A 114082-nucleotide genomic window follows, 5' to 3' on the forward strand; every position below is an offset into this window, starting at 1 on the left:
GGTGGGGGCAGGTTTCTTCAACATGTCCCAATGAATCACAAACCCCCAGACGGTGCCAGGGGTTTGTCAGCAATCTGAGGGCGGCTCAATGCCGCCCTTTTCGATTATAGACTTTCGACTTCAAACAGCGAGCCATGGCCCGGCTGCCGCACAAGACGGAAGCTAAAAAGGGTGCTCAGGCAAACCCGAGCGGAATTTGCTCGACCTTGCGGCCGCGACCATAATCGCGCTCATAGGAAGCACGATCGTCATCGCGCGCAGACGCAAGAACCACTTCCGGCGCATAGTAGCCGTCAGCGTAAGTGCCGGTATCGCCATTCTCCCGGATCTCGCGCTTCGCCGTGAAAATCTTCAAAAGCATTCTGCAACTCCTCCTGATCATGCCGACAACGACCAAGGGGTCGCCTGCGTTCCCGTGATATCGGAGAATAGTTAAAAATTAACCATGTTTATTAGAGGATTGTCAACTATTTCAATTTCCTTCGAGGCTACCTCTAAAGGGCGTTCTTTCCTCGTGGAGTAAGACAGCGAACGACGGCGGCCCACGTGGGCACCACGCTCAGACCACAGTGCGGATGAAATCCGCTCAGTCCCAGCAAAACCATCTGAACTTGGAGCGGGTGAAGGGAATCGAACCCTCGTATTCAGCTTGGGAAGCTGCTGCTCTACCATTGAGCTACACCCGCGTTGGAGCGAGATTTCCAATAGATGGGTGCCGCTGTCAAGCGGGCATCGGCGTTGTCAGATGCGGAAGTGCTTCGAGAGTTTCAGGCCCTGGGCCTGATAGTTGGAGCCGAGTCCGGAGCCGTAGAGGCTCTCGGGGTGCTCCTGCATATGCTCATAGACGAGGCGACCGACGATCTGGCCGTCCTCGAGGATGAAGGGAACCTCGTGGCTGCGGACCTCGAGCACGGCGCGGCTGCCGCGGCCGCCGGCGGGGACGTGGCCGAAGCCGGGGTCGAAGAAGCCTGCATAATGCACGCGAAATTCGCCAACCAACGGATCGAAGGGGGTCATCTCTGCCGCGTAGTGCGGTGGCACATGGATGGCTTCGCGCGAGACGAGAATATAAAACTCGTCCGGATCCAGGATCAGTTCGTTGCGACCGCGGCTATAGAGAGGTTCCCAGAAGTCATAGATGTCGTGCTGCGCCTTCTTGTCGACATCGACGACTGCAGTGTGGTGCTTACCGCGGTAGCCGATCAGTCCATCCTTGTCGCCGGCCAAATCAATCGACAGGGCAATACCGCCGCCGGAGACGTTCGGCAGCTTGCTGGCGACCAGCGTTTCGGCATCGTGGAGCGCGAGCAATTCCGGCTCCCCAAGTATCGAATGGCCGACCCGGAAGCGGATCTGCGACAGGCGCGAGCCTCGACGCACGACGATCGGGAAAGTACGCGGACTGATTTCGAGATAGAGCGGGCCGGAGTAGCCAGCCGGGATTTTGTCGAACTCCTGCGCGTAGTCGGTGATGACGCGGGTGAAGATATCGAGACGTCCGGTCGAGCTTTTGGGATTGGCCGAGGCCGACATGTCGGCCGGCAGGTCGAGGCGCTCCATCAAGGGAACGATATAGACACAGCCGGTCTCCAGCACGGCGCCTTCGCTGAGGTCGACGACGTGGAGGCTGAGGCGATCGAGCTTATCGGACACCAAATGGGAAGGACCCGGCATGAAGCTCGCGCGAACGCGGAATGCCTTCGCGCCAAGCCTGAGGTCAAGGCTTGCCGGTTGGATCTGGTCGTGGTCCAAATCGCGCTCGCTGGTGAGACGTCCCGCCTCAAAGAGCGCGGCTATCGCGCGATCCGCCAAAATTCCTGTTTCGCGAGCCATCATGCCCCATCCATATTCGCGGGAGACAAAACCAAACTCAAGGAATTGACGCAAGCATAGAACGGCAGTATTGCACTTTTATCCCGTGGTGATTTGGCCGGTCGGCTTGCAGCCACGTTAAACAAGTGGCTAAAAGGACCGGGTGCAAAACCGGTCTGCTTTCGCGGCCGGTTTTTTTGTTGTTTGAAAGTGGTGATTCATGAGCAAGACTTGGCGCCCCGCAACCCAACTCGTTCACGACGGTTCTTTGCGCTCGCAATATGGCGAGACCTCGGAAGCCATCTACCTCACGCAGGGCTTCGTCTATGAGAGCGCGGAAGCGGCCGAAGCGCGCTTCAAGGGCGAAACGGAAGGCTATATCTACGCTCGCTACGGCAGCCCGACAAACGACATGTTCGAGAAGCGCATGTGCGCACTGGAAGGCGCAGAGGAAGCCCGCGCCACGGCCTCCGGCATGGCAGCCGTCACCGCCGCAATCCTCTGCCAGGTGAAGGCCGGCGACCACATCGTTGCCGCCCGCGCCCTCTTCGGCTCCTGCCGCTGGGTCGTCGAGACGCTCGCCCCGAAATACGGTATCGAATGCACGCTGGTCGACGGTCGCCATCTGGAAAACTGGGAAAAGGCGATCCGCCCGAACACCAAGGTGTTCTTCCTGGAAAGCCCGACCAATCCGACACTCGAGGTGATAGACATTGCCGGCGTCGCCAAGCTCGCCAACCAGATCGGCGCCAAGGTCGTGGTCGACAACGTCTTCGCCACGCCGATCTTCCAGAAGCCGCTCGAGCTCGGCGCCCATATCGTCGTCTATTCGGCCACCAAGCACATCGACGGCCAGGGCCGCAGCCTCGGTGGCGTCATCCTCTCCGACCGGGAATGGGTCAACGAGAACCTTCAGGACTACTACCGCCACACCGGCCCGGCCATGTCGCCGTTCACGGCATGGACGCTGCTGAAGGGACTCGAGACGCTGCCGCTGCGCGTCAAGCAGCAGACCGAAAACGCATCGAAGATCGCCGACTTCCTGGCCGATCAACCGAAGGTCGCCAAGGTCATCTATCCCGGCCGCAACGATCATCCGCAGGCCGACATCGTCGCCAAGCAGATGAAGGGTGGCTCGACACTGGTCGCCATCGAACTCAAGGGCGGCAAGGAAGCAGCTTTCGCGCTCCAAAACGCCTTGCAGGTCGTCAAGATCTCCAACAATCTGGGCGACGCCAAGAGCCTGATCACGCATCCGGCTACGACGACGCACAAGAACCTGACCGACGAAGCACGGGCGGAGCTCGGCATTTCCGGCGGTACCGTTCGTCTTTCCGCCGGCATCGAGGACACGGACGACCTGATCGAGGACTTCGCCCAGGCTCTCGCAAAAGTGAACGCCTGATCAGCCGACATCGGCCGGATCGACGCAAATCCGGCCGACCGCCACATGCTGCTTTGCCCCACCCAAGACAGGTCAAAGTCAGGCTTAAGTGGCGAAACTTCTTGCCTTTACAGGCATTACGGACGTGATCGACTATCGGTTTATTGACGGATCGGCTGTCGTATAAGATACCGGTAACGTATATTGACTATGGTGTAGGCATGTACCGCGCCCTTACACGAGACATTGAAGTCGTCGTCGAACCTTTTTATCTGGAGGAGCAATCCGATCCGGAAGACGATCGCTATGTCTGGGGCTACCGGATCGTCATCAGCAACAATTCCGACAAGTCCGTGCGACTGGTGAACCGCTATTGGAACATCACCGACCAGAACGGCCTCGTCGATGAGGTCACGGGCGCCGGCGTCGTGGGCGAACAGCCGCGGCTCGCGCCCGGCGATACCTATGAATATTCCTCGGGCTGCCCGCTGGATACGCCGTCGGGGCTGATGTTCGGTCACTACCAGATGGAAACGGACGAAGGCGAGCTTTTCAATGTCGAAATACCCGCCTTCTCACTGGATTCGCCAGGGCTGCTGAGAGTCCTGAACTGATCACTCCGCAGGCTCTGCCACCTCTTCCACTTCGAAACGATAGGTCGTCGAGCAGAATTCGCAGGTGACCGAAATTGCGCCGTCTTCCTGACTGGCATCAATTTCCTCCGCCGAGAAGCCCTTCAGCACCCCCTTGATCTTTTCGCGGGAACAGCTGCACCGATCGAAGACCTCGCGCGGTTCGTAGACGCGAACCCCACGCTCGTGGAACAGACGATATAGCAGCCGCTCGGTGCCGACTTGCGGATCCGTCAGTTCGTCGGCGTCGATCGTGTCGACGAGCGAGCGGGCTTCCATCCAGGCATCGTCTTCCTTGTGGGTGCCGCCAGTCCTATCGCCGTCGCCGCCGTGAAGATCCGGCTGGCGCATGCGCTCCGGCGCTTCCGGCAGGAACTGGGCGACAAGACCGCCAGCCCGCCAGCGGTGGCGCGGCTTGCCCGCGTCGTCGCGATCGAAGAGTTCGGCAGCAGCAAGACGCACCCGCGTCGGGATCTGCTCAGACTGGCGGAAATAGGTGCCGGCAATCTCTTCAAGGGTCGCACCGTCGAGCGCAACGATACCCTGGTAGGGTTGGGAAAACTTGCCCTGATCGATCGTAAAGGCCAGCATGCCCTTGCCGAGAAGCTGTTCGGGCTCGATCTGCCCTGCCGCAACGGCCCTGTCGAGGAGGCCCTGGTTGAAGCGTGCGTAGGCACGCACGTTCTCAGGCGTCGAGAAATCGCAAACAAGCAGGTCCACCGGGCCGTCGCCCTTGGTCTGGACCGTGAACTTGCCTTCAAATTTCAGCGACGTGCCGAGCAGCACCGTCAGCACAACGACTTCGGCAAGAAGCCGCGCGACGGGCGCAGGATAGCGATGGCGCTCGAGGATCGCGTCCAGCATCGGCCCGAGCTGGACGGCGCGACCGCGCACATCCAGTCCCTCAACCTGAAACGGAACGACATGATCATCGCCGGCGAAATTGAATTCGCCGAGGGTGGCTGCAGGTTCTGCCATGGTCTTCTCCTAGTCTGAGAGCGGCAGACAAGGGTGTCCATCCGCTCGCACGGCCACCGGGCCTTCCGGCCAAACGTGGCGTCCAGTATGGTTCAGATCGCGCCCAGGCACCAAGCAAGAATCGACTTCTGCGCATGAAGACGGTTTTCCGCTTCATCGAAGACCACGGATTGCGGGCCGTCGATCACCTCGTCCGTAACTTCCTCACCACGATGGGCGGGCAGGCAATGCATGAACAATGCATCCTTGTCGGCCTGCGCCATCAAAGCCGAATTGACCTGATAAGGCTGGAATACGTTGTGACCACGGGCCCGATGTTCCTGATTCATGGAGACCCAGGTATCGGTCACCACACAATCGACGCCGGCGACCGCACGGTCTGCATCATGGTAAAGCATGATTTCGGCGCCCTCATTGCGGGCCCAGTTCAGATAGTGATCCTTTGGCTCGGAACCAAGGGGCACCGCCATATTCATGCGGTAGCCAAAACGCGCGGCTCCTTCGACCAACGAATGCAGCACGTTGTTGCCGTCGCCGGTCCAGGCGATCGTCTTGCCCTTGATCGAGCCGCGGTGCTCTTCGAAGGTCATGACATCAGCCATGATCTGGCAGGGGTGCGTATCATCCGTCAATGCGTTGATGACAGGAACGGTTGCATGCTCGGCGAGCTCCAGCATGCGGGCATGATCAGTCGTGCGGATCATGATCGCGTCGACATAGCGCGACAGCACCTTGGCCGTGTCACCGATCGTCTCGGCGCGGCCAAGCTGCATTTCTGTGCCCGACAGGAACAGCGTCTCGCCCCCGAGCTGGCGCATGCCAACGTCGAAGGACACGCGGGTGCGCGTCGAGGGCTTTTCGAAGATCATCGCCAGCATCTTGCCTGATAGCGGCTTGTCGCCCTGCCCGGCCTTGAAGGCCTGTTTGCGCGAGATTGCGTCATCCATGATGAGCCGTAGGTCGGATGCCGCGACGGCGGAGAGATCGAGGAAGTGTTTGGGGGAAGCCATTATCGTTACCTATCACGCCCGCCTTCCGACAGGCACTATTCATTAAGCCGTCTTCTTGACCTTCGCAGCGCGCACGCTTTCGGCGGCGCGTTCGAGGCGGGCAAGGCCCTCGCGGGCTTCGTCAGCAGTGACGACCAGAGGCGGCAGAAGACGAATGACATTGTCGCCAGCGGGTACGCCGAGCAGATGGGCGTCACGGATCGCCTGCAGCAGTTCGGAGGACGGCACGGCGGCCTTGACGCCGAGCAGCAGCCCCTCGCCCTTGATATCCTCGATGATATCAGGATAGCGATCCTTGAGCGAGGCCAGCCCTTGGCGGAATACCAGCGAGACGTCACGCACCTGCTGCAGGAAGCCCTCCGCGAGGATCACGTCGAGCACGGCACTGCCAACTGCCATGGCGAGCGGATTGCCGCCATAAGTGGAGCCATGCGTGCCGGCCTTCATGCCGGAAGCGGCCTCTGCCGTGGCAAGGCAGGCTCCGAGCGGGAAGCCGCCGCCGATGCCCTTGGCAACCGCCATGATATCGGGGGTAGCGCCTGACCACTCATGCGCAAAGAGCTTGCCCGTGCGGCCCATGCCGGTCTGCACTTCATCGAAAATCAGCAGCAGACCATGCTCGTCGCAGATCGCGCGAAGTGCCTTCAGGAACTCGTTCGTCGCCGGGCGGACGCCGCCTTCCCCCTGAATAGGTTCGATGAGGATCGCGGCCGTTTCATTTGTGATGGCGCTGCGGAGTGCATCGAGATCACCGAACGGCACCTGATCGAAGCCAGGCGCCTTGGGACCGAAGCCTTCGAGGTATTTCTCCTGGCCACCGGCGGCAATCGTCGCCAGCGTACGGCCATGGAAGGCGCCTTCAAAGGTGATAATATGGAACCGCTCGGGATGGCCCTTGGAAAACTGATAGCGGCGCGCGGTCTTGATCGCGCATTCCAAGGCTTCCGCGCCGGAGTTCGTGAAGAACACCTTATCGGCGAAGGTCGCATCGGTCAGCCGCTTTGCCAGTGTTTCCTGACCCGGGATCTCATAGATGTTGGACAGATGCCAGACCTTGTCGGCCTGCTCCTTCAGCGCGCCAACCACATGCGGATGGCTGTGGCCAACGGAGGTGACGGCAACGCCCGCGCCGAAATCAAGATATCGCTCGCCCGTTTCGCTGATCAGCCACACGCCTTCTCCTCGCTCGAACCGCAGCGGGGCACGAGAGTAGGTGTCGTAAAGCGCGGCTTCAGCCATGGCGCGATCTCCTATCAGCAATCATCAGCAGCCGGACTCCGGCTAAGGAAAGCAGGTCCGGAAAATTAAAAATGCCGCCTTTCGGCGGCGAGCAGCACTATTTACTTTTCGCACTGCAATGTCAACAAAACTGAGGTTTCGCTGCATGCGTCAAGCAGCCATCCCGAGGCGCTCGACCTATCAACAACTATGTTGCATAAATGACTCTCACGCCCAGCAAGTTGGGGAAAACTTGAAAATCGATTCCCCGAGATTCAACCGACTCTTGTCACGGAGTCGGCCTCACACTAGGTTAAAACTCAATTACTAGGCTGCATGCGGCGGAACTAGTCACCAAAATTTGAGTAAGCGTTTCTTGCCTCGGATACGTCCGTGGCAACGGTGAAGGATTCTGCCTACACCAACGCTAATAAGGCGGAGACAGGGGCATGAACTGGACAGACGAGCGCGTTGAAAAACTGAAGAAGCTGTGGTCCGAAGGCCTGAGCGCCAGCCAGATCGCAGCACAACTTGGCGGTGTAAGTCGTAATGCCGTCATTGGTAAAGTCCATCGTTTGAGTCTGCCCGGCCGTGCCAAGGCCGGCGGTTCGACGACCACCGTCAGAACCCCCAAGCGCACGACTTCGGCGCCCCGCGCCACGAACTACGCCTCGCGGATCACCACACGCACCGTTACCCGCCAACAGGGCGCGACGATGCTCAAGGAAGAGATCGAAATCGATACGGTGGAGGAAGTCCGCTTCCGTCCGGCCGCAAATGTAATCGTTCCGATTTCTCGCCGCCTTGGCCTCACCGAACTCACCGAGCGCACCTGCAAGTGGCCGGTCGGCGATCCGCTCAATGACGACTTCCACTTCTGCGGTTGCGAGTCCCCGGACTCTTCCCCGTATTGCACGTATCATCAGCGCATGGCCTACCAGCCGGTCAACGAGCGCCGCAAGGCCGCTAACCGGGTCGCCTGACCCGGAAGCCGGATAAGGAATAAAGAAAACGGGCCTTCGCGGGCCCGTTTTTCGTTGTATTGGAAAGACCTTTCAGGCTCTCGCCTGAAAGGATCAGGCTTCCATCGAATAGCCGGCACCGCGCACGGTGCGGATGACGTCCTGCATGTTGGAAAAGTTCAAAGCCTTGCGCAGGCGGCCGACATGGACGTCAACAGTACGCTCGTCGACATAGATGTCGTGACCCCAGACGCCGTCGAGCAACTGCGAGCGCGAGAAGACGCGGCCGGGCGATGCCATCAAGAACTCGAGAAGGCGGAATTCGGTCGGGCCGAGGCGGACTTCGCGGCTCTTGCGGTGAACGCGGTGTGTCTCGCGATCCAGCTCGATATCGCCGCACTTCAGCAGCGTCGAGAGCACCTCGGGCTTGGCACGACGCAGCATCGCCTTGACGCGAGCGACAAGCTCCGGCGTCGAGAACGGCTTGACGACGTAATCGTCAGCACCGGTCGAGAGGCCGCGAACCCGTTCGCTTTCCTCGCCACGGGCGGTCAGCATGATGATCGGCAGGCGCTCGGTTTCCGGCCGCATGCGCAGGCGGCGGCAGAGCTCGATGCCAGACACGCCCGGCAACATCCAATCGAGGATGAGAAGGTCCGGCGTGCGTTCCTGAAGCCGGATCTCGGCCTCGTCGCCGCGCAGGATGGTATCGACCTCAAAGCCTTCGGCCTCAAGGTTATAGCGGAGAAGCACGCTCAGCGCTTCTTCGTCTTCAACGACAGCTACTTTAGGGATCATTCGTTTCGGTCTCCTGGGGGCGCGGTCGCGGAATGACTATTCAGTGACTGCGCCGACGGTGTTGGCGGTATCGTCCTTCGGACGTTCGCCTTCCGGCTGGGCACCGGTGGCCATGTAGTAGATCGTTTCGGCAATGTTGGTGGCGTGGTCGCCGATGCGCTCGATGTTCTTGGCGCAGAACAGAAGATGCGTGCAGCTGGTGATGTTGCGCGGATCTTCCATCATGTAGGTGAGCATTTCACGGAACAGCGAGGTGTACATCGCGTCGATTTCCTCGTCGCGCTCACGGACCGATTTTGCTTTGTCGGCAGCACGGCTCGTGTAGACGTCGAGGACTTCCTTGAGTTGGACGAGGGCGAGCTCGGACAGGTGCTCGAGGCCGCGGGCGAGCTTGCGCGGCACGCCGGCGCTCTGTACGGCAATGACGCGCTTGGCAGTGTTCTTGCCCAGGTCGCCGACGCGCTCCAGGTCTGCCGCGATGCGGATGGAGCCCATGATCTCGCGAAGATCGGCCGCCATCGGCTGGCGGCGGGCGATCGTGACGATCGCCTTGTCGCCGATCTCGCGCTCCGCGTGGTCGAGGATCACATCGTCCGAGATGACCTTCTGGGCAAGAACCGTATCGCCGTTTACGAGCGCGCGTACTGCATCCGAGACCATCTGCTCGGCCAAGCCGCCCATTTCCGAGATACGGCGGGACAGGAACTTCAAATCATCGTCGTAGGCAGAAAAGATATGTGTCGATGCCATAGGGCTCATCCTTGAATATCGTAAGTGCTACCGAGACGGCCGATCAACCGAAGCGGCCCATGATGTAGTCCTGGGTGCGCGGATCGTCCGGGTTGGTGAACATCTTGTCGGTGTCATTCTCCTCGACGAGGTTGCCAAGGTGGAACATGGCTGTGCGCTGCGAAACACGGGCGGCCTGCTGCATCGAGTGCGTCACGATGACAATCGTGTAGTTCTCGCGGAGCTCGTGGATGAGCTCCTCGACCTTGGCCGTTGCAATCGGATCGAGTGCCGAGCATGGCTCGTCCATCAGGATGACTTCGGGGCTGACGGCGACGGCGCGGGCGATGCAGAGGCGCTGCTGCTGACCACCGGAAAGACCGGTGCCGGCTTCGTGAACGCGATCCTTCACCTCATTCCAGAGGCCGGCGCGCTGCAGGCTGTGTTCGACGATCTGGTCCATGTCGGCCTTCGACTTGGCGAGCCCATGGATACGCGGACCGTAGGCGACGTTTTCGTAGATCGTCTTCGGGAACGGGTTGGGCTTCTGGAACACCATGCCTACACGCGCGCGAAGCTCCACAACGTCGATATCCGGATCGTAGATATCTTCGCCATCGAGCGTGATCTTGCCAGCGACGCGGCAACCGTCGATCGTGTCGTTCATGCGGTTCAGGCTGCGCAGGAAGGTGGACTTGCCGCAACCGGATGGGCCAATCAGGGCGGTCACCGTGTTTTCACGGATGTTCAGCTTCACGTCGAACAGCGCGCGCTTCTCGCCGTAGTAAACGGAGACGTCCTGGCCGATCATCTTGTAGGGAATGGTGTTCATCTTCTGATCAACCGCTTTCTCAACTGCTGCTTCCGTCAACATGTTCATAATGTTTACTCCGTTTACCAGCGGCGCTCAAAGCGACGACGCAAGAGGATGGCTCCGAGGTTCATGAGGATCAGGAATAGGAGCAGGACGATAATGGCGCCGGAGGTCCGCTCGACGAAGGCGCGCTCGGCTTCATTGGCCCACATGTAGACCTGCACCGGCAGGGCCGTCGAAGGCTCCATGGGCGTCGCCGGAGCATTCGCGACGAAAGCGACCATGCCGATCAAAAGCAGCGGCGCCGTCTCCCCGAGCGCGTGCGCCAGACCGATAATCGTGCCGGTCAGGATACCGGGCATCGCAAGCGGCAGGACGTGGTGGAAGACCATCTGCATCTTGGAGGCGCCGAGGCCGAGCGCGGCCGAGCGGATCGATGGCGGGACGGCGCGAAGCGCTGCGCGGGTCGCGATGATGATCGTGGGCAAGGTCATCAGGGTCAGTACCAGACCACCAACCAGCGACGCTGAACGCGGCAGGCCGGCGAAGTTGATGAAAACAGCAAGACCGAGCAGACCGTAGACGATGGAGGGAACCGCCGCGAGGTTGTTGATGTTGACCTCGATCAGGTCCGTCAGCTTGTTCTTCGGTGCAAATTCCTCGAGGTAAATCGAAGCGGCAACGCCGATCGGCAGGGAAAGGACGAGCACGATCAACATCAGATAAAGCGAGCCAACCAGGGCGACACCAAGACCGGCGGCCTCGGGACGGCTGGAGTTGCCGTTGACGAAGAGCCCGGTGTTGAATTTCTTGTGCAGCGCACCGGTTTCCGCCAGCTGGTTCATCCAGCCAACCTGCCTGTCGTTCACCTTGCGGTTCTTCTCGTCGACCTTGAGGTCAATCTGACCCTTGTTGGCGGAGTCAACGTTGGCGTCTGCAAGCAGGGTGATGTTGACTGTCCTGCCGATGAGCGACGGATCGGCAACGACCATGTCGCGCAGCTGGATCGGCGCGCCCTTGGAGATCATAGCGGTCGCGTCACGCACCTCGGGACGGCTCGATGCATTGAGGTTCAGCGTCTTGACCATCGCGTCGCGGATGAGAACCGAATAATTGGCCGCGATCAGCACGGACGGATCCGTTGCGCGCTTGTTGTTCGGGTCGATGGTTTTCTCGCTGAACTCGATCGGCAGCGTGATCGCCGTCTGCAGGAAGGCCGTGTAGCCCTTGCTGACGACGCTCGTCAGCAAAACCGCCAGGAAGATCAAGCCAAAGGAGATCGCAGCGATTCCATAGATGCGGAACCGGCGCTCGGCGGCATAGCGGCGCTTGAGGCCGATGTCGCGACGTTCAGGCGCCTTCGAAACGACAACGCCCTGACCCGGAGAAACAATATCCGTCATTCGTACTGCTCCCGGTATTTGCGCACGATATAGAGCGCGTAGATGTTGAGGCAAAGCGTGATGAAGAACAGCGTGATACCAAGCGCGAAGGCAACCAGCGTCTGCGGCGAGGTGAACTCCAGATCACCAGTGAGCTGATTGACTATCTTGACAGTGACTGTCGTCATTGGCTCGAACGGGTTGATCTGGATGCGCGCTGCGACACCCGCCGCCAGCACCACGATCATGGTTTCGCCGATGGCGCGCGATGCAGTCATCAGAAGCGCGCCGACGATGCCGGGCAGCGCCGCGGGAAGCACCACCTTCTTGATTGTCTCCGAACGCGTCGCACCGAGACCGAGCGAACCATCGCGGAGCGCACGCGGCACAGCGGTGATGATATCGTCGGAGAGCGACGAAACGTATGGGATCAGCATGATGCCCATGACGATACCCGCTGTCAGAACGCTCTGTGCCTGAATAAAGTTCGCATAATTGCCGGTAAGGAGGCCGTTTACCTGCGAAGACAGGTCGCGGAGGAAGGGGCCGACCGTGACGAGGGCGAAAAAGCCGTAAACAATCGTCGGAATACCAGCGAGCACTTCGAGCAGCGGCTTTGCGATCGATCGCACCGCGGGGGCCGCGTATTCCGCCATGTAGATCGCCGCGAACAGGCCGACAGGCACCGCCACCAGCATCGCAACGAAGCCGATGTAAAGCGTGCCTAGCAGCAGCGGTATCAGGCCGAATTGCCCGAAGGACGAGCCGCCGGCACCAGCAAAGCGCGGATCCCAGACCGTACCGAAGAAGAAGTCTGCAGCAGGAACGACCGCGAAGAAATGCGCGGCTTCCGTCAGCATTGACAGAACGATACCGATCGTCGTCAGGATGGCGATCGAGGACGCCAGGAGCAGGCCCCAAAGCATGACACGTTCGACGCGGTTGCGTGCACGGAATCGCGGAGCGACTTCACGAAGCGCATAGAATGCGCCGGCAACGGCAAGGATGAGGACGACCGCCGTCATGACGAGGCGGCTGGAAGCCGATTCTTCGTTCAGCTTTTGCGCTGCGTCTATCATGTATGGCTGCGGCTGGCCGGCCAGCGGAACGCCCTTTGCAGCAAGCTTTGCCTGGAGGCCAGCCGGATCGCTGGCTGCACCGCTGATCTCCTCCGGGGTGAGGAGCGGCAAGCCGCGCGCAATCGCGCTGACCATCCCGTAATTCAGGTTCTGCTGCGCGGCCGGCTGCGCCTTGACGTCATCCGGGAAAGTGCCACGGACGGAAGACTCAATGATCGAAGGGCTGATCGCCAGCCAGGCGCACAGCACGATAAGTGCCGGCAGCACCGCCCAGATGGCGGCATAGGCGCCATAGTAGCCCGGTCGCGAATGCAGCGCGGAGGACTTGCCCCCGGCAAGTGCCGTAGCACGGCTGCGCGCTGCGATGAAAGCAACGGCGCCAAGCACCACGAGACACAAGAGTATGATGGATGTACCCATTCGATTAGGTCCCAGGCCCTTTGACCCCAAAAGCGGAAACGGCAGGCGGACCGATCCGGCTCTCAAACTTGCAGAAGTTCAGACCCCGTCCCGACTTGGCGGAACAAGGCAAAGCCGGCGCGATCTGGTGATCGCGCCGGCAAAGTCATTACATAGTCTTGCCGTCTTCAACGCCCTTGCGGATCGCGTCGCGCTCACCGTCCGGAGCGGCAACGAGGCCGTACTCGACGAGCGGGCTGTCCGGTCCGATCATCTGTTCGGATACGAAGAAGTTGACGTATTCCTTCAGGCCCGGGATGACGCCGAGGTGTGCCTTCTTGACGTAGAAGAACAGCGGACGGGAAACCGGGTACGTGCCGTCGGAGATGGTTTCGGTCGACGGAACGATACCGTTGACCGTCGCAACCTTCAGCTTGTCGGCGTTGTTTTCATAGAAGGAAAGGCCGAAGACGCCAACGCCGGTCTTGTTGGCAGCGATGCGTGCCAGCGTTTCCGGATAGTCACCGTCGATGTCGACAGCAGCGCCGTCCTTACGGACTGCGACGCAAGCCTTGGTCTGAGCGGCGGCGTCAGAGATCGAAGCCTTGATGACGTCGAGAGCGCCGGAAGCCTTGCAGCCAGCAGCAAGAACGTTCTGTTCGAAGACTTCGCGGGTGCCGTGCTTTTCGCCCGGGATGTAGGCAGCAATGTCAACAGCCGGGAGTGCCGGGTTGACTTCCGACCACTTCTTGTAAGGGTTGGCGACGAGCTTGCCGTCAACAACGACCTGGGCAGCCAGAGCCTTATAGATGTCGGCCGGGACGTAGGCGGCATCAGGGTTGGACGAGTCGGTCGCGAAGACGATGCCGTCATAGCCGATCTTCACTTCCTGGATGTCGGTGACGCCGGCTGCCTTGCAGGCGTCCAGTTCCTTGGCGTTGATCGGACGCGAAGCGTTGGCAACGTCGATGGTGTCCGGGCCGACGCCCTTGCAGAATTCCTTGAGGCCAGCGCCCGTGCCGCCGGATTCAACGACCGGCGTCTTGAAGTCCTTGAAGGTTTCGCCGAAGGTTTCGGCTACGATCTTGGCGTAAGGCAGGACGGTGGACGAGCCAGCAACCTGAACCTGGTCGCGAGCAACGGCCGCGCCAGCGAAAGCGGCGGAAGCGGCAAGTGCTGCGACCGTGAGTTTAAAAGCGTTCATAACAATCTCCCGGGCATATAGCGGTCTGAGTGCGGCCCTGAGCGGCCTTTGCAGTGCCGTCTTCATCAGCGGCCCGCTCTCTTTAGCCCCTGATGCCCAGAGCTTTTATGTCATTTTCACGAAACATTTGTGACAGATTAAATATATGAAATCATTATACAAAGAATGCGATCCCGCACGATTGATCTCAGTTTTATGTCAAAACCGCACGGTGAAGCTCGTTCCCTTGCCGACTTCCGACTTGACGATCAAGCGCGCGCGGTGCCGCGTCAGGATATGCTTGACGATGGCAAGGCCCAACCCCGTGCCTTTCTTCGAGCGGCTGTCCTCGATGCTCACACGGTAGAAACGCTCGGTCAGTCGCGGCACATGCTCGGCCGGAATTCCCGGTCCCTTGTCGACAACCGTGACCTCCACCGGCTCGCCCGGTGCATTCTTCAGGAACACATCGACGGTCTTGCCCTCCTGCCCATACTTGCAGGCATTTTCCATCAGGTTTTCAAAAACCTGGACCAGTTCGTCGCGGTCGCCAAGCACCTCTGCCTTGCCCAGCGGAAGATGCAGCACGATCTCAACGCCGACATCGTTTGCGAGTGGTGCCAGCGAGTCCCTCACATGGCCGAGAAGTGGAACGAGATCGACCTTCTGATCCGGGGCGATATGTGACTTGAGTTCCAGCCGCGACAAGGACAGGAGGTCGTCGACAAGACGGCTCATACGAGTGGCCTGATCCAGCATGATGCCGAGAAAGCGCTCCTGCGCCTTGCCGTCATTCTTCGCCGGGCCCTGGATAGTCTCTATGAAGCCGCGCAGGGACGCGAGTGGCGTGCGCAACTCGTGGCTGGCATTGGCGACGAAATCGGAGCGCATGCGGTCGATGCGGCGAACCTCGGAAATGTCCCGGAAGGAGAGCACGAAGAAACGCTCATCAGCCGGCTGCTGTTCGTCAAACTCCACGGGGGCGCTGCGGACGATGTAAACGCGCTCGGATGGCAGGCGTTCGGAGTGCTCGATCTGGTTCGGCGCGTTGGTTGCAATCGTTTCGCTGACCATGTCGAGGATGCCAGGCGAGCGCAGGCGAGCGGAAATATGCGCACCAATGGCGGCCTCGCCGAAAGCCTTTTCGGCCGCGCGGTTCTGGTAAAGCACCGAGGCATCACCGGAAAGCACCATGACGGGGATGTCGAGCGCGGCAAGCGTCGCGGCAACCTCGGCCAAGCGGTTCCCGGGCGCTTCGATAGTCTCGGGAACTGGTTCCAGCTGGACTTTCGGGAGGGCCGCCGGAACCGCGTGCCACAACGCCGTGATGATCATTAGCAACAGAAGACCGAGCACGACCCACTTGTTTGCGCCTGCAGCCAGAACAATCAGGGCGATCAGCAGAGCCACGAGCAGGACGGGACGCTCCTGCCGAATGCGTGCAATCAGGCTTCGTGTCCATGGCGCTTTGTCTTCCAACTGCCCCTCGCGGTTTCGGCTCGTACTCTTATCTTCAAACTCTGCCTGATAGCCGTGATTCATGACAGAAGTTTTCGCCTGCACACGACACGCGGAAAAGCTTTGGTGCGAACACACAGAAATTTCCACGATCCGCAAGACATTTGATTTTCAACAGGAAATATGGTCGCCTGTATGCGACGAAGTTCACCGGAGAAGAAGCCATGGCCGATGATGTCGAAAGCAGAGCCGTCGAACTGGACATCCGCGGAGAGAAGCGCGTCTTTGATGTCGACAATGCCGTGCTGCCGGACTGGGTTGACAAGGCGGCTTTGGAATCCGGCGGCTATCCATACGACAAACACCTCAAGGAAGAACAATACCTTGAAGAACTCAAAAAGCTGCAGATCGAGTTGGTCAAGGTGCAGTTCTGGCTGCAGGCCACCGGCAAGCGGGTCATGGCGCTTTTCGAGGGACGGGATGCGGCGGGCAAGGGCGGCGCGATTTCCGCCTCATCGGCGCACATGAATCCCCGCCTTGCCCGGGCGGTCGCATTGGCCAAGCCCACCGATCGTGAGGCCGGGCAATGGTATTTCCAGCGCTATGTCGCGCAATTCCCGACCGCGGGCGAGTTCGTGCTCTTCGACCGGTCCTGGTACAATCGTGCCGGCGTCGAGCCCGTCATGGGCTTCTGCACGCACAAGCAATACGAAGATTTCCTGAACCAGGCGCCTCAGCTTGAGAAGGTCATCGCGCACGAGGGTATCTTCTTCTTCAAGTTCTATCTCGATATCGGCCGCGAGATGCAACTGAAGCGCTTCCACGATCGGCGCAACGACCCGCTCAAGGTCTGGAAACTGTCGTCGATGGACATCGCAGCGCTGACGAAATGGGGCGACTACAGCGAGAAACGCGACCGGATGCTGAAAGAGACACATACGGAATTCGCGCCCTGGACGGTCATTCGTGCCAATGACAAGCGTCGCGCCCGGTTAAACCTGATCCGGCACATGCTGAAGACGATGGATTATGACGGCAAGGACAAGGATGCCATCGGCAAACTCGATGACAAGATCATCGGCTCGGGTCCGCATTTCCTGAAATAACCTATTGCCCCGGCAGGATTCGGATAGCGTAGAGGTTGATGCCGCGCGCCTTGCCGTCAACATCGCTGTTGATGATCAGACTTCCGGCGGCGTTCGGCGCCAGCGAGCGATCGAAGCGGACCTGGAGAAGCACATCCGACTTCTGCCGGGTGACCGAGAAACGGTGACGGGCGCAGTCGCCGAGCGACTGGAAATCGCATTCCACTGTAACCTGAGTTGGTTCGTCGGACGTCGATTGCAGCGTGATTGCAATCGTCGAGGACTTGCCGGCCAACTGCTGAAGGACATCGGCGGGAACGCTGATGCTGATATTGCCGTCGCTGTCGTTGCTCTGCGAGATCAGGCGGACCGCGGTGCCCTCGTTTTCCGCAACATTCTGAATTTCCGCCCGTGCACCGGTCTTGATCTTGTCCGCATTGGACGGCTTGAAAACCTCAATCCAGTCCGCGGAGAAGGAGTTCTGCGGGTCGATCGCAACCGGCGCCGCATTGCCGCCTGCGGCACCGCTGTCGCCACTGTTGTCCGCGCCGTCGAAGTCTTCCGGCTGAGTGCTCGCCGGCGGATTGGCAACGCTTGTATCTCGTTCCGCAGCGGTCTTAAGCACGCCCGAGGTGTATACCCACCACGCACCCATGCCGATGAAGGCCAGGAGCACGCAGGCGACAAGCAGTCGGGAGAAAAACTTGCGCGGCTTGCGTCGAACCGCGGCGCGCTCCGGCCGGAAATCCATCTGCGTGGGCTTTCGCTCCGCCGCTGGCGATTCAGCGACCGGCTCGGCGCCAAGATGATTGCCGCTCCCGGCATGGACGCCGGCGAGGCTGGATTCATCGTCGAAGCGTGGGTCGGTAACCGAATGCTCACGGGTTTCGCCGCCAATCGAAACGTTCGCGACTTCTTCCTCTGCCACATGATCAGCCGGCCTTGGTACTTCCACCACGGGGGGAACAGCAACTTCCGGCGGCCCCTGGCGCGGATGAAGGCGTTCGCGCTCCTCCGCTTCGATCATATGGATCGTCGTTTCGAGCCTGTGGCGATGATAGGCGACCGCTTCCGTCTCGGTGATGTCCTGCTTGCGGAGACCGGCTTCAAGAGCCTGACGCGCGGACTGATAAATCTTTGCACGGACTTCGGGATTGTCGCGATCGGCATTGCTGAGCGCCGTTTTGATAGCCGTTTCTAATCCGCTCACGTCCGGTCCTTTACTCTGAGACTGGGCTTTGTACTTAACAATTCGTAAATGCGGTAGCCGCTGCCGCCGCAAATCGCAAGCCTCACCCGGTGTCCGGGTTCGCATCGGCAGGGGATAACGCAGGAGACCCTGACCGTCCTATGTCCTTGCAACAATAGCCGATATTTGAGGAATCGATAGAGCGCACTTTTCCTCTGTCAAAGTCTCTGCTATCACATTGACGTTTTCGTAAACGTCAATTCCTACGGTGTCCCATGGCCCTGCCTCCGATCCTGACCCAGAATCTCAGATTGCCGGTCGTCGCCTCCCCGCTCTTCATCATTTCGCACCCGGCACTGACGCTGGCGCAGTGCAAGGCTGGGATCGTTGGCGCCTTCCCGGCCCTGAATGCGCGGCCGGAAAGCCAGCTCGACGAATGGCTCGCCATTATCACCGAGGATCTCGCCGCGCACAACGCCGCGAACCCCGAACGGCCAGCGGCTCCGTTTGCCGTCAACCAGATCGTCCATATGTCGAACAAGCGGCTGGAGCACGATCTGAGGCTCTGCGTCAAATATAAGGTGCCGGTTGTCATCTCGTCGCTCGGCGCCGTGCCGGAAGTGAACGCCGCAGTGCACTCCTACGGCGGCATCGTGCTTCACGACGTCATCAACAATCGCCATGCGAACTCAGCCATCCGCAAGGGCGCGGACGGGCTGATTGCCGTCGCTGCCGGTGCCGGCGGCCATGCCGGCACGCTTTCGCCGTTCGCGCTTGTCCAGGAAATCCGCGAATGGTTCGACGGGCCGCTGCTGCTTGCCGGCGCGATAGCCAATGGCGGTGCCGTCCTCGCGGCGCAGGCGATGGGCGCCGACATGGCCTATATCGGCACGCCCTTCATCGCGACCGAAGAGGCCCGCGCCTCAGACGCCTACAAGCAGGCGATTGTCGACGGCATGGCGAACGACATCGTCTATTCCAACTACTTCACCGGCGTGCATGGCAATTATCTCAAACCGTCGGTGAAGGCCGTCGGCCTCGACCCCGACAATCTGCCGGTCGCCGATCCCTCGAAAATGGATTTCGAACAGGCCGTCGGCGGTGCCAAGGCATGGAAGGACATTTGGGGCAGCGGACAAGGCATCGGCGTCATCAAGGCGATCGAACCAGTCGGCAAGCTCGTCGACCGGCTGGAAGCCGAATATGCGGCTGCCCGGACGCGGCTGTCACTCTAGAGATCGGCGGCGGATTTCCACAGCACCGTTCTTTTTTGCCGAAGAGCCGACAGGGCGCTTGAAATCTTCAAACAATGCCTGTATCAGCCCATGCAAATCGCGGGCCGCATGGTTCGGCCGAAGGGATTGCCGCTTTAGCTCAGTCGGTAGAGCACATCATTCGTAATGATGGGGTCACGTGTTCGAGTCACGTAAGCGGCACCACTCTTTCCTCGATAAATCAAATAGTTATCAAGGGTCGCGCTCCACCAAGCGCGTTGCAATTCATCGCTGTCACACCACGGTCACAGCATGAGGTTTTGCAATGGCGACCATCCGTAGGCGCAATGGAAAGTATCAGGTGCAGGTCCGCGTTCAGGGCTGCGCCCCACTCTCCAAGACATACAGCCGCCTCGAAGACGCAAAGGCTTGGGCACAGCTCACGGAGGTTGAGGCCGAGCAAATCGGCTTGCCCGCCGATCCCCGCACCGCCGGAACCCGATCCCGTCGACCTTATGAAGCCCTTTCCGGCCGGACTCATGAAGATGTGGCCCGTCGGCAGAAACGTCGGCTTGCCGAGGAACGACACGCCCGACGTCTTGACGAGATTGATCCAGATCCAGAACCAAGAATGGTCTGGCTGGCCTCAAATGGGCGGCATAGCTGGGCCGAAGCCGCAGGATCGGGAGAGAAGCTCAGGCGTTGCCTCCGAAGAGCTAAGCTTCTCTCCCTCTGGCATTCGAGATTTCGTCCTGTACAGGATGCTCGGTCCCCGCTGCGCCCTGTTTAAGCCGCACCGTTCGGTTTGCCATGCGGGAACATTAGCTATCCCGGAAATAATTGAAACAAGTTTCTGAGGTGCGTGAAGGACGACTCCTACGGCAGTGACGGCGCAGGTTGACGCACTGCCAGATCGAGGAGGCTGAAGATATGGTTGACCTGCCGAACTGGCAGTACATCATAGGCCATGTTTGTCGGTGCTTTACGAGGATGTGAGCAATGACCCCTGCCCGTTTCACGGAATGCCTTCTTCATATCCGGTGGACGCCGATCAATCTGGCATCGGCCCTGCAATGCGACCTTTCATGGGTGGAAGCGCTGGAGGCCGGGAACGCTGAAGTTCCAGCTGGCTTGGCCTCGTGGCTCGAAACGCTTGCTCAAGCTCACGAGGCGCTTCCTCCGCCGACCACATATCGCGGCAAACACTCGGAATGACCCGCTACCCTGCAAAGCATTAAGTTCGCGGACGACGTCGGCTGACCGAAGATCAACTGGCAACCGTCCCAGGGCGGGCGTATGATAATCGTGTTACCCGTGGGAGCGTACACCGGCGGGTGGCTCGGCGGTGGCCCTGAGGTTTATGGCAGCCCACCAGCACGCCCCCAGGGTTTTCGCTGAGTGTCGAACCATCAGTGGGGCCCTTTTCTTTAATATTAGTCATTCCTAAATACTAAATTAACCCTGAACTCTTAGCTTCCGGCACGTTGCTTTTGGAGCCAGGACCCCAGCCCCTCCAGAGCAATGGGGTGTGCGGTTGGGGCTCAAGGCGAATTTGCTTCGACCGCGCGCCCTCAATGCTCTTGTACGAGCTGTCATCGAAATCGACCATGATGCCGTGACTCGTTTCCAGGGGATAGAACCCGGATCTCTCCACTACGCCCCGTACCACGTCGATATTCAGGTAAAGTGCCATGGCTGCGGGACACAGCGACCATTCGACAGAAACGGATCGATTGAGGCAGGCGTATATTGCTGAGATCCAACCTCGGTTGAAGTGCTCCGTGTGTGGAAGGAATGGCGGGGAAATGCTGTTCGGGCAATACGCAGTGAGGAAGAGCCGTGAACCGCTTCGAGATCCCCAGCATGATATTCGCCTTCCTCCTCGTCGTCGGTGCTTTAGCCTTGATCTGGATAGCCTTCTGGATGCTGGGAGCGTGGGTCTTTGGAGGATGAGATGTCAACTCCTTTGAGAGATCCGACGGCGTGCATTTTTCTGGTGACTAATATTAGTGGTTGCTGTAAAGTCGCTGGCGCCTCCCATGGAGCGGCCAGGAGGTTTCCGTGGCTGGCTGGATGGCCCCCTTCGCGTAACCTCCCATGCCGCTCGGTCTGACATCATCAGTTCATACACCGCTGGCACCATGGGTGGTCCGTTTATAGCGGCCTAACTGCGTGTATGTGGTGGTCGCCGTTGCTGACAACCGCCATCCGAGGGAGAATGCCAATGAACAGCACTCTCATGGCTGCAACGACAGCCGCATTCTTTTGTCTTTCGACCTTCGCGCCAGGTACGGCAGCCCCTGTTTCATCGGCTGCTTCAAAGCAACCCGACCCGAAGGCCGTGAGCAACCAAAACGCCGCGCCTCAAAGCCCAGCGAGGTTCTAACACCTGCCGTATTCTGCCGACGGTGAACCGGAGGGATGGTCACATGTCCAATCACTCACGCGACACTACCCGAGACAGCAGCAGGTGGATCAGCGGCAGCGGGGGCAGGACCAAAAGCAGCGCCAGCAACAGCAGATCGAGGAGAAGTCACTCTCCACGAACTCTCTCAACGACAAGCTCGCGGTAGCCGGCAATTCCACAACCACTCAAGGTAACGCAGGAAACACGGCCAACGGTGGCCTCCGTCGTGACGGCGGATGCGGCCTATGAGGTCAGCGGCGACGGCTATGCGCCCGAAGGCGAGATCAAGATCGGCGGCAAGCCGGTCGGTGCTTTGCCGGACGTGCTCACGCTGATGGGCCGCGTCTTCGTGCTGTGCAACGATGCCGAACTCTTCGATGAGGTTGGAAAGTGGAAAGTGGAGGGAGACCGACCGAGGGCGCACTCTATCCCTTCGCCACGAAGGTTGGCATCGAGCGTGCCGCGGAGGCGGCAGCCGCGCCCCGTATCGATGCGATCCCCTTCGAGTCGGAGCACAAATTCATGGCCACCCTCAATCGTTCGGCCGACGGCCAAATGCTGCTGGTCAAGGGCGCCCCTGAGGTAATCCTCGATCATTGCGACCGGCAGCAGGCCGCGACCGGTCCGGAGCCGCTCGATCGTGACTGGTTTGTTGGGGAAGGTGACCGGCTGGCTGCGCAGGGGGAGCGCGTCTTGGGCCCGGCATGGCTGCCGAACCCGGATCTCCGCGCCGGCAGCCTCAGGCCGGCGGATCTGCCGAAGACCCTGGTGTTACTGGGCTTCGTGGGCTTCATGGATCCACCCCGCAAGGAGGCGATCGATGCCGTGCAGGAATGCCATGGCGGCGGTATCCGGGTGACAATGATCACGGGCGACCACAAGATCACCGCGGCGGCAATCGCGAAGATGCTCGGCATCGGCGACGGGAGGACGGCCGTGGCGGGCACTGAGATCGAGGCGATGAACGATGCGGCGCTGCAGGAATGCGTGCGCGACGTCGATGTCTTCGCCCGCGCCAGCCCCGAGCACAAGCTCAGGCTCGTGAAGGCAATCCAAGCCAATCGTCAGATCGTCGCCATGACCGGAGACGGCGTCAACGATGCGCCGGCGCTGAAGAAGGCCGATATTGGAGTGGCGATGGGCATCAAGGGCACGGAGGTGACGAAAGAGGCCGCGGAGATGATCCTCGCCGACGACAATTTCGCCTCGATCTCGGCGGCCGTAAAGGAAGGCCGCACGGTCTACAACAACATCGAGAAGGCGATGCTCTTCCTGCTGCCCACCAATATCGCCCAGGGCGCGGTGATCGCGATCGCAATCCTGTTCGCCTTCACGCTGCCGATCACGGCGCCGCAGGTGCTGTGGGTGAACATGGTCACGTCGGTCGCGCTCGGTCTTGTCATTTCGTTCGAGCCCCATGAGGCGGACGTGATGACGCGCCCTCCCCGCTCGATCGACCGGCCGATCGTCACCGGTTTCGGGATCTGGCGCATCCTCTTCGTGGGCGCGGCGCTTGTCCTTTATACGCTGGTGGTCTTCTTCTGGATGAAGGGGCAAGGCGCTTCGGACCAGATGGCGCGCACGGCTGCCGTCAACGCGATCACGCTCGGGCAGCTCTACTACCTTTTCAACAGCCGTTACCTGCTCGATTCGTCTTTGTCCGTGCGTGCCCATCTGGGCAATCCCTATCTTTGGTACGGCATAGCCGCGGTTGTGGTGCTGCAGATCCTCTTCACTTATGCACCGCCGCTCCAGGCCGTGTTCGACACCGAGGCCTTGCCCCCTTCAGTCTGGCTCTGGCTCATCTTGGGCGGGCTCGCCTTCTTCCTCGTCGTGGAGATCGAAAAACTCGTCATTCGCTCGACGCCCGCGTTGAAAGACGCAGCGACCCGTCGGTAACGCGCACAAGAAGTTGGGTTGCATGGCGGCCCGGTCGCCGGGCGAACGGATTTGCCCGGCGAACGCTTGGGTTAGGCGGCGCGCTTGCGATCCGCTGGATGCTGCAGCCGAAAGCCGATTGCCAGGCGGTTCCAGGCATTGATCATTGCGATGCCGATCGAGAGCGCGACGAGTTCATCCTTCGAGAAGGCGTTTTGCGCGACCTCATAGTCCGAATCCGGCGCATGGCCTTCAGCGACATTGGTCAGCGCCTCGGCCCATGTCAGTGCCGCCCGTTCGCGATCCGCATAGAGCTCCGATTCATGCCAGGCGTTCAACAAGAGCATCCGCTCTTCTGTCTCGCCGAGCTTCAACGCGTCCTGGCGATGCATGTGCAGGCAATTGGCGCATCCGTTTATCTGGGACACGCGCACCTTGACGAGCTCCATCAGCTTGGGATCGAAGCTCTTGGCAATCCAGGCCTCCACGGCAACGAGGCCTTCTATACCTCCGCTCTTCCTGGCCAGTATGTTCAAACGCTTGGTCATCATGTTCTCCGTGACATGAGTGATCTGGACGTTGCGCCCGGACAGGAAGTATCCCCGACAGCGTGGATCATCCATCTGGCCGGTCGATGCGCCCGGCCTAATGCGGAATTCAGCAGACGCCCGCCGATCGATCAGGCCTTCCACCGTTCGGGACACCCCTTCCTATACTTCGGCAGGAGATGAGCGCGTCCCCGGTAGAATGGTTCAAGACGGGGATCCAACGCATTGTCCCGCCATCGGAGCCGCATCCGGGCGTGGCTTTCGCTGATCCCACACACGGAATGCTGACACTGGCGGGTTTCAATCAAGATCCGGGCACATGACCCAAGAAGGAGACTAGGCATGAAAATCGTTGTCATTGGCGGCACCGGACTGATCGGCTCGAAGACCGTTGAACGGCTGCGGAAAAAGGGCCACGACGTCCTCGCAGCATCCCCAAATACGGGTGTCGACACTCTGACCGGCAAGGGCCTGGACGACGCGCTGGCTGGCGCGAGGGTGGTGATCGACCTCGCCAATTCGCCCTCGTTCGAGGACAAGGCGGTGATGGAATTCTTCCAGACCGCGGGACGTAACCTCCTCAAGGCAGCCGCCGTGGCAGGCGTCAAACATCATATCGCCCTTTCCATTGTCGGCGTGGAGCGGCTCGAGGGCAGCGGCTACATGCGCGCCAAGATGGCCCAGGAAGCGCTGATCCGTGCTTCTGGCATTCCCTATACGATCGTGCATTCGACGCAGTTCCTGGAATTCATTCCGGGCATCGTCCAGTCAGGCACGGTCGACCAGACGGTGCATCTGTCCTCCGCCTATGTGCAGCCGATCTCGTCGGAGGATGTCGCCGACGCCATGGCCGACGTGGCCCTCGGTAAACCCCTGAATGGCATCATCGAGATTGCCGGTCCGGAGAAATTTCGCCTCAACGAGATCGCGGCGCAGTTCCTGAAGTCGACCGGCGATTCCCGCCAGGTCGTCGCCGATCCGCATGCGCCTTATTTCGGCACCGAGCTCGCCGAGGGCTCGCTCGTGCCGATCGGCGACGCCCGGCTTGGCCGCGTCAGCTTCCAGGACTGGCTCAGCCACTACCAGCCGAGAACGTAACCCCTTCGGAGGGGGGCGGCGCGTCCGGCAAGACCCAGGCTGCCCCTTCCATGCACAATCACGACAGGAGAACCAACATGTTCCGGACCTTTATGGCGGCAACCGCATTGACGGCCGTCCTCGGCGGCGCCGCCGTCGCGCATGACACTTCCTCCGGTGACGCGAAAGTCACCATCGTTTACGACCAGAAGCTTCCCAACGTGCCCGGCAAAAGCATGAAGGGCGTCTTGGTCGAGTATGCGCCGGGCGGCACCTCGCCTGCCCACACGCATCCGAACTCAGCCTTCATCTATGCAACGGTCCTCGAAGGCGCAATCCGCAGTCAGGTCAATAGCGGCCCGGTCACGACCTACCATGCCGGCGAAAGCTTCTCGGAGTTTCCGGGCGATCACCACGCCGTCAGCGAGAATGCAAGCAAGACCGAGCCGGCGCGCCTGCTTGCGGTTTTCGTCGTCGATACCGACGAGAAGAACATAACGATCGACGACAAGTGAGACAAACCTGTGCGATGTCCGGCCAATGCCTGACATCGCAGCCCTCACCCGCCGATATTTCGAGAGACTCAGATCAACAAGGCTTGGGCCCATGAGCGCGACAGCAATGCGAACACTTGCCGGAATTTCGGTCCCCCAGACGCCGCTCGTCGAGCGCGCGCTGGAGCATGCGCGCCAGGCATGCGAGCCGTACCTCTTCAACCACGTTGTCCGCTCCTGGCTGTTTGCCGAGCGGATCGGGCAGCTTCATGCCATCGAGCACGACGCGGAAGTCTTGGCCGTCGGCACGCTGCTGCACGACATAACGCTCAACGAGAGATTTGCGGGGCCGCGGCGCTTCGAGGTGGAGGCCGCGGATCTGGTGCGCGGATTTGCGACGGAAGCCGGGCTCGACAAGTATCGAGCCCAACAGATCTGGGATTGCGTCGCTCTCAACTCGACGCCGTCGATCGGCCTCTACAAGGAAGCCGAGGTCGCACTCTGCACCGCCGGCATCTGCCTCGACGTCGTCGGCCTGCAATACAGTTCCATTCCCTCGGCTGAGATGAAGGCGATCGTCGCCGAATTTCCGCGGCTTGGGATGAAGCGGCAGATGAGCCAGTGCTTTTGCCACATCGCCGCGACACAGCCGGAAACGACTTACGACAACTTCGCGCGGGATTTCGGGGAGCGCCTGGTTCCTGGCTATAAAGTGCCGACCTCCTCGGTCGATCTGGTGGCAAATGCGCCCTTCGATGAATGATCGCCATGTTCGATGCGATGGACGTGCACTTCGAACAGGAAGAGCTGCAAGGGCCTGCACTCACCACTACATCGCTGGCCCCCTATCGGTAACCCACACCGCACATAGACAAGCAAGAAAACGCGCGCTTCATCAGCGCGTGTTTTGCGTCGTGAACGCCTCGGTGCGAGCAACCGCCCTAATCGTTCGATGCGGTCACCTAGACTTTCGCACAGTCCCCAGATGCTTCCGCCCAATGGTTTTCCGGGCCGCCAGTCGCCATCCTCCGTCGCATGTCAATCACCGCGAAGGATAGAAAATGCGCGATATTTCAAACCCATCGACTGTCAGTGTCTCACGTCGCGACGCCCTGCTCGGCAGCCTCACCGCAGGGATCGCCGTGGGCTTGCCGGCGGTCGCCTCCGCAAAGACGCCGAAGCAGCCTCTCCCCGCCACCAGCAACCACGGAAAGCAAGCCATGAGCACGATCACCACCAAGGACGGCACGGAAATCTACTACAAGGATTGGGGCACCGGTCCAGTCGTCACCTTCTCGCATGGCTGGCCGTTGAACTCCGACGCCTGGGACGGCCAGATGCTCTTTCTCGCCCAGCACGGCTTCCGCGTCGTGGCGCACGATCGCCGCGGCCACGGACGATCCAGCCAGCCGACATCCGGAAACGACATGAACGGATACGCCGACGATCTGGCCGCAGTGATCGAGGCGCTTGATCTCAAGGACGTGACGCTGGTCGGCCACTCCACCGGCGGCGGCGAAGTCGCCCGCTATATCGGCCGGCATGGCACGAAGCGTGTCGCCAAGGCTGTGCTCATCGCCGCCGTGCCGCCGGTCATGGTGAAATCAGAGGCCAATCCGGAAGGCCTGCCGATCGAAGCGTTCGACGCGATCCGCGCCGGCCTCGTCAAGGATCGCTCGCAATTCTACCGCGACCTTGCCCCGCAATTTTATGGCGCCAATCGACCGGGCTCAAACGTCTCCCAGGGCACACTCGACCAGTTCTGGCTCTGGAGCATGCAGGCCGGCCTGCTGAACGCCTATGAATGCGTCAAGGCATTCTCGGAGACCGACTTCACCGAAGACCTGAAGAAGTTCGACGTGCCGACGCTCGTCCTGCACGGGGAGGATGACCAGATCGTTCCGGTCAAGGATTCCGCCGTCAAGTCCGCCCGGCTGATCAAGGGCGCCAAGGACATCTACTATCCCGGCGCGCCGCACGGCATCACCGCCACACATCAGGACCAGGTCAACGCCGACCTGCTCGCCTTCCTCAAGGCCTGACGCTCGTAACTTGGACCATCGGTGGCGCGGCAAGGCCGCGCCATTTCCATTCAAGCCCTTTCCATCATCACCCTTTAAGGAAATCCAACATGTCGAAGACCTGGCTCATAACCGGCAGCGCCAGCGGGATCGGCCTGAGCACGGCCGAACTCGTGCTCGCGCGCGGCGAAAACCTCGTCGCGACGGCCCGAAACGTCGACCGCCTTCTCAACCTTGCGCGCCGCTACGGCAAGCAGGTGGAACTCATCGAACTCGATGTGACGAATGCGCCAGCAGCACGCCGCGTAGTCGACACCGCGATGGAACGGTTCGGTCGCCTCGACGTGCTTCTGAACAATGCCGGTTACGCGCATCTCAGTCCCTTCGAACAGGTCTCGGAAGATGATTTCAAGGCGGAGATCGACACCAATTTCTACGGCGTGGTCAATCTGACGCGGGCGGCGCTCCCCGTGATGCGCCGTCAAAAATCAGGGCATATCATCAATATTTCGTCCAGCTCGGCGCGCTTCGGCAGTGCTGGGTCGACCGCCTATACTGCCGCCAAATGGGCGGTGAGCGGTTTCACCGCTTCGCTCGCCAAGGAGGTCAAGCCGTTCGGCGTCAAGGCCATCGCCATCGAACCTGGCAGCATCCGCACGAACTGGACGCGGGTTGCCCGTGGGCACGTCCCGCCGCTATTGCCGGAATACGAACCGACCATCGGCGCGATCATGAGGATGACTGAAGGCTATGCCGGCACCGAGCCCGGCGACCCGGACAAGGTGGCCGTCGTCATCTTCGATCTTTCGCGCCAGGATGATCTGCCAGAACAACTCGTCCTCGGAAGCGATGCCCTGGGACGGATTGCCCAAAGCGATGCGGTTCGATCCGCAGCCGCTCTCTATTGGGACAAGATCAGCCGGTCGACGGACTTCGACGAGCCGACCACTCCCCTCCCTCTTCTGGACTGAGACCGGAACCGTTACAGGGTTTTCGATGCGGCATTTCCTTCCCGCATAGGATTTGCCTGGGGCTCGGCTGGCACATCTTGCTGCCGGCCCTCACGTCGAGCGCATTCTTCTGGACCTGGTCTCCTTCGGCTCTGCGGCAGCATCGCCACCAACATATGGATTTCCATAAGTTGCGGCGGTGCGGTGGCGCGATTAGGGTGCGGCATAGCTTCGCCAGCACCGGGATTGACAACAAGTTCAATACGAAAGGCTGACGATCCCGGACTATTGTACCTTGCAGGAGCCCAAATGACGCGCGTCTGGTCGTATCGCCCGCAACTCCTGCATCTCGGCCTGTTTATTCTGGCTTATGTCCTGGGCTGCGGGTTCGCTCAGGCGCTCGCAATCGTGCCCGGAACGGGCATCTCCATCTGGCCTCCGAGCGGCCTGTTCATTGCGACTCTGATCCTCGCTCCCATGTGGAGCTGGCCGTGGTGGGTGCTGGCGGGCGGTCTGGCGGAACTGCTTGGCAATGTCCTGTGGTTCCATAGTCCGCTGCCTGTGGCCTTCCTTATTTATGCGGGCAACGCGCTCGAAGCCACGTTCGGCGCATGGCTCGTGAACCGAACCTTGAAGGGGTCGGTTCGATTGGAAACCTTGCAGGAAGTTGTCGCATTCGTTGTCGTCGGCGCAGGAATTGCACCTATGCTGAGCGCAACGGTCGGAAGTGCGACGCTTGTCTGGTTCGGCATGTCTTCGCAAACCTTGCTGGACGCCTGGGCTCTGTGGTGGATCGGGGATGCCACCGGGGTCCTGATCGTGGCGCCGCTCGCACTTGTCGTGTTCCAGAGTTGGGGTGGCAAGGCCGAGTTTTCAGCAGCGCGGTGGGCGGAGGCTTGCGTTCTGGGGGTAATCCTGCTCGGCGTCGCCACCCTTTCGCTGAGTGGCTTTCTGCCCTTCGCCTACATCATCATGCCGCCACTTCTTTGGGCCTCGGTGCGCTTCGAATTCAAGGGTGCCGCCGTTACGCTGGCCCTTCTCGCACTGATCACGGCGACATTCACGATATCTGGCGCCAGCCAATTTGCCGGCGATGCCGAGACCCAGCGCCACAACCAGATCATGCTGCAGCTCTTCCTGGCGATCTCGGCATTTTCCGCGCTCATCGTTGCTGCCATATCCCGGCAGCATCAGCTGACGCTACAGAGCCTGCGCGACCGGGAGCGGGAGCTCTTGCAAATCGTGAACATGGTCCCGGTCCACATCAGGCGGCTGACGCCGGAAGGCGAACCGACCTTCTTCAACAAGCGTCTGGTGGATTTTTTCGGGATTGACCTGGATCAGTTGAACAAGCCGGGCACGAGCCGACTGGCGACGAACATAGAAACCCTGGTCCACAAGGATGATGCACCCGTCCTACTACAAGCGGTCCGTCGTTCCGTCACCACCGGAGAGCCCTATTCCTTGAAGTATCGCATGCGCCGTGCGGATGGCGTCTATCGCTGGGTCGATGGTCGAGCAGAACCGCTACGCGACGAAAACGGCGCGATTGTGCAATGGTTCGCCATCTCCATCGACATCGACGACGAAGTGCGCGCCCAAGAGGCGTTGCGGCACAGGGAGCGGCAGCTGCAGCAGCTGATCGACGCCGTGCCCGCCATGATTTGGACCACCACCCCTGAAGGAACGCCGACCTACCTCAACAAGTGGTACACGGACGTAACTGGCGCCACTCTTGAGGACTTTACCGCCAACGGCGGGACGCCGGCGTTCCCTTTAAACGTCATCCATCCGGACGACAGGGCAATGAGGGCGCAGGTGCGCACCCACGCATTCGAGACCGGCACGCCCTATTTCGTGCACTATCGCCACATACGGCGCGACGGCTCCTATCGCTGGACCGAGAGTCGCGCAGAGCCTTTGCGCGACGAGTCAGGCGCCATCCTTGCTTGGTACGCGGTAAGCGTCGACATACATGACCTGGTGACCGCGCGAGAGGCATTGCGCGACCGGGAACGGGAACTCTCGCAGCTCGTCGACATGGTGCCGAGCCTGCTTTGGAGACTTAATCCAAGCGGCGAGCCGAGTTACTTCAACAAGCGCATGATGGATTTCCTCGGCGTGGATAGGCCCGACGCCGGCAAGCTGGATACGAGCCAGATGGCAGCGATCCTCAACGCCGCTATCCACCCCGATGACACACCGGGGCTCGCCAAGTCACTCCGTGACAGCCTTGCGACCGGCAAGCATTTCGCGATGGACTACCGCCTGCGTCGCGCAGACGGCGTCTATCGATGGATGTCAGGCCGGGCGGAGCCGATGCGGGACGAAAAGGGGCAGATCATCCAGTGGTACGGCCTTTCGCACGACATCGACGATCAGACGCGCCTCTACAGCGACATAGCCGAGCGCGAAGCCAGAATCCGGCGACTGATAGATTCAGACATTATCGGGATCGTCATATGGGATCTGGACGGAACAGTCATCGACGCCAATGACGCGTTTCTCCGTATGATCCAGTACGAACGGGAGGATGTGCAGGCCGGCCTTCGGTGGTTCGATATAACGCCTCCCAAATGGCAGACCGTGCATGCCCGCGAAGAGGCGGAAGAACTTGCGGCGACGGGCAAGATGCAAGCCCGGGAGAAGGAGTATTTCAGGAAGGATGGCAGTCGAGTGCCGGTCTTGATCGGGGCGGCCTGCTTCGAAGGGCAGTCTCGACAAGGGGTTGCGTACATTCTCGATCTGACCGAACACAAGCGTGCGGAAGCTGCATTGCGCAGCCGGGAACAGGAACTGTCGCTCCTCGTGGACATGGTCCCGAGTTATCTCTGGCGGATCTCACCAGACGGCCAGCCCGTCTTTTTCAACAAAAGGCTTGTCGACTACCTGGGCCTGGATGTCGCGGGCCTGGACAAGCCGGACATCAGCCGGCTCGACGCATTTATCGAGACCGCGATTCATCCCGATGATGCCGTTGAGGTTGCGGACGCGTTCCAACGCTCCCTGGAGAGTGGTGAGCCACTATCCATGAAATGGCGGATGCGTCGAGCTGACGGCACGTATCGGTGGATGGCGACAAGCGCCGAAGCGATGCGAGATCAGGACGGTAACATCGCCCAATGGTACGGCCTCTGCCACGACATCGATGATCAATTGCAGAGTGAAGAGGCGCTGCGCAACAGCAAGCGGCAACTGGAGCAGATGATCGACGCAGTGCCCATCAACATCCTGAGCTACGATCCCGAGGGCAAGCTCACCTCCGCCAGCAAGCGATATCTGGACAATGTTGGAGCGGTGCCGGATCACGTCACGGATTTTGAGGGGCTGGCCCGGCATCTGGCTCACCCTGACGATCTCCCGGTCATGCTGCGGAGGGCGTTGGATGGCTTTGCGACAGGAACGCCTTTCGTGAATCGTTTTCGGCGGCGTACCAAGGACGGCGCCTATCCCTGGATCGAGGCCCGCGCGCAGCCTTTGCGCGATGCGTCTGGCGCGATCGTGCAATGGTACCAGGTTTCGATCGATATCGAAGATGAGATGCGGGCGCAGGAAGCTCTTCGGGAGAGCGAGTCGCAGCTGAGACGGCTCGTGGATGCCCTCCCGGTACAGATCTGGGCAGCGGCGGCCGATGGCGAGCCGTCTTACCTGAACAGGCGATTGGCCGAGTATGTCGGCCTGACATTGACCGATCTCAGTTCGCCCAAAGCCACCCGGTTGCAGATGGCGATCCAGAATTCCGTCCATCCGGACGATGCCTCCGCAGTCGGGCAAGCTCTCATGCACTCGTTTACAACGGGCAGCACCTTCACGATGAAATACCGGCAACGACGGGCCGACGGCGTCTATCGCTGGATCAACGGGCGAGCCGAGCCACTTCGCGATGCGAACGGCAGCATATTGCAGTGGTACGGCGTGAGCTTCGACATCGATGACGACGTGCGCACCCAGGAGGAATTGCGCCGGACGCAGGAGAGGCTGGCGGTCGCTTCGCAGGCGGCAAGCCTTGCGGAGCTCTCGGCATCCATCGCCCATGAGGTGAACCAACCGCTGGCCGCCATCGTCGCCAACTCGCATGCCTGCCATCGCTGGCTGTCGTTCGAGCCTCCGAACGTGGCACGCGCCAACACCGTGATCGAGCGCCTGATCCGTGACGCGAACGCCGCCGCCGATGTCGTGAGCCGCATTCGGGCCCTGTTCAAGCAATCCACGGAGACGAGGAGCCGTGCGACGCTCTCGAGCGTCATCGCCGAAGCGCGTGGCCTGATGGCCGAGGAGGCCGCCCGACGCCGCATTCGCATGGAGTTTCATGTCGATGTCGACCTTCCTGCCGTCACACTGGATTCCATCCAAATTCAACAGGTCCTCATCAATCTCTTCCGCAACGGCATGGATTCGATGGATCTCGTTGAAGGCGAAAAAGTCCTTGAGGTGCATGCGCATCGCGCGGGCAGCGAGGTTCAGACGGAAATCAGCGATCGTGGACGCGGCGTCGAATCTCCCGATCGTGTGTTCGAGCCCTTCTTCACGACGAAGCAGCACGGGATGGGTATGGGACTGGCCATCAGTCGATCGATCGTCGAGGCGCATGGCGGGCGTTTGTGGACCGAGAAGAATGAACCGTGCGGCGCGCGGTTCATTTTCACCTTACCAATTGCAGCGAAAGAGACCTCATGACGACGGACGACCATGTTGTTTTCATCGTGGACGATGATGAAAGCATTCGGGAGGCGCTCGGCGAACTCCTCGAGACCCACGGCATACACACCATCGCCTTCGGGTCAGCGGGCGAATATGTCGGCGGTAAGAAACCGGATGTCCCTGCCTGCCTTATCCTCGACGTCGAACTCCCCGATATCAACGGCCTCGAACTGCAGCGGCAGATCGCCGAAGGCGATCATCCGCCGATCGTTTTCATCACCGGGCACGGCGATATTCCGTCTTCGGTGCGGGCGATCAAGCATGGCGCGGTGGACTTCCTCACCAAGCCCTTCAGCGATGCGGACCTCATGGCAGCGGTCCACACGGCGATTTCCCAGGATCGGGAAAAGCGGTCGGAGCGGGCCGAACTGAGCCAGCTCAGACAGCGATACCTGGAGCTGACCCCACGGGAGCGCGAGGTGCTGCCGCTCGTGGTCAGTGGTCTCCTCAACAAGCAGGCAGCATCGGAACTGGGGATCAGCGAAGTCACGCTGCAAATTCATCGAAGGAATGTAATGCAGAAAATGGGAACAGCATCGCTCGCCGATCTCGTGCGTATTGCGGAGAGGTTGGAGATACCTGTCACCCACTCGCGCCGCGCGGGAGGAAATTAGTCATGGAGAGAACAAGACCGACCATCGCGGTCATCGATGACGATCCGAGGCTGCTCGAATCGCTGGAGGAACTGCTGGAATCCGCCGGCTATACGGCTTGCTGCTTCCGCTCGGCCGGGCACTTGCTCGTTCGCGGACTCTCGGACCTCGACCTTCTCATAACGGACATCGGCATGCCCGGTACGGACGGTTTCGAACTTCGCGACATCGTGAAGAAGGTGCGTCCGGAACTGCCGGTTTTCCTGATCACCGGCCGCCATGAAATCGCGGACCACGGCCGCGCCCAAGGCATCAGCGGTTTTTTCCGCAAGCCTTTCGACGCCCCTGCCCTGCTCGTAGCCATCGCAGACGCTTTGCAAAAATCGAAAAATGGAGGGTGACATGAGAGTTGAACAACTGCCGCGGAAATCGGCGCCGCTGTTACCACAGCACAAGAATGATGCCGAGCAGCCAATCGTCATCATCGTCGATGACGACGCGGCTGTCCGCGAGGCTTTGTCTGAGTTGATTCTTTCGGCGGGTTTCCGGTCAGTCGATTTCGCCTCAACCCAAGAAGTGCTCGACGCCGACATATTGGACAGCCCAGGTTGCCTGATCCTCGATGTGCGCATGCCGGGAGCAAGCGGGCTTCATCTGCAGCACCATCTGGCGCAAAACGGCAATCTCAAGCCAATCATTTTCCTCACCGGACACGGCGACATCCCGATGACGGTGCAGGCCATGAAGGCCGGCGCGGTGGACTTTCTCACCAAACCGGTGCGGGATCAGACGCTGCTCGATGCGGTGATCGCCGGGATTGAGCTCGATGTGGCGCGGCGCGCGGAGGCTGTTGTCGTCAAGCGCAATCTCGAGCGCTTGGAGACACTGACGCACCGGGAGCGCGAAATCCTGCGCGAAGTCGCACGCGGGCGACTGAACAAGCAGATCGCCTTCGACCTCAGCATCAGCGAAGTGACGGTGAAGCTGCATCGCGCCAACGTCATGCGCAAGATGGGCGCCGGCTCGATCGGAGAGTTGATCAGGGCATGGGAAACGTTGCCGACTGCGATGCGGGAGGCGGGTGGCTCGAAATTTTGAGTTGGCTGAACAGATGCCGGCATTGGCGATGATGCGCCGTTGGTTAGATAGCTTCGATGGCTTTTGCCTCGCGGGCCATGAAGTCACAGAATAACCTTACGCGCAGCGGCACCGTGCGGCCAAACGCGTGCAGCGCGTTGAATGGAAGCTTGGGAAACCCCATCCCCGACGCGACGGCGACAAGCGCACCGGATTCTAGTTCTTTGGCGACCAGGCATCGCAGAACATAGGCGGCCCCCAACCCGCCGAGCGCAGCCTGAATGAGCGCTGCTCCCGAGTCGCAATCCACGCGCCCTGACGGAGTGAAGCTCTTCCCATCCGCCAGGGGCAAAGGCTGTATCACGCCGCCCGGCGCATATCGGGCAAAGGGCATCGCTGCTAGGGCTTCGTCGCTGGTGGGATTGCCCCAGGCTTCAACAAGAGCCGGAGATGCGACGATCGCCATTCGCAGGTCGGCGAGATGGCGCACGATCAGATCACCCTCCAGGGGTCTACCTGCACGCAGCACGACGTCATAGTCCTCCCTGATCAGATCGACAAACCGATCCGTGAGACCGATATCGAGATGAAGGTTCGGATGGTCGGCGGCAAAGCTCGAAAAGAGACGCGGGAGCAGAAGAGGCGCCAGTTCGCTCGGCATGCTGATGCGCAAGCGGCCCGACGGCGAGGCATCGGACCTGATCGCCTCGTCACTCGAATCCAGATCCCGCAATAGCGGCGCAACGCGGTCGAAGAAAACCTGACCGTCCTGCGTCAGCGTGAGGGCACGGGTGGAGCGCAGGAATAGGCGCGCGCCGATCTTCTTTTCCAGCCGCGCCACGCTCTTCGACACCGCGGACGGCGTCGTGGCCAGGTCACGCGCGGCGGCGCTGAACGAGCCAGCCTCCACGGTCCGTACGAAAGCCATCAATCCCGACGTCTCGTTCAGCAGGTTTGCCACTTGCACCTCCGCGGCACAGATCATGTGCCCGCCCATGATCTAATGACGCCGGGAGGCAACGTCTATCTCATCTCTTGTTGAAAAGGAGATAAGCAATGCAACACCTTAAAGACAAGGTCGCCATCATCACCGGCGGCAATAGCGGCATCGGCAAAGCGATCGCACAGCTCTTCGCGGAAGAGGGAGCGCAGGTCATCATCACTGGCCGGAGGCAGGATGTCGTCGATCGGGCCGTGAAGGAAATCGGCCATTCAGCCATTGGCTTCGTGGGCGATGTCGCCGACCTCGAAGATCACCGCAAGTTGGCGGATATCGTCAAGAGGAGCTTCGGCGGAATCGACGTCTACGTGGCCAATGCCGGTGTCATCAACCTTTCCGCGTCTGCCAATGTCACCCCGGAAGACTATGACCGACACTTCGCCATCAATGCGCGCGGCGTATTCTTCGGCGTGCAGGCAATCGCGCCGCTGATCCGCGACGGCGGCAGCATCATCGTGACGAGCTCGCTCGCGGCCACGAAGATCCTCCCAAATCATACGGTCTATGCCGGGTCGAAGGCGGCAGTCGCCGCCTTTGCGAAGAATTGGGCGATCGAATTCAAGTCGCGGCGGATCCGCGTCAACATCCTGAGCCCGGGGCCGGTCGAGACCGAAATCCTCGGCAAGCTCGGCGTATCGGAAGCCGAGCGCCCGGCCTTCAAGGACTACATGTCCCAGCTTATCCCCGCAGGTCGGCTGGGACGGTCGGAAGAGCTGGCGCGCGCCGCACTGTTTCTGGCCTCCGATGCAGGAAGCTTCGTCAATGGGATCGAGCTTCACGTCGACGGCGGCATGACCCTGGCTTGAAAGGATTGGAAAAATGCAAAAGCCACACACAACCCCGAGATCATCGCCTTCACCAACCGCCCGGCAGAGCAGGCAGCAACTGTCGGATGGAAGAGATGGAGGATATCGCATCCGTCCCGTTCTTTACAAATCGCTTGTATCGAACCATTGTAAAGCGTATTTCGTCGCGCGATTTGTCGCACGAGCCGAACCTCTTCGGAACTATAGTTCTCCAACCTATTTTTCTGGCAAGTATCACTATTGACATAGCTACAAATACACTTGCCACCTCCCACATCACTAAGCGACACCATGTTCCTTGGCTGAAGCAGGGAAATTCCCCATTCCGTTAGGCAAGCTTTGAAACCCTCGCGCGAATGGCGATGCGGTAGTGTCTCTCAACCGTCAATTCCGGCGGGAGGAAGAGGAGAGATACAATGAAAATCAAGGGCCTAGTAATTGCAACCGTGTTTGCTCTTTCGTCGATCTCCGGCGTATTCGCTGCGGATAATGAAGCCATCACGGATCAAACCGGTTGGGGCAACAGCGCCGGCACGTTCCAGAGTGGCTTCCGTAACTTCAGCGGCACCGGCCAAGTCGGCATTCGAAACAGCTCGACGACCATTCAACATGGCGCATTCAATGAATCCGGCACGGCCCAATTCGGTCGCCGCAATGACTCGCTTACCGTACAACAGGGCCTAGGAAACGTCTCTGGTACGCTGCAGTTTGGCCGCGGAAACAACTCGCAGACCTATCAGTCCGGCGTTGGCAACAACTCTGTGACCATCCAGCATTAGTCGAGTATCCTTGAAGGTCAGCGGCGGTGCCGCTGACCTCTTTTGCTCTGGAGTCCCACAATGATTGCTGCCCTGCCACCCGTTCACTGCATCATCGAGCATCATGAGAAAGGGGGCGCCATGACCCTCGTCCCGACGATCGAAAGCGACGGCCGTGGCCAAGGTAGCTATCAGTTCGAGATTTTCTCGAATTCCAATGGTAACACCTCAAGCAACGTTCAAGGCGGCGATTTCCAGAAGGATGACCCGGGACGGCTCGCGCTTTCGCGGTCAACGGTCTCCGTGTCGCCAAACGGATGGAGCGCCCGCCTGACTGTCTATGGTCCGAATGGCGAGAAGCTCTGCGTGGTGTCGGTGCCGTGACATTTATGCACCGTCGGTGCGATCTTCCCCGCACGCAAAACGGCCGCTAATTGATTGTACACTAAATTATAATAGTAATAGACCTCGGTGCGTCGCGTCGGCGTGTGTTAGCGGCTATCTTGGGGTGACGAGGGAATGGGGATCTGCCTGGCTGTTCGGACGCACAAGCTGCCTGCTGTCCTCGCTGTGGCCTTGGCAAACCTTGCAACTACGACATCCATTGCGGCTGCGGATGACACCAAGCCTGCGCCCGTAGCGCAGAACGAGGAAACTGCACTAACCTTGCAGATCGGGGCCGGCATCAACTGGCTGAGCTTGCCAAGCTGGGGCTCGCGTCGACCCGATTTCTTCGGAAGCGGGGACAGCAGGGTCGTTGACGACGGCCTTAGCCTTGGCATCGACCTGGATTTGCCGCTCGGCCAGATAGGATCGCAGCCGCTAGTCCTGGAGTGGAACGGCAGCATCTCGGACCTTTCTTCCAATTCCACGGACCGTACGAGCCTTTCCGGGCAAAATTCCCTGAACCTGGTCTATGGTAATTCCGCAAACGGCAACATCAGCACGCTATTCGCGTCACCTGCCGGCACCCTACCAGCGGTTGCAACGGTTGATGTTACAGTCAACGACAGCGCAGGCGGGACAGTCGGCACACTTATTTCAAGCTCCTCACCGGTGGGCGGACGTGTGACTCAGTTTGCCTCGAATAGCGCGATAACCGGCGGCACCTTTGCCGCGCTCCTCACGAACGGCGATACACAAAGCGCCGCGGCCTATGCTGCCTATGCCGACAACACTGGGATGACCCTTCGAGCTACCGGCGACCTCAGTAACAGCTCAATCGTCGATGAGCGCAGCGAGGACGCCACGGTCATCGATCAGACACTACTGCTTGGCGCTCCGATCGACCTTCAAGGCGGCTGGACGATTACGCCCAAGTTTGGCCCGATGTATAGGTCCATCGATCGCGACGTGGATTTTCGTCGGACGCTCCAAATTACCGCGAACTACCCGGGTGTCGTGGTTCCGCAGGTCAGCGTCGCGCAGGACGACGAACTCGATGCACGCTATGTCGGGGCGTTGGCTGAGCTCTCGGTCGCCAAGGCATTGCAGCCGGATCTCAGCGTCTCGTTCGATGCGAGATTTGGCGGGGCCTACCTGCATTCCCACTATCGAAGCCATTATTCCGCAGTTCTGCCGAGCGTATCGACGGGCGCCTTCGACTTTGTCTCCCAGACGCGCGACGACGCCAGCTTGCTTGCCGGCGTTGGCGCCGGGCTGCGCTACGCGCCCACGGAGAATCTGCAGGTCGGCCTGGACGCCGGCGTGAACTACATTAACAAGGTACCGACGATCAACTATGTCGCAGATGCGGGCGGCGTATCGCCCACGATAGGCATGAGTCATGCCATCGATTACAACGTCTCCGTCAGCGTTACCTGGCGGTTCTAAGCAGCACGATCAGCACATCGCGGAGAGCATGGAAAGGCAGTGCAGAAACTGCGTCTGCCGGTTCACGCCCACGCGTGCCATCGCGGAGGCAAGCTGATTATGGACTGTATTTTTCGAGACACCACGTTGCCGCGCGATTTCGGATGCCGTTTCTCCCCGCAAGAGGCAATAGGCAAGATCGGCCTCCGTCGGTGTCAGGCCGAAGATTGACTTGATGGTGTCAGGCGCCAGCAGGCTGTTTCCGCCGAGCTCGCGTATCGTGAGCATGTAAACGCGCTCGTTGGTCGCAAAGACGTTCTTGAACTGCGAGGCGAGGCCGACACGCCCCGACAGCGCATCGACGCTGATGAGCCATTTAACGTTCTTCACCTTGTCCTCAACCCAGGCAACGTGTCGAACACGTCCATGCGACGACGCCATACCGATCAGCCGTGCAACCTCGTCCTGAAGTGCCGTGTCGACGAAATCGATCACGGAGTCGCTATATTCGACTAGCAGATGCGACGCTTCGACAAATTTCTCGAAGCTCCCATTCGCCAGGCGAACCTGATAGTCTTCCGTAATAATCGCAGAGGGTGCGGACGAACTGAAGAAGGCGCTCTCCATATGTGCGGATTTCTCACGCTCCAAGAGCGTGGTCTTCTGGATTGCAAAGGCCGTCTGAAAGTGCGGCAGCAATTTCATCAGCGCTTCGGCCGCTCTATCTGTTTCACTCCGACCCGGGCGATCGAAATGAAGCATCAATGCAATCCTGCGTCCGCCTTCCTTGACGAGAACGAGTATCAGAAGGCTGCCCTCGACACCAAAGCACTCGTGCACGGGCTTGTCCCATTGCGGATTGAGCTTGGCCTTCAGGTCGATCGTCAGGAACGCCCCCTGTCCCAAGGTGAGCGTCGCCGCGTGCAGTGCAGCGATCATCTGCGGATTGCAGAGCGCGGCTTTCGGGACGCCCTTTGCAAACACGCTCGCGCGCCGATCCTCCGCCCCCTTGAAGCCCACGACTGCCCCGGCGGCAGCCTTGGTGGCATTGATCAGCTCCGCTATGACCTTCTCCCATTCGGGAGGGCTTACCACGGTTTCGTAGATTAGTTGTACCAAAGGCAAGTAAGTGTCTTCACCAAAGCTATTGATCATCGGACCCACTCCAACGCTTGGCGAATTTCCAAGATTTTTAGGCCCGGCCGCGTCGTTTCAGAACGCTGCCGCTCGATATCGCCTACTGCGGCACCATTGCCGCGCATTCGCCTCATGAGTGTTTTCAGGCTACCTTGATCCCGGTCCGACCATGCGGTCGAAGGTGGTTCCCAGCCACTTGCCTGTCGGCTTCACGCCCTCAGCGGCCTCAAGAGAAGCCGATGAAAAGCCAAGGCTCTTTATGAAACATCGGATGCCTCCTCAAGATTGAGTCTTTTTGTTCTCAACTTGCTCGGCCGATGCCGATCACAAGCCAAAAGCGCTCATTTGGCCTTTCAAGCACCAAACAGCGCTGAAAATGCACGCCGTGCCGAGAATAGTCTCGCCACGTGTCCCTAAACTAGAGATTCTAAGAATAGCATGCGCTTTCTTGTTGTAAAATGTAAAATGACGCGAGTTTATTACAACAATAGGGGTATATATTATTGCAACCGATAGAGAGACTATTAACATCCGGTAATTGAACTTCAAGCCAATTGAGGTGGCAGAGGCGCCGCGCATACCGCATGTGTCGTCTTGCTTTCTTGACGCCCAACTCGCCCTAAGCGTGCGCCATCCAGATGCGACTCCCGCGCGGAAGCCGCACTCGTAACCAAACGGATAATAATTGACGCCTTCCGGTCGGCGGCCTAGAACCGGTGCTACACTCCGCGCCAGCCCGCCTAGCCGACTTGCCGGTCATTTTTTGGCACTTCGCGGAGCACCCGGAGAAGATCTCATGTCCCATACAGCTCTGCGCTCGAACCGCGCGCTCGTCGTCGCCATTATCATGCTCGCGACTTTCATGGTCGCGATCGAGGCCACGATCGTCGCGACCGCCATGCCGAAGATCGTTGGGCAGTTGGGTGGCTTTACCTATTACAGCTGGGTCTTCTCGGCTTTTCTTCTGGCCCAGTCGACGACAACCGTCATTTACGGCAAGCTTTCGGACATCTTCGGGCGCAAACCGGTGCTGATTTCGGGCATCCTGATCTTTCTCTTCGGTTCCCTACTCTGCGGGCTGGCATGGTCGATGGCTTCGCTGATCGTTTTCCGCCTGCTGCAAGGGCTTGGCGCCGGGGCTATCCAGCCGGTAACAATGACAATCATCGGCGACCTCTTCACGCTCGAGGAGCGAGGCCGCGTGCAGGGTGTCATGGCGACAGTGTGGGCCACATCGGCGGTTGTCGGGCCGCTCGCCGGGGGTGTGATCGTCGATACCATCTCCTGGGCCTGGATTTTCTGGATCAACCTGCCGATCGGAATCGTGTCGATCGCCGCTTTCTCCCTCTTCCTCAAGGAATCGGTCGCGCACAAGCAGGCGAAGATCGATTATCTCGGCGCCATCCTGTTTTCGATCGCCGTCATTGCGCTGCTCGTCATCCTGACTGAAGCCGCGGATGCCAAGGCGTGGGTATTGGCGTTGCTCGCCCTGGTGTTCGCCGTCGCCGCCGTCCTTTTCCTGCTGCAGGAGAAGCGGGCGGCCGAGCCGATCATTTCCTTTGCTCTCTGGAGCCGCCGGCTGGTCGCGACCAGCAACGCCGCAACACTGCTTGCCGGCATGGCGCTGATCGGGCTTTCGACCGTATTGCCCATGTACGTCCAGGGCGTCCTCGGACGGTCGTCGATCGTCGCGGGCTTCACGTTGACGATGCTGGTCGTCGGGTGGCCACTGGCTGTGATGCTCTCCAGCCGCTTGTTCAGGGCGTTCGGCATCCGACGCACGCTACGGGTTGGAAGCCTGATGTTTCCCTTCGGTGCTTCCTTCCTGCTATTCCTGACACCGGACAGCCACCCCGCGCTCGCGGGAGCAGGCTCGTTCTTCATGGGCTTCGGCATGGGGCTGATCAGCCTCACCAGTATCGCGCTTGTACAGGACAGTGTCGAATGGTCGATGCGCGGCAGCGCCACAGCGTCGATCATCTTCGCCCGCAGCCTCGGCAATACCCTCGGAGCAACCGTGCTCGGTGCCATTCTCAACGCCGGCATCAGCCACTATGCCGCCGGGGACGCAGCAAGCTCGCTGCATGATGTTCTGAACCAGCCAACCGGGCTTTCCGAATTGGCCGCCGATCCCGCAATCCGCACCGTCTTCGATGCCTCGCTTCACTGGACGTTCTGGGGCGTGGCGGTGGTTGCCGTTCTCACGTTCCTGTCGGCCTGGCTCATTCCTGTGGGACGCGAGCAAGGCCGGGCATCGGTGACGTCAGCCGCCACCGAAGCGTCGCACTAAACCTTCAACCTGGACCACATGTGATGCTCGATAGAGGATCGTCAGGCCAACCTGCGCGTCATTTCTTAAGGAACCAGGTCTGTTCTCCTTCGTTTGTCTTTCAGCAGGGAAGGAGAATTGAGATGCGAAGGACCCTTATGAATTGCACTGCTGCAGCTATGGCGCTCTGTTCGTTCGTCGCTCCCGCAATGGCTGACAGCGTGTCCATAATGCGCGAACGGAGCTACGACGACGAGTAAGATCGTGTGCGTCCCGGAATTACCATCAACGAGCACGGCATCCGAGTTGGCGCGGTTCGCGATCGTGGCCGCTATTATCGCGATGGCTGCTACACCAAGACCGTCAGAACGATGACCGACGATGGCGATGAGGTCACCAAGACAGTACGCCGCTGCCGATAACGTTGAATGGTGAGCAGGCCTTTCTAAGCCCCAAAATAACACGCGAAGGAATTGCCTCTATCGAGGTGAAGAGGAGGATTTTGTCGCTGACGACGCAAATGACTGCCTGCGGAACGTGCGCTCCCCTTCGCCGGTAGAGGGAGCAAAAGTCGCGCCTGATAGAAAGCAGGCGTGAAATAGAAATTAGCCCGGTTCCGGCCGGGTTTTCTCTCAAGATTGGCCTTCCACCAGAACCTCGTCGGAGGGCGTCAGTGGAATTGATTGCAGCAGGGTCTGGCGCGCCGAGCGCAAGTGCAGACGGCAGGCGGAATCGATCGCTGCCTGATCACGAGACTCCAGCGCGGCGATATAATCCAGATGCTCATGAATGGCACGTTCGTTGCGTTCGCGAGCGAAAGCCTTGTTCCACTGGTAGTGATAGTGAAAGATGATCGCGATAGCATCGTAGAAATCGGCAATGAAGCGGTTCCGCGAAGCCGCGTGGATGAGCAGATGGAAGCGCTCGTCGAGAGTGGAGAAATCCTTGTAGCGCGTGTCGAGATCACGCAGCATCGCCTGATGATCCGCCTTGATGTCAGACAGCGCGCACCACGCGTCGCTCTCTGGCGGAAGTTTGCCGAATTCCGCCGCCGAATGCAGCTCGAACATCTCGCGCACGTCTGCGAGCTCAAGCGCAAAATCGCGTGTGAAGCCCTTGAGAATCCAGTGGCTGTTCGGCCGTTTCTCGATCAAGCCAAACCGCGAGAAGCGGATCAAGAATTCGCGGACACTCGTGGTGCCGGTACCGATCTCGCGCGCGAGCTCCAATTCGTTGATCTGCATGCCCGGTGCGGCATCATCCGACAAGATGCGCTGCATGAAGCTTCGCTCGATGATGTCGTGAAGTGAGTTGGTCTCTTCTGATGGAAAGAAATCGGCTTCGGTCGGCTGCCTGAGGACGATCTTCTGACGCTTGTTCCAACGAATAATGCCGGCATCGCTGAGCCGTGTCAGAATCGCGCGCGCAGTGCTGCGACTGATGCCGAGCTGCGCCGCTATTTCGGGCTCCGAGGGCAATGCCGCATCCGTTCGCAAAGCGGCGGCATAGCGGTTGTACGCTTCCTTGAAGACTGTATTCTGCCTTGCCATGCACACCCCGCCCTTTTGCCCCGGCAACACGGATCGGACGGCCACGAAGTTGCGGCGCGAAGCGTGGCAGAAGCTTATCTGTCAGCAATCCTTATCTTATTTTGGATTGCATGCGGCTGTTTGCCTCCCTCGTCCACAGGATGAATAATCCCGTTGACTTGAAAATGTTTATTGTAGATAAAAAACAAAATCAATGAGCATTCGCCGACGAAGCGAGTGTTTCCCCTAGGGAGAAGAATGTTGACCAAGGACCCCTGGATCATCCTGTCTGCCGGCGACAACGTTGCGGTTGCGACGGCGGCGATCCCATCCGGCGCGACGGTCGCCGGCATCCAGACCCGCGAGAAGATCGACCCCGGTCACAAGATCGCACTCGCCGATATTCCCCTTGGCCAGCCCATCATCAAATACGGGCAGGCGATCGGGCGGACGACGGCGGACGTGAAGGCCGGCGACCATATTCACAGTCACAATCTGCACTTCGAGAACGACCGTCTTGCCGCGACCGCCAACTCGGCGCCTGAGGAAGCAACTGCAGCGGATCGTGCGCGCACGTTCATGGGCTATCGTCGTGCCGACGGCCGCTCGGCGACGCGCAACTACATCGGTATCATTGCCAGCGTGAACTGTTCCACCACGGTTTGTCGGGCGATCGCCGACGAGGCCAACAAGACGATCCTGCCGCATTTCGACGGTATCGACGGTTTCGTGCCGATCGTGCATGACCAGGGTTGCGGCATGAGTTCCACAGGTGACGGCATGGCCGTGTTGCACCGGACCCTTGCCGGCTATACCAGGCATGTGAACTTCGGCGGCGTGCTGATGATCGGCCTCGGTTGCGAAGTCAACCAGCTGACACTCTACGGCCAAAGCGGCGCAGGCAATTCCAAGCGTCACTTCAACATTCAGGATGCCGGTGGCTCGCGACGCGCCGTCGAGCGCGCCATGGGCATGCTGCGCGAAATTGCGCAGGATGTCGGCAAGGAAAAGCGCGTGGCGCTGCCGATCAGCGATATCATCATCGGCCTGCAGTGCGGCGGCTCCGACGGCTTTTCCGGCATCACCGCCAACCCCGCGCTCGGCGTTGCAGCCGACCTGCTGGCAGCTGCCGGCGGCACGGCGATCCTCTCCGAAACCTCCGAGATCTACGGTGCCGAGCACCTTCTGCGCAGCCGCGCCGTCAGCGACGAGGTTGCCCGCAAGCTCGACGACAAGATCGCCTGGTGGGAGAAGTACGTGGCGATGCACGGGGCATCGCTCGACAATAATCCGTCGCCCGGCAACAAGCGCGGGGGCCTGACGACGATCCTTGAAAAATCGCTCGGAGCCGTCGCCAAGGGCGGACGCTCGCCGCTGACAGCCGTCTATGGTTATGCCGAGCGCGTCAGCGCACCGGGCCTCGTCTTCATGGACACCCCCGGTTACGACCCCGTCTCGGCAACCGGTCAGGTAGCCGGCGGCGCGAACATGATCGCCTTCACCACCGGCCGAGGCAGCTGCTTCGGTTGCCGCCCGGCGCCCTCGATCAAGCTTTCCAGCAATTCGGCTCTCTATGCCTCGATGGAAGAGGACATGGACATCGACTGCGGCACGATCGCGACAGGCGATGCGACGATCAGCGCCAAGGGCCGCGAGATCTTCGACCTGATCATCGACACGGCATCCGGCAAGAAGACGAAGAGTGAGGAGTTCGGCTACGGCGACAATGAGTTTGTGCCGTGGCATTTGGGTGCGACACTCTAAATCAGACGCATATCAAGTCTTCAGGGGAGGAATAATGAAGACGAGGAGGATCGGCAGCACGGCGCTGGAAGTGACCGAAGTGAGCTTCGGTGGCGCCGCGCTCGGTGGCCTGTATCGCGCCTGCCCGCGCGAACAGGCTATGGAGACGCTTGAGGCTGCATGGGACAGCGGCATTCGCTATTTCGATGTCGCGCCGTGGTATGGCCTCGGTCTCGCCGAGCGTCGTTTCGGCGACTTCCTGCGCGACAAGCCTGAAAAGGAGTGGGTGCTCTCGACCAAGGTTGGTCGGCTGCTGCGCCCGGTGCCGACGGGAACCGTTCCAGACTATAGCTATGTCGACCCACTCTCCTTCGATGCCGACTACGACTATTCCTACGATGGCATCATGCGCTCGGTGGAATTCAGCTATGCCCGTCTCGGACTGAACCGGATCGACATACTCTACGTTCACGACCTTGGCGGATACACCCACGGCGCGGCGAAGAACGCTGTCCTGCAGAAGCAATTCCTGGACACCGGCATCAAGGCGCTCGATGAACTGAAGTCCTCCGGAGCGATCAAGGCTTTCGGACTCGGTGTCAACGAGATTCCGGTCTGCCTCGACGTGATGCGCAATGCCGATATCGACTGCATCCTGATGGCCGGGCGCTATACGCTGCTCGACCGGTCGGCGGTTGCCGAACTGCTGCCGCTTTGCAGGAAGAAGGGCACCTCGCTCGTTGTTGGCGGCGTCTTCAATTCCGGCATCCTTGCGACGGGCCCCGTGCCCGGCTCGCATTTCGACTACATGCCGGCGACAGATGATGTCCTCGCCAAGGTCGGGGGCATGGAGAAGATCGCTACCAAACATGGCGTGTCGCTGGCTGCCCCGGCGCTCCAGTTCCCGCTCCGCGATCCGCTCGTCTCCTCGGTACTGATCGGCACGGCCAAGGCTTCGAGCCTGACACGCAACATGGAGCTTTTCGAGCCAGCCTTGCCGGACTCGATCTTCCCGGAATTCGACTCTCTGACGCTCGTCGCACCGCCGCTCGGCGAAGACGCCGTGCGTGTATAAGGACGGACCATGCTTAGAGGTATCCACCCCATCCTCAATCCCGACCTGCTGCGTGCGATCGCCCGCATGGGGCACGGCGACGATATCGTCATCGCCGACGCCAACTTTCCCTCGAGCACGATGGGTCCGGAAGTCATTCGTGCCGATGGCGTCAGCGCCACCGACATGGCCGAGGCGATCCTGACGCATTTTCCGCTCGATACGTTCGTGCCGGAAACGGCGTGGCGCATGCAAGTTGTCGGCGACCCGACCGCAGTGCCCGACGTTTGCGCCGAATTTCAGGAAATCGTTTCGAGGCGCGCCGGCGACTTCAAGATCGCATCCCTCGAACGCTTCGCCTTTTATGAGCGTGCCCGCACGGCCGCCTATATTGTCGCGACGACAGAATTCCGGCTGTACGGTAACCTGATTTTGAAGAAAGGTGTTGTTCACCCCGACGAAGTCTATCGCGGCTGACACCACTTTAGACTGCGACTGAACGATTGGAAAAACAATTACTTGCGATAGATAAAGAAACAATGAGCGAGCCTCTTGCAGTACTTGCAATTTGACTTTCGCTCGGCTAGCTTCTCGTGGTAACTGTTTTTTATCGATAAAAATCGCCCGCCTGCGTTCAGCGGTACGGTTTCTTGGAGGAGAACGCACCTAGGAGGAGAACTACATGCGCATGAAATCCATTTTGTCGCGCCGAGCCTTCACGGCTCTCGCGGGTGCTGCCGCTATCGCCACCGCAATGCCGGTAACGTCGTTTGCAGCTGACGTGACGATTCCGATCATCGTCAAGGACACGACCTCTTTCTACTGGCAGATCGTTCTGGCCGGCGCCCGCGCTGCCGGTAAGGATCTAGGTGTCAACGTTCCGGAACTCGGCGCACAGGCCGAATCCGACATCAACGGCCAGATCAGCATTCTTGAAAACGCCGTTGCCGGTAAGCCGGCTGCAATCGTGATCTCGCCGACCGAGTTCAAGGCGCTTGGCAAGCCGATCGACGAAGCTGCAAAGTCCGTTCCGATCGTCGGCATCGACTCGGCCGCCGATTCCAAGGCTTTCAAGTCGTTCCTGACGACTGACAACGTCCAGGGCGGCCGGATCGCGGCTGACGGCCTTGCTGCCGCCATTAAGGAAATGACCGGCAAGGAGGAGGGCGAAGTCGTCATCCTCACCAACCTGCCGGGCGTCGGCTCGCTCGAGCAGCGCCGTGAAGGTTTCCTGGATCAGATCAAGACGAAGCATCCCGGCCTTAAGGTCATTGCTGACAAGTACGGCGACGGCCAGGCCACGACCGGTCTCAACATGATGACCGATCTGATCACGGCTAACCCGAACCTTGTTGGCGCCTTCGCCTCGAACCTCATCTTGGGACAGGGCGTCGGCCAGGCAATCGCGGAGAACAAGCTCGGCGAAAAGATCAAGGTCATCGCTTTCGATAGCGACGACAAGACGGTCGGCTTCCTCAAGGACGGCTCGCTCGCAGGTCTCGTCGTGCAGGATCCCTACCGCATGGGCTATGACGGCGTGAAGACGGCGCTCGCCGTATCCAAGGGCGAGAAGGTCGAGGCCAACGTCGACACCGGCGCAAACCTGGTCACCAAGGCCAACATGAGCGACCCGAAGATCGACGCTCTGCTGAACCCCAAGATCAAGTAAATCACACGACGTGGCCGCGCGAGAGAAATCCCGCGCGGCCTTTCCTTCACCTGTGTTATCGTCCGCATGAGGAGCGCTGACTGCTGGTGGAGCGACGGCAATTCGCGAGGAGGAGACGCCCATGAGCCTGGAAGAGGTCAGTCATCGCCACGATGACAGCGCCACGCTGACGGAGGCAAGCCGCATTCCTGCGGGCGCCCCGATCCTCGAACTTAAAGGACTTCAAAAGAATTACGGCTACGTCCAGGCGCTGAAGCCGGCGACGATGACGTTCCTGGCCGGCGAGATACATGCGATCGTCGGCGAGAATGGGGCTGGCAAGTCGACCCTGATCAAGCTTCTGACCGGTGTGATTGCCAGAACGGCGGGCGAGATTCTCTGGTGCGGCCACCCCGTCGCCCTGGCAACGCCCAACGAAGCGATCGCGCGCGGCATCAACGCCGTCCACCAGGAAGTCGTTCTCTGCCCGCACTTGACGGTAGCGGCCAACCTCTTTCTCGGCGACGAGGTCAATCAATACGGGCTGATGCGCAAGAAAGAGATGGAGAAGATGGCGCAGGCCGTCCTCGACGATCTCGGCTTCGGACTGCCTGCCGGCGTGCCTCTCGCCGATTTGACGATCGGCCAACAACAACTCGTTGCGACTGCGCGCGCGGCCATGCGCGGCACGCAATTCCTGATCTTCGACGAGCCAACAGCCTACCTGACCCGCCAGGAATCGGCGCAGCTTTTCAAGCTGATCCGCCGCCTTCAAAGCGAAGGCGTCACGATCGTCTACATCAGTCATCGCATGGAAGAAGTGTTCGAACTCGCGGACCGCGTTTCGGTGCTGCGCGACGGCACGCATGTCGGCACACGCACCATCGGCGAGACGAATGAAGCCGAGCTGATCGCGCTGATGATCAACCGCTCGATCGAGCAGATCTATCACAAGGAAGAGATCCCGATTGGAGACACTATCCTTGACGTGCGCGGGCTTTCCGGACCGGGCTTCGAGAGCGTCTCGCTCTCGGTCAAGGCCGGCCAGATCGTGGGCCTCTATGGCCTGATCGGCGCAGGGCGCAGCGAATTCGCGCTCGGCCTGTTCGGGCGGGAAAAGACCACGGCCGGCGAGATCCACTGGATGGGCAAGAAGGTCGACATCACCAACGAGCGCACTGCAATGGAACTCGGGATCGCGCTGGCGCCGGAAAGCCGCCGCGACCAGGGACTTTGCCTCAACCTGCCGATCGGGTTGAATATCAATCTTCCGGTCTTCAAACGGCTGAGCAAGGGTCCTGTCATCAGCCACAGCGAGGAATCGCAGAATGCCGACCAACAGATCCGTGACCTGGCGATCAAGACGCCGAGCCGGCGTGTCCTGGTTTCGGCCATGTCGGGCGGGAACCAGCAGAAAGTCGTCATCGGCAAGTGGCTGAGCTACGGCGCTCGCCTCTTCATCTTCGATGAGCCGACGGTGGGCGTCGACGTCGGTACGAAGGCGGAAATCTACCGGCTGTTTGCAAAGCTTCTCAAGCAAGGCGCGGGTATCATCCTGATCTCCTCCTATCTGCCTGAGGTTTATGAGCTCGCCGACAGGCTGCACGTCTTCCGCCGCGGCCAGCTTGTTGCAAGCCACGACTTCCACGCGGCAACACATGAAGAAGTGCTCAGCGAAGCGATCGGTGTCTAAAAGAATAAGAGGGAGAGAGAACCAATGACCGTAACCCCCACCGATATCGCCGCGCCGCCGCCGCGCCGAAAAGTCAACATCCTATTTGGCCTGACCCTCATCGGTCTCCTGGCCTTCCTCTGGATCGTACTCGGCTTCGTCACAGCGAGCTTCTGGACGCCGCTGAACATTTCCAACCTGCTGCGGCAGGGCGCAATGACGGCCATTCTGGCGCTCGGCCAGACGTTCGTAATCATCACCGCGGGCATCGACCTTTCGGTCGGCGCGATCGTCGGATTCTGCACCGTTATCCTGGCTTGGCTGCTGCAAGCAGGCGTGCCGGTCTGGGCGTCCATCCTGATCACACTGCTGATCGGCGTCGGCATCGGGGTATTCCACGGCTTCGGCATCGTCAAGATGGGACTGCCGCCCTTCATTATCACGCTGGCAACGCTGACCTCGCTGCGCGGCATCGGACTTTTGATCACCAATGGTTCGACGATCAACATCGTCAACGAGCCCTTCACGAACTTTGCCCGCGCCGACTTCCTTGGCGTGCCGAGCCTGTTCTGGATGGTTATTCTTGTCGCCGTCCCGTCTTACGTCTTCCTGCACTTGAGCCGGTGGGGTCGCTATCTCTTCGCCGTCGGTTCGAACCGCGAAGCGGCCCGTCTGTCGGGTGTCCGGGTGAACGGCATCATCTATCTCGCCTATATTCTATCGGCGACATTTGCCGCCTTCGTCGGTGTTCTGCTTGCCTCCCGTATCGCGATCGGCAACGCCACACAGGCCGACGGATGGGAACTGCAGGCGATCGCTTCGTCCGTTATCGGCGGCACCAGCCTGTTCGGCGCCATCGGCTCCGTGCACGGACCGCTCATCGGCGCTTTCATTCTGGCGACCATCAACAACGGTGCGAACCTGCTGAACGTCAATTCGTTCTGGCAGCGCATCATCACCGGCCTGCTGATCATCGTCATCGTCTACTTCGACCAGCTGCGCCGCCGCCGCACGCCGTAAGCCGGCAGCGAGATAGGGAGCCGGCCCAAAGGCCGGCTTCTTCCATCTAGGGAATGCGAGATCATTATGAAAGCAGTGCTCTGCCAAGAACCTGGCGTCCTCGAACTCGTGGAACGTCCCTCACCCGGCGCGCCTGAATCCGGCTGGGTACGGCTTGCGGTGAGCCATGTCGGAATCTGCGGCACGGACTACCACATTTTCGAGGGCAAGCACCCGTTCCTGGAATATCCCCGCGTGATGGGGCACGAGATCTCGGCGACGGTTGTCGAAGCGGGCGAAGGCGTTGCCATGGCGGTCGGAACGCCTGTGGTCGTCAACCCGTATCTCTCTTGTGGCACCTGCGTCGCTTGCCGCCAAGACAAGCCGAATTGCTGCACCAATATCAAGGTGCTTGGCGTTCATACCGACGGTGCTTTCTGCGACGAAATCACGGTGCCTGCCGGCAATCTCTATGCGATGAAGGGCGTGAGCCCGGAAGCTGCAGCCACAACGGAGTTTCTGGCAATCGGCGCCCATGCCGTTCGCCGTTCGATGGCGCCGACCGGATCACGCTCGCTCGTCATCGGTGCCGGCCCGATCGGGCTCGGGGCCGCAATCTTCTCGCGGATATCAGGGCATGAGGTGACATTGCTCGACACCAGTCAGGAACGGCTCCAGATGGCCGTTGATCGGTTCGGCTTTTCCTCTAGCATCGTTGCAGGCGAAGGTGCCGCCGATGCTGTCAGGGCGATGACTGGCGGCGACGGTTTTGACGTCGTTTTCGATGCCACCGGCTATGGCCCATCGATGGAGAAAGCCTTCGGCTTCGTCGCCCATGGCGGCGCGCTGGTGCTGGTCAGCGTCGTGAAGGACGATATTCTCTTCTCCGATCCGGAGTTCCACAAGCGCGAAATGATGGTCATCGGCAGCCGCAACGCGACCCACGTGGACTTCGAACATGTCGCGGATTCGATCGCCAAGGGCCTCGTACCGGTCGAGCAGTTGATCACCCACCGTACGACTTTGGAGAATGCGCCACGGGACCTGGCACGCTGGGCTCATGAAAAGAGCGGCCTGATCAAAGCGGTCATCAAGGTCGGCGCTTAAAGCGCGTCGATCGCCGCCCGCATCTGGCGAACGACGTCGGCATCCGTCCGGTTCGTTGTCGCTGCTTCGAAGCCGAAGGTAACCGCCCGTGGGTCGATGCTGTCGACCCGTGAGCTGCAGGAGGCGTGAACCTCGCTTGTGCCGGTGGCCCGCAGTATCTCAGCGACGTTGCCTGGACGCACGCCACTGCCGGGCATGATCGAGATACGGCGAGCCGCCTTGCGGGATAGACGGCTCAGCGTTTCCAGGCCGTCGATCGCCTTCGGCACACAGCCTGACGTCAGGATGCGCTCGCAGCCGAGTTCGATCGCCTGTTCCAGTGCTGCACCGGGATCAGGGACGAGATCGAAGGCACGGTGGAGGGTCGATCCAAGTCCCTCGGCACGCGCCCTTAGCCGGCTGATCAGAGGCATGTCCAGCCTGCCGTCCTGGCGATTGGCGCCGATGACGACGCCGGCAAGGCCGAAGGCGCGCACGGCATCGATATCGGCCATCATCGCCTCTTCGTCAGCCGCATCGAACACGAAAGGGCCGGCGTGCGGGCGGATCATTGCATAGACCGGAATGGGCGCAGCGGCGGCAGCTTTCATCAGCCCGGCGACCGGCGTCAGCCCGCCCAGCTCCAGCGCCGAGCAGAGTTCGATACGGCCCGCACCGCCGGCAATTGCAGCCGCAAGCCCCTGCGGGCTGTCCACGCACACTTCCAGCAAAACGCTCACGCTCGAATCTCCTTGTCCGCCGCGCTGTCCATTTAAGCGAAAGCGTTTTCTTGCGCGACGGGTTCGGCAATTATTTCGGCAACGGCGGCGACAATCACGGCACTTGCGTCAGCCGAGGCTTTCCGATGGTTGAAGGCGACGTGATAGGACATCGGGATGGACTCCTCAAGTTCGACGATGCGAACCTTGTCGGCAATGGGCATGGCGCTGACGCGGCCAAGAAACGAGATATAGCCATGGTTGGCGACAAGGTCGACGATCACAGGCAGAGAGTCGGCGGCAGTGATATCCTGGTTGCGGTGCCTGCGATTGGCAGTGCGCTCGTGGCTTAGCGCCATCGTGGCGTGTCCAAGCCCCGTCCTCGAACTCGGCGTGCAGATCGCGTGACCCTCGACAAGCTCGGCCACTGTCCGCTCTCGGCTTTGCAGCGGTGCTATCAGGACCATCTCGGTCTTCAGCAACTCGCGATGCTGGAAGCGCTCAAGACCAAAAACGGAGTCGAGAATGGCAACGTCGATCCGGCCGGATTTCAAAGCTTCCCGCAAGTCATCCGCCGTCATCAACACCAGAGACAGGGCATTCTTGCTGCGGCGGGCGTTCCATTCGGCGACGAGAGCGCCAAGGCATCGTGCAACCCAACTTTCCGATCCTGTCGGAATGATCGAACCGATGCGCAGCGCCCGCGCCGTTCGCTGATAGCGTTCGTCAGCGGACGCTTTCAGATCATTCCACTCCTGCGTGATGGCCTGCAAGATGGCATAGATCCGGCTACCCTGCTCCGTCAGCGCGGAGCCATTAGCCTGCCGCTCGAAGAGGCGATGACCGAGCGCCTTCTCCAAAGTCGCGATCTGAAGCGAAAGCTGCGGCTGACCGAGCTTCAGCCGTCGCGCCGCCCGGTTGATGCTGCCTTGGTCAGCGACCTCAAGGAACCGCTCCATCGTGGTGATCTTGATCGGCAGACGCGACGGTTCGTTGGTCCCCATCCAGTTCGCGAGCTCTTCAGCTGCCCGCACGATCGGGGCGAGCTTTTCGCGCACATCGTTGCTGGCGAGGAGCGTCGTGAGCTCGCCGGAACTGCGCTCTGTCAGCTTCAGGGCAAGCTCCGTTTCGAGATTGCGGACTGCAGTCGAGACCGTCGATGCTGCAAGCGAAAGGCTTCGTGCCGTCTCTCTGACCGAACCCGATGTGAGCACGTGACTGGCGACAAACAACGTGCCGAGCTGCAATCGCTTTCTCCGTAACAGTATGAAAAATCGAACGATATGATGTGTTCGCGAAAAAAGATATCCCTGTCGGGGAATCCGGCGGCTATCGTTCCCGCCAAGAACAAAACCGGGTTGGACAGTAAAAGCACTGAAGAGCACCGGACATCTGCGGAAACACGCAAGGGAACAAAAACAAATCGCGGCAGCGATGGAAAAGGAAATGCATTTTCGCGCAAGCATTTGCATTCACCGCCATAATCGCGCCGCGACCGCAAAACTGGAGAGGCTTGCATCGATTTTTCGAACGCGAACGCTATTTCCATGACGCACGTATTTCCGGCATGATCGCAGCCAGGCTGCTTTCGCCGGTGATTTTATACGTGGAAGGCTCCCGCCAGGGCCCGCCACGAGGTCAAACGGTGTAAATCAAGGGGACAATCCATGTTGAAGAAATTCGCTCTTGCCGTCACGCTTTCCGCCTTTGCGGCAGGGGCGGCCCATGCTGCAGACGTCGTCGTTTCATCGAAAATCGATACTGAAGGCACGCTGCTTGGCAACGTGATCGTGCTCGCGCTCAACGCAAACGGCATCAAGACGCAGGACCGTGTTGCGCTTGGGACGACGCCGGTTCTTCGCAAGGCAATCACATCAGGCGAAATCGACATCTATCCGGAATATACCGGCAATGCCGGCTTCTTCTTCAACAAGGCCGACGATGCAGCCTGGAAGAACCTCGAACAGGGCTACGAACTGGCCAAAAAGCTCGATTACGATGCCAACAAGATTGTCTGGCTGGCGCCTTCCCCCGCCAACAACACCTGGGCGCTCGCGGTCCGCAACGACGTCGCCGGCCCGAACAACCTGAAGACCATGTCGGACTTCGGCAAGTGGGTCGCAGGCGGTGGTGCTGCCAAGCTTGTGGCATCCGCCGAGTTCGTCAACTCGGCTGGCGCGCTTCCGGCATTCCAGACGACCTACGGCTTCACGCTGAAGCCAGACCAGGAAATCGTCCTTTCGGGCGGTGACACCGCCGCGACCATCAAGGCTGCAGCCGACCAGACAAACGGCGCCAACACCGCCATGGTCTATGGTACGGATGGTGCGATCCAGGCCGCGGAACTGACGGTTCTGGAGGATGACAAGAACGTGCAACAAGTCTATGCGCCGACCGCGATCATCCGCGAGGAAGTACTGAAGGCAAACCCGAAGATCGAGGAAGTGCTCGCACCGATCTTCAAGAGCCTGAGCGCCGATGAACTGCGCAAGCTGAACGGCAAGATCCAGGTGGATGGCGAACCGGCCAAGTCGGTTGCCGAAGGCTACCTGAAGGAAAAGGGCTTCCTGAAGTAATCTCGTTGCCCGATGCTCCGCCTGCTCGCGGGCGGAGCAGCCTTTCGACCGGACAGGATGGATCGATGGAAGAAACCTTAGCGGTCCGCAAACTGGACCGGCTCGGCGTGGTGCTGGTGACAACAAGCGTTGCCGCAACTGCGCTCCTGCCTTTCATCTATGTGAAGGCAAACCGCATCGCCGCCGGAAAGCCCATGCTGCTGACGCAGCTGCTCAATCAACCTTCCGCCCTCATCCTGACGATCCTCCTACTGGCCACGGCCTTTGCCGTGCTTTTTCTTCAAAACGCGCTGCTGCGGCTGGTTATCGCCACCCTTTGTTTTGCGGCGCTGCTCGCGACCATTGGATTTGCAGCATCGGCCTTCACGCCACCGGCCAGCAATGCCGCACGCATGACGCCGGGTGGTGGGTTCTGGGTGCTGTTTGCGGTGATCGGGCTCGTCGTCTCGGATGCGCTCGTGAAGATCAAGCTTACGCCGTGGATGCGTATTGCGGCCCTTGTCGTCTACACCGGATTGCTCGGCATCTTCCTTGCTTCCGGACTGCTCGACGATCTCTCGATCATGAAGGAATTCGCGACCCGATCCGCGCAGTTCTGGACGGAAGCGGTCGCCCATTTGCTCTTGGCACTCGGTTCACTGGCGATCGCCGTCGTCATCGGTCTACCGCTCGGCATCCTGTGTTTCTGGGTTCCAAAGTTGCGTGCCGTCGTCCTGCAGGGCCTCAGCCTCGTCCAGACGATCCCGAGCCTTGCGCTCTTCGGCATCCTGATGCTGCCGCTCGGCTATCTCGCGACGCACGTGCCCGCCGCCGCCTCGATCGGCATTCGCGGCATCGGCGCCGCGCCGGCGCTGATCGCGCTTGTCCTTTATTCTTTGTTGCCGATCGTGGCCAACACCGTCGTCGGTCTGCAGGGAGTCGATCCCTCGGTACGTGATGCAGCTGCTGGCATGGGATTGACGCGTCGCCAAATTCTGACCGGCATCGACTTGCCGCTTGCCTTTCCCGTCATTTTGACGGGCATTCGTATCGTCCTGGTGCAGGCGATCGGCTTGGTGACGGTCGCGGCCCTGATCGGCGGTGGCGGCTTCGGCATCTTTATCTTCCAAGGGCTCGGTCAAACAGCCATGGACCTCGTTCTGCTCGGCGCCGTGCCGACCGTCTTCTTCGCCTTTTCTTCGGCCGTCATCCTCGATGCGGTCATCGACAGCATACAGGGATCCGCCGCATGAGCATGATCGAAATCAGGAACGTCACCAAGCGCTACGGCACGGCGGCCGTCGTCGACAACGTCTCGATGGAAGTCGAGAAAGGTTCGATCACGGCTGTTGTCGGCACCTCCGGCTCGGGCAAATCGACGCTGATGCGGATGATCAACCGTCTCGTGCCGATCACATCGGGCGAGATCTTCGTCGGCGGGCAGAACATCATGGACGTGCCGGTGACAGAATTACGCCGCAAGATCGGCTACGCGATCCAGGGGCACGGCCTCTTTCCGCATCGGACCGTTTCGCAAAACATCGCGACGGTGCCGCAGCTTCTTGGCTGGGATGCGGCGAAAATCAAGCGCCGCGTCGAGGAACTGCTCGGCCTGTTCAACCTCGATCCCGCGACCTTTGCCGAAAAGTATCCGCACCAGCTTTCCGGCGGGCAGCAGCAGCGAGTCGGCGTTGCGCGGGCGCTTGCCGCGGAGCCGGAACTGCTGCTGATGGACGAGCCGTTCGGGGCGCTCGATCCCGTCATCCGCGGCAAGGCGCAGGACGATTTGCTGGCGATCCAGAAGCAGTTCGGTACGACCGTCGTCCTCGTCACGCACGACATGGACGAGGCCTTCCATCTCGGCAACCAGATCGCCGTGATGAGCGCCGGCAAGCTGCTGCAATGCTCGACGCCGGAAAAGATCCTGACCGAGCCGGCCGATCCCTTCGTGCAACAATTGACCGGCACCTCCGACCGGGCGCTGAAGCTGATGTCGCTGCTGCCGCTGAAGGAAAGCATGGAGCCGGCAAAGTCAGGCCTCGCTTACGCATTGCCGCAGTCGCTCAGCCTGCGAGATGCCCTGGCAGAGATGATCTGGCAGGGCGTTGGCGAAGCCGCCGTCCAGAATTCGGACAAGGCGCCTGTCGGCTCGATCTCGATGACGCGATTGCTCGAACTGGGCCGGAAGGCATGAAGCTCGTCCTTGCGAACCTCTTCCGTGCTGCTGCACTGGTCCTGCTGCTGATCCTGTTGTTCCGGACGGAGTGGCTGTCCTTCCTGCTCCTACCATTGACGAGCAACAATGCGCCGGCGGTCTATACCCAAAACAGCCTTCCGCATCTTGCCGCCTCGCATCTGTTTCTCGTGGCGATCTCGATCGTCGGCAGCGCCGTTCTCGCGATCCTCGGCGGCATATTCGTCACCCGCAAAAGCGGCGAGGACTTCCTGCCGCTGTCCCGGGCGATCGCCAATGCCGGCCAAACCTTCCCGCCGGTGGCAGTGCTCGCCCTTGCCGTGCCTGCAACCGGCTTCGGCGCCGGGCCAACGTTGATCGCGCTCTTTCTCTACGGCCTCCTGCCGATTTTCGAAAACACCGTCTCCGGCCTCAAGCAAGTCTCTCCCTCCGTGCTGGATGCCGCCGACGGCATGGGCATGAATGGCACGCAGCGGCTCTTTCAGGTGGAATTGCCGCTCGCCCTGCCGCTGATCCTCGAGGGTCTGAAGGTTGCGACCGTCATCAACATCGGCACGGCAACGATCGGCTCGACGGTGGCCGCCAAGGGCTTGGGCGAAGTCATCATTGCCGGGCTGATCTCCGACAATACCGCCTTCATCCTGCAAGGCGGCCTGATCGTCGGCCTGATGGCGGTGTTGATCTATGATGCGATGGGGCTGATCGAAAACGCCATCACTGAAAGAATTGGCTTGCGCCCGGCATGAGGCGACGGCTACCAAGGCTGCCGTGATATCGGCAATGGGAGGCAGCCTTGGCCAAGATGATCCACTCCATGATCCGCGTTCTCGACGAGGCGCGCTCGGTCGATTTCTACGGCAAGGTCTTCGGCCTCAAGGTCGCCGATCGTATCGATTTCGACACCTTCACCCTGATTTACATGAGCAATGACGAGACCGGCTTCGAGCTGGAGCTGACGGTCAATAAGGGGCGCATCGAGCCTTATGACCTCGGCAACGGCTACGGGCATCTTGCCCTCTCGGTTCAGGAAGTGGAGATGGAGCACAAGCGTCTGACGGAGGCGGGATTGAACCCCGGCAAGATCGTCGAGCTCAATCGCGACGGCAAGTTGCTGGCGCTGTTCTTTTTCATCACAGATCCCGACGGCTACAAGATCGAAGTCCTGCAGCGTCACGGCCGTTATCTCTAAGAGCTTCACATGATTGAAAAGACCGAATTGAACCGTGGCTGGACGCTCTCCTGCAACGTTGCCGGTCGACGCGACCTGCCGGCCGAAATTCCTGCACAGGTGCCGGGTTGCGTACATCTCGACCTTCTGGCCAACCGTCTGATCCCGGACCCCTATCTCGACGTCAACGAGATCACCAACGACTGGATCGGCAAGGAAGACTGGACCTATCGCTGCAGCTTCGATGCAGCGCCGGATGCCGGAAAAGTCCAGGGACTGGTGTTTGAAGGCCTCGATACGGTCGCGACGATCGTGCTGAACGGCGAAGAGTTAGGCCGCACCTTCAACATGCACCGCACCTATCGCTTCGACGTGTCGGAGCGGCTGAAGCAGGGCGCGAATGAACTCGTTGTGACCTTCCGCTCCCCTTATGCCTACGGCGCCGAGATGGAGGCGCATTACGGTTACCGGCCGAATAACTATCCCGGCCCTGGCAACCTGATGCGCAAGATGGCCTGCAACTTCGGCTGGGACTGGGGTCCGACGCTGGTGACCTCGGGGATCTGGAACCCGGTGCGGCTGGAAAGCTGGGAGCGGGCGCGGCTTGCGGAGACGCGGGTTTCGGCGACGCTTGCAGGCGGCGAGGGGCTCGTGACGGTTCGCGCTCGTATCGAGCGCCGCGACGGCGCTGGCGCGAAGATCGTCGCGAGCATTGCCGGCGTCAGCCACGTCGCCGAGTTGGCGGAAGGAGCCGATGCGGTCGAGTTCCAGCTGACTGTTCCAGCGCCGCAGATCTGGTGGCCGCATCATCTTGGCGCACAGCCACTCTACCCGCTTCAGGTCGAATTGCGGAATAGCGTAAGCGACGACTTACTCGACAGCTACTCTAAGCAGATCGGCTTCCGCTCCGTCAGACTCGACACAGCACCCGATGAACACGGCTCCGCCTTTACCTTCGTCATCAACGACGTGCCGCTTTTCCTCTGCGGCGCCAACTGGATTCCGGACGACTGCTTTCCGCCACGGGTAACCGCCGAGCGTTATGCTTCCCAGATCGAGGAGGCGAAGGCTGCAAACATCAATCTGCTGCGCGTCTGGGGCGGCGGCATCTTCGAGCGAGACGAGTTCTACGAGACCTGCGACCGCGCGGGGATGCTCGTTTGGCAGGACTTCCTGTTTGCCTGCGCCTCCTATCCGGAAGAAGAACCGTTGCACAGCGAGATCGAGGCGGAGGTGCGCGACAATGTGGTGCGCCTGATGCCACATCCGTCGCTGATTGTCTGGAACGGCAACAACGAGAACATCTGGGGCTTCGACGAATGGGGCTGGCGCCCGATCATCAAGGAGGGCGTAAGCTGGGGGCTCGGCTACTATCTCGATGTTCTGCCAAAGCTCTGCGCCGAGCTGGACCCAGATCGGCCGTATTATCCGGGCAGCCCCTACTCCGGGACAATGGAGATCGAGCCGAACGCGGACGAGCACGGCTGCAAGCATATCTGGGATGTCTGGAACGATGTCGGCTACGAGGTCTATCGCAACTACATCCCTCGCTTCTGCTCGGAATTCGGCTGGCAGGCGCCTCCGAACTGGGCGACGATCGAGGAAAGCGTCCATGACACGCCGCTGACACCTGTTTCGAACGGCGTATTCCATCATCAGAAGGCGACACAGGGCAACGACAAGCTGATCCGCGGTCTCGCCGGGCATCTGCCGGTGCCACGGACGATGGACGACTGGCATTTCGCGACGCAGCTCAACCAGGCACGCGCCATCCGCTTCGCGATCGAGCACATGCGCTCGCACCGCGCCATCTGCAAGGGCGCCGTCGTCTGGCAGTTCAACGACTGCTGGCCAGTGACCTCATGGGCGGCGCTCGACTCGGCAGGACGGCGCAAACCGCTCTGGTATGCGATGCAACAGGCATTCGATCCCAGACTGCTGACCATCCAGCCACGCAATGGCGGGCTGGCAGCCGTCGCCGTCAACGAGCGCACGCTGTTCTGGCGGGCGAAGATATCGGGCAAGCGCCTGCGGCTTGATGGTACGGTGCTCGCCGAATTCGAGTTCTGGCGGCTGCTCTGCGACCGCTTCGAAGCGAAGGAGTTTCCGCTGCCGGCGGATATCGCAACGCCGGACAATGCCGGTGACGAGCTGATCGTCGTGCAGATGCTCGACCGGCGCGCATTCCATTATTTTGTCGAGGACATCGATTTGAAGCTCCCGGCACCGCGGGCGTCAATCGAGCTGACTGCCACGACGGATGGATATGCGGTGAAGGTGACAGCGGAGACCCTGCTGAAGGACCTTTGCCTGATGGCCGACCGGCTCGATCCTGATGGCGTCGTCGATTCGATGCTGGTAACGCTGCTGCCAGGGGAAAGTCACATATTCGCGCTACGGACTGCAAAAGCGATGTCGGTAAGCGACATCAGCATTGGCACCGTGTTGCGCTCCGCCAACGATCTCGTCGCCACACACTGAAAAGGCCCCGTCTGCGACGGGGCCCATCCAGGTCGTTTTACCACGCCGCGCGCCAAGTGGGCAGAGTGCGGCGCAGCGCATCTACGCGCGATCAAGGGACCGCGCGTGTGCGGACGACGTTACATCCAGTAGGGAGGCACGCCGTAGTAGTCGTAAACTCGGCGGCCATTATCGTTGTACCAGGTGTCGTCATCGTCCGCATAGCTCGGCGCGCCCTCGATCTGATCCTTCGTCAGATCGATGCGATAGCCGTCCAGCTGGGTATCGTAGGTCAACTTTTCCCACGGCAGCGGATAGTGATCGTGGCCGATGCCCAAGAAGCCGCCGAACTCGAGTACGGCATAGGCAACGCGGCCATCCTGCTTGCCGAGGATCAATCGTTCAATAGAGCCAATATGCTTGCCATCGGCTCCATAGACGCGGGTGCCTTCCACGCGGTCGCTGGCAATCAGTGTCGGTGTGTCCTTCACATTTGGGTCACGGCGGGTTTTGTCAGCGTCCTGATGCAGCATGGTGCACCTCCTTTTGTTTCCTCGTGGTTGGCCCACGGAGAAAAAACGCTGCCCCGCACTCGATGTTCCCAATTTACTCACAGCAACCGCCAATACATGATTATTGACGTTTACGTTAAGGTTAGTGTAGCTCTATTCTCAGCTTGAACCATTCAGGCGATGACATAAGCTGCCGCGTTGGAAGATGGAGGATCGTCCAATCGGCTTGCCGGTGGGACCGGCCGGCAGCGACAGGGAGAGAGACCATATGAACAGCATTTCCGTCCATCCAGGCGGTGCGAAGCCCGAAAAGCCCTGGCTTGCGACCTATCCCAACAGCGTGCCGGCAGAGCTTCCACCGCTGGAATACGAATCGCTTGCGGAACTGCTCGAGAAATCCTGCGCGCGCTATGCCAATCGCATCGCCTTTTCCAGCATGGGCAAGACGCTGACCTATGGCGAGCTTGAGAGCCAGACCCGCAAGATTGCAGCGTGGCTGCAGAGCATCGGCCTCGAGAAGGGTGACCGCGTTGCCGTCATGATGCCGAACGTTCTGCAGAATCCGGTCGCCGTTTACGGGATCCTGCGGGCCGGCTTCGTGGTCGTGAATGTCAATCCGCTCTACACACCCCGCGAACTGGAACATCAGCTGCGCGACTCGGGCGCCAAGGCCATCTTCGTGCTCGAAAACTTCGCGCGAACGGTCGAGCAGGTACTGGTCAAAACCGATGTGCGCCAGGTCGTCGTCACGTCGCTCGGCGAGATGCTGGGCGCCAAGGGGCTGATCGTCAATCTGCTCGTGCGCAGGGTCAAGAAGCTCGTTCCTTCATGGTCTATTCCGCAGCACAAGACCTTCAAGCAGGTGCTCGCGGAAGGTGCCGGCCAACCTTTCAAACTTGTAAGCCTGACGGGGGGCGACATCGCCTTTCTGCAATATACCGGTGGCACGACCGGCATTGCCAAGGGCGCGGTGCTGACGCACCGGAACCTGCTCTCCAACAAGCTGCAGCTCGAACTGTGGCTGCGATCGGCTTTCGACAAGAAGCCGCGCCCAGAGGTTCTGAACTTCCTGTGTGCCCTGCCGCTCTATCATATCTTCGCACTGACGGTGAATTCGCTGATGGGCATGTCGCTCGGCGCCCACAATATCCTCATCGCCAACCCGCGCGATATTCCGGCGCTGGTCAAGGAATTCGGCAGGGTGAAGGTCCACATCTTCCCCGGCCTCAACACACTCTTCAACGCGCTGATGAACAACGCCGATTTCGCCAAGCTCGACTTTTCCTCCATCGTGATGTCGCTCGGTGGCGGCATGGCGGTGCAGCGACCGGTCGCCGAGCGCTGGATGAAGATCACCGGCTCCCATATCACCGAAGGCTATGGTCTCTCCGAGACATCGCCGGTCGCCACCGCCAACCGCTTCGATTCGGCAGAGTTCACCGGTTCCATCGGGCTACCGATTCCATCCACCGATCTCGACATTCGCGACGAGGACGGCAATTCGCTGCCGCTTGGTGAGATCGGCGAGATTTGTATCCGCGGCCCGCAGGTGATGGCTGGTTACTGGAACAAACCGGAGGAGACCGCCCGCGTGATGACGCCGGACGGCTATTTCCGCAGCGGCGACATGGGCTTCATGGATGCGCGCGGCTACACCAAGATCGTCGACCGGAAGAAAGATATGATCCTTGTCTCCGGCTTCAACGTCTATCCGAACGAGATCGAGGAAGTGGCGGCGATGCATCCCGGCATCCTCGAGGCGGCGGCTGTCGGCATCCCCGACGGGCATTCCGGCGAAGCCGTGAAGCTCTTCGTGGTTCGCAAGGACCCGGCGTTGACGGAGGCAGACGTCAAGGCGCATTGCGCGGCAAACCTCACCAACTACAAGCGGCCGCGCTTCGTGGAATTCCGCACCGAACTGCCGAAAACGCCAGTCGGAAAAATCCTGCGCAAGGATCTGCGCGGCTAAGTTTGACGGTCGCGTGAAATTATGAGCCATCCGTTTGTTCAGATGGCTTTTTTGCGTTCCGAGAGGTCGCCGAACTTGATTTGCGCCCTACAAAGCGAATAGTTTCCGCGACCCTCTCGCCCTGCAAAGGAGCCTCCCATGAATGCCATCGTCGAACAATTGAAGAGCACTGCAGCCGCCACCAAGGCAACCGATCTGCGCGCCGCCTTTGCCGCCGACCCGCAGCGTTTCTCGCGCTTCAGCGTGTCGCTCGACGACCTCCTGATGGATTATTCCAAGACGGCCGTGAACGACGAGATCCTGGCTCTCCTGGTCAAGCTCGCGGAGACGGGCGGCGTTGAAGTCAAGCGTGACGAAATGTTCGCCGGCAAGGCGATCAACTTCACCGAAAACCGAGCCGTTCTGCACACGGCGCTACGCAACCGCTCCAATACGCCGGTGCTTGTCGACGGCAAGGATGTCATGCCTGATGTCAACGCCGTGCTTGCCGCCATGGGCAAATTCGCCGATGGCATCCGCTCCGGCAGTCTTAAGGGCGCGACCGGCAAGGCCATCACCGACGTCATCAACATCGGCATCGGCGGCTCTGACCTCGGCCCCGTGATGGCAACGCTGGCGCTGGCGCCCTTCCATGATGGACCGCGCGCGCATTTCGTTTCCAACATCGACGGCGCCAATATCGCCGACACGTTGAAGCTCGTTCAGCCCGAGACGACACTGTTCATCGTCGCCTCCAAGACCTTCACGACCGTAGAGACGATGACGAACGCGCAAACGGCGCGCAAGTTCATCGCCGACGCGCTCGGCGACGCCGCCGTCCAGCATCATTTCGCTGCCGTTTCGACCGCACTCGACAAGGTCGCGGCCTTCGGCATCGAGAGCGAACGCGTCTTCGGCTTCTGGGACTGGGTGGGTGGCCGCTACTCCCTCTGGTCGGCGATCGGCCTGCCGATCATGATCGCCATCGGCCCGGAAAATTTCATCAAGTTTCTCGAGGGCGCCCATGCCGTCGACAACCACTTCCGCACCGCACCGATCACCAAGAACTTGCCCATGCTGCTCGGCCTGATCGGCTTCTATCACCGCAATGTACTCGGCTATCCGACCCGTGCCGTCCTGCCCTACGACCAGCGCCTGTCGCGCTTCCCGGCCTATCTGCAGCAGCTCGACATGGAATCGAACGGCAAGGGTGTCACGATCGACGGCACGCCCGTCGAGGGTAATTCCGGTCCTGTTGTCTGGGGCGAGCCCGGCACCAATGGCCAGCACGCCTTCTACCAGCTGATCCACCAGGGCACGAGCGTCATCCCGGCCGAATTCATGATCGCGGCGAACGCCTTCGAGCCAAATCTGCGCCACCAGCACGAGCTTCTGATATCGAATGTGCTTGCGCAGTCCGAAGCGCTGATGAAGGGCCGTACCTTCGACGAGGCGAAGAAGCAGCTGACCGACAAGGGCATGGACGACAAGAAGGCCGACTTCATCGCACCGCATCGTGTCTTCACCGGCAACCGCCCGTCGATCACCTTCGTCTACGACAAGCTGACGCCCTACGCGCTCGGTCGCCTGATCGCGCTCTATGAGCACCGAGTCTTCGTCGAAGGCGTGCTGTTCCGCATCAACTCTTTCGACCAGTGGGGCGTCGAACTCGGCAAGGAACTGGCGACTGGTCTGCTGCCTGTCGTGGAAGGCAAGGAAAGCGCTGCCGGCCACGACTCCTCGACGCAGGGCCTCGTTGCCGCACTGGCAAAACTTGCCAAAACAGAGCATTGAGATCAGAAAGCTCCCGCGGCTGGCCGCGGGAGCTTTACACAGTCTGGAAATTGGCTTGAGGGCTTAAAAGCCCGTCCTCTAGTTCGACCTCTTCGGGAAGCCTCGACATATCAGTCGATTGTGAACCTGAGTCGATCCGACGATGGCAGCGGCGACATCCGCGGCTAGTTCGTCATCTCCGCGACAGCGGACGAAGCCTTCAAGCACCACGAAATCGCCAAGCATTGAAACAACGATCTGCGTGCTGTCGAACTCCGATGACGCTTCCAGTGCGCACTTGACCGCGGCTTTGGTCGCCGCCGAACAATGTCCGGCTTCGACGCTGCTGAGCGACCAGCCTTGACCATCAACGCGTAGAACCATTTCTTCTCCTCCAACGTTAAACGCTGAAGCTACAGGCCGTAATATTAGCAGTCTATTAAGTATGACATGCGCCGGCATTTGTCTTGTGGTAGCGCTTGGTCAATGTCGAAATTCGGCTTCACGATGCGTCTTAGGTACATCGCTATGAGGAGAGGTTGAATGGATGTGACGGACGACGAGCTTCTGAATTTCGAGGCACATGGCGCAGCGCCCCTGCCAAGGCCGCAGCGCGAAGGCTTCGTCGAGAACGACGGCGCTCGCATCTGGTATGCGACCTACGGTTCCGGCCCAGCCGCGATCCTGCTGCATGGCGGGCTGGGCAATGCGGGGAACTGGGGCTATCAGGTGCCGGCACTGGTCGCCGCGGGCCGACAGGTCGTCGTTATCGACAGTCGCGGCCACGGCCGCAGCACGCGCGACATGCGCCCCTATCACTATGCCCAGATGGCAGGCGACGTTCTTGCGGTGATGGATTGCCTTGAGCTTACGAAGTCCGCCCTTGTCGGCTGGAGCGACGGGGCCTGTACGGCGCTGATCCTCGCCGACCAGCGGCCAGAGCGGGTACCCGGTGTGTTTTTCTTCGCCTGCAACATGGATCCCAGTGGCACGCTTGAATTCAAGCCGACACCGGTCATCGATCGCTGCTTCAGTCGTCATCGGAAGGATTATCAGGCGCTATCCGCCACGCCCGATGCCTTCGAGAGCTTCGTGGGCGATGTGTCGAAGATGATGGCAAGCGAGCCAAACTATACGGCTACCGATCTCGCTGGCATCAAGGTGCCGGTCGCGGTCGTGCTCGGAGACAATGACGAGTTCATCAAGCGCGAGCACGCCGATTATCTGGTCCGCAGCATTCCCGATGCCGAACTCATCCTGCTTCCGGAGGTCAGCCATTTCGCGCCGCTGCAGCGGCCAGAGCACTTCAACCGCGAAGTGCTCGCCTTTCTCGATCGGCTATAGCCTGTCTCAGAGGCCGATTTCTTTCGCCCAGGGCGGATTGGCGCCGGCGCGCGAGACGGTGACGGCAGCGGCCTTGGCACCAAGCGAAAGCGCGTTCTGCAGCGCCTTTTCGCTGAGCGAAGCGACCTTTTCCTTGGTCAGGAGATCGTCGATCTTCAGCGAGGCAAGCACGCCGGCATCGAAGGTGTCGCCAGCGCCGACGGTATCGACGACAGTGACGCGCTCGCTCGGCACGGTGACCTTGCGCTCGTTGGTGTAGCCCGACGCGCCCTCGGCACCCTTGGTGATGACCACGAGCTTGGCGCCCTGCTTCAGCCAGTAGGCCGCCAGGTCGTCATGGCTGCCTTCGAGGCCGAACCATTCCAGATCCTCGTCAGAGAATTTCAGGATGTCGGACTTCGCCGCCATGCGCTTGATGCGCTCCATATGGGCGTCCTTGTTCTTGATGAAGCCCGGGCGGATGTTCGGATCGAGCGAAATCACCCGCTTGTCGCATTCGCGGTCGAGCAGCGCCTCATAGGTCTCGCCGCAGGGGCTCGGGATGAGACTGATCGCGCCGAAATGCAACGCCTCGCAATCGTCGCCGAGGACAGGCAGATCGTCGGTCGTGATCATGCGCCCGGCCGTGCCTTCGTCGTAGAAGGCATAGGTTGCCTGGCCGTTGACCAGCTTGACGAAGGCGACCGTCGACGGGCGTGGGGTGATGGCGCAGAGGCTGAAGTCGACATTGCTCGCCTGCAGCGTATCGCGCAGGATTTCGCCCATCATGTCGTCGGCGAGGCCGGTGAAGAAGGCTGTCGGAATGCCGAGGCGTCCGAGTGCGATCGCCGTGTTGAAGATCGCGCCCCCTGCGTATGGGGCAAAGCCCTTCTCGCCCAGAGTCGTCTCCCGCGGCAGCATGTCAATCAGCGCTTCGCCACAGCACAAAATCATTCCGGCCTCCCAAGCATTACGATCCATCGATGCTCAAATCGATTAGATAATTTCGTGGCAAAAGCAAAGCGCCGCGACGCAATTCTTCATTCAAAGTGATGAAATGCCGCCATTGCGTCCCGACCAGGCGAGCGGCGCATCGAGGAAGGCTTCGACTTCGCTCAAGGTTTTCTCGTCGAACAGCTTCTGCGCCTTGGCAACCGCAAGCACATCGCGCCAGGTGGCGATGTAGTGCAGCTTCACCTTGCCATCGGCAAAGCGCAGCGCGCCTTCATCGAAAATACCGTAATAGAACAGGGCGATACCATGATCGACCACGCCGCCAGCAGCCCTGACGGCATCGATGAACTTGAACATGCTGCCGCCTGCCGTCGTCAGGTCCTCGATGACGAGGACGCGTGAGCCCTCCGGCATGTTGCCTTCAATCTGCGCGTTGCGGCCATGACCCTTCGGCTGCTTGCGGACATAGATCATCGGCAGGCTGAGGCGATCGGCGAGAAGGGCTGCAAATGGGATGCCCGCAGTCTCGCCACCCGCCACGCAATCGAACTGCTCGAAACCGGCTTCGCGCAGAACGACGCTGGCGGCGAAATCCATCACGGTCGAGCGCACGCGCGGAAAGGAGAGCAGCTTGCGGCAATCGATATAGACCGGGCTCGCCATGCCGGAGGCGAATTTGTAGGGCTGCACTGCATTAAAGTGCACCGCCTTGATCTCCCAGAGCATCTTCGCCACGAGTTCCGCCATCACGGCGCGGTCGGTGAATGTCGTCTGGATCATCGCTCTCTCCTTTGGTCAAATTTATGGGCCAATAGCAGCAAGCGCGGCAGTTTTCCAGAACGGCGAGCGATTCCACGCCGTCGATGAGGGCAAAAAACGCGACAGCGCTTGAAGACGTCGGCCGGGCATCCGTCCAGAGGTGCCTGAAGGCACCGCCTTCGTTGCGCTGAGCCAGCAATGCATCAATTCTTTCAGTTATTTGCGCTTGCGCGCCGGCGCGGCGGCGATATCGTCACGTCATGGAGCATATTGAGGTTTTTCAGCGGCTCGGCGTCGCCCTTGCTATTGGCCTGCTCGTCGGGGTCGAGCGGGGATGGCAGGAGCGCGACATTCGCGCTGGCGGCAGAGCGGCGGGCATCCGGACGTTCGGCCTTACCGGTTTTCTCGGCGGAATAGCCGGAACGCTTCAAGCGATGACCGGCCCATTTTTGCCTGCGACGATCGCCATGCTTCTGGGGGCCATTTACATTGCCGGCAAGTGGCAGGAGACGAAGGAAAACGAAGACTACAGCATCACCTCGGTCGTGGCCGCCCTGGTGGTGTTCGGGCTCGGCTTTCTGGCAGCTGTCGGCGACATCGTTACCGCGGCAGCCGGCGGTGTCGCAACGACGGTCATTCTTGCGGCTCGCCATAGCCTGCATGGCTTCCTCAGAGGATTGACGTGGGTGGAGCTCCGCTCGGCGCTGGTGCTGCTTGCAATGACCGTCATCGCCTTGCCGCTGTTGCCTAACAGGGCGTTGGATCCCTGGGGCGCGCTCAACCCCTACTCGCTCTGGCTGCTGACGATCACCATCGCAGCCCTGTCCTTCGCCGGCTATGCCGCCATTCGATTGATGGGCCCGGGCCGTGGCGTTCTGCTGGCAGGTGCCGCGGGCGGGCTTGTCTCGTCCACCGCCTTGACGCTTTCCTTCGCCCGCTATTCGGCGCAGGCGCCGGAGGGCGCACGCCACCTTGCGGCAGGGGCAGGCATTGCCGGCGCCCTCTCCTTCGCCCGCGTTCTCGTCATCGCCAGCGCGCTTTCCTTCACCTTGCTGGCGCCCCTCGCCGCCGCGCTGGTCCCTGCAATCATCGGTTTCCTGGCAGCGGCGCTGTTTTCGGTCTGGCGTTCGGAGACCGCGACAAAGGCGCCGGAGATCGACCTCAAGAACCCCTTCGAGCTCACCACGGTCATTTCCTTTGCTCTGCTGCTCGGCCTGATCAGTCTCGTGTCGAAGATCGCGATCGAATATGTCGGCCCGTCCGCGCTCTTCGTCGTGGCGGCGATCTCCGGCCTCGTCGACGTCGATGCCATCACGCTATCCACCGCGCGCCTCGCCGGCTCGACGATCGACGTGATTAAGGCGGCTGACGTCATTCTGATCGCCGTCGCGGTCAACGCGGTGACAAAGGTGGTGCTTGCCTTCACCGCCGGCCGGCGGGAATACGCGATGGCGCTCGGGCTGGCTTCGGTCGTGGCGGTCGCGCTCGGAGCCATCGGCTATTTCGCGGCGCGCAGCTTTTTGCCGGCCTGAACAATTGGACCGGCGTGACCAGTTCCACCAGTCGCCGTGACTACGACAACCGGCCGATATCGATCGGGAGCATTCGCTGGTAAAGCGCAATCGCAGCCCGTCCCTCGGTATCATCCAGCGAGATCGCATAGCGGACGGCGGCTGCCAGCAGCTGCATGGTCAGCCTGGCAATGGCGACAAGTTCGCCCTTGCTCCGCCCTGGTTCCAGCGTGGCGAGAACCGAAAGCAACGCCTGGGCATGAAACTCCATGTCCTCGGCATCGATCTGTTGCAGTAGCCGATCGGCCTGGGTGGCGACCCAGATATCGCGCATCACCGGCTCTTGCCGGAAGAAGTCGTAATACTGGTCGGCGATGTTACAAAGTGCCTGCCGCAGTGTCGCCGCGTCCCTTACCGCCGCAAGCTCGGCTTCGACGCAGGCCCTGCCCTGCTCGTTGAAGCGTTCGGCCAGTGTGCGGATGATCGAGCTTTTGTCCGGGAAATACTGGTAGAGCGCCCCGAAGGATAGCTCTGCCTTTTCAACGATCTCGCTCACCTTCAGCGCATCGCTGCCATTCTTTTCGATGAGCTCGAGCGCCACCGAAAGGATCTTCTCGAAGCGCTCCCGCCCGCGCTTCTGCTGCGGAATCCTGCGCGGTTGGCCGGTTGATTCCGGCTGTCTTCTACGGCTCACGGAAACCTCTTCGCCCATTCCACTCTCCGTTTTTTTCTTGACGATGAAAATAAGAGAGCTTATCTCATTTTACAAATGAGAGACTTTCTCTTGTTTTTGCCGGAGGAGTATTCTTATGCGGCATTCCATTCTCATCGACGCGCGGGACCCAGTAATTTTTCGACCGCCCCGCCAAGGATTTTCGGCCCCATCTGCGTGATGCTGCCGCCAATGGCCCGTGGAGGATATGAACATGACACTGGTTCTCTGGATCGTTCTGGCGGCTGCTGCGATCGGTAGCGGCCTCGTCGCCGGCATCTTCTTTGCCTTTTCGACCTTCATCATGACGTCGTTCGCCCGCATTCCCGCCGAACAGGGCATAGCGGCCATGAACTCCATCAACGTCACGATCGTGCGCTCGCCCTTCATGCTGCTTTTCGTGCCGACCGCGGTCCTCTGCCTTGTGATCGCTGCCTTCGCATTCTTCAACTGGCGCGAAGGCATCAGCGTCTGGATGCTGGCCGGAGCGGTGCTCTATATCTTTGCATCGTTCCTCTCGACGATCGTCTTCAACGTGCCGATGAACGACGCGCTGGCGAAAGTCGGTGGTGGCGGCGCCGAGGCGACCGCGCTCTGGGCGAGCTATCTCAAGGATTGGACGTGGTGGAACCATGTGAGGACAATCGCCTCGCTGCTCGCATCCATGGCCTTCGTCCGCGCCTTGATGCTCATCTAAGCGGGAGGGACTGCAGTCCGCGCAAAATTGCCAATGGAAAGCTTTAGCGTTCGACATCCCAATGGAGCGGGAACATCGGATCGAAAACCGTAACGGAGCCAGCGCCGGTTTCGATCTTGGCGGGAAAACTGACGGGTTCGTTACGCTTGACCAGCGTTATTTTCTCTTCATTGACCGGCAGGTCATACCAGGCAGGGCCGTTCAGCGACGCGAAGGCTTCGAGCTTGTCGAGCGCATTCTCCTGCTCGAAGACATGCGCAAGGCAACTCATCGTATTGATCGAAGTATAGATGCCGGCGCAGCCGCAGGCACATTCCTTCAAGGGATCGACATGCGGCGCCGAATCCGTACCGAGGAAGAAGCGCGGATCGCCGCTTGTTGCAGCGGCACGCAGCGCAAGACGATGGTTTTCGCGCTTGGCCACCGGCAGGCAATAGTAATGCGGGCGAATGCCGCCGACGAGGATGGCGTTGCGGTTGATGATCAGGTGGTGGGTGGTGATCGAGCCTGCGAGACCACCCTTCGCGGACTTGATGTAGTCGATGCCGTCCTTCGTGGTGACGTGCTCCATCGTCACCTTGAGTTCGGGCAAGCGCTTGCGGATCGGATCGAGCACCGTCTCGATGAACACCGCTTCACGGTCAAAGATGTCGACCTCAGGCGTCGTCACCTCCCCGTGAACGCAGAGCGGCAGGCCGATCTTGGCCATGCGCTCCAGCACCGGCATCGCCTTTTCGATATCACGCACCCCGCCATGTGAATTGGTCGTGGCACCGGCCGGGTAGAGCTTGACCGCCGTGATCAGCCCACTCGTCTTACCGACCTCGACATCATCGGGATTCGTATGTTCCGTCAGGTAGAGCGTCATCAACGGCTGGAATATGTCGCCCTTCGGCAGCGCCGCCATGATGCGGCCGCGATAAGCTTCGGCATCCGCCGTGGTCACCACCGGCGGCACGAGGTTCGGCATGATGATCGCGCGGGCAAAGTCGCGGCTGGTATCGCCGATCACCCCTTCCAGCATGGCGCCGTCCCGCAGGTGCAGGTGCCAATCATCGGGGCGACGGATGGTAATCGATTGCATGCGCTGGAACTCCGGAGGCTGGCCTATAAGGTTCAGCCCTGCGCATTATCACCCCGAAGCGGGCCATGGCAAACACTTTGCCCGCGACACTCAGGCTGGTGCTGCACCATATTCGTTGGAGCCGGGCGTGCCGGGGGTGAGATACCACACGAGCAGAACGATCCAGCCCACCAGCGGAATGATGCCGACGAGAATCCACCAGCCGGAGCGGCCGATATCATGGAGGCGGCGGACCGCCACGCCGAGACCCGGAAGCAGCACGGCAAGCCCATAGACGGCGCCGAGTATTTCGCGGCCGAAGAGAAGATAGTCGACGGCGCCCAGAATCACCGAGGCGATAACGTTGAAGAGCGCAAACCACCAAAATTCCGGGCGACCGGCGCGGCCGCTGAAAACCGCGTATTTAGAGAAGACTGATGAGACTGCTTCCGTGAAACTCATGCGCTCTTCCTTCATGTCCACACAGGGTGCCAAACCGCAAAAGTTGTATGAAGGTGAGCCTGCAACGATTCCATCAGGCGATGCAAGTCCCGGCATTCAGCCAGACCGCCAGACAGGTCAGGCGATCTCGAGCGTCACATCGGCCCTGCGGCGATTGCCAAGGATCAATCGACCATTAGGCAAATCGTTGCCGTAGACCTTGGCGCTCGCTTCTTCCTCTGTCAGCTTGTAGCCGCGCCAACGCGCCCACAGCCGTTCCTCGAGCACCTCGATCGGCGGGGCGAGCATGACAGAGTAGTCGAAGATACCTTCGAGCTCTGCCCATTTGCCCTGGCTGAAGAGCAGGTAATTGCCCTCGACGATAATGAAGCGATGCTCCGGCGAAACCACACGCGCCGAGGCGATGGCGATTTCCCTGGACCGGTCAAAGACAGGGATCAGCACGTCCTGGTCGGCGGGACGCACGGCCCGGATGATATCGAGAAAGCCCCTGACGTCGAAGGTTTCCGGGATACCCTTGCGCGCCAGAAGACCGCGTTCAATGAGGATGGCATTGTCCATGTGGAAGCCATCCATCGGCAGGACCTCGGCCGTTTCGCCCCTGGCTTTCAGGGCGTCGGCCAGGTTGTCCGCCATGGTGGACTTGCCAGCGCCGGGCGGGCCGGCGATGGCGATCAGGAAGCGCTTGGTGTCACCGGCGCGATCGATGACCTCGCCGGCGATTTCATCGATCGTTGCACTCATGCGGCAACCGGCTCCGTCGGAGCGGCTTTGGCGCCGGTCATGAAGGCGACCGCATCGGACATCGTGTATTCCTTCGGATTGATGACCGTCAGGCGACGACCGAGCCGGTGGATATGGATACGGTCGGCAACCTCGAAGACATGCGGCATGTTGTGCGAGATCAGCACGATCGGCAGACCGCGCGAGCGCACGTCCAGGATCAGTTCCAAGACCTTGCGGCTTTCCTTGACGCCAAGGGCAGCCGTCGGCTCGTCCATGATGACGACCTTGGAACCGAAGGCTGCAGCACGCGCGACCGCCACACCCTGCCGCTGACCGCCCGAGAGCGTTTCGACGGCCTGGTTGATATTCTGGATGGTCATCAGGCCAAGCTCGGAAAGCTTGGTGCGGGCGCGATTCTCCATCTCCGGGCGATCGAGCATGCGAAACCAACTGCCAAGGATGCCCGGCCGACGAATCTCTCGGCCGAGGAACATGTTGTCGGCGATCGAAAGCGCCGGCGATAGAGCGAGGTTCTGGTAGACCGTCTCGATACCGGCATCGCGCGCCTCCATCGGAGACTTGAAATGCACAGGCTTGCCTTCCAGCGTGATCTCGCCCTCATCGGGGCTGATGGCGCCCGAGATCGCCTTGATGAGCGAGGACTTGCCGGCTCCGTTGTCGCCGATGACTGCCAGGATCTCGCCGGGGTACAGATCGAAATCGGCATGATCGAGTGCGGTAACGCGTCCGTAGCGCTTGACCAGACCGCGTGCCGAGAGGAGAGGTTCGTTCGCCATATTACACCGACACCTTTCTGATCCACTGGTCGATTGCGACCGCGGCGATGATAAGCACGCCGGTGAGCAACACCTTCCATTGTGGATCGGCGCCGAGCATGTTGAGGCCCATAGAGACGACGCCGACAATCATCGCGCCGAAGAGTGTGCCGAGGATTGAGCCGCGGCCGCCGAAGAGCGAGATACCGCCGATCACCGTCGCCGTGATGGCCTGCAGGTTATAATCCGTTACCGCAGACGAGGGAGAAATCGAGCCGTTGCGGCCGATGGAGACCCAGGCTGCGAAGGCGGCGATGATGCCAGAGACGGTGTAGACGGTGAGCAGCACGCTCTTGGTCTGAATACCTGAAAGCTTTGCCGCTTCCGGATCATCGCCGACGGCATAGACGTGGCGGCCCCAGGCGGTGTGATTGAGGATGTACCAGAGCGCAAGGACAAGTAGCACCATGGCAATGACGCCGAGCGTCAGGACTGCGCTGCCGAGCCTGAAGCTGATCGCAAAGAAATGCAGCAACGGCGCCTGCGCGTCGACATCGGTGTCGCGGATCGTTTCGTTGGCGGAATAGATGAAGTTCGTGGCCATCACGATGTTCCACGTACCGAGCGTCACGATGAACGGCGGCAGTTTCATGAACGCGACGAGGAAACCGTTCAGGAGACCGCAGAGGCCGCCTACCAGCATGCCGGCCAGCACGGCGATCGGTGTGGGGATGCCATAGGTGATGGCACAATTGCCCATGATGACGGCCGAGATGACCATGATCACACCGATCGAAAGATCGATGCCAGCGGTCAGGATGACCAGCGTCTGCGCGGCCCCCAGGATACCGACGATGGCGATCTGCTGGAGAATGAGCGTCAGCGTGTAGGACGAAAAGAACCGCCCGCCAATCGCGATGCCGAAAATGATGATCGACAGCACCAGCACGATCAGCGGCACAGCGGCCGGTGTCGAGTGCAAGAAATGCTGCGCACGCTTCACAAATGGTACGGCTTGATGTTCAAACGACGCGACATTCTTGTCGCTGCCGTCGAGCACCCGTTCGAAGTCCTGTGCTCCGGTCATTGTTCCTCCTCCGCTTTCGCGCCAAACCGCGCGCGGAAGCCCTGCCCCATATCACACCGGTCTTTGTTTGCCGGTTCCCGAGACAGCAGCCATGGTCGGTCGAAACCGACCGGGGATCAAGCCCCGGCCGGCAGTTTATATCGCGGGATTTAGCCCCAGCACTTGTCGGTGCCGACCTTCGTGTCGATCGACTCGAGGCCTGAGACCGGCTTGTCTGTCACCAGCGAAACGCCGGTGTCGAAGAAGGACTTGCCTTCGGTCGGCTTCGGCTTTTCACCGCTGTCCGCAAACTTCTTGATCGCCTCGATGCCGAGCGAAGCCATCAGCAGCGGATACTGCTGAGAGGTGGCGCCGATGACACCGTCCTTGACGGACTTGACACCCGGGCAACCGCCATCAACCGAAACGATCAGCACGTTCTTTTCCATGCCGACAGCCTTGAGGGCCTGATAGGCGCCGACAGCAGCCGGCTCATTGATCGTGTGGATGACGTTGATGCTCGGATCCTTCTGCAGAAGGTTTTCCATAGCTTTGCGGCCGCCTTCTTCGTTGCCGTTCGTCACGTCGTGGCCAACGATGCGCGCATCGTCCTCGTCGCCGATCTTGTTCGGATCCTTGGTGTCGATGCCAAAGCCCATCATGAAGCCCTGGTCACGCAGAACGTCGACGGTTGGCTGCGACGGCGTCAGATCGAGGAAGCCGACCTTGGCATCCTTTGCCTTGTCGCCAAGCGTTTCCTTGGCCCACTGGCCGATCAGCTTGCCGGCGAGCAGGTTGTCGGTCGCGAACGTTGCGTCGGCAGAATCGGCGGGATCGAGCGGCGTGTCGAGGGCGATCACCAGGAGGCCCGCATCACGTGCCTTCTTGACGGACGGGACAATGCCCTTCGTGTCGGATGCGGTGATCAGGATACCTTTCGCGCCGTCGGCAATGCAGCTTTCGATCGCGGCAACCTGGCTTTCGCTGTCACCGTCGATCTTGCCGGCGTAGGACTTCAACGTCACTCCGAGTTCTTTTGCCTTTGCTGTCGCGCCTTCCTTCATCTTGACGAAGAAGGGGTTGGTGTCGGTCTTGGTGATGAGGCAGGCGGAAACATCCGCGGCCATTGCCGGCGCCGAGAAGGCGACACCGAGGGCGAGCGCGCCAAGCGCTGCGGAAAGCACTGATTTCTTCATTTAATCCTCCCAGAAATAGCCGACCCACCCCCTGGCGGTGCCGGAATTGACGAGCACGAGAACGCTGCAGTCTCGCCGACGGGCCTCCTCCAAGCCGTTCTGTGCCGTTTGACGAGGGTAATTAAGAGCGAAAGAAATCGCCTTGTCAATAAATAAATCCAATTGAATTATTAATTCGCTATGGCATGCTGAGCAAAAATAGCGCATAGGCCACGAGACGGGAGGAGCGGCCAATGTCGTCTTTAGACGGTCCGGTTCACACACCGGCCCAACCGCCTATATCGAGTCCCGCGGGCGGCGCGAACCAGATCAGGGTCCGCGCCTATAACGAGCGGCTTGTGCTGTCGCTGGTGCGCCTTTACGGCTCCCAGTCGAAGGCGGATATCGCACGCCGCACCGGCCTTTCGGCACAGACGGTGTCGGTCATCATGCGGGCACTGGAGAAGGAAGGGCTGCTCTCTCGCGGCGAGCCGGTGCGCGGGCGCGTCGGTCAACCCTCGATCCCGATGCGCCTCAATGCCGACGCCGTTTACTCGTTCGGCGTGAAGATGGGCCGACGCAGCGCCGACCTGGTGCTGATGGATTTCGTGGGCAATATCCGCCTGCAACTTCACCAAACCTATGCCTATCCGCTGCCCGAGGTTTTCCTGGACTTCATTACGTCAGGCATCCGCGAGCTTGAAAGCCGGCTCGACGAGCAGCAGCGCAGCCGCATTGCCGGCATCGGCATCGCAGCACCCTTCGAGCTTTGGAACTGGGAAGAAGAAGTGGGATCGCCCAAAGGCGCGATGGACGTGTGGCGCGACTTCGACCTCCACGCAGAAATCGCCGCCCGCGTGCCCTACCCCGTTTACCTGCAGAACGATGCGACAAGTGCCTGCGGCGCCGAACTCGTGTTCGGTATCGGGCCGTCCTATCCCGATTTCGTTTATTTCTTCATCGGCTCCTTCATCGGCGGCGGTATCGTTCTCAATTCGGCAATCTTTTCCGGTCGCACGGGCACAGCCGGAGCCATCGGCCCCCTTCCCGTTCGCGGCAAGAACGGCGAAACACTGCAGTTGCTCGAAGTTGCCTCGATCTTCGTGCTGGAGAACATGCTGCGCGAGCGCGGCATTGACCCGCAGCCGCTCTGGTATTCGGCCGACGACTGGATCGACTTCGGTGAGCCTCTTGAGACGTGGATCCAGGACACCGCCAAAGCGCTCGCACAGGCAATCGTCGCCGCGGCCTCGATCATCGACTTCAGTGCGGCCGTCATCGACGGTGGCTTTCCCGGATGGGTACGGGAACGGATTGTGCAAGCGACGATCCATGAAGCAGCGATGCTCGATCTGCAGGGCGTTGTCATGCCGGACATTATCGAAGGCGCGGTCGGCGCTCATGCGCGCGCCATCGGCGGCGCCAGCCTGCCGATCTTCGCGCGCTACCTTACGGACCAGAACGTTCTATTCAAAGAGGTCGAATATGCTGAAGGGACTTAACCCGCTTCTGAGCCCGGACCTGCTTTCGACCTTACGCGCCATGGGGCATGGCGACGAAATCGCCATCGTTGACGGCAACTATCCCGGTGTCGAACATGCAAGGCGGCTGATCCGCCTCGATGGCCACGGTATCGTACCCGTGCTCGATGCCGTTCTCAGCGTCCTGCCGATCGACGACTTCGTTCCGGATGCGATTTTCCGGTCGACCGTGAAGGCCGAGCGCGACAAGCTCGACCCTGTTCATGAAGAGATAATCGATTGCTGCGCCCGCCACGACCCACACCGGCAGGTCGTGCCGCTGGTCGGGGCTGACTTCTACAATCGCGTTCGGGCCGCTCACGCCGTCATCCAAACAAGCGAACCGCGACTTTACGCCAACGTCATCCTGCGGAAGGGCGTCATCTACCCAGAGCAGGCGGGCGACCACGCCGTTGAAAAGGCAGAGGTCGACCCCTTTACCTATTGAGCGTCAGATTTCCCCTGCCAATGGCCCCCAGACATCAGTTAGGGCAAAGCCACCCGGATGCGGATCGAAGGGATCGAGCGCGACCTGCGAAAGACCAAAGGTAAAGCCACGCCCGGCGATCGTCGGAATGATCGCGGCACGGCCGGCGACTTCGGTTTCCGCCAGCAGACCGACCTCGAACTCCGAACCAATGATCGAGCGCGACTTGAAGATGTCGCCGACCTTTGCCTCGCCACGCGCATGGCGTGCTGCGAGGTTGGCGGAATTGCCCGTGCCGCAGGGCGAGCGGTCGGCGCGCCCCGGCCACATGGTCGTGCAGGTACGAACGGTGCCGTCCGCCTCGAGGTCGCGGAACATGACGTAGGCAACGCCCGAGATCGCTGGAATTTCCGGATGGACAACCTCGATGCTGCGGTTGATCAGCTCCTTCAGCACCATGCCGGCCTGCACGAGCGCCGCGGCATTGCCCTTCTCGATCGTCAGGTTGATCTGTCCGACATCGACCAGCGCGTAGAAGATGCCGCCGTAGCAGATATCGACCTTGATCTTGCCCCAGTGCGGGGTGTCGACGTCCACGTCGAGCTCATGCACGAAGGACGGAACCATGGTGAGCTTGACCTTCTCGCAGCGCCCGTCGCGGCAGGTCGCCGTCGCCTTGACGAGGCCCGCGGCCGTCTCCAGCGTGACGATGGTTTCCGGCTCCTTCATCTCGACGATGCCGGATTCCAGCAATGCAGTGGTGACGCAGATCGAGTTCGAGCCCGAGCTTGCATGCGCCTGGTCAGGCTGCAGGATGATGAAGGCCGCATCGGCAGCCGGATGCTTCGGCGGCAACAGCAGATTGACGGAGCCGATCGGCGCGCCGCGCGGCTCGAGGCAGAGAAAGCGGCGCAGTTCCTGGCCCTTCGGATCGGTGTTCAGCCAGTTCAGCTGTTCGGCGACCGTATTGCCGGGGATCTTCGGCACACCGCCGATCGCAACCTTGCCGATTTCACCTTCCGCGTGGACATCCAGAAGCTGGATCGTGCGCTTCCATCTCATTCGTCAACTCCTCTCAAGCGCGTGATCTCGCCATCACGCGAATATTGTCCGGCAATATTGTCGACACCCTCCGGCAGCAATCCAGCATTTCGCCGATGAGCTTGGTTCAGATCTCGCCTATCCGCAGGCGTGTGAGTGTCGTTGCAGCCAGTTCTGATATATCAGATCGCAGTCGATTGCCTACGGGGAATCTTCGCCGGTGAAAAACTTCCAGGCGACACTGCGGCTGACGGCATTAAGCCAGCGTATTACCGCAGCTCCGAAAAACTGGGCCGGCACAGCGCTGATGATTTGCAGGAAGGACCGAAAAAGAAAAGAGCCCGGTGCGGGAGGAGGTGCACCGGGCTCTTGATCCTGACTGACAACTGGGAGGAGGAGTGTTGTCAGTCCGATGAAGGAGCGCTGGGAGGAGGAGTGCGCTGCCTTCGAGGTAATAGATAGCCCATTGTTTCGATCAGGAATAGGGAGATTACCGCAATGCAGCATTGCAATGCCCGCATAGCTCCACCAATCTTGCAGCCTCTTTTTGCGGCATATTTGATCGACTGATCAATTTTTCTTAAACAACGTCGGCCGTGAGGTTGTGCCTGCGGCGGCGAGAGACGGCAATCGGGTAACGCCGTCCCGAAACGATCTCGGGGCACCGCAGATCTCCTGGTTGGCCCGGAGACCCCGCAAGCACAGAAAAACATCACCAAAGGTTGAAGGAAGAAGATGACGGAAAGGCGAGAATTCGTCTCGCCTTTCCCTCGGCTCAACCCCATCAATAGCCGTTATCGCATGGCATGCTGCCATCGCCATTGGTGCCGCCAAATGTGTTCTGACAGTAGGTTTGCCGCTGCATCGGCCGTGCCGGTTGAGTGCCGATCGAGCCGGTCGTACCGCCCTCGACACCGAAGGCTGCCAGCGGATACCAGTAGCCATCCGGACCGCGGCGGGTGCCGGGGCGCTCGGTGCGCGAGCCACGATAGCCGTTTAAGTGACCTGCCCGCTGATTGTACTGCACCATCTCAACGTTCGAGGCACTTGGGAGAGGAACCTGCTGCACAGGTGCCGCCTCGACGGGAGTGATTGATGCCAGCGCGAGAAGAGTTCCGGCCGAGAGAGTGGAAGCGAAGCTGAACATTTTCATGATAAATCCTCCTTCTGGATTTACCTTAGAAAAATGCGTTCTACCGTAGCAAAGTTCCGCCATCACACGCGGGTTCCTGCATTCGTGATCGGCAGCGACTGCGCGTGATGTGTGGGTCCTGATTCTTTACAGCGCGCACTCGATCGTGGCATGGCGGATCAAGCGATCCGGACTCGGAACTCAGCAGGCCCGCAAACTCATCTATTTGCGATTCGGTATCCCTGGCTCGACAGGCACGCGACATACTGCCGGTGCGCGGCAGCGGTCGCATTCGCTTCCTCTTGGGCCGGATCGATCGGAGCGCCGGCCATTCCGACGCGCAGTTCGTATTGCTTCTTCGCCTCGCGATACATGAAATTGCCATCGGCGGCGCAGATGTGATGCGCGATGCCCGGCGGATTGAGCGGTGGATCGAAAGGCGTGGCCACGGGCACGAGGGTCGGCGCATTGGCGTCGACGCAACCGGCAAGCGCCGCAACCACCACGCACAACGCAAACGCTCGCCCCATACCCCTCAACATATTCCCTCCGGCCATGCGCCACGAACCGCTGCACGCAGCGCCAAGTTCACCATGGCGTCGCAATATTGCGCCAAGCTAGCGCGTCAGCTCTGCAGCAGCCTTCATGCCCGCCCGGTCAATCCGAAGCGGTTGCGGTAGTCTCCGGGCGATAGCCCCGTGATCTTGTGGAACACCTTTCGGAACGCGCCCGGATCCTCGTAGCCGGCCGCACCCGCAATCTGCTCGACCGTGCGGTTGGAAAACTCCAGCATTTCGCGCGCCTTGCCGATCCGCAGATGCTGGCAATACTCAGTCGGGCGAAGGCCGGTCGCCCTGCGGAAACGACGCAGGAACGTGCGCTCCTCCAGGCGGGCACGCTCCGACATCGCCGCAAGCGTCACTTGGCGCGCACCACTCGCGTGCAGCCAGTGCTGCACCTTGAGGATCTGCTCGTCGCCATGATTGAGACGCGGCGAGAAATTGCTGTAGTAGCGCTGCTCCCTGCCCGGCGGATCGACGAGAAGATAGCGCGCGGTCTCGAGCATGATCGTCGATCCCAACAATCTGTCGACGAGTTTGAGGCCGAGATCGGTCCAGGCCATCAGGCCGCCCGCGGTAATCACGTCGCCATCGTCGATGATAAGCTTGTCGGCGTCGACCCTCACCTCGGGAAAGCGCTGAGCCAGCGCGTCCGCGCAGACCCAGTGGGTCGTCGCCAAACGGTTCGCCAGAAGGCCCGTTTCAGCAAGAAGGAAGGCGCCGACGCAGACGGAACTCAGCGTCGTTCCCTCGGCATGCCGCGCACGAAGCCATTGCGCCAGCGGAGCGGCTTGCTCTGACGTCATCGGGTCGCCGAAGCTCGGCGGCAGGATGAGCACGGCCGGCGATCCGGGAGTGCCGGGTGCCGTATCGAAGACGCGCTCGACCGCTGCCGAGGTTTCTGCCCCTTGCCAATGGCTGACGCGCAGGGCGGGGCCTCCTGACGGCTGCCGGGCAGTTGCGAACCGATTGGCCAGGTGGAAGAGATCGGTCAGACCGTGGACGGCTGCGAGTTGGACGTTCGGATAAAGCAGGATGCCGATCTCGGCCGGCGCGTCGGTTTGGCTCATTTGTCAGTTTTTGCCTCGATAATGTCAATTTCGCCAATCCACACCATGCCGATTCAGACATAGTTTGTCCATCAACGGCCGGGGATCGCCCCCGGAAGAACCGAAAGGACACAAGCACATGAGCAAGCGAGCCCTCATCGTCGTCGACATTCAGAACGACTATTTTCCGGACGGCAAATGGCCGTTGAGCGGTGCCGAGGCGGCTGCCGACAATGCGGCGCGGATCATCGCGGCTGCTCGAGATGCAGGCGATCTTGTCGTTCACGTCAGACATGAGTCGGCGAGCGAGAATGCCGCCTTTTTCATGGCCGGCTCAGAGGGCGCCCAGATTCATCCGAAGGTGCTGAACCGACCCGGCGAGTCCGTCATCGTCAAGAACCATATCAACTCGTTCCGTGAAACGGATCTGAAAGCGACACTCGACCGCCATGGTATCGAGGACGTCACGGTCGTCGGCAGCATGAGCCACATGTGCATCGACGCCGTGACGCGGGCCGCCAACGATTTCGGCTATCGGGTGATGGTCATCCATGACGCTTGCGCAACGCGCGACCTCGAATTCAACGGCACGCTCGTCCCTGCCGCGCAAGCGCATGCGGCCTTCATGGCGGCACTCGCCTTCGCCTACGCCTCCGTGCTCTCGACCAACGAGGCACTCGCCATGCGCGGCGAATTGAGAGCCTCTGCTTAGGCAGGCGGCATCGGGCGCGCCTGCGACGCGGGCTGACCACTGAAGAGCCCAGATGACCGCCATCGTCCCGTGGCGGCGACCAACGGACCGACCGGTCCCGTTCGCCGTTGACTTCACAGATGATGAGAGGAGAATGCCTGTTATGCCTCCCCACGCAATATAAGGGGTGCCCACGATGACGATCGCAAGGAAACTTCAGGATTATATCGACGGTGAGGGTATCGCCTATGATACCGTCCCGCATCATCGCACAGCGACAACCAGCCAATCGGCGCAAGCCGCGCATGTTCCGGGCAGCCGGCTGGCGAAATCCGTCGTCGTGCATCACGAGATGGGCTACGTCCTGGCCGTCGTTCCCAGCACGCACCGGATCGAGCTCAGCACGTTGCAAGATGTCATGGACAGGCGCCTCGGCCTCGCCTCGGAAGATGAGGTTTGCTCGCTCTTCGCCGACTGCGACATTGGCGCTGTCCCACCGATCGGATCGGCCTACAACGTACCTGTGATCCTCGACGAAAGCCTCGGCGATGCCAGTGACGTCTATTTCGAGGGCGGCGACCACACGACGCTGGTGCATATGAGCGGCCCCAGCTTCCGGAACCTGATGAGGGACGCGCAAATCGCCCGCTTCAGTCACCGGCCGTAAGGTCGGGTTAAAGAACCGTTCGCGATTCGATTGCTCTGGCAAGGCAATGCGCTTGACGCATGCCAAGAAGGCAACATTTCGCCGTAGGCAGGCTTGCCCGATCAGCGAGCACTGTGGGCGTGACCGATTTTGGAATGTGGCGCCCTTCGATCCGATTCCCTTTGATCTGCAGCGTCTCGACACCCTCCCCATGACAAAATTGCGAGCCACACCAGGACTACTGGCCGGGATCGGATCCGACATCTTGTGAGTACGTTGCCTGTAGCACTCGAGGGACATGAACGCAGCATCGGGCGAGGTGAAACTGAGAACTGGCACGTGATTGTTATCGCTGTCGATGTCCAGGCATGCCCGCTTCATCTTACTTTCGGATCTTGCCGAGTGAAGCCGCAAGATCGCGAGCCCCGCAAACCTTGCGAGTTCAGCAGCGCACCCTAGTTTGAAATCGTGCGCGACCTTTGCAGTCGATGTGTATGCCGTTGTTCTAATGTAACTTTTCAAACCACAAAGGGCTTCCATCATGCCGGACGAATCTAAAGAAGGCCTCGATCGCCGCCATTTCCTGGTAGCATCCATCGCGACGGTCGGCGCATCCGCCGCCCTTGCCGTCAACGCTGGCGCTGCAAATGCCCAGCAAGCAGCGGCACCCTCTACCAATCAGTCATCAGGAACAGCCTACACCGGCGACGTCATCGACGGGAAGAAAGTCGTCAGCGCGCTTGACGTCAACGACCTGGAGCCCGGCAAGAAGCATGCCCTCTATTTTCAGGGCGTTGAAATGCCCACCGGACAGCACTGGCATGTCTCTGTGGTGGTCGCCAAGGGAACAAAGCCAGGTAAGCGCGCCATCCTTGTCAGTGGTGTGCATGGCGACGAAATGAGTTCTATCCATACAGTCCAGACGGTGATGAACCAGCTCGATCCGGCGGAAATGTCGGGCACGGTGATGGCGGTCACGGACGTGTCCCGCCCAGCCGTCGAAAGCATGCAGCGCAGATGGCCCAATCAGGGCAGAGGCATTGATCTGATCGACATGAACAGGGAGTGGCCCGGGAATGAGAACGGCGCCACCGCGGCCAGCCGGCACGCCGGGCTCCTGTTCAACCGGCTGCTGCGGCCGAACGCCGACTTCGCGATTGACTTCCACACCGGAACAACCGGATTCGAAGTGACAGCGTTTAATATTGGCGGCATGGATCTGCCCGAGGTCAAGGCAATGCTGGAGCTCTATCCGGTCGGCCAGATCTTCGACAACCATGTCTATCCCGGTGTCCTGCATAACGCGTTCATCGACGTGGGAATTCCGGCCTTTACGCCGGAGATCGGCGCTGCGCGGGTGCTGGACCTCGACATGATCTCTCTGTTCGTGGAAGGCACGATGAATGTCCTCAAGCATTACGGCATCGTCGCCGGGTCGATGGGACGCACAGGCAAGGAAGTGAGTGTCTTCGTCGGAAACAGCGCCTTCCCGATTCTTGCCACCGCGGGCGGGATCGTCGAGCATCTGGTCAAGCTGAACGACAAGGTCGAAGCCGGGCAAAAGGTGGCCATACAGCGCAACAGCTTCGGCGAGGTAGTTGCGGAGTATACAAGCGGTGTGGCTGGCGAGATAACGGGTCAACGCAGCGATGCAATGTCCGAGCCCGGCAACCCCTTGGTATTCATCCTTTTCAACAAGCCAACGCCTGAAGGCTCCGAGGCCTATCCCGAATAGTTCACCGTGTAGGCGATCCTTGCTCGTCTTCGCAGGACAAGCATTTGCGACGCTCTTGCGCGCACGCCAAGGGTTTGGCGTGTCCACCTTGCTAGCTGCCACACGGCGAGACGCAGAGGCTCTCGTCGAAACAAAGCCGCAGCTTCACAGCATTTTCGTCTTAATGATGGGAATGGCGCACCCGAAGAGATTCGAACTCCTGACCCCCAGATTCGTAGTCTGGTGCTCTATCCAGCTGAGCTACGGGTGCGTGCCGGAAGCGGTCAAACCGCTTGCGTGGGCGGTTCTCTAAAGGGTCCTTTGAGGGATTGCAATAGGCATTCTGAAAAAATCGCGACTTTGGTGGTGCAGAGCTGAAATGCGAAAAATGCATCACTTTTCTTGGAGTGCTCGGCCGCGATAATCGTCCAGGGATACCGGGCGGTCCGGAATTTCGATGCGGAACTGCGTTCCGACCGAGGGTTTTTCCACAAGAGCGATCGTGCCGCCGTGGGCCAGCACCAGTTCGCGGGCGATTACCAGGCCGAGGCCCGTGCCGCCGGAGCGGGCTGAGCCGCGGAAGGCTGCGAAGAGATTCTGTCTGGCTTTCTGCGGCATGCCGGGGCCAGTGTCGTCGACTATGATGCTGACGACGCTGCCGACACGTTGGGCCGAAACCGTGATTCGCTTGATGCCATCCGGTCCCCGCCCCGCGCCAGGCACGCTCAACGCCTGCACGGCGTTGCGGCAGAGATTGTGGATAACCCGGAACAGTTGCTCGCTGTCTGCATCGACCTCAAGGTCGGGCGCCATCTGTTCGACGAATTCAATGTCGCTCTGGGCATCGACCGCGAGCATGTCCTTGACGTCCTGTGTCAGGTCGAAAAGCCGGACGCGGCGCCTGCGCGGAGCGGCCTCGCTTGCCTGGCCATAGGACAGGACCTCGGTCGTATAGCCGACAGCGCGGTCGATCGTGCGCAGCAGCTTTGGCGCGAAGGCCTTCACCATAGGATCGTCGACGTCCACGAGGCGGTCCGACATCAGCTGCGCCGAGGCCAGGATGTTGCGCATGTCGTGATTGATCTTGGAGACGGCAAGCCCCAGGGCAGCAAGGTTCTTCTGCTGCTTCAGCGTCTTCTGCAGCTCCATCTGCATCGAGGTCAGGTGTCGGCCGGCAACCGCAAGCTCATCGCGCCCGCCATCGCCGACAAAGACGTTCTGCGGATTTTCCGGATCGGAGGAGAATTGCTGCATGCTGCCCGTCAGCTTGCGAATCGGCCGGATCAGGATCCGGTTGATCGCGAAGAAAACCAGTGTCGCGGTGAACATCGAAATCAGAATGGACAACAGAAAGACGTTGCGTGAATAGACCAGCATCGCATTGCGGAGGTGCTTGTCCTTCATCAGCACTTCCACGCCGGTATTGGTGTCCTGCACCGGGCCATAGACGCGGATCATGCGATTGCCGCCGAAAATCATCGTATCGAGCGCATCGCGGATCGCGATCATCGGCGGCACGTCGGTCAGATCATACTGTTCGTCAACGGAGGTCGGCATATCCGTCGTCGCAAGCAGACGCGAGGTGCCCTCTTTCCGCAAGACGATCGCCTTGGTGCCGGTCGCCTCCAAAGTTTCCTTCTGTAAGGCGCGCGGCAACTCCACCGGCTGCAGGCCATCGATAACGATCGCGGCCGCGGCCGCGGCGTTCAACCGCTCATCCAGCCAGCGCAGACGCATACTGGCAACCGAGGGGAAGAAGATCAGAACCTCGGCCAGCATGATGCAGACAACCGTCAGCCACAGCAGCTTGCCGGAGAGCCCGCCGAACTTTCCGGACGGGCGGTGCTCCTCCCTGTTGGTCTCGTTCCCTGCAGCACCGCTCTGGGGAAGATTCTCGCCTTGATCGTTGGCTTGCATCGTCTTTCGTCCGCTCGGCGCCAGGCGCCCTTCGCGACTTCTATATTAGCCGATGGCGGTCCGCTTTCAAATCTTTGAGAGCAACGCCGCTTGCGACAAAAGGAAACGCCGCCCCGAGGCGGCGTTTCCGATCGGTCGAAAGAGGAAGAGGGCTGATCAGAACTCTTCCCAATTCTGCTCGGCGACGGCGGCATTGCCGGCGAATGCGCGTGCTACGGTCCCCATGGCGCGGCGCGCTGGTGAGGCCACCGGACGATGCTCCTGTTGGCGCGCAACGGCGACAGGAGCCGCGGCCGGCACGTTCGAAACCTTGAAGCGCGAGATGAGGCGGACGAGGCCGTCGGCTTCGCCGGAGAGCTTGTGCGTTGCCGCGGAGGTTTCCTCGACCATGGCGGCGTTCTGTTGCGTCACCTGGTCCATCTGGTTGATGGCCGTGTTGACCTCCTTGAGGCCGGTCGACTGCTCCTTCGCGGCAGTCGCGATCGAGTGAATATGGTCGTTGATCGCGTTGACGCGGCTTTCGATCTGGGACAGCGCCTCGCCGGTGGCCTGAACGAGCTTCACGCCGACCTGGACTTCGTCCCCCGACTTGGTGATCAGGCCCTTGATGTCCTTTGCGGCAGTTGCCGAGCGCTGCGCCAGTTCGCGGACCTCCTGGGCGACGACGGCAAAGCCCTTGCCCGCCTCGCCGGCACGCGCGGCTTCGACACCGGCATTGAGGGCGAGCAGGTTCGTCTGGAAGGCGATCTCGTCGATGACGTTGATGATCTGGCTGATTTCGCGCGAGGCCTGCTCGATGCGGCCCATGGCGTCGACGGCATTGCGGACGACAACGCCCGATTTGCCGGCATCGTCCTTGGCCTCGGACACCATGACGCTGGCCTCCTGCGCGCGCTCTGTCGAATTGTTGACCACGGCCGTGATCTCATCGAGGGCTGCCGAGGTTTCCTCGAGAGCCGCTGCCTGCTGCTCGGTGCGCTTGGAGAGGTCGTCGCTTGCGGCGCGCAGCTCGTTGGTGTTTCCGTGGAAGCCTTCTGCCGTTTCGCGGACTTCGCGTATGGTCGTTTGAAGGGTGGCGAAGGTGCTGTTGACGTTCTGCTGCAGTTCGGCGAAGGCGCCGTGGAAGCTGCCGCGCATCGTCTGCGTCAGGTCGCCTTCCGCCAGGCTTGCAATTACGCGGCGTGTTTCGCCGACACCGGCATCGATACTCGAGAGCAGCTGGTTGATGTTGGTGGCGAACTGGTTGAGGTTCTCGTCACCATAGTCCTTTTCGATGCGGCGGCTGAAGTCGCCGGCAGCTGCGGAAGCCACGACCACGGACATGCTGGACTGCAGATCGTCGCTCTTGGCACGCATGGCGGCCTCCTGCGCGTTCATGCGGCGGACGGCGAGACCGTTTTCCTTGAAGACGGCAACGGCCGCAGCCATCTCACCGATTTCATCCTGACGGCCGGCAAACGGCACGTCGGCATCAAAATTGCCGTCAGCCACTTCCTTGATCGCCTGGGTAACCTTGTTGATTGGACGGCTAAGCTGGATCGTGCCGATGTAGAAGCCCATGCCGATACCAGCCGTGACGCCGACAACACTGATCGCGATCACGAGCCACAAGATTGAGGTGCGCGAGCTTTCGACGAGAGCATTGACAGCGTCCAGAGTCGCCTTGTCGGTGGCCACGACAGCGTCGATTTCGGCCTGGAAGGCTTTGCGGTTGGCGCGGTTGGCATCGTTGTTGCCTTGCTCGCTGGCAGCCTGCGGACTCACTTCCGTGCCGAGACGCGCTGTTTCGGTGCGGAATGTCCGGAATTCCTTGGCACGTTCAACCAGCTTGGCAAAGGCACCCTTCTGACTTTCGGGAACGAGCGGGGTCCAGGAGGCGATCACATTGTCGATCTGGTCGAGGTTCGCAAGCAGTCCCTTGGCGAAGGTAGCGGCCTCCTTCGTCGTGGGCGCACTGTAAATTCCGCGTGCTTCCATGACCGTCGCCGTCACAAAACGGTTAAGGCGCTCACCGGCGTAGGCGCGATCAGATGCGTCTTCGTAAGCCGACAGATTAGTATCGTATTGATGCACGGCCCAAAGCGCCGTCGCCCCGATCAGCAATGCAACGCCACACATGGCGGAAACAAGCAGATTGATCTTACCTCGAATTTTCAAAGGAAAAGCCCCCCAAAGACTGATGACAAGCCGGGAAAGCATTCCGGCCGATAGCTAAAATTGGCCCAAATAAATTAACGTTAGATTTCGGGTGTTTGGCTGCAGCACTACAAAAAATTACCCGTACTTAATCGCCGCCGCTTCGCTTTTTGCGCGCAGAAGCGTTAGACGCTGGGCAGGATGCGTGCTGTAGTTGAAACTTGAGAAAAATATTACGCCAGCGCATGGCTCACTGCTTGTCACAATGATTAATGCGCTTCACTAAATCTTGTACTCCGGGCGCAAACTCGGAAATTCCCGGCGATAATTGACTTTGGGGCCCTTCATCCGTATAAGCCGCCGCACGTCCGGTCATATAAGGCTTTCGTTAGCCTCGCCCGTTCGAAAAACAACGCTCCTTGCAATATGCAAATTCAAGAAGGGCCGCACTCCGCGGTGTTTAAATAAATGAAGCGTACCTACCAACCATCCAAGCTTGTCCGCAAGCGCCGCCACGGTTTCCGTGCACGTATGGCCACCAAGGGCGGCCGTAAGGTCATCGTTGCTCGCCGCGCACGCGGTCGCAAGCGTCTTTCGGCCTAAGGCCGAATTGCCCGATAAGAGATGGCGGGCGAATTGACGACCAATAACAAGAAAATGACTGCCGGGCGGCTGAAAAGCCGCCCGCAGTTTCTTGCTGTCCGCCAGGGCGAAAAACGAAAAGGCGGTTTCTTCCTGCTTGAGGTGCTCGACCGGAAGGAGCCGGAGACCGAAGCCCGCGTCGGCTTCACCGTCACCAAGAAACACGGCAACGCGGTCGAACGAAACCGCATGCGGCGGCGCCTGAAAGAGGCGGTGCGACTTCATGCAGGGTTTGCAATGCAGCCCGGACACGACTATGTGGTTGTCGCGCGAAGGGACGTGCTGAAAGCATCCTTCAAAGAATTAGCCGCAGAGCTCAAAACTCGCGTCGAGACCAAGCCGAAACACAAGCGGTCCGGAGACGGCCGCCCCAGGAACGTATGATGCAAAACAACCGCAATTATTTCATTGCGATCGCTCTCTCAGTGCTGATCGTTCTCGGCTGGCAGTTCCTCTATATGAATCCGCGCATCGAGGCTCAGCGCAAGGCGGAGCTTGCCCAGAAGGCACAGCAACACACCGAGCAAGTGCAGACGCCTGCGCCCGGCGGCGCAACGACGGCGCAGCCGAACGGGGCGGCTCCCACCGACCAGGTTCCGGCGGTGGCGTCGATTGCAGATGCTCTTGCGAAGAACCCGCGCATCACGATCGATACGCAGGCACTTTCCGGTTCGATCAACCTTGTCGGCGCCCGTCTGGACGACCTCCGGCTCAAGCGCTACCACGAGACAGTCGACGACAGCAGCCCGATCATCACCCTGCTCAGCCCCTCCGAAACGAAGGACGGGTACTTTGCCGAACTCGGCTATATCGGTGGCGACGCGACCGGCAGCGTGCCGGGTCCCTCGACGGTGTGGACAGCGCCGGCTGACGCAAAGCTGACCGAAAAGACCCCGGTCACGCTTACTTACACCAATGACAGGGGCGTCACCTTCGCGCGCACCATTTCCGTTGACGAGAACTACATGTTCACGGTCACGGACAAGATCACCAATGCCGGTCAGGCTCCGGTCGCACTTTCCGGCTACGGGCGCATCACGCGCTACAACAAGCCGGCTGTCGCCTCCACCTATGTTCTGCATGAAGGTTTCATCGGTGTTATCGGCGAAGATGGACTTGTCGAAAGCAAGTATACCGCCGTTGAAAAAGAAGCCGTCAATATGGCGAACGCAACCGGGGGCTGGCTCGGGATCACCGACAAATATTGGGCAGCGACGCTCATCCCGCCTCAGCAGACCCCCTTCGACGCCCGCTTCAGCCACTTCACGGACGGACAACCGCGTTTCCAGGCGGACTACAAGCAGAATGCGGTCACCGTCGCGCCCGGACAGTCGACTGAGCTCAAGAACCTGATTTTTGCCGGCGCCAAGGTCGTTCCTGTCATCGACAACTACAAGGATACGTATCAGATCCCTCGCTTCGATCGCCTGATCGACTGGGGCTGGTTCTACTTCCTGACGAAGCCGATGTTCAGGCTGATGGACTTCTTCTTCCATTACTTCGGCAACTTCGGCGTCGCGATCCTGCTGACCACCATCGTCGTCAAGGCGCTGTTCTTCCCGCTCGCCAGCAAGCAGTACGCTTCGATGGCGAACATGAAGCGTGTTCAGCCGAAGATGGAAGAGCTGAAGGCTAAGTTCGGCGACGACCGCATGGGCCTGCAACAGGCGACGATGGCGCTCTACAAGGAAGAGAAGATCAATCCGATCGCCGGTTGCTGGCCGATCGCGCTGCAGATCCCGATCTTCTTCTCGCTCTACAAGGTGATCTACATCACCATCGAGATGCGCCACGCGCCGTTCTTCGGCTGGATCCAGGACCTTTCGGCGCCCGATCCGACCTCGTTCATCAACCTTTTCGGCCTGTTGCCGTTTGCCGCTCCGACCTTCCTGCATCTCGGCGTCTGGCCGCTGATCATGGGTGTGACGATGTTCCTGCAGATGCGCATGAACCCGACCCCGCCGGATCCGACACAGGCGATGATCTTCAACTGGATGCCGCTGGTCTTCACCTTCATGCTGGCAAGCTTCCCGGCTGGCCTGGTCATCTACTGGGCCTGGAACAACACGCTTTCGGTCATCCAGCAGGGCGTGATCATGCGCCGCCATGGCGTGAAGATCGAGCTCTTCGACAATCTGAAGGGGCTCTTCAAACGAAAGCCGGCTCCGACAGAGAAATGACGAAAGCCCCGCTCCGGCGGGGCTTTTCATTTGTACCCCGCCGCGGTGTCCGACGACTGTGCGGTTGACAAAATCGCCTGGAACCTGAATGCCATAGGCACACTGGATTTTGCTGGAAAAGGCCGAATGACCGACAATAAGAACGACAAGCCGCTGTTCGGGCGCCCCTGGACCTTTATCCGCGGTGTTCCCTCCCTGAAATTCCTGCCGCCGGAAGGACCGCTGGAAGTGGCTTTTGCCGGCCGTTCGAACGTTGGCAAGTCTTCTTTGATCAACGCGCTCGTCAGTCACAAGGGGCTGGCGCGCACCTCCAATACGCCAGGCCGGACGCAGGAGCTCAACTACTTCGTGCCGGAAGGCTATTCGGGCGAAAGCGGCGACCTTCCGCCGATGGCTCTGGTCGACATGCCGGGCTACGGCTACGCGCAGGCGCCGAAAGACCAGGTCGACGCCTGGACGAAGCTCGTCTTCGATTACCTGCGCGGCCGCGCGACGTTGAAGCGCGTCTACGTGTTGATCGACAGCCGCCACGGAGTGAAGAAGAACGACGATGAGGTGCTGGATCTACTGGATAAGGCTGCCGTCTCATACCAGATCGTTCTGACCAAGACCGACAAGATCAAACCACCGGCTGTGACCAAGTTGCTCGCGGAGACCGCGGAAAAGATCAAGAAGCGGCCCGCCGCCTATCCGGCCATCATCGCCACGTCCTCGGAAAAGAGCGAGGGTCTCGATGACCTGCGCGAGGCAATCGCGCAAACGGTCGGTATCGCCAACTGGAAATGAAAGAAGACGCCCCGGTGGAACGGGGCGCCTTCTATTGACCGCCTGAACTAATTTACATCTTCGGCAGCAGAACCTTGTCAACGACGTGAATGACGCCGTTGGATTGCTTCACATCGGCTATCGTGACGTGGGCGACGGCGCCGTTTTCATCGGTGATCGTGATCTTGCCCCTGCTTTCCTTGGCCTTCAGCACGCAGCCGCCGACGGTCTTGATGTCGTGTTCGCCGCCGTCGGCCTTGATCATCTTGGCAACGGTCCTGGCCATCGCATCGGCCGCGACGACATGGCAAGTCAGAACCTTGGTCAGCGTTGCCTTGTTTTCAGGCTTCAGCAGCGTGTCGACCGTGCCGGCGGGCAATTCGGCAAAGGCCTGATTGGTGGGAGCGAATACGGTGAAGGGTCCCTTGCTTTCCAGTGTCGACACGAGACCGGCAGCCTTGACGGCAGCAACCAGCGTCGTGTGATCCTTCGAGTTCATCGCATTCTGCACGATGTCTTTCGTCGGATACATCGCAGCACCACCAACAATCGGATTCTTGGCCTCAGCAACGAAAGCAAATGTGGAAACGGCAACGGCAAGCGCACTCAAGCGCAGGGTGGACTTCATCATGACGGTTCTCCTCTAGCATCCGCTTATGAGACCGGCCGAATGCCGGCATTCCCTTGCGGACATGAGGAGCTACGGAAGGCTCGCAGGAAGAGTTTCAGCGCGAACGCAGGTGTGCCGAAAAGTGTTAGCGGCGGTGCGTCGTGCCGCTCGCCACGATCGGGCCCGTGGCCTGGCCTGTCGGAGAGCCGCCAAAGGGCTCGAGGCTGACGGCAAGGGACGCGCCCTCGCCTATGTTGCCGCGCATATCAACCGGTATGACCAGCTCGCCGGTCTGATCCGAAGGAAACACGCCAAGCGACCTTGGTGTGCCGGTTGCCGGAACGAGCCAAAGCTCCAGTGACTTCTCCTGCGGCTTGCCAATAGCTACGGGCACGATCCTCAGCCTTCCGCTCTGCCGCTCATAGGAGGCGAGCAGGTTGACCTGGCTGTTGGCAGCGGTCAGCTCGGCGACGAGCGGTGCCGGTGTTTGAGGCGGCGTAACCGCGACGGTCGCGATTGTCAGTGCACCCGCCGTGATCAGCAGCGAGACGAGCGCAAGACAACGCCAGAAAACGATAGAGCTCCATAGACCGCGCGACGGCACCGCGACAGCTTCCGGCTCACCGAACAAACGTGCTTCGATCTGCTTGAACGTTTCCTGACCGGGGCTGACGACGTCGTAATCGTCGTTGAAAGCGGAAAGGTTGGTCTCCCAGCGGCTGACGATGGCTGCGAACTGCCTGTCGCGGCGCATCCGCTCTTCCACAACCCGCCGATCCTTGAAGGAAAGAACACCAAGAACATACTCACCGGCGAGTACCTCGTCGCGGGAGCGGCCTCCCTTGCTCTGATCCGGCGATGTCATCGTTCCATGCACTCTCTCAGTTTCAAGAGGCTGCGACGCAGCCATGTGCGCATCGTGTTCAAGGGGACGCCAAACTGATCGGCCAGTTCCTGATAGCTCTGCCCTTCGACGTAAGCTTTCTTCACCGCCGTTGCCCGATCAGCTTCCAACTCTTCCATGCAGGTGTCAATCCGCCTTCCCTCATCCTTGATCACAGTCTGTATCTCGGGCGAAGGATCGTCATCCGCGAGGTCGTATGCACTGTCCAGTTCGTCGGCGATTGGCTTGCGCGCGCGCATGATGTCGATTGCCTGGTTACGCGCAATTGCAGCGAGCCAGGAAGACGGTGCCCCCGATCCGGCAGCAAAAACGCCGGCGCGTTGCCAGATCTTGGCGTAGACCTCCTGGGTCGCCTCCTCGGCGTCCGTTCTGTCTCTCAAGATACGCAGGCAGATGGAAAGGAGTTTCGGGCTCGTCTCGCGATAGAGCACAGCGAATGCCTTGCGGTCCCCGATCGCAACGAGGCTTATCAAATGTGCGATTTCGTCGCTGGTCATCCCACGCCTCTAGCCAAAGCGCCGATCTTCTCGAGCGCGGTTGCCAGCACATACGGCAAACTATTGGCCTCTGGATTATTCCATCTGTCAAAAACTTGAGATAAAAGGCCGCGATCAATTCCACGGGGTATCCCATGAACCAGTCCGAAAGCGAAACCCAGGCACGCCTCCTAGCGCAGGCCCTGCCCTTCATGCAGCGTTACGAAAACAAGACGATCGTCGTGAAGTACGGCGGCCATGCCATGGGCAATCCCGAGCTGGGCAAGGCCTTCGCGAGCGACATCGCGCTGCTGAAGCAGTCGGGCGTCAATCCGATTGTCGTCCACGGCGGCGGCCCGCAGATCGGCGCGATGCTGACGAAGATGGGCATCGAATCGAAGTTCGAGGGCGGCCTGCGCGTCACCGACGCCAAGACGGTCGAGATCGTCGAAATGGTTCTCGCCGGCTCGATCAACAAGGAGATCGTCGCGCTCATCAACCAGACGGGCGAATGGGCGATCGGCCTTTGCGGCAAGGACGGCAACATGGTCTTTGCCGAAAAGGCGCAGAAGAAGGTCAAGGATCCGGACTCGAACATCGAGCGCGTGCTCGACCTCGGCTTCGTCGGCGAGGTGGTCGAAGTCGACCGCACGCTGCTTGATCTGCTTGCCCGCTCCGAGATGATCCCGGTCATCGCACCGGTCGCGCCCGGCCGCGACGGCGCAACCTACAACATCAACGCCGACACTTTTGCCGGCGCGATCGCCGGGGCGCTGAGTGCAACCCGTCTGCTCTTCCTGACGGACGTCCCCGGTGTTCTCGACAAGCAGGGCAATCTGATCAAGGAACTGTCCGTTGCCCAGGCGCACGCGCTGATCGCCGACGGCACGATCTCCGGCGGCATGATCCCGAAGGTCGAGACCTGCATCGATGCGATCAAGGCCGGCGTCCAGGGTGTCGTCATCCTGAACGGCAAGACCGCGCATTCCGTGCTGCTCGAGATCTTCACCGAGCACGGCGCGGGAACGCTGATCGTTCCCTGAGCCGCGGCTCTGCGCTTTTCCGGGAGTTGTGCTTTAGCCTGCGGCGGCATAGACCGCCGTGGCTGCCTCTTTCAGCTTCTCCATCATCATCCGATAGGGTCCTGGCCCATAGCTGACGCGGCTGACGCCAAGCCTCGCCAGCGTCTTAACATCGGGAGCGCCCGGTCGCATCATGATGTTGACCGGCAAGTCCGAGGCGGTTGAGATTTTCTCGATCAGGCCCTCATCGATTAGCCAAGGCACGAAGAAGCCGTTGGCACCGGCAGCGGCGTAAGCCTTGCCACGCTCGATCGCTGCATCGACCAGTCCTGCGTGCTTTGAGAGATCACCTTCGCGCAGAAACAGATCGGTGCGGGCGTTGATGAAGAAGGTAATGCCACGGCGATCCGCCATCTCGCGAATGGCGCGGATGCGGGCGGCCTGCTTCTCAACCGGGTGCAAGCCTTCACCGCCGACCACCTGATCTTCGAAATTGATGCCGATGGCGCCGGCGTCGATCAGCTTTTCGACATTGGCGGCGGCACCGGCCGGTTCCGTCGAATAGGCGCCCTCGAAATCGACCGAGAGCGGCAGGTCATTCACCGTGGTGATCGACCGCGTGGTGGCAACCAGCGCTTCGAGCGGAATCTTTTCACCATCCCCATAACCCTGCGCGGCGGCGACTGACCAGCTTCCCGTCGCAAGAGCCTTGGCGCCGGCCTCGGTCACGGCCTTCGCCGTTCCGGCGTCCCATATGTTGTAAAGGACGACAGGGTTGCCCTTCTGATGCAGCGCACCGAATGCCTTTGCCTTCTCGGCCTGATTCATTGGATCTCCTCCACAAACAATCCCTTGGTCTTCATCTCATCTTCGTGCCGCAAAAGCCATTGCTTGCGCCAGAGCCCGCCGCCGTAGCCGGTCAGAGATCCGTCGGCGCCAATCAGGCGATGGCACGGGATGACGATTGCCATCTGGTTCGCGCCATTGGCGCGCCCGACGGCCCGCACCATCTGCGGGTTCTCCATGTCACGCGCAATATCACCATAAGCGCGTGTCTCGCCGACGGGTATCTCCATCAGCTTCGACCAGACCTGACGTTCGAAGGCTGTGCCGAAGCCCAGCGCAAGCGGCGTCCGGAACGCAGCAGACCGGCCATCGAAATAGTCCTTCACCTCAGTATCGATCTGATCGATCGCAGGTGTGCGGCCGGCCGCAACCGAGGAGCGCGTCTTGCGCTGCAGCTTATCCAGTTCGGCCGGCAGCGCCTTGCGGTCGTGGAATTCAAGGAGATGCAGATGTGTCTGGTCCGCGACCGCCACCATGGGCCCGAGAGGCGTTTCGAACCAATCGGCAAACAGGAGATCACGCTTCTGCGACATGACAGGCGCCTTGCCGATCAGCCGCTGGAATGCGGCGCGAAAGCCGCTGCCGGACTCATACCCAGCCTCAATCTGAGCATCGATGACACGAGCGCCATTCGCCAGTTGCTTCGCCGCCTCGCCAAGACGGCGATAGCGGGCGATATCGAGGAACGTCACGCCTGTTGATCGCTTGAAAGCCCGCCGCACGGTCGAGGGGTCGTAGCCGCGCGCGATAAGATCGTCCTCCGTCCATCGCGCTGCCGGATTGTTGTCGAGTGCCTCGAGGAGTTCGTCAACAATCGGCTCCCTGTCCGCCTCTTCCAATGGCCGGCACCGCTGGCACGGCCGAAATCCGGATTGCATGCAGGTGGCGATGGAATCGTAGAAGAGGGTATTTTCTCGCTTCGGCTTGCGAGCCGGGCAGGTCAGCCGGCAGAAAATGCCGGTTGTCTTGACGCAAACGTAAGCGCGGCCCTCATAGGCAGGGCTTCGGGCAATCAGCGCGTCGTAGAGCGCATCGTCATTGGGCAGATCGAAGAGCATGAGGCGTTCTAACATCCCTTGCCGGCTGCGTCCGCCGCAAATCGGGCGTCTATTTTTTCTTGCCGATTTCCTTGCGCGGCAAGCCGTGCCATAACGCCCCCATGACCAAGATAGATCGCACGCCGACCAAGGCGGACTTCTCGCATGTGACCGAGTGGGTTTTCGACCTCGACAACACGCTCTACCCGCATCACGTCAACCTGTTCGCGCAGATCGACAAGAACATGACGGCCTACGTCTCGACTTTGCTGCAGATGGAGCGGGACGAAGCCCGCAAGCTGCAGAAGCAATACTATCTCGATCATGGCACGACGCTGCAGGGACTGATGATCCACCACGGCATCGATCCGAACGACTTCCTAGAGAAGGCACATGCGATCGATTACTCCAGCCTGACGGCGCAGCCCGAACTGGGCGCGGCCATCAAGGCCCTGCCGGGTCGGAAATTCATCTTCACCAATGGAAGCGTCAAGCATGCCGAGATGGCGGCGGGCGCGCTGGGCATCCTCGAGCATTTCGACGACATCTTCGACATCGTGGCGGCGGACTTCGTGCCGAAGCCGGCGCAGGCGACCTACGACAAGTTCGCAGCGTTGAAGCGGGTGGAGACCGGCAAGGCGGCGATGTTCGAAGACCTGCCGCGCAATCTCAAGGTTCCAAAGACCCTTGGCATGCAGACAGTGTTGCTGGTGCCAAACAATCTCGAAGACACGGTTGTCGAATGGTGGGAAAAGACCAGCGGCGAGGACGATCATATCGACTTCGTGACCGACGATCTCACTGATTTTCTTGCGAAGATTACCGGTTAGGTTACGAAAGTTTTATCCAGCTTACCGATCTTTAATTGGGCGTTTTGCCACACCAGCCCTACCCTCTCATCTGTAATCCGATTGCGATTGCATATTGAAAGGAGCTGAAATGTCTCGGAACAAGCTGATACTGGCCGCACTCTCCTCCGTCTTGATCGTTGGTGCCGCAGGCACCAGTTTTGCAGCATCTCACGACAAGAAGCCTCATCGGCCTCGCCCGCAGCACAGCATGGGCATGATGATGGGCCCGCGCATGGGCGCGATCCGCGAAGTCATCTTCGTTCGCATGCTGAAGCAGTTCGACACCAACAAGGACGGCCAGATCTCCAAGCAGGAAGCCAAGGACGGCATGGAGGCAATCTTCGTCGCGATCGACACCGACAAGGACGGCTCGCTGACGCCAGGGGAAATCCGCAAGCACCGCGAAGCCATGATGGCCAAGATGAAGGCACCTGCGGATGATACCGCGGATGACGATGCAATGCCGATGGCACCGCCGGCCGATGCCGACAGCGCCCAGCCAGCACCACCGCAGGCCACCCCTGAAGGCCGCGGCATGCGTGGCGGAATGATGCGAGGCATGATGATGATGCAGCGCTTCGATACCGACGAGAACGGCCAGATTTCCAAGCAGGAAGCCGAAGCCGCCTTCGACAAGTTCTTCACCTGGATGGATCGCAACAAGGACGGGGTAATCTCGCTCGACGATATGCCGGATCGTCCATTCCCGTAAGTTTGGACTTACCGATCGATCGCAAGGCCCGTCGTTCTAGCGGGCCTTTCTATTCGTGGTGTTCGTAGAAGTCCTCGATAATCTTCCAGGCGGCATCCGCGGTGTCGACGAAGCTGATCAGATCGACGTCGTCAGGCGCGATCGTGCCGAACTCGGCCAGTGCCTCGAAATTGATGATGCTGCGCCAGAACTTCTCTCCGAACAGGATGAGCGGCATCTTCTCCATGCGGCCTGTCTGAATCAGCGTCAGGCACTCAAAGAATTCGTCCAGCGTGCCGAAACCACCGGGAAAGACCGCAATCGCCTTGGCGCGCACCATGAAGTGCATCTTGCGGATGGCGAAGTAGTGAAAGTTGAAGCTGAGCTCCGGCGTGACGTAGACGTTCGGCGCCTGCTCGTGCGGCAAAACGATATTGAGACCGATCGACGGCGCGCCTTCATCGGCGGCACCACGATTGCCGGCCTCCATGACACCAGGCCCGCCACCGGTGACAATAACGTATTCGTGGAAATCGAAGCTCGCCGAATACTTCGAGCAGAGCCGCGCAAACTTGCGTGCCTCGTCGTAGTAGACGGACGCGGCCTCGAGATTGGCCCGCTGCACCTCGTTGCGCGCCGCCCATGCGCTCTGGCCGGGAGCAGGAATACGGGCGCCACCAAACATCACCACCGTTGACTTGATGCCGCGCTCGGCGAGCAACATCTCCACCTTCAGCAGTTCGAGCTGCAGCCGGATCGGCCGCAACTCCTCGCGGCACAAAAAATCCTCGTCGACATAGGCAAGACGATAGGCCGGTGACAGGGTCTGCGGCGTCTTTGGGACGGACTCGGCGCGATGCTTGTCGACCGCACTCGTCTTGAGCGGGGCCCATACGCCATCCTTGCGCCGCAGTCTGCCGTTTCGTGCCTTTGCCATGCCTAATGCCTTTCAATACCGCCGGCTTTCAGAGCCGGTATGTCGTCCCGAGGCGTTGAAACGCCGCGGGAAAAATCATTCCATTTTACCCGTTCATGCGATAGAGCAGATCGCACCCTGCCAATCACAATTCCGGAGGCTTCGGTCTCCAACGATAAAGATCGAAGTTTAAGGAATTCCCATGAGCGCCAGCGACCTTTCCTCCCTCGAAAAGACCATCGAAGCCGCCTTCGACAACCGCGACAATGTGAATACGTCGACGAAGGGCGAAGTCCGCGACGCCGTCGAAACAGCGCTCGAACTCCTCGATGGCGGCAAGGCACGCGTTGCCGAGCGTGGCAACGACGGCGTCTGGAAGGTCAATCAATGGCTGAAGAAGGCCGTCCTCCTCTCGTTCCGCCTGAACGACATGGAAGTCGTCAAGGGCGGTTCGGGCAACTCGACCTGGTGGGACAAGGTGCCATCCAAGTTCGAAGGCTGGGGTGAAAACCAGTATCGCGCTGCCGGCTTCCGCGCCGTGCCGAACTGCGTCGTGCGTCGCTCCGCCTACATCGCCAAGAACGTCGTGCTGATGCCGTCCTTCGTCAACCTCGGCGCCTTCGTCGACGAAGGCACGATGGTCGATACCTGGGCGACCGTCGGTTCCTGCGCTCAGATCGGCAAGCATGTGCACCTCTCCGGCGGCGTCGGCATTGGCGGCGTTCTTGAGCCGATGCAGGCCGGCCCAACGATCATCGAGGACAACTGCTTCATCGGCGCGCGTTCGGAAGTCGTCGAAGGCTGCATCATCCGCGAGGGCTCGGTCCTCGGCATGGGCGTTTATATCGGCAAGTCGACCAAGATCGTCGATCGCGCCACCGGCGAAGTGATGTACGGCGAAGTGCCGCCCTACTCCGTCGTCGTTGCAGGCTCGATGCCGTCGGGCAATGCCACCATGGCCAACGGCCAGCCGGCGCCGCACCTCTACTGCGCCGTCATCGTCAAGCGCGTCGACGAAAAGACCCGCTCGAAGACCGGCATCAACGAACTGCTTCGCGACTGATCAAGTCTTGAGGTTCCGGCGATCTACGCGTCTGAAACGATGGGTGCCTCCGAAACGCTGACGGTCGGACTTGATCCGGCAAAATGAACGGCACATTTCAACAAGGCGGTACCGCCGCCTTGCCTTTTCTTTGCCACTACCGCTGGATAGTTCCACTCCCATGACCGCTACCGATCCCGTTGCCAATCTTCAGACTCTGATTCGCTGCCCGTCCGTCACGCCCGCTGAAGGCGGCGCGCTTTCGGCGCTCGAGGCAATGCTGTCGCCGCTTGGCTTCAAGGTGGATAAGGTGAAGGCGACCGAGCCGGGAACGCCCGATATCGAGAACCTCTATGCGCGGCTCGGCGGCGAAGGCCCGCACCTGATGTTTGCCGGGCATACCGACGTCGTGCCGGTTGGCGACGAAGCCGCCTGGACGCATCCGCCCTTCGCCGCCGAGATTGCGGACGGCGAACTCTTCGGACGCGGCGCTGTCGACATGAAGGGCGGGGTCGCCTGCTTTGTCGCGGCCATTGCCCGCTATATCGAAAAGCATGGCGCACCGAAGGGCTCGGTCTCATTCCTGATCACCGGCGATGAGGAGGGCCCGGCGATCAACGGCACGATCAAGCTGCTGCAATGGGCGGCCGAGCGCGGCGAGCGCTGGGATGCCTGCCTCGTCGGCGAGCCGACCAATCCGGACAAGCTCGGCGACATGATCAAGATCGGCCGCCGTGGCTCGCTCTCCGGCAAAATCACCGTGCATGGCGTCCAGGGCCATGCCGCTTACCCGCATCTTGCCGACAATGCGGTGCGCGGCATCCTGCAACTCACGCAAGCGCTGATGGACCCACCTTTCGACGCTGGCACCGACAATTTCCAGCCGTCCAACCTGGAAGTGACGACCATCGACGTCGGCAATCCGGCGACGAACGTCGTACCCGCCAAGGCAACGGCGAGCTTCAACATTCGCTTCAACGACACGTGGACCGCCGCGAGCCTGCAACAGGAGATCCTGCGCCGCCTCGATGCCGCGGCAGCGGAAGGCGTGCTGCGCCCCGGCCGTGCGCCGCTCAAATACGATATCGTCTGGGCCGAGCGCCCGAGCCACGTCTTCCTGACCCGCAACAACGCGCTGATCGCCTCGCTGTCTTCGGCCGTCGAAAGCGTCACCGGCCAGTCCCCGAAGCTCTCCACGACGGGCGGCACGTCGGACGCCCGCTTCATCAAGGATTACTGCCCGGTCGTCGAGTTCGGCCTTGTCGGCCAGACGATGCACATGGTCGATGAACGCGTCGCAATTTCCGACCTCGAGCGACTCACGGTAATCTATGAAACCTTCATCGAGCGCTGGTTCGCTAATGCCGGGCTTTAGGGAAGTTCAGTACTATCTTGCCGGGATCTGGCTGCTGATCCACATGGATCCGCGCGGCTTTCGCTTCCTCGACATGTCGGATCGCGGCGTCAACCGCTCGTTCTGGGCGATCTTCTGGTGCCTGCCGCCAATGGGCATCTCGTGGCTATGGTGGCGCCAGGCCTTCCTGCAAACGATGCCGCCGCATACCGACGTCGGCGCACTCTTCTATTTCAGACTCGGGCTCGTCGAGGCCGCCAATTGGTTCGTGCCGCTGGTCTTTGCAGGCTTGCTGCTGCTGGCCTTCAAGAAGGGCGAGCGTTTTGGGCCTGTTATCGTCAGCGTTAATTGGCTCGGCGTGCCGCTGTCCTACGTCAATGGGATGCTGCTCGCGCTCGTCTTCTTCCTGCCACAGCTGGTTGGCCTCGTCTCGGTGCTGCTGCTGGCCTTCATGCTTGCGCAGGTCTTTGCGATCGCACGCATCCTGAGGATGATCTTTTACGGCCAAGGCCTGATGGTCGGGGCACTCACGCTGGTGCTGCTCGTGCCATCACTGATGCTGTCGGAATACCTGCAGCGCTTTCTCGGCATTTATCCCGTCTGATCAGCGAAAAAATCAGAAGTCCTAGCCGTCGTCGCCTTCCACCGGCGGGCGCCGGTCGACGATGACGTCGGGATAGTCCACCTGCATGAAATAGAGTCCATCCGGCGGCGCGACCGGGCCACAGGCCTTGCGGTCTCGCGCATCCAACGCGGCGCGGACGTCGGCCGGCGTCCATTTGCCCTCCCCCGCGAGCTTGAGTGTTCCCGCGAAAGAACGGATCTGGTTGTGCAGGAAGCTTTGGGCCGTAGCACGAATCTCGATCAGTTCGCCGTTTCTCGTCACGTCCAGCCGATCAAGTGTTCGAATCGGACTGTTGGCCTGGCAATGTGCGGAGCGGAAGGTGGAGAAATCGTGCTTGCCGACGAGCGTCTGCGCCGCCGCATGCATGACCTCATGGTCAAGCGCTTTTGGGACCCACCATGCCTTCCCGGCCTCCAGCGCCAACGGCGCCTGGCGGCTGATGATGCGATAAAGATAATGGCGCCGCAGCGCCGAGAACCGTGCGTCGAAGAACTCGCTCGCCGCTCCCACGCTGACGATCGCGACCCGCTCCCCGGCCATCTTGAGGTGGGCGTTCAGCGCATTCTGCAATTTGAAGGCCGACCACTCCCTGGCGAGATCGGCATGGATGACCTGGCCCATTGCATGAACGCCGGAATCGGTGCGCCCCGCGCCGCGGATCGACACCGTCTCACCGCTTGCCGACAGAATCGCCTTCTCGATCGCCCCTTGGACAGACGGTCCGTTCTCCTGCCGCTGCCAGCCAACGTAAGGACCACCGTCATATTCAACGATCATGCGGTAACGATGCATCAGGGAAGCCTCGTGCCCGATGGAAGCGGTGTCCCGCGCAGGAAATCAGCGGCCGGCAACGGCTTGCCACCGGCTTTCTGCAGTCTGGTCAGGCGAACGGCGCCGGTTCCACAGGCAACGACCAGATCATCGGTCAGCAACTCGCCAGCGCTGCCGCGGCCTTGTGCGATTTCCGAGGCCAGCACCTTGACGCGCTCAGGCTTGCCGCCGATTGCCACTTCGAACCACGCGCCCGGAAACGGCGCCAGACCGCGAATGTGATTATGGATGTCAGTGGCGTCCCGCGAGAAGTCGATCCGCGTCTCGCCCTTGTCGATCTTGGCGGCGTAGAGCACACCGTCCGACGGCTGCGGCGTCAAGGGAAGATCGCCCATCTCGAGCTTGACCATTGCCTCAGCCATTGCCCTGGCCCCGACATGCATCAGCTTGTCGTGCAATTCCCCGGCCGTGGTGTCGGGGCCGATCTCGACTTCACCGGTGAGAGCCACCGGGCCGGTATCGAGCCCCTTGTCCATCTTCATCACCATCATGCCGGTCTTTTCGTCGCCGGCCATGATCGCCCGCTGAATCGGAGCAGCACCCCGCCACCGGGGCAGGAGTGAGGCATGACCATTGTAGCAGCCGTGGCGCGTGCCGGTCAGAATCGCCTCCGGCAATAGCAGTCCATAGGCAACCACAACAGCGACATCTGCATCATGCGCCCTGAAGCGCTCGCGCTCTTCCGGATCCTTGAAATTCACCGGCGTAAAGACGGGAATGCCGAGCAGCTCAGCCGCCTGGTGCACCGGCGACTTCTGCAGGTCCAACCCGCGCCGTCCGCCCGGCCGTGGCGGCTGCGTGTAGACGGCAAGAATCGTGTGACCCGCGTCGATCAGCGCTCGCAGGGTCGGGACGGAGAATTCGGGCGTGCCCATGAAGATGATGCGAAGCGACATTTCTATCCCGCCATGTTTCCGGTCAGACATCTTCAAACGGGCTTGCGAGCTTCAGATCAAGCCCCTTCAGGCATCCGGCCCGCGAAATCGCCTGTCCAGCAAGGCTGCGTCAGCAAAGGTCCGGTTAGAGCGCCTTCGCCGACTTCGCCGCCTTTGTGAACTTCTTGATCACCATGTCCCGCTTCAGGCGAGAAATGTGGTCGATGAAGAGTACGCCGTTCAGGTGGTCAATCTCGTGCTGCAGGCAGGTCGCGAGCAGGCCGTCGGCTTGCACCGTCTGCTCCTTGCCATCACGGTCGAGATATTTGACGGTGACGGTCGCCGGGCGTTCGACTTCGGCATAATAGTCAGGGATCGAAAGGCATCCCTCCTCATATACCGAACGCTCGTCTGTCGATGCCACGACCTCCGGATTGACGAATACGAGGGGCTGCTTCTCTTCGCCCTCGCGGGAAACGTCGATGACCAGCATGCGGCGCGGCACGCCGATCTGGATGGCAGCAAGGCCGATACCGGGCGCGTCGTACATGGTTTCAAGCATGTCGTCGGCAAGTCGCTGAAGATCGGCGTCAACGCGCTCGATCGGCTTGGAAACCTGACGAAGCAGCGGATCGGGGAGAATGATGAGTGGCTTGATGGTCATGGCGTTCCCATAACGCATCTTTTTCCAGGATGGAATTATCCGGTGGGCTGGCGGAGCGCTTTTTTACGCCCCAGCCCGGAATTTCGCCGCATTCCCGTCATGCGGCGCGGCGTGTCGTGGTCATCGAACGTTGCTCGACGCCGGTACGGAAGCGCTGCAGCAGTGCAACCAGATTGTCGACTTCGCCGCGCAGGCGCCGCGTCTCGGCAGAGGTGTTCTCGACCATTCCCGAGTTCTGCTGCGTGATCGTGTCCATGTTGCGGATGGCGACACTGACCTCGTTGACCCCGGTTGCCTGATCGCGCGCGGCCGCGGCGATATCGGCAACGAAGCTGTTGATGATATCGATGCGGTTGATCATGTCGTTCAGCGCCTCGCCGGTGCTGCTGACGATGTCCACTCCTTCGTTCACCTGGACCGAGCTTTCCGAAATCAGGTTCTTGATCTCCTTGGCGGCGTCGGCGGTGCGCTGCGCCAGTTGGCGGACCTCTTGCGCCACGACGGCAAAGCCCTTGCCCGCTTCGCCGGCACGCGCAGCCTCCACGCCGGCGTTCAACGCCAGCAGGTTCGTCTGGAAAGCAATCTCGTCGATGACGCCGATGATCTTGGCGATCTCGGTCGAGGATTTTTCGATGCCGGCCATCGCGGAAACGGCGCTGGTGACGAGTTCGCCGGAGTTCTTGGCCTTCTGCTGCGTCTCACGGACCGCACCGGATGCCTTTTCGGCGTTTGCGGCAGTCTGTCCGACACTGACCGAAAGCTGTTGCAGCGCCGCCGAGCTTTCCTCGACGCCAGCTGCCTGCTGGGCCGTCCGCAAAGCAAGGTCATCGGAGGCCTTGGCGATCACGTCCGTACCCCTCAGGATCTCGCCCGAGGTTGCCCGCACCGAGCCAAAGGACGCGCGAAGAGCGGCGACGGCGCGGTTATAGTCGTCGGCCATGGCTTTGAAATTACCGGGGAGATCTGGCGGCAGCGTGGCCTCGAGATCGCCGTTCGACAGCGCCTCCAGACCGCGGCGAAGATGATCGAGCGCAACGGCCTGATCCTGCTCGGCCTTTACGCGCTCTTCTTCCAGCTTGCGTCGCTTCTCTTCGAGCGCTTCCAGATAGACCGAGATCGAATAGTCCATATCGAGCATCGCGGCCTTGATGACCGCTGAAAGCTTCTCGGCCAGCACCTTGCCCTGTTGCCTGGCGAACATGGAGGGCCACTGCTTGGCCATCAGGCCCTTCACGAGTTCGCTCATCAGCAGCGCGTAGCCACCGATATACCAGCGAGGCTCGAGGCCAATACGGGCATGGGTCTTGCCCACCGTGACCACGCCTTTGACGTAGGTTTCGTCGAAGTTGCCGCCAGCCAGATTGGCCCAGTGGTCTTCCTGGCGCTTCTTGGCATGTCCCATATGCGCTTTATCGGCAAAGAAACTTGCGACCTCAGACGTCCTTGCCAGCTTCGCGTAAAACTTGTCGAGAGCGCCGCCGAGCAACTCCGAGATTGCCGGGCGCATCTCACGCAGCGCCGCGCGGGCTCCGTCGTCCAGCTCGATGAAATCGAGGCGTTGCTTGAGCGTGCTGTCGGACTGCTGGCTGGTCATGATCTCTCTGCTTTGTAATTGATGCAAAAGGGAATTTGACCTGACCTTTTACGCAATATGGTTGAGCAAAGGTTAAATGAACTTGTGATTTGTCAACTGTCGTTTGTTCCCTCTACGAGCCAATCCTTTGGGAAGGCTTGCGAGTTGTTCACGTTTTGATCTAGCCATCCCACACGAGTTTGTTATGGTGGCGAAATGAACACCAGCTCTGAGTCGTTTCTCCTCGCCCTTTCCCGTATCAGTCCTGCCACGCTGGCGCTCGCCGGAGGCGCGATCGCGGCTCTGGTCTTGTTGCTGATCCTCCTTCTCGTCCGCAGCGGGCAGGTGCGGCGCGAGCAGGCCGAGGTAGCGAGCCTCCGTGCCGCCGAGACGGATGCTCGAATGGCCGAACTTCTGAAAATCCAGGCGGAAATGCACGGGCGCATGTCGACAATGGCCGAAGTGTTCGGCTCGAGGCAGTCCGAGCTGAACCAGGCGATCAACCAGCGTCTCGATGGTATGTCGCAGCGCGTCAGTTCGACGATCAGCGAGCAGACCAAATCGACGCACGAGAACCTGCAGCGGCTGCAGGAGCGTCTCGCCGTCATCGATGCCGCCCAGAACAACATCCAGACACTGGCGAAAGATGTCGTCGGTTTGCAGGCGATCCTCTCCAACAAGCAGACACGCGGCGCTTTCGGCCAATCGCGCATGGAGACGATTGTCGCCGACGGCCTTCCGATGGGGGCCTATGCCTTCCAACAGACGCTTTCCAATGGCTCGCGCCCGGACTGCACCATTCGCATGCCCAACGGCGCACCACCGCTTGTGGTCGACGCGAAGTTCCCGCTTGAAGCCTGGAACGCGATCCGGGACGCCGGCGGACCTGACGGAGCCAAGGTCGCCTCGCAGCAGTTCCGCCGCGACATGGAAACGCACATCCGCGATATCTCCGAGAAATATCTGATCCAGGGCGAGACGCAGGACACGGCCTTCATGTTCGTGCCGTCGGAATCGATCTTCGCGGAGATCCACGAGAATTTCGAAGCGATCGTGCAGAAGGCGCACCGGTCGCGCATCGTCATCGTGTCGCCTTCGCTGCTGATGCTCTCCATCCAGGTTATTCAGGCAGTCCTGAAAGATCAGCGGATGCGGGCCCAGGCACACGTCATCCAGGGCGAAGTCGCGAACCTGATGGACGATCTCGGCCGTCTCGACGAGCGTGTTCGCAAGCTGCAGAGCCATTTTTCCATGACGCAAAGAGATGTCGACCAGATCCTCACCTCCACCGATAAGCTCACCAAGCGCGGCGCGAAAATCGAAGCTCTGGAGTTCGAGGGCGGCGACAACAGCAAGGCCGCGGCGCGGGACGGTGATGGCGCGCCAAAATCCGTCGACAGCCGCAGCGGGCTTCTGAAGCTCAGAGTGGTTGACGACGAGTAAGCCCTTCAGGCAGTGTCGCGCTCAAGAAAAGCATTGGACGGGACACTCATGATCACAGTCTTCGGCTCCATCAACATGGACCTCATCGCCACCACCGCGCGCTTGCCGAAGCCCGGCGAAACGGTTGCCGGCAACGGCTTCTCAACGGCAGCAGGCGGCAAGGGCGCCAATCAGGCACTTGCGGCGCGACGCGCCGGCCGAACCGTTCACATGGCGGGAGCCGTCGGCCGCGACGCCTTTGCGGAGCCGGCGGTTGCTCTCTTGAAGGACGCCGGCACTGGACTTGAAACCGTCAAGCAGGTCGACGAGCCGACCGGAACCGCACTGATCCTCGTCGGCGGTGACGGCGAGAACATGATTGCCGTTGTGCCTGGCGCAAACGGCACGATGACGCCGGCCGATGCCGACGTCGCGATCGACGCGATGAAGGAGGGCGACATCCTGATGCTGCAGCTCGAGGTGCCCGTTCCGGCCGTCGAGCGGGCGCTGGCCGCGGCGCGCGCCAAGAGCGTCACGTCCATCCTCAACCTGGCCCCACTGATCGAAGACGCTCCACGCCTCGGCCGCCTTGCCGACATCGTGATCGCGAACGAAACCGAGTTCGAGCGTCTTGCCGGCCAGGAAAACATGGGCACGGCGGATCGCGAGGCCGCGCTGAAACGACTCAATGCGGAGACGGGGCAAACCCTGATCGTGACGCTCGGCGCAGACGGCGTCATCGCAATCCGCGACGGCGTCATCTCCCGTGCGAAGGGATTGAAGATCGAGCCTGTCGATACGGTCGGTGCCGGCGACACGTTCTGCGGCTATTTCGCCGCGAGCCTGGACGAAGGCCTAGATTTCGAGGCATCGCTGCGGCGGGCCGCCGTCGCAGGATCGCTCGCCTGCCTCAAGCAAGGCGCTCAGCCATCGATCCCATCAAGCGCCGAAGTCGCAAACGAGCTATAGGGCAATTCGCCCCGCGACATATCGGGGCGGTTTGCCGTATGCAGCGTCTGTTTTCATTAGATTTCATTCAAATTTAATAGGTTTCCGGCGATGTTCCAGCCATCGCCGGCCTTCGCCAAGGGGTCGGCTTCTGTCACGGCTGCTCCATGAGGGGGCGACGCCTTCGTCCCTGTGCCGATGAATGCCCCGTACGGCACATCCTTGCTTCCCGAGGAATCCATGTTCATCTTTCGCATGAAATCGCTTGCAGCCAAGCTTATCCTCATTACGGGCGTTGCCATCGCCCTCGTCCTCCTCATTTCCAACTTCTTCCTCATCGGCGAGACGCGCAACCGCGTGCGGACCCTCACCATGGACCAAGCTAATCTCGAGGCGAAGGCTATCGCCAACGAGGTTGCCTCATCCGTCGGCGAGCTGGCAGGGGCCGCGCGCTCGATGGCCGGCACGATCGGTCATGGTCAGGAGGGCAAATATCTCGACCGCAAGGCCGTTCTGGACATGCTGAAGGCAAACGTCGAGCGCAACCAGTTTGCCTTCGGCAGCTGGTTTGCCGAAGAGCCGAACGCCTTCGACGGCCAGTCGCCGTCCATGGCCGGCAAGGCCGAATTCGGCGCGGCCAAGGATGGCACATTCAACCCGTACTGGACGAAGAGCAAGGACGGCGGCTTCAGCTTCTCCACCTTCGATTCCGACTATAAGGCTGCCTGGTACGCGCTCGCCGCAGAAAGCAAGAAGGGCGCGCTGTCGCCGCCTTATGCCGAGACGACGACCGGCGAGAATACCGCGATGACGTCCATTGCCTATCCGGTGTTCTCGGGTGGCAAGATGATCGGCGTCAGCGGCGTCGACATCTCCCTCAAATCGCTCCGCGATAAGCTTTCGACGCTCCACCCCTTCGGCTCTGGCCGCGTTACGCTGCTCTCGCAGACCGGCAAATGGATTGTCTCGCCGATTCCCGAGCTTTCCATGAAGGACTATGACGGCGAAGGCACAGATGCCGTGAAGAGCGCGCTTTCGACGCTACAGCCAGCCGTCGTCAAGGACCTGAGCTACGATAGCTACGAGCCCTTCGACCGCGTCGTCTATCCCTTTGCCCTGCCCGACGTGAACACGACCTGGGTCATCCTCGTCGACGTCCCGCACTCGGCCATCAACGCGCCTGTTCAAGATCAAACCTCCATGATGGTTGTCGCCGGCATTCTCGTGCTCGCAGCCGTCATGATTGCCCTCTACCTAGCCGTCCGTTCCCTCGTCCAGCGTCCGATCGGCGGTCTCGTCGCCAGCGTCAAGGCACTCAGCGACGGCAAGTACGAGCAGCCGGTAGCCGGTCAGGATCGCGCTGACGAGATCGGCGCCGTGGCCAAGGCTCTTGAGGGCTTCCGCTTCGCACTCGCCGACACGCAGCGTCTTGAGGCCGAGGCAAACAACCAGCGCGATGCAGCCGAAACCGAGCGTGGCCGCTCGGAAGCCGAGCGGCATCAGTCGATCACGCTGCAGCGTCATATCGTGTCGATCGTCGGCTCCGGCCTGTCCGAATTGTCCCAGGGCAACCTCGGCCATCGCATCACCGAGGACTTCCCGGGCGAATACGCCAAGCTGAAGCAGGACTTCAACGCGGCTCTCGAAAGCCTCGAGGAAACCATCAACACGATGAACCTCAGCGTCGTGAACATCGGCTCCGGTACAAGCGAAATCAGCGGCAGCGCCTCCGACCTCGCCAAGCGTACGGAACAGCAGGCAGCAAGCCTGGAAGAAACGGCAGCCGCGCTCAACGAGCTCACCGCACAGGTCAACTCCAGCGCCGAAAACGCCCGCACGGCGGCTGATAACGTCAACCTCGCCTGCGAGGATGCCGAAAAGTCAGGCGAAGTGGTGCGCAAGGCAATTGCTTCGATGCAGGGCATCGAGCAGTCCTCCACCGAGGTCTCGCGCATCATCGGCGTCATCGACGAGATCGCCTTCCAGACCAACCTGCTGGCCCTGAATGCCGGCGTTGAAGCCGCACGCGCCGGCGAAGCCGGCAAGGGCTTTGCCGTCGTCGCGCAGGAAGTCCGCGAGCTGGCCCAGCGTTCCGCGAACGCCGCCAAGGAGATCAAGACGCTCATCAACACTTCGGCCGTACAGGTCAAGGAAGGCGTCGATCTGGTCGGCCGCGCCGGCGATACGCTGCACAAGATCTCCGAGCAGGTCATGGGCATCAACGGCCTTATCCGCCAGATCTCCGCATCGGCCAGTGAACAGGCGATCGGACTGAAGGAGATCAACCAGGCCATGAACCAGATGGACCAGGTTACCCAGCAGAACGCAGCCATGGTCGAGGAGACGACGGCAGCCAGCATCACGCTGAACGACGAGGCCCAGACGCTGAAGCAACTCGTGACACGCTTCCGCGTATCCGGCATGAGCCACGCTTCCGCACTACGCTCGACGGCTCAGCAGATGCGCGCGCCGACTGCTGCACCGACGTATCGCCAAGCTGCAGCACCGGCACCGCGCCGCGCAGTTCCGCAGACTCAGGGCTCGGCAGCGCTCGCTCAGGACAACTGGGAAGAGTTCTAAGCCGAACTCGACGGCTTGAATGAAGAAAGGCGCCTGAGCAATCAGGCACTGAGCAATCAGGCGCCTTTTTTACTGGCATGTTGAATGCTCAGGCTGCGTTCGAGGTCTGCTCCTCATTGAGGAACGCATAGATCGCCGAGGCGGAGTCGGTCGCACGCAGCTTGGCGACGAGATCGTGGTCGCGCAGCACGCGGGCGATGCGCGAGAGGGCCTTGAGGTGATCAGCGCCAGCGCCTTCCGGTGCGAGGAGCAGGAACACCAGATCCACGGGTTGATCGTCCAGGGCCTCGAAATCGACGGGCTGATCGAGACGCGCGAAGATGCCGACGATGGAATGGACGCTTGCCAACTTACCGTGCGGAATAGCGATCCCGTTACCGACGCCGGTCGAGCCAAGGCGTTCGCGCTGCAGGACAACATCGAAAATTTCCCGCTCCGAAAGCCCTGTGACTTTCGACGCCTTTGCAGCCAATTCCTGGAGGAGCTGTTTCTTGGAATTTACCCTAAGGGCGGGAATGATCGCATTTTGCTGCAGCAAATCTGCCAAAGCCATTTTATTTTCCTTCTGCGCCAAGAGAGGAGAGCGGCAGCCTAACTGCCGCCCTTCGCCTTGATCTCAGCTTTTGATACTGGCTGCATCGATCCAGCCAATGTTACCGTCGTGCCGACGATAAACGATGTTCAGTTGTTCCTTGCCTGGACTGCGGAATAGCAGCAGCGGCTCATCCGTCATGTCGAGCGCCATCACGGCGGTCGCGACAGACATTGTTTTTAGTTGCTTGGTGCTTTCGGCGACGATCGCCGGCGCGAAGTCATCCGGGATCTCGTCTTCGTGGTCCGACATGCCATCCATGACGGTGTAGGCAACTTCCGCAGAACCATTCTGGTGATTTCCGGCGTAGTGATCCTTCAGCTTGCGCTTGTAGCGGCGAAGGCGCTTCTCGATCCGCTCGGAAGCGGCATCGAAGGCCAACTGCGGGTCCATCGCCTCTCCGGCGGCATGCAATACAACTCCGCTATCGAGATGAAGCTTGCAGTCGGCGGAAAAACGGGCGTTGGCCTTATGCACGATCACTTGACCAGAATACCCTCCGTCGAAGTATTTCGTGACGGCGACACCGATTTGGTCCTCGATCCGCTGACGGAACGAGTCACCAATTTCCATATGTTTACCGGATACACGCACACTCATGGAGTTTCCCTTCTTACAGTGTTTGCGGGTACCAGTTTACGCCAAGGCTCACCCTCATCCAAGCA

At 60.5% G+C, this 114082-nt stretch carries 105 protein-coding genes, 3 tRNA genes, 2 pseudogenes and 1 riboswitch; of the genes and pseudogenes, 60 read left to right on the plus strand and 50 right to left on the minus strand.

From position 1 onward, the window contains the following. Positions 1 to 175 precede the first annotated feature (175 nt). From C934_RS0115750 to C934_RS0115760, 3 genes are all read right to left on the minus strand, one after another. Positions 176 to 361, minus strand: coding sequence for a hypothetical protein (locus C934_RS0115750; protein ID WP_018857618.1), 186 nt, complete (start codon positions 359 to 361; stop codon positions 176 to 178). A gap of 251 nt (positions 362 to 612) precedes the next feature. After that, positions 613 to 686: transfer RNA gene (locus tag C934_RS0115755), tRNA-Gly, on the minus strand. Positions 687 to 741: 55 nt separating this feature from the next. Next, the gene (locus tag C934_RS0115760) at positions 742 to 1836 is read right to left on the minus strand and encodes a 2'-deoxycytidine 5'-triphosphate deaminase (RefSeq protein WP_018857619.1); all 1095 of its coding nucleotides are present in this window, start codon (positions 1834 to 1836) and stop codon (positions 742 to 744) included. 72 nt (positions 1837 to 1908) lie between these two features. Then, positions 1909 to 1987: riboswitch (SAM riboswitch) on the plus strand. A 45-nt stretch (positions 1988 to 2032) separates the two neighbouring features. Here C934_RS0115760 and C934_RS0115765 point away from each other — a divergent pair. Next, the gene (locus C934_RS0115765) at positions 2033 to 3217 is read left to right on the plus strand and encodes an O-succinylhomoserine sulfhydrylase (RefSeq protein WP_018857620.1); all 1185 of its coding nucleotides are present in this window, start codon (positions 2033 to 2035) and stop codon (positions 3215 to 3217) included. Between the two features lie 200 nt (positions 3218 to 3417). After that, positions 3418 to 3810 (plus strand): Co2+/Mg2+ efflux protein ApaG, encoded by a 393-nt coding sequence (apaG, locus tag C934_RS0115770; RefSeq protein WP_018857621.1) that lies wholly within the window; start codon positions 3418 to 3420, stop codon positions 3808 to 3810. Here apaG and C934_RS0115775 read toward each other — a convergent pair whose 3' ends face one another. From C934_RS0115775 to C934_RS0115785, 3 genes are all read right to left on the minus strand, one after another. After that, positions 3811 to 4806 carry an Hsp33 family molecular chaperone gene (locus C934_RS0115775; RefSeq protein ID WP_018857622.1) on the minus strand — a complete coding sequence of 332 codons (996 nt, stop codon included), beginning with the start codon at positions 4804 to 4806 and terminating at the stop codon, positions 3811 to 3813. 92 nt (positions 4807 to 4898) lie between these two features. Beyond that, positions 4899 to 5816 carry an ornithine carbamoyltransferase gene (argF, locus tag C934_RS0115780; RefSeq protein ID WP_018857623.1) on the minus strand — a complete coding sequence of 306 codons (918 nt, stop codon included), beginning with the start codon at positions 5814 to 5816 and terminating at the stop codon, positions 4899 to 4901. A 42-nt stretch (positions 5817 to 5858) separates the two neighbouring features. Next, positions 5859 to 7055: an aspartate aminotransferase family protein gene (locus tag C934_RS0115785; RefSeq protein ID WP_018857624.1), complete on the minus strand. Its 1197-nt coding sequence runs from the start codon at positions 7053 to 7055 to the stop codon at positions 5859 to 5861. 428 nt (positions 7056 to 7483) lie between these two features. Here C934_RS0115785 and C934_RS0115790 point away from each other — a divergent pair, with 428 nt between their 5' ends. Next, positions 7484 to 8017, plus strand: a complete 534-nt coding sequence (locus C934_RS0115790; RefSeq protein WP_018857625.1) for a GcrA family cell cycle regulator — start codon at positions 7484 to 7486, stop codon at positions 8015 to 8017. A gap of 93 nt (positions 8018 to 8110) precedes the next feature. On the opposite strand, the gene phoB is transcribed toward C934_RS0115790, so the two are convergent. From phoB to phoR, 7 genes are all read right to left on the minus strand, one after another. Continuing rightward, a complete protein-coding gene (gene phoB / locus C934_RS0115795; protein WP_007529789.1) occupies positions 8111 to 8794 on the minus strand; it encodes a phosphate regulon transcriptional regulator PhoB in 684 nt (227 codons plus the stop codon). 36 nt (positions 8795 to 8830) lie between these two features. Then, complete coding sequence (gene phoU / locus C934_RS0115800; RefSeq protein ID WP_018857626.1) at positions 8831 to 9544, minus strand: phosphate signaling complex protein PhoU; 714 nt, start codon at positions 9542 to 9544, stop codon at positions 8831 to 8833. A gap of 43 nt (positions 9545 to 9587) precedes the next feature. Further along, entirely contained in the window at positions 9588 to 10403 is an 816-nt protein-coding gene (gene pstB / locus C934_RS0115805) for a phosphate ABC transporter ATP-binding protein PstB (RefSeq protein ID WP_018857627.1), read from the minus strand. Between the two features lie 14 nt (positions 10404 to 10417). Continuing rightward, a complete protein-coding gene (gene pstA / locus C934_RS0115810; RefSeq protein ID WP_018857628.1) occupies positions 10418 to 11740 on the minus strand; it encodes a phosphate ABC transporter permease PstA in 1323 nt (440 codons plus the stop codon). After that, positions 11737 to 13218, minus strand: a complete 1482-nt coding sequence (gene pstC, locus C934_RS0115815; protein ID WP_018857629.1) for a phosphate ABC transporter permease subunit PstC — start codon at positions 13216 to 13218, stop codon at positions 11737 to 11739. The genes pstA and pstC overlap by 4 nt, the downstream gene beginning before the upstream one ends. A gap of 148 nt (positions 13219 to 13366) precedes the next feature. Beyond that, entirely contained in the window at positions 13367 to 14401 is a 1035-nt protein-coding gene (locus C934_RS0115820) for a substrate-binding domain-containing protein (protein WP_018857630.1), read from the minus strand. A 198-nt stretch (positions 14402 to 14599) separates the two neighbouring features. After that, positions 14600 to 15826, minus strand: a complete 1227-nt coding sequence (gene phoR / locus C934_RS0115825; RefSeq protein ID WP_026371830.1) for a phosphate regulon sensor histidine kinase PhoR — start codon at positions 15824 to 15826, stop codon at positions 14600 to 14602. 236 nt (positions 15827 to 16062) lie between these two features. Between phoR and ppk2 the strand changes: the two genes are divergently transcribed. Next, complete coding sequence (gene ppk2, locus C934_RS0115830; RefSeq protein ID WP_018857632.1) at positions 16063 to 16944, plus strand: polyphosphate kinase 2; 882 nt, start codon at positions 16063 to 16065, stop codon at positions 16942 to 16944. A gap of 1 nt (position 16945) precedes the next feature. On the opposite strand, the gene C934_RS0115835 is transcribed toward ppk2, so the two are convergent. Continuing rightward, positions 16946 to 18133: a hypothetical protein gene (locus tag C934_RS0115835; protein ID WP_018857633.1), complete on the minus strand. Its 1188-nt coding sequence runs from the start codon at positions 18131 to 18133 to the stop codon at positions 16946 to 16948. A 254-nt stretch (positions 18134 to 18387) separates the two neighbouring features. On the opposite strand from C934_RS0115835, the gene C934_RS0115840 reads away from it, so the two are divergent. The 5 genes and pseudogenes from C934_RS0115840 (at position 18388) to C934_RS32005 (ending at position 23632) form a co-directional block, all read left to right on the plus strand. Continuing rightward, on the plus strand, positions 18388 to 19347 hold the full coding sequence (locus C934_RS0115840; RefSeq protein WP_018857634.1) for an NAD(P)H-dependent flavin oxidoreductase: 960 nt from the start codon (positions 18388 to 18390) through the stop codon (positions 19345 to 19347). Between the two features lie 128 nt (positions 19348 to 19475). Next, positions 19476 to 19551 (plus strand) — tRNA-Thr (locus C934_RS0115845). Between the two features lie 266 nt (positions 19552 to 19817). Continuing rightward, a pseudogene (locus C934_RS36315) lies at positions 19818 to 19963 on the plus strand (SOS response-associated peptidase); the annotation flags it as partial. A gap of 362 nt (positions 19964 to 20325) precedes the next feature. Then, complete coding sequence (locus C934_RS35645) at positions 20326 to 20541, plus strand: hypothetical protein (RefSeq protein ID WP_018857635.1); 216 nt, start codon at positions 20326 to 20328, stop codon at positions 20539 to 20541. A gap of 1582 nt (positions 20542 to 22123) precedes the next feature. Further along, a complete protein-coding gene (locus C934_RS32005) occupies positions 22124 to 23632 on the plus strand; it encodes an HAD-IC family P-type ATPase (protein WP_018857639.1) in 1509 nt (502 codons plus the stop codon). 71 nt (positions 23633 to 23703) lie between these two features. Here C934_RS32005 and C934_RS0115875 read toward each other — a convergent pair whose 3' ends face one another. Continuing rightward, positions 23704 to 24159: a carboxymuconolactone decarboxylase family protein gene (locus tag C934_RS0115875; RefSeq protein WP_026371832.1), complete on the minus strand. Its 456-nt coding sequence runs from the start codon at positions 24157 to 24159 to the stop codon at positions 23704 to 23706. Between the two features lie 342 nt (positions 24160 to 24501). On the opposite strand from C934_RS0115875, the gene C934_RS0115880 reads away from it, so the two are divergent. From C934_RS0115880 to C934_RS0115925, 9 genes are all read left to right on the plus strand, one after another. Continuing rightward, positions 24502 to 25257 (plus strand): SDR family oxidoreductase, encoded by a 756-nt coding sequence (locus C934_RS0115880; RefSeq protein WP_018857641.1) that lies wholly within the window; start codon positions 24502 to 24504, stop codon positions 25255 to 25257. A gap of 77 nt (positions 25258 to 25334) precedes the next feature. Beyond that, entirely contained in the window at positions 25335 to 25751 is a 417-nt protein-coding gene (locus tag C934_RS0115885; RefSeq protein ID WP_018857642.1) for a cupin domain-containing protein, read from the plus strand. Positions 25752 to 25842: 91 nt separating this feature from the next. Next, the gene (locus C934_RS0115890; protein WP_018857643.1) at positions 25843 to 26493 is read left to right on the plus strand and encodes a hypothetical protein; all 651 of its coding nucleotides are present in this window, start codon (positions 25843 to 25845) and stop codon (positions 26491 to 26493) included. 298 nt (positions 26494 to 26791) lie between these two features. Next, a complete protein-coding gene (locus C934_RS0115900) occupies positions 26792 to 27772 on the plus strand; it encodes an alpha/beta fold hydrolase (protein WP_018857645.1) in 981 nt (326 codons plus the stop codon). Between the two features lie 89 nt (positions 27773 to 27861). Beyond that, positions 27862 to 28722, plus strand: coding sequence for an SDR family oxidoreductase (locus C934_RS0115905; protein ID WP_018857646.1), 861 nt, complete (start codon positions 27862 to 27864; stop codon positions 28720 to 28722). A gap of 288 nt (positions 28723 to 29010) precedes the next feature. After that, positions 29011 to 33378: a PAS domain-containing protein gene (locus C934_RS33245; RefSeq protein ID WP_018857647.1), complete on the plus strand. Its 4368-nt coding sequence runs from the start codon at positions 29011 to 29013 to the stop codon at positions 33376 to 33378. Further along, positions 33375 to 34016, plus strand: coding sequence for a response regulator transcription factor (locus C934_RS0115915; RefSeq protein ID WP_018857648.1), 642 nt, complete (start codon positions 33375 to 33377; stop codon positions 34014 to 34016). Before C934_RS33245 ends, C934_RS0115915 begins: the two co-directional genes overlap by 4 nt. Positions 34017 to 34018: 2 nt before the next feature. Beyond that, entirely contained in the window at positions 34019 to 34396 is a 378-nt protein-coding gene (locus C934_RS0115920; RefSeq protein WP_018857649.1) for a response regulator, read from the plus strand. Between the two features lies 1 nt (position 34397). Beyond that, the gene (locus C934_RS0115925; RefSeq protein WP_018857650.1) at positions 34398 to 35093 is read left to right on the plus strand and encodes a response regulator transcription factor; all 696 of its coding nucleotides are present in this window, start codon (positions 34398 to 34400) and stop codon (positions 35091 to 35093) included. 43 nt (positions 35094 to 35136) lie between these two features. Here the strand turns inward: C934_RS0115925 and C934_RS0115930 are convergent, their stop codons facing one another. Then, on the minus strand, positions 35137 to 36069 hold the full coding sequence (locus tag C934_RS0115930; protein ID WP_018857651.1) for a LysR family transcriptional regulator: 933 nt from the start codon (positions 36067 to 36069) through the stop codon (positions 35137 to 35139). 59 nt (positions 36070 to 36128) lie between these two features. Here C934_RS0115930 and C934_RS0115935 point away from each other — a divergent pair, with 59 nt between their 5' ends. The 4 genes from C934_RS0115935 (at position 36129) to C934_RS0115950 (ending at position 39469) form a co-directional block, all read left to right on the plus strand. After that, positions 36129 to 36878 (plus strand): SDR family NAD(P)-dependent oxidoreductase, encoded by a 750-nt coding sequence (locus C934_RS0115935; RefSeq protein WP_018857652.1) that lies wholly within the window; start codon positions 36129 to 36131, stop codon positions 36876 to 36878. A gap of 416 nt (positions 36879 to 37294) precedes the next feature. Then, a complete protein-coding gene (locus C934_RS0115940) occupies positions 37295 to 37657 on the plus strand; it encodes a hypothetical protein (protein WP_018857653.1) in 363 nt (120 codons plus the stop codon). A 60-nt stretch (positions 37658 to 37717) separates the two neighbouring features. Beyond that, complete coding sequence (gene csgH / locus C934_RS0115945; protein ID WP_018857654.1) at positions 37718 to 38020, plus strand: curli-like amyloid fiber formation chaperone CsgH; 303 nt, start codon at positions 37718 to 37720, stop codon at positions 38018 to 38020. 135 nt (positions 38021 to 38155) lie between these two features. Further along, positions 38156 to 39469: a hypothetical protein gene (locus C934_RS0115950; protein WP_018857655.1), complete on the plus strand. Its 1314-nt coding sequence runs from the start codon at positions 38156 to 38158 to the stop codon at positions 39467 to 39469. Positions 39470 to 39478: 9 nt separating this feature from the next. Here the strand turns inward: C934_RS0115950 and C934_RS0115955 are convergent, their stop codons facing one another. Then, on the minus strand, positions 39479 to 40603 hold the full coding sequence (locus tag C934_RS0115955) for a helix-turn-helix transcriptional regulator (RefSeq protein ID WP_018857656.1): 1125 nt from the start codon (positions 40601 to 40603) through the stop codon (positions 39479 to 39481). Between the two features lie 778 nt (positions 40604 to 41381). Between C934_RS0115955 and C934_RS0115960 the strand changes: the two genes are divergently transcribed. Together C934_RS0115960 and C934_RS32015 are read left to right on the plus strand one after the other, a co-directional pair. Next, entirely contained in the window at positions 41382 to 42875 is a 1494-nt protein-coding gene (locus C934_RS0115960) for an MDR family MFS transporter (protein WP_018857657.1), read from the plus strand. A 122-nt stretch (positions 42876 to 42997) separates the two neighbouring features. Continuing rightward, a pseudogene (locus C934_RS32015) lies at positions 42998 to 43276 on the plus strand (hypothetical protein). A 210-nt stretch (positions 43277 to 43486) separates the two neighbouring features. On the opposite strand, the gene C934_RS0115970 reads toward C934_RS32015, so the two are convergent. Next, a complete protein-coding gene (locus C934_RS0115970) occupies positions 43487 to 44404 on the minus strand; it encodes a GntR family transcriptional regulator (RefSeq protein WP_018857660.1) in 918 nt (305 codons plus the stop codon). Positions 44405 to 44644: 240 nt separating this feature from the next. Here C934_RS0115970 and C934_RS0115975 point away from each other — a divergent pair, with 240 nt between their 5' ends. The 7 genes from C934_RS0115975 (at position 44645) to C934_RS0116005 (ending at position 52606) form a co-directional block, all read left to right on the plus strand. Then, positions 44645 to 46147 (plus strand): UxaA family hydrolase, encoded by a 1503-nt coding sequence (locus tag C934_RS0115975; protein ID WP_025658786.1) that lies wholly within the window; start codon positions 44645 to 44647, stop codon positions 46145 to 46147. A gap of 34 nt (positions 46148 to 46181) precedes the next feature. After that, positions 46182 to 47201, plus strand: a complete 1020-nt coding sequence (locus tag C934_RS0115980; RefSeq protein ID WP_018857662.1) for an aldo/keto reductase — start codon at positions 46182 to 46184, stop codon at positions 47199 to 47201. Between the two features lie 9 nt (positions 47202 to 47210). Beyond that, on the plus strand, positions 47211 to 47657 hold the full coding sequence (locus tag C934_RS0115985; protein ID WP_018857663.1) for an RbsD/FucU family protein: 447 nt from the start codon (positions 47211 to 47213) through the stop codon (positions 47655 to 47657). A 205-nt stretch (positions 47658 to 47862) separates the two neighbouring features. Then, positions 47863 to 48849, plus strand: coding sequence for an ABC transporter substrate-binding protein (locus C934_RS0115990; protein ID WP_018857664.1), 987 nt, complete (start codon positions 47863 to 47865; stop codon positions 48847 to 48849). A 121-nt stretch (positions 48850 to 48970) separates the two neighbouring features. After that, positions 48971 to 50521: a sugar ABC transporter ATP-binding protein gene (locus C934_RS0115995; RefSeq protein WP_018857665.1), complete on the plus strand. Its 1551-nt coding sequence runs from the start codon at positions 48971 to 48973 to the stop codon at positions 50519 to 50521. Positions 50522 to 50545: 24 nt separating this feature from the next. Beyond that, entirely contained in the window at positions 50546 to 51520 is a 975-nt protein-coding gene (locus tag C934_RS0116000) for an ABC transporter permease (protein ID WP_018857666.1), read from the plus strand. Positions 51521 to 51586: 66 nt separating this feature from the next. Continuing rightward, a complete protein-coding gene (locus C934_RS0116005) occupies positions 51587 to 52606 on the plus strand; it encodes a zinc-binding alcohol dehydrogenase family protein (protein WP_018857667.1) in 1020 nt (339 codons plus the stop codon). On the opposite strand, the gene C934_RS0116010 is transcribed toward C934_RS0116005, so the two are convergent. Together C934_RS0116010 and C934_RS0116015 are read right to left on the minus strand one after the other, a co-directional pair. After that, positions 52603 to 53325 (minus strand): copper homeostasis protein CutC, encoded by a 723-nt coding sequence (locus C934_RS0116010; RefSeq protein WP_018857668.1) that lies wholly within the window; start codon positions 53323 to 53325, stop codon positions 52603 to 52605. The two genes, C934_RS0116005 and C934_RS0116010, sit on opposite strands and share 4 nt — an antisense overlap. A gap of 32 nt (positions 53326 to 53357) precedes the next feature. Further along, on the minus strand, positions 53358 to 54551 hold the full coding sequence (locus tag C934_RS0116015; RefSeq protein WP_018857669.1) for a LysR family transcriptional regulator: 1194 nt from the start codon (positions 54549 to 54551) through the stop codon (positions 53358 to 53360). A gap of 420 nt (positions 54552 to 54971) precedes the next feature. On the opposite strand from C934_RS0116015, the gene osmF reads away from it, so the two are divergent. The 6 genes from osmF (at position 54972) to C934_RS0116045 (ending at position 61702) form a co-directional block, all read left to right on the plus strand. Continuing rightward, entirely contained in the window at positions 54972 to 55880 is a 909-nt protein-coding gene (osmF, locus tag C934_RS0116020) for a glycine betaine ABC transporter substrate-binding protein OsmF (protein ID WP_018857670.1), read from the plus strand. 65 nt (positions 55881 to 55945) lie between these two features. Further along, entirely contained in the window at positions 55946 to 57112 is a 1167-nt protein-coding gene (locus tag C934_RS0116025) for an ABC transporter permease (RefSeq protein ID WP_018857671.1), read from the plus strand. Then, positions 57109 to 58053 (plus strand): ABC transporter ATP-binding protein, encoded by a 945-nt coding sequence (locus C934_RS0116030; RefSeq protein ID WP_018857672.1) that lies wholly within the window; start codon positions 57109 to 57111, stop codon positions 58051 to 58053. Before C934_RS0116025 ends, C934_RS0116030 begins: the two co-directional genes overlap by 4 nt. After that, positions 58050 to 58799, plus strand: coding sequence for an ABC transporter permease (locus C934_RS0116035; RefSeq protein ID WP_018857673.1), 750 nt, complete (start codon positions 58050 to 58052; stop codon positions 58797 to 58799). The genes C934_RS0116030 and C934_RS0116035 overlap by 4 nt, the downstream gene beginning before the upstream one ends. A gap of 47 nt (positions 58800 to 58846) precedes the next feature. Continuing rightward, positions 58847 to 59242 carry a VOC family protein gene (locus C934_RS0116040; RefSeq protein ID WP_018857674.1) on the plus strand — a complete coding sequence of 132 codons (396 nt, stop codon included), beginning with the start codon at positions 58847 to 58849 and terminating at the stop codon, positions 59240 to 59242. Positions 59243 to 59251: 9 nt separating this feature from the next. Beyond that, entirely contained in the window at positions 59252 to 61702 is a 2451-nt protein-coding gene (locus C934_RS0116045; RefSeq protein ID WP_018857675.1) for a glycoside hydrolase family 2 protein, read from the plus strand. A gap of 119 nt (positions 61703 to 61821) precedes the next feature. Here the strand turns inward: C934_RS0116045 and C934_RS0116050 are convergent, their stop codons facing one another. Further along, on the minus strand, positions 61822 to 62214 hold the full coding sequence (locus C934_RS0116050; protein ID WP_018857676.1) for a PRC-barrel domain-containing protein: 393 nt from the start codon (positions 62212 to 62214) through the stop codon (positions 61822 to 61824). A gap of 247 nt (positions 62215 to 62461) precedes the next feature. Between C934_RS0116050 and C934_RS0116055 the strand changes: the two genes are divergently transcribed. Both C934_RS0116055 and pgi read left to right on the plus strand, forming a co-directional pair. Next, the gene (locus tag C934_RS0116055; RefSeq protein WP_018857677.1) at positions 62462 to 64162 is read left to right on the plus strand and encodes a long-chain fatty acid--CoA ligase; all 1701 of its coding nucleotides are present in this window, start codon (positions 62462 to 62464) and stop codon (positions 64160 to 64162) included. A gap of 138 nt (positions 64163 to 64300) precedes the next feature. Beyond that, the gene (pgi, locus tag C934_RS0116060) at positions 64301 to 65935 is read left to right on the plus strand and encodes a glucose-6-phosphate isomerase (RefSeq protein WP_018857678.1); all 1635 of its coding nucleotides are present in this window, start codon (positions 64301 to 64303) and stop codon (positions 65933 to 65935) included. Positions 65936 to 66013: 78 nt separating this feature from the next. Here the strand turns inward: pgi and C934_RS0116065 are convergent, their stop codons facing one another. Beyond that, on the minus strand, positions 66014 to 66298 hold the full coding sequence (locus C934_RS0116065) for a BON domain-containing protein (protein WP_018857679.1): 285 nt from the start codon (positions 66296 to 66298) through the stop codon (positions 66014 to 66016). A 159-nt stretch (positions 66299 to 66457) separates the two neighbouring features. Between C934_RS0116065 and C934_RS0116070 the strand changes: the two genes are divergently transcribed. After that, positions 66458 to 67258: an alpha/beta fold hydrolase gene (locus tag C934_RS0116070; protein WP_018857680.1), complete on the plus strand. Its 801-nt coding sequence runs from the start codon at positions 66458 to 66460 to the stop codon at positions 67256 to 67258. Positions 67259 to 67264: 6 nt separating this feature from the next. Here the strand turns inward: C934_RS0116070 and C934_RS0116075 are convergent, their stop codons facing one another. Then, positions 67265 to 68191, minus strand: coding sequence for a carbohydrate kinase family protein (locus C934_RS0116075; RefSeq protein ID WP_018857681.1), 927 nt, complete (start codon positions 68189 to 68191; stop codon positions 67265 to 67267). Positions 68192 to 68281: 90 nt separating this feature from the next. Continuing rightward, complete coding sequence (locus C934_RS0116080; protein WP_018857682.1) at positions 68282 to 68971, minus strand: orotate phosphoribosyltransferase; 690 nt, start codon at positions 68969 to 68971, stop codon at positions 68282 to 68284. A gap of 239 nt (positions 68972 to 69210) precedes the next feature. On the opposite strand from C934_RS0116080, the gene C934_RS0116085 reads away from it, so the two are divergent. Continuing rightward, entirely contained in the window at positions 69211 to 70482 is a 1272-nt protein-coding gene (locus tag C934_RS0116085) for an MgtC/SapB family protein (RefSeq protein WP_018857683.1), read from the plus strand. 40 nt (positions 70483 to 70522) lie between these two features. Here C934_RS0116085 and C934_RS0116090 read toward each other — a convergent pair whose 3' ends face one another. Next, positions 70523 to 71173 carry a TetR/AcrR family transcriptional regulator gene (locus C934_RS0116090; RefSeq protein WP_018857684.1) on the minus strand — a complete coding sequence of 217 codons (651 nt, stop codon included), beginning with the start codon at positions 71171 to 71173 and terminating at the stop codon, positions 70523 to 70525. Positions 71174 to 71381: 208 nt separating this feature from the next. Between C934_RS0116090 and C934_RS0116095 the strand changes: the two genes are divergently transcribed. Beyond that, entirely contained in the window at positions 71382 to 71870 is a 489-nt protein-coding gene (locus tag C934_RS0116095; protein WP_018857685.1) for an anthrone oxygenase family protein, read from the plus strand. Positions 71871 to 71913: 43 nt separating this feature from the next. Here the strand turns inward: C934_RS0116095 and pyrC are convergent, their stop codons facing one another. The 6 genes from pyrC to C934_RS0116125 form a co-directional block, all read right to left on the minus strand. Further along, a complete protein-coding gene (gene pyrC, locus C934_RS0116100) occupies positions 71914 to 72954 on the minus strand; it encodes a dihydroorotase (protein ID WP_018857686.1) in 1041 nt (346 codons plus the stop codon). Positions 72955 to 73044: 90 nt separating this feature from the next. Next, positions 73045 to 73395 (minus strand): DUF805 domain-containing protein, encoded by a 351-nt coding sequence (locus C934_RS0116105; RefSeq protein WP_018857687.1) that lies wholly within the window; start codon positions 73393 to 73395, stop codon positions 73045 to 73047. A gap of 117 nt (positions 73396 to 73512) precedes the next feature. After that, complete coding sequence (locus tag C934_RS0116110; RefSeq protein ID WP_018857688.1) at positions 73513 to 74139, minus strand: nucleoside triphosphate hydrolase; 627 nt, start codon at positions 74137 to 74139, stop codon at positions 73513 to 73515. Continuing rightward, entirely contained in the window at positions 74136 to 74918 is a 783-nt protein-coding gene (locus C934_RS0116115) for an ATP-binding cassette domain-containing protein (protein ID WP_018857689.1), read from the minus strand. The genes C934_RS0116110 and C934_RS0116115 overlap by 4 nt, the downstream gene beginning before the upstream one ends. A 1-nt stretch (position 74919) precedes the next feature. Beyond that, the gene (locus C934_RS0116120) at positions 74920 to 75984 is read right to left on the minus strand and encodes an ABC transporter permease (protein WP_018857690.1); all 1065 of its coding nucleotides are present in this window, start codon (positions 75982 to 75984) and stop codon (positions 74920 to 74922) included. A gap of 149 nt (positions 75985 to 76133) precedes the next feature. Then, positions 76134 to 77159, minus strand: coding sequence for a sugar ABC transporter substrate-binding protein (locus C934_RS0116125; RefSeq protein ID WP_018857691.1), 1026 nt, complete (start codon positions 77157 to 77159; stop codon positions 76134 to 76136). A gap of 233 nt (positions 77160 to 77392) precedes the next feature. Here C934_RS0116125 and C934_RS0116130 point away from each other — a divergent pair, with 233 nt between their 5' ends. Next, positions 77393 to 78640 (plus strand): ROK family transcriptional regulator, encoded by a 1248-nt coding sequence (locus C934_RS0116130; RefSeq protein WP_018857692.1) that lies wholly within the window; start codon positions 77393 to 77395, stop codon positions 78638 to 78640. Beyond that, positions 78624 to 79106 (plus strand): RbsD/FucU family protein, encoded by a 483-nt coding sequence (locus C934_RS0116135; RefSeq protein ID WP_018857693.1) that lies wholly within the window; start codon positions 78624 to 78626, stop codon positions 79104 to 79106. The genes C934_RS0116130 and C934_RS0116135 overlap by 17 nt, the downstream gene beginning before the upstream one ends. A gap of 3 nt (positions 79107 to 79109) precedes the next feature. Here C934_RS0116135 and C934_RS0116140 read toward each other — a convergent pair whose 3' ends face one another. The 4 genes from C934_RS0116140 to C934_RS0116155 all read right to left on the minus strand — a co-directional run bounded on the left by C934_RS0116140 (position 79110) and on the right by C934_RS0116155 (position 82888). After that, the gene (locus tag C934_RS0116140) at positions 79110 to 80147 is read right to left on the minus strand and encodes a 4-hydroxyproline epimerase (protein ID WP_018857694.1); all 1038 of its coding nucleotides are present in this window, start codon (positions 80145 to 80147) and stop codon (positions 79110 to 79112) included. 763 nt (positions 80148 to 80910) lie between these two features. Further along, complete coding sequence (locus tag C934_RS0116145; protein WP_018857695.1) at positions 80911 to 81279, minus strand: hypothetical protein; 369 nt, start codon at positions 81277 to 81279, stop codon at positions 80911 to 80913. Between the two features lie 197 nt (positions 81280 to 81476). Next, the gene (locus tag C934_RS0116150; RefSeq protein WP_026371834.1) at positions 81477 to 81800 is read right to left on the minus strand and encodes a hypothetical protein; all 324 of its coding nucleotides are present in this window, start codon (positions 81798 to 81800) and stop codon (positions 81477 to 81479) included. A 101-nt stretch (positions 81801 to 81901) separates the two neighbouring features. Next, a complete protein-coding gene (locus C934_RS0116155; RefSeq protein ID WP_018857697.1) occupies positions 81902 to 82888 on the minus strand; it encodes a GlxA family transcriptional regulator in 987 nt (328 codons plus the stop codon). Positions 82889 to 83006: 118 nt separating this feature from the next. Here C934_RS0116155 and C934_RS0116160 point away from each other — a divergent pair, with 118 nt between their 5' ends. The 3 genes from C934_RS0116160 (at position 83007) to C934_RS0116170 (ending at position 85939) form a co-directional block, all read left to right on the plus strand. After that, on the plus strand, positions 83007 to 83579 hold the full coding sequence (locus C934_RS0116160; RefSeq protein WP_018857698.1) for a cysteine hydrolase family protein: 573 nt from the start codon (positions 83007 to 83009) through the stop codon (positions 83577 to 83579). 175 nt (positions 83580 to 83754) lie between these two features. Continuing rightward, the gene (locus C934_RS0116165) at positions 83755 to 84225 is read left to right on the plus strand and encodes an aminoacyl-tRNA deacylase (protein ID WP_026371835.1); all 471 of its coding nucleotides are present in this window, start codon (positions 83755 to 83757) and stop codon (positions 84223 to 84225) included. Between the two features lie 520 nt (positions 84226 to 84745). Next, positions 84746 to 85939, plus strand: a complete 1194-nt coding sequence (locus C934_RS0116170) for a succinylglutamate desuccinylase/aspartoacylase family protein (RefSeq protein ID WP_018857700.1) — start codon at positions 84746 to 84748, stop codon at positions 85937 to 85939. A gap of 173 nt (positions 85940 to 86112) precedes the next feature. Here the strand turns inward: C934_RS0116170 and C934_RS0116175 are convergent. The 3 genes from C934_RS0116175 to C934_RS0116185 form a co-directional block, all read right to left on the minus strand. Continuing rightward, positions 86113 to 86189, minus strand: a tRNA-Arg gene (locus tag C934_RS0116175). A 122-nt stretch (positions 86190 to 86311) separates the two neighbouring features. Next, entirely contained in the window at positions 86312 to 87835 is a 1524-nt protein-coding gene (locus C934_RS0116180; protein WP_018857701.1) for an ATP-binding protein, read from the minus strand. A 156-nt stretch (positions 87836 to 87991) separates the two neighbouring features. Then, complete coding sequence (locus C934_RS0116185) at positions 87992 to 89992, minus strand: methyl-accepting chemotaxis protein (protein ID WP_026371836.1); 2001 nt, start codon at positions 89990 to 89992, stop codon at positions 87992 to 87994. Between the two features lie 447 nt (positions 89993 to 90439). Here C934_RS0116185 and rpmH point away from each other — a divergent pair, with 447 nt between their 5' ends. From rpmH to yihA, 4 genes are all read left to right on the plus strand, one after another. Further along, the gene (gene rpmH / locus C934_RS0116190; protein ID WP_016552555.1) at positions 90440 to 90574 is read left to right on the plus strand and encodes a 50S ribosomal protein L34; all 135 of its coding nucleotides are present in this window, start codon (positions 90440 to 90442) and stop codon (positions 90572 to 90574) included. Positions 90575 to 90595: 21 nt separating this feature from the next. Next, complete coding sequence (rnpA, locus tag C934_RS0116195; RefSeq protein ID WP_007802014.1) at positions 90596 to 90997, plus strand: ribonuclease P protein component; 402 nt, start codon at positions 90596 to 90598, stop codon at positions 90995 to 90997. After that, the gene (yidC, locus tag C934_RS0116200) at positions 90997 to 92793 is read left to right on the plus strand and encodes a membrane protein insertase YidC (protein WP_018857703.1); all 1797 of its coding nucleotides are present in this window, start codon (positions 90997 to 90999) and stop codon (positions 92791 to 92793) included. Before rnpA ends, yidC begins: the two co-directional genes overlap by 1 nt. Positions 92794 to 92919: 126 nt before the next feature. Continuing rightward, positions 92920 to 93579, plus strand: coding sequence for a ribosome biogenesis GTP-binding protein YihA/YsxC (gene yihA, locus C934_RS0116205; RefSeq protein WP_018857704.1), 660 nt, complete (start codon positions 92920 to 92922; stop codon positions 93577 to 93579). A 52-nt stretch (positions 93580 to 93631) separates the two neighbouring features. Here the strand turns inward: yihA and C934_RS0116210 are convergent, their stop codons facing one another. The 3 genes from C934_RS0116210 to C934_RS0116220 form a co-directional block, all read right to left on the minus strand. Next, positions 93632 to 94189, minus strand: coding sequence for a fasciclin domain-containing protein (locus tag C934_RS0116210; protein WP_018857705.1), 558 nt, complete (start codon positions 94187 to 94189; stop codon positions 93632 to 93634). A gap of 124 nt (positions 94190 to 94313) precedes the next feature. After that, positions 94314 to 95033 (minus strand): anti-sigma factor, encoded by a 720-nt coding sequence (locus C934_RS0116215; RefSeq protein WP_018857706.1) that lies wholly within the window; start codon positions 95031 to 95033, stop codon positions 94314 to 94316. Beyond that, positions 95030 to 95569 carry a sigma-70 family RNA polymerase sigma factor gene (locus tag C934_RS0116220; RefSeq protein WP_018857707.1) on the minus strand — a complete coding sequence of 180 codons (540 nt, stop codon included), beginning with the start codon at positions 95567 to 95569 and terminating at the stop codon, positions 95030 to 95032. The genes C934_RS0116215 and C934_RS0116220 overlap by 4 nt, the downstream gene beginning before the upstream one ends. A gap of 134 nt (positions 95570 to 95703) precedes the next feature. Between C934_RS0116220 and argB the strand changes: the two genes are divergently transcribed. After that, positions 95704 to 96591: an acetylglutamate kinase gene (argB, locus tag C934_RS0116225; protein WP_018857708.1), complete on the plus strand. Its 888-nt coding sequence runs from the start codon at positions 95704 to 95706 to the stop codon at positions 96589 to 96591. Between the two features lie 33 nt (positions 96592 to 96624). Here argB and C934_RS0116230 read toward each other — a convergent pair whose 3' ends face one another. Continuing rightward, positions 96625 to 97398: an isocitrate lyase/PEP mutase family protein gene (locus C934_RS0116230; RefSeq protein WP_018857709.1), complete on the minus strand. Its 774-nt coding sequence runs from the start codon at positions 97396 to 97398 to the stop codon at positions 96625 to 96627. Next, complete coding sequence (locus C934_RS0116235; protein ID WP_018857710.1) at positions 97395 to 98474, minus strand: bifunctional transcriptional activator/DNA repair enzyme AdaA; 1080 nt, start codon at positions 98472 to 98474, stop codon at positions 97395 to 97397. The genes C934_RS0116230 and C934_RS0116235 overlap by 4 nt, the downstream gene beginning before the upstream one ends. Positions 98475 to 98575: 101 nt before the next feature. On the opposite strand from C934_RS0116235, the gene C934_RS0116240 reads away from it, so the two are divergent. After that, on the plus strand, positions 98576 to 99283 hold the full coding sequence (locus C934_RS0116240) for a pyrimidine 5'-nucleotidase (RefSeq protein ID WP_018857711.1): 708 nt from the start codon (positions 98576 to 98578) through the stop codon (positions 99281 to 99283). 109 nt (positions 99284 to 99392) lie between these two features. Then, a complete protein-coding gene (locus C934_RS0116245) occupies positions 99393 to 100016 on the plus strand; it encodes an EF-hand domain-containing protein (RefSeq protein WP_018857712.1) in 624 nt (207 codons plus the stop codon). Between the two features lie 49 nt (positions 100017 to 100065). Here the strand turns inward: C934_RS0116245 and C934_RS0116250 are convergent, their stop codons facing one another. Next, complete coding sequence (locus C934_RS0116250) at positions 100066 to 100932, minus strand: LOG family protein (RefSeq protein WP_018857713.1); 867 nt, start codon at positions 100930 to 100932, stop codon at positions 100066 to 100068. A 181-nt stretch (positions 100933 to 101113) separates the two neighbouring features. On the opposite strand from C934_RS0116250, the gene dapD reads away from it, so the two are divergent. The 3 genes from dapD (at position 101114) to C934_RS0116265 (ending at position 103911) form a co-directional block, all read left to right on the plus strand. After that, positions 101114 to 101974: a 2,3,4,5-tetrahydropyridine-2,6-dicarboxylate N-succinyltransferase gene (dapD, locus tag C934_RS0116255; RefSeq protein ID WP_018857714.1), complete on the plus strand. Its 861-nt coding sequence runs from the start codon at positions 101114 to 101116 to the stop codon at positions 101972 to 101974. Between the two features lie 160 nt (positions 101975 to 102134). Next, positions 102135 to 103328: a succinyl-diaminopimelate desuccinylase gene (gene dapE, locus C934_RS0116260; protein ID WP_018857715.1), complete on the plus strand. Its 1194-nt coding sequence runs from the start codon at positions 102135 to 102137 to the stop codon at positions 103326 to 103328. Continuing rightward, positions 103315 to 103911 (plus strand): hypothetical protein, encoded by a 597-nt coding sequence (locus C934_RS0116265; RefSeq protein WP_018857716.1) that lies wholly within the window; start codon positions 103315 to 103317, stop codon positions 103909 to 103911. Before dapE ends, C934_RS0116265 begins: the two co-directional genes overlap by 14 nt. 21 nt (positions 103912 to 103932) lie before the next feature. Here the strand turns inward: C934_RS0116265 and truA are convergent, their stop codons facing one another. The 4 genes from truA to C934_RS0116285 all read right to left on the minus strand — a co-directional run bounded on the left by truA (position 103933) and on the right by C934_RS0116285 (position 107896). After that, complete coding sequence (gene truA / locus C934_RS0116270; protein WP_018857717.1) at positions 103933 to 104724, minus strand: tRNA pseudouridine(38-40) synthase TruA; 792 nt, start codon at positions 104722 to 104724, stop codon at positions 103933 to 103935. Next, positions 104724 to 105659, minus strand: a complete 936-nt coding sequence (fmt, locus tag C934_RS0116275; RefSeq protein WP_018857718.1) for a methionyl-tRNA formyltransferase — start codon at positions 105657 to 105659, stop codon at positions 104724 to 104726. The genes truA and fmt overlap by 1 nt, the downstream gene beginning before the upstream one ends. 124 nt (positions 105660 to 105783) lie before the next feature. Then, positions 105784 to 106302, minus strand: a complete 519-nt coding sequence (def, locus tag C934_RS0116280) for a peptide deformylase (protein WP_025658739.1) — start codon at positions 106300 to 106302, stop codon at positions 105784 to 105786. Positions 106303 to 106399: 97 nt separating this feature from the next. Next, positions 106400 to 107896 (minus strand): globin-coupled sensor protein, encoded by a 1497-nt coding sequence (locus tag C934_RS0116285; RefSeq protein ID WP_018857720.1) that lies wholly within the window; start codon positions 107894 to 107896, stop codon positions 106400 to 106402. A 195-nt stretch (positions 107897 to 108091) separates the two neighbouring features. On the opposite strand from C934_RS0116285, the gene C934_RS0116290 reads away from it, so the two are divergent. The 3 genes from C934_RS0116290 (at position 108092) to C934_RS0116305 (ending at position 112825) form a co-directional block, all read left to right on the plus strand. After that, positions 108092 to 109318 carry a DNA recombination protein RmuC gene (locus C934_RS0116290; RefSeq protein WP_018857721.1) on the plus strand — a complete coding sequence of 409 codons (1227 nt, stop codon included), beginning with the start codon at positions 108092 to 108094 and terminating at the stop codon, positions 109316 to 109318. A gap of 48 nt (positions 109319 to 109366) precedes the next feature. Continuing rightward, positions 109367 to 110266, plus strand: a complete 900-nt coding sequence (locus tag C934_RS0116295; protein WP_018857722.1) for a ribokinase — start codon at positions 109367 to 109369, stop codon at positions 110264 to 110266. 219 nt (positions 110267 to 110485) lie between these two features. Beyond that, positions 110486 to 112825 carry a methyl-accepting chemotaxis protein gene (locus C934_RS0116305; RefSeq protein ID WP_018857724.1) on the plus strand — a complete coding sequence of 780 codons (2340 nt, stop codon included), beginning with the start codon at positions 110486 to 110488 and terminating at the stop codon, positions 112823 to 112825. A gap of 88 nt (positions 112826 to 112913) precedes the next feature. Here C934_RS0116305 and ptsN read toward each other — a convergent pair whose 3' ends face one another. Both ptsN and hpf read right to left on the minus strand, forming a co-directional pair. Beyond that, positions 112914 to 113378: a PTS IIA-like nitrogen regulatory protein PtsN gene (gene ptsN / locus C934_RS0116310; RefSeq protein WP_007529605.1), complete on the minus strand. Its 465-nt coding sequence runs from the start codon at positions 113376 to 113378 to the stop codon at positions 112914 to 112916. Between the two features lie 63 nt (positions 113379 to 113441). Further along, entirely contained in the window at positions 113442 to 114017 is a 576-nt protein-coding gene (gene hpf / locus C934_RS0116315) for a ribosome hibernation-promoting factor, HPF/YfiA family (RefSeq protein WP_025658734.1), read from the minus strand. Positions 114018 to 114082 lie beyond the last annotated feature (65 nt).

This window comes from Rhizobium sp. 42MFCr.1 (assembly GCF_000377185.1).
GTDB lineage: Bacteria > Pseudomonadota > Alphaproteobacteria > Rhizobiales > Rhizobiaceae > Rhizobium > Rhizobium altiplani.

Coding starts and splice junctions, on each gene's coding strand:
- C934_RS0115750 (WP_018857618.1), bottom strand. CDS start 361: ATGCTTTTGAAGATTTTCACGGCGAAGCGCGAGATCCGGGAGAATGGC.
- C934_RS0115760 (WP_018857619.1), bottom strand. CDS start 1,836: ATGATGGCTCGCGAAACAGGAATTTTGGCGGATCGCGCGATAGCCGCG.
- C934_RS0115765 (WP_018857620.1), top strand. CDS start 2,033: ATGAGCAAGACTTGGCGCCCCGCAACCCAACTCGTTCACGACGGTTCT.
- apaG (WP_018857621.1), top strand. CDS start 3,418: ATGTACCGCGCCCTTACACGAGACATTGAAGTCGTCGTCGAACCTTTT.
- C934_RS0115775 (WP_018857622.1), bottom strand. CDS start 4,806: ATGGCAGAACCTGCAGCCACCCTCGGCGAATTCAATTTCGCCGGCGAT.
- argF (WP_018857623.1), bottom strand. CDS start 5,816: ATGGCTTCCCCCAAACACTTCCTCGATCTCTCCGCCGTCGCGGCATCC.
- C934_RS0115785 (WP_018857624.1), bottom strand. CDS start 7,055: ATGGCTGAAGCCGCGCTTTACGACACCTACTCTCGTGCCCCGCTGCGG.
- C934_RS0115790 (WP_018857625.1), top strand. CDS start 7,484: ATGAACTGGACAGACGAGCGCGTTGAAAAACTGAAGAAGCTGTGGTCC.
- phoB (WP_007529789.1), bottom strand. CDS start 8,794: ATGATCCCTAAAGTAGCTGTCGTTGAAGACGAAGAAGCGCTGAGCGTG.
- phoU (WP_018857626.1), bottom strand. CDS start 9,544: ATGGCATCGACACATATCTTTTCTGCCTACGACGATGATTTGAAGTTC.
- pstB (WP_018857627.1), bottom strand. CDS start 10,403: ATGAACATGTTGACGGAAGCAGCAGTTGAGAAAGCGGTTGATCAGAAG.
- pstA (WP_018857628.1), bottom strand. CDS start 11,740: ATGACGGATATTGTTTCTCCGGGTCAGGGCGTTGTCGTTTCGAAGGCG.
- pstC (WP_018857629.1), bottom strand. CDS start 13,218: ATGGGTACATCCATCATACTCTTGTGTCTCGTGGTGCTTGGCGCCGTT.
- C934_RS0115820 (WP_018857630.1), bottom strand. CDS start 14,401: ATGAACGCTTTTAAACTCACGGTCGCAGCACTTGCCGCTTCCGCCGCT.
- ppk2 (WP_018857632.1), top strand. CDS start 16,063: ATGGCCGATGATGTCGAAAGCAGAGCCGTCGAACTGGACATCCGCGGA.
- C934_RS0115840 (WP_018857634.1), top strand. CDS start 18,388: ATGGCCCTGCCTCCGATCCTGACCCAGAATCTCAGATTGCCGGTCGTC.
- C934_RS35645 (WP_018857635.1), top strand. CDS start 20,326: ATGACCCCTGCCCGTTTCACGGAATGCCTTCTTCATATCCGGTGGACG.
- C934_RS0115875 (WP_026371832.1), bottom strand. CDS start 24,159: ATGACCAAGCGTTTGAACATACTGGCCAGGAAGAGCGGAGGTATAGAA.
- C934_RS0115880 (WP_018857641.1), top strand. CDS start 24,502: ATGAAAATCGTTGTCATTGGCGGCACCGGACTGATCGGCTCGAAGACC.
- C934_RS0115885 (WP_018857642.1), top strand. CDS start 25,335: ATGTTCCGGACCTTTATGGCGGCAACCGCATTGACGGCCGTCCTCGGC.
- C934_RS0115890 (WP_018857643.1), top strand. CDS start 25,843: ATGAGCGCGACAGCAATGCGAACACTTGCCGGAATTTCGGTCCCCCAG.
- C934_RS0115900 (WP_018857645.1), top strand. CDS start 26,792: ATGCGCGATATTTCAAACCCATCGACTGTCAGTGTCTCACGTCGCGAC.
- C934_RS0115905 (WP_018857646.1), top strand. CDS start 27,862: ATGTCGAAGACCTGGCTCATAACCGGCAGCGCCAGCGGGATCGGCCTG.
- C934_RS33245 (WP_018857647.1), top strand. CDS start 29,011: ATGACGCGCGTCTGGTCGTATCGCCCGCAACTCCTGCATCTCGGCCTG.
- C934_RS0115915 (WP_018857648.1), top strand. CDS start 33,375: ATGACGACGGACGACCATGTTGTTTTCATCGTGGACGATGATGAAAGC.
- C934_RS0115920 (WP_018857649.1), top strand. CDS start 34,019: ATGGAGAGAACAAGACCGACCATCGCGGTCATCGATGACGATCCGAGG.
- C934_RS0115925 (WP_018857650.1), top strand. CDS start 34,398: ATGAGAGTTGAACAACTGCCGCGGAAATCGGCGCCGCTGTTACCACAG.
- C934_RS0115930 (WP_018857651.1), bottom strand. CDS start 36,069: ATGGGCGGGCACATGATCTGTGCCGCGGAGGTGCAAGTGGCAAACCTG.
- C934_RS0115935 (WP_018857652.1), top strand. CDS start 36,129: ATGCAACACCTTAAAGACAAGGTCGCCATCATCACCGGCGGCAATAGC.
- C934_RS0115940 (WP_018857653.1), top strand. CDS start 37,295: ATGAAAATCAAGGGCCTAGTAATTGCAACCGTGTTTGCTCTTTCGTCG.
- csgH (WP_018857654.1), top strand. CDS start 37,718: ATGATTGCTGCCCTGCCACCCGTTCACTGCATCATCGAGCATCATGAG.
- C934_RS0115950 (WP_018857655.1), top strand. CDS start 38,156: ATGGGGATCTGCCTGGCTGTTCGGACGCACAAGCTGCCTGCTGTCCTC.
- C934_RS0115955 (WP_018857656.1), bottom strand. CDS start 40,603: ATGATCAATAGCTTTGGTGAAGACACTTACTTGCCTTTGGTACAACTA.
- C934_RS0115960 (WP_018857657.1), top strand. CDS start 41,382: ATGTCCCATACAGCTCTGCGCTCGAACCGCGCGCTCGTCGTCGCCATT.
- C934_RS0115970 (WP_018857660.1), bottom strand. CDS start 44,404: ATGGCAAGGCAGAATACAGTCTTCAAGGAAGCGTACAACCGCTATGCC.
- C934_RS0115980 (WP_018857662.1), top strand. CDS start 46,182: ATGAAGACGAGGAGGATCGGCAGCACGGCGCTGGAAGTGACCGAAGTG.
- C934_RS0115985 (WP_018857663.1), top strand. CDS start 47,211: ATGCTTAGAGGTATCCACCCCATCCTCAATCCCGACCTGCTGCGTGCG.
- C934_RS0115990 (WP_018857664.1), top strand. CDS start 47,863: ATGCGCATGAAATCCATTTTGTCGCGCCGAGCCTTCACGGCTCTCGCG.
- C934_RS0115995 (WP_018857665.1), top strand. CDS start 48,971: ATGAGCCTGGAAGAGGTCAGTCATCGCCACGATGACAGCGCCACGCTG.
- C934_RS0116000 (WP_018857666.1), top strand. CDS start 50,546: ATGACCGTAACCCCCACCGATATCGCCGCGCCGCCGCCGCGCCGAAAA.
- C934_RS0116005 (WP_018857667.1), top strand. CDS start 51,587: ATGAAAGCAGTGCTCTGCCAAGAACCTGGCGTCCTCGAACTCGTGGAA.
- osmF (WP_018857670.1), top strand. CDS start 54,972: ATGTTGAAGAAATTCGCTCTTGCCGTCACGCTTTCCGCCTTTGCGGCA.
- C934_RS0116025 (WP_018857671.1), top strand. CDS start 55,946: ATGGAAGAAACCTTAGCGGTCCGCAAACTGGACCGGCTCGGCGTGGTG.
- C934_RS0116030 (WP_018857672.1), top strand. CDS start 57,109: ATGAGCATGATCGAAATCAGGAACGTCACCAAGCGCTACGGCACGGCG.
- C934_RS0116035 (WP_018857673.1), top strand. CDS start 58,050: ATGAAGCTCGTCCTTGCGAACCTCTTCCGTGCTGCTGCACTGGTCCTG.
- C934_RS0116045 (WP_018857675.1), top strand. CDS start 59,252: ATGATTGAAAAGACCGAATTGAACCGTGGCTGGACGCTCTCCTGCAAC.
- C934_RS0116050 (WP_018857676.1), bottom strand. CDS start 62,214: ATGCTGCATCAGGACGCTGACAAAACCCGCCGTGACCCAAATGTGAAG.
- C934_RS0116055 (WP_018857677.1), top strand. CDS start 62,462: ATGAACAGCATTTCCGTCCATCCAGGCGGTGCGAAGCCCGAAAAGCCC.
- pgi (WP_018857678.1), top strand. CDS start 64,301: ATGAATGCCATCGTCGAACAATTGAAGAGCACTGCAGCCGCCACCAAG.
- C934_RS0116065 (WP_018857679.1), bottom strand. CDS start 66,298: ATGGTTCTACGCGTTGATGGTCAAGGCTGGTCGCTCAGCAGCGTCGAA.
- C934_RS0116070 (WP_018857680.1), top strand. CDS start 66,458: ATGGATGTGACGGACGACGAGCTTCTGAATTTCGAGGCACATGGCGCA.
- C934_RS0116075 (WP_018857681.1), bottom strand. CDS start 68,191: ATGATTTTGTGCTGTGGCGAAGCGCTGATTGACATGCTGCCGCGGGAG.
- C934_RS0116080 (WP_018857682.1), bottom strand. CDS start 68,971: ATGATCCAGACGACATTCACCGACCGCGCCGTGATGGCGGAACTCGTG.
- C934_RS0116085 (WP_018857683.1), top strand. CDS start 69,211: ATGGAGCATATTGAGGTTTTTCAGCGGCTCGGCGTCGCCCTTGCTATT.
- C934_RS0116090 (WP_018857684.1), bottom strand. CDS start 71,173: ATGGGCGAAGAGGTTTCCGTGAGCCGTAGAAGACAGCCGGAATCAACC.
- C934_RS0116095 (WP_018857685.1), top strand. CDS start 71,382: ATGAACATGACACTGGTTCTCTGGATCGTTCTGGCGGCTGCTGCGATC.
- pyrC (WP_018857686.1), bottom strand. CDS start 72,954: ATGCAATCGATTACCATCCGTCGCCCCGATGATTGGCACCTGCACCTG.
- C934_RS0116105 (WP_018857687.1), bottom strand. CDS start 73,395: ATGAGTTTCACGGAAGCAGTCTCATCAGTCTTCTCTAAATACGCGGTT.
- C934_RS0116110 (WP_018857688.1), bottom strand. CDS start 74,139: ATGAGTGCAACGATCGATGAAATCGCCGGCGAGGTCATCGATCGCGCC.
- C934_RS0116115 (WP_018857689.1), bottom strand. CDS start 74,918: ATGGCGAACGAACCTCTCCTCTCGGCACGCGGTCTGGTCAAGCGCTAC.
- C934_RS0116120 (WP_018857690.1), bottom strand. CDS start 75,984: ATGACCGGAGCACAGGACTTCGAACGGGTGCTCGACGGCAGCGACAAG.
- C934_RS0116125 (WP_018857691.1), bottom strand. CDS start 77,159: ATGAAGAAATCAGTGCTTTCCGCAGCGCTTGGCGCGCTCGCCCTCGGT.
- C934_RS0116130 (WP_018857692.1), top strand. CDS start 77,393: ATGTCGTCTTTAGACGGTCCGGTTCACACACCGGCCCAACCGCCTATA.
- C934_RS0116135 (WP_018857693.1), top strand. CDS start 78,624: ATGCTGAAGGGACTTAACCCGCTTCTGAGCCCGGACCTGCTTTCGACC.
- C934_RS0116140 (WP_018857694.1), bottom strand. CDS start 80,147: ATGAGATGGAAGCGCACGATCCAGCTTCTGGATGTCCACGCGGAAGGT.
- C934_RS0116145 (WP_018857695.1), bottom strand. CDS start 81,279: ATGAAAATGTTCAGCTTCGCTTCCACTCTCTCGGCCGGAACTCTTCTC.
- C934_RS0116150 (WP_026371834.1), bottom strand. CDS start 81,800: ATGTTGAGGGGTATGGGGCGAGCGTTTGCGTTGTGCGTGGTGGTTGCG.
- C934_RS0116155 (WP_018857697.1), bottom strand. CDS start 82,888: ATGAGCCAAACCGACGCGCCGGCCGAGATCGGCATCCTGCTTTATCCG.
- C934_RS0116160 (WP_018857698.1), top strand. CDS start 83,007: ATGAGCAAGCGAGCCCTCATCGTCGTCGACATTCAGAACGACTATTTT.
- C934_RS0116165 (WP_026371835.1), top strand. CDS start 83,755: ATGACGATCGCAAGGAAACTTCAGGATTATATCGACGGTGAGGGTATC.
- C934_RS0116170 (WP_018857700.1), top strand. CDS start 84,746: ATGCCGGACGAATCTAAAGAAGGCCTCGATCGCCGCCATTTCCTGGTA.
- C934_RS0116180 (WP_018857701.1), bottom strand. CDS start 87,835: ATGCAAGCCAACGATCAAGGCGAGAATCTTCCCCAGAGCGGTGCTGCA.
- rpmH (WP_016552555.1), top strand. CDS start 90,440: ATGAAGCGTACCTACCAACCATCCAAGCTTGTCCGCAAGCGCCGCCAC.
- rnpA (WP_007802014.1), top strand. CDS start 90,596: ATGGCGGGCGAATTGACGACCAATAACAAGAAAATGACTGCCGGGCGG.
- yidC (WP_018857703.1), top strand. CDS start 90,997: ATGCAAAACAACCGCAATTATTTCATTGCGATCGCTCTCTCAGTGCTG.
- yihA (WP_018857704.1), top strand. CDS start 92,920: ATGACCGACAATAAGAACGACAAGCCGCTGTTCGGGCGCCCCTGGACC.
- C934_RS0116210 (WP_018857705.1), bottom strand. CDS start 94,189: ATGATGAAGTCCACCCTGCGCTTGAGTGCGCTTGCCGTTGCCGTTTCC.
- C934_RS0116215 (WP_018857706.1), bottom strand. CDS start 95,033: ATGACATCGCCGGATCAGAGCAAGGGAGGCCGCTCCCGCGACGAGGTA.
- C934_RS0116220 (WP_018857707.1), bottom strand. CDS start 95,569: ATGACCAGCGACGAAATCGCACATTTGATAAGCCTCGTTGCGATCGGG.
- argB (WP_018857708.1), top strand. CDS start 95,704: ATGAACCAGTCCGAAAGCGAAACCCAGGCACGCCTCCTAGCGCAGGCC.
- C934_RS0116230 (WP_018857709.1), bottom strand. CDS start 97,398: ATGAATCAGGCCGAGAAGGCAAAGGCATTCGGTGCGCTGCATCAGAAG.
- C934_RS0116235 (WP_018857710.1), bottom strand. CDS start 98,474: ATGCTCTTCGATCTGCCCAATGACGATGCGCTCTACGACGCGCTGATT.
- C934_RS0116240 (WP_018857711.1), top strand. CDS start 98,576: ATGACCAAGATAGATCGCACGCCGACCAAGGCGGACTTCTCGCATGTG.
- C934_RS0116245 (WP_018857712.1), top strand. CDS start 99,393: ATGTCTCGGAACAAGCTGATACTGGCCGCACTCTCCTCCGTCTTGATC.
- C934_RS0116250 (WP_018857713.1), bottom strand. CDS start 100,932: ATGGCAAAGGCACGAAACGGCAGACTGCGGCGCAAGGATGGCGTATGG.
- dapD (WP_018857714.1), top strand. CDS start 101,114: ATGAGCGCCAGCGACCTTTCCTCCCTCGAAAAGACCATCGAAGCCGCC.
- dapE (WP_018857715.1), top strand. CDS start 102,135: ATGACCGCTACCGATCCCGTTGCCAATCTTCAGACTCTGATTCGCTGC.
- C934_RS0116265 (WP_018857716.1), top strand. CDS start 103,315: ATGCCGGGCTTTAGGGAAGTTCAGTACTATCTTGCCGGGATCTGGCTG.
- truA (WP_018857717.1), bottom strand. CDS start 104,724: ATGCATCGTTACCGCATGATCGTTGAATATGACGGTGGTCCTTACGTT.
- fmt (WP_018857718.1), bottom strand. CDS start 105,659: ATGTCGCTTCGCATCATCTTCATGGGCACGCCCGAATTCTCCGTCCCG.
- def (WP_025658739.1), bottom strand. CDS start 106,302: ATGACCATCAAGCCACTCATCATTCTCCCCGATCCGCTGCTTCGTCAG.
- C934_RS0116285 (WP_018857720.1), bottom strand. CDS start 107,896: ATGACCAGCCAGCAGTCCGACAGCACGCTCAAGCAACGCCTCGATTTC.
- C934_RS0116290 (WP_018857721.1), top strand. CDS start 108,092: ATGAACACCAGCTCTGAGTCGTTTCTCCTCGCCCTTTCCCGTATCAGT.
- C934_RS0116295 (WP_018857722.1), top strand. CDS start 109,367: ATGATCACAGTCTTCGGCTCCATCAACATGGACCTCATCGCCACCACC.
- C934_RS0116305 (WP_018857724.1), top strand. CDS start 110,486: ATGTTCATCTTTCGCATGAAATCGCTTGCAGCCAAGCTTATCCTCATT.
- ptsN (WP_007529605.1), bottom strand. CDS start 113,378: ATGGCTTTGGCAGATTTGCTGCAGCAAAATGCGATCATTCCCGCCCTT.
- hpf (WP_025658734.1), bottom strand. CDS start 114,017: ATGAGTGTGCGTGTATCCGGTAAACATATGGAAATTGGTGACTCGTTC.